Raw genomic sequence first — 115343 nt, forward strand, 5'->3', positions numbered from 1 at the left:
ATTTGTATGCTTGATATCAAAAAGAAAAAGGTCCGTGACAGGAAGGAATGCTTCGATAGTATCCCAGGGTGCATACCCGGTAGTTTCCATCGCTGTATGGATATTCCGATTGTAAAATGACTGCAATAAATCCAGGGAGAAATCGGGCTGATATAACGGTTCTCCGCCTGATAGAGTGATTCCGCCACCTGAACGCCGATAGGTATCCGCATCTTTCAGGCACTGCGCCAATACATCTGACGTTTCCATCCATGTGCCAGATATGCGCAGAGCCCTTGAAGGGCAGGCCTGTATGCAGGCTTCACAGAGCGTACATAATGAACGATCAATTTTTTCCAGCGGGTCTATCTGCACATTTAGATTGATTGCCGTTGACGGGCAGACAGAAATACACGTACCACATTGCTGACAAAGGGAAGATCGGAATTCAAGTTCTTGTTCAGGATTCTGAGATTCGGGATTGCAACACCATGGACAATCCAGGGGACATCCTTTGAGAAATACAACCGTACGTATGCCGGGGCCGTCATGAATGGAATACCGTTGCAGGTCAAAAACCAGACCTTTCAAAAAGCCATCTCCGCACGCGCTATGATGGAATCTTGAACATCTTTTCCCAGTTCAACAAATACTGCACTATATCCACCTACTCTGACAATAAGGTCACGGTATTCTGCCGGATTGGATTGAGCCTGGTGTAATTCATCAGAGCTGACTATTGTGTATTGAACTTCTACTCCTCCATCATCCATAAAGGATCGCACAAGATCCGCCCATTTGGATAGATCGCGCGGACTGCTGACAGCCGTGGCATTGAAACGTTGATTGAAGGTCACACCGTTGGGGGTGCGAAGACCATCTATGGCGCGGGCATTCGAACGGTGGGTGGCCGTAGGACCGAAATTGGGGGCAAAGGATGACGGGCTGGTAGCATCTGCCAGGCGTTCTCCATTCTTGCGTCCGTCGGGTGTGGCGCCCAGCCATTTTCCCAGTGGGATATAGTTGGCCATACTGATCAGACCCACAACAAACCGTCCCCCGCGGGGTGTAGAATGGCTTTCAAAAGCATCTGCCACCATATTGAAGTATCTGCGTGTCCAGGTATCAGCATAAGGATCATCGCATCCATATTTAGGGGCTTGAATGCACATCTGGCGTAGATGTTCATAACCGACCCAATCCGCTTTTAAAGCTGAAAGAAGTTCATCCCAGGTGGTTGCCTGTGTCTGGTAGAGCAGAGTGTCAATAGCAGAAAGGCAATCTCCAGCGTTGGCGAGACCCACCGCCAGACAGCCGGTCCAATCATAATGACAGCCGCCGGCATTGATATCGATGCCTGTTTTCCGAGTACCAGGATGGAGCAGATTGTGAACGACACATGGATAGTTCTGTGTGAACACAAGGTCATAGACGTTGTTGACGATGGCATTCATACGGACAAGGTGGTTGACTTGCTGCCGGACAGCATCCATAAAATCATTCATAGTAAGAAAATTTCGGGGATCCCCCGTGTGAGGCCCCACCTGGATTCCGTTGAGAGGGTTGACACCATCATAGAAAGCCAGTTCAATCGGTTTTGGGAGGTTGATCCAGCCGGTATTGGTGCGCCCATTTGTATCTATGCCGGTCATATTGGGATCCGTGATATTTTCCTGGCAGCCGACATCACCATAATGACGGGCATGATTAAGTTCCACATGGCACACCCCTGTCAGGGCAGGGATGATCGCATCATCATTCAAAAGAATCGGCTGCCCTCCGCCCAGGCGGATAACCTCAAGTGTGGCTTTCAAGAAAGAATCAGGAGTATTTCGGTGCAGGCGGACAGAGTGGTTGGGATCAATCAGATGAACATGCGCATAGGCTTCAAGAAGACGATATGACAGTTCATTTGTGCAGTCCTGACCGTTTTCATCTACTCCGCTGATATTGATTTTGTCATTGTTTCCCCCGCCGCTGCTGCTGGCACTCAGATTGAACCCGCGAGATTCATTCCACTTGAGGTAAAACATCTCCAATTGGAATTGGGCTTCCTCAGGGTTTGTGCTTTTCTGGAAGAATGGAAGCATAAACTGGTCGAACCGGCCGGCTGAATGTGAGTCGGCACCTTCCCCAATACCGGTGGCGTTGCGGAGAAATAGGAAGGATTGCAGTGCTTCCTGCCAGGTGTCAGCTGGGTAAGCTGGAACTTTATGGGCAATCCGTGCCATTTCCAACAATTCGGCTTTTCTACCGGCATCAGTTTCACGGGCGGCCAGATCCTCTGCATATTCGGCATTTCGCCGGGCATAGGTGATGATGGCATCGGAGGCGATCAGCATGGCCCGGTACTGACTGCGCCTGTCCATGTCTGTGATCGAGCCCGGATAGGATGCATCCAATTGGTCCAATTCTATCTGGATCTCCTGTTTGATTGCCAGGATACCTTTTCGCAGGAAAGTGACCTTATCCTGTATGGTGTGAGCCAGACCGTTTCCAATCAATGGGGAAGTCCGGTAACCCATGCCATACCGCAGAAAATGCCAGGCTTCCGGTTCGTTAGTTTTCAATTCATTGAAAAAGAAGGATTCGCGGCAAATACCTTTCCAGTAAGGGAGGATTTCTTTTGTGAATTCTTCCTGATCTGCCGGTGAAAATACATATCGTGTATCTGCGCCGGCCAGAGGATTAGACATCTGTCCATCCGGCTGATCACTCTCATCGGGGGAGAGAGGTAGAAAGAACGGGTTGAAATCCACACAATTTGGACCACTGGAGGAATTTCCCAGGAAAATCTGCCCGGGGAGCAGTCCGATGGATATTTCTTCCATGATTTTCTGGAAGGCCAGTGCACGCCGGATGGCCGGATGTTGACCGGCCGTCTGTCGGTAGGATTGTGTCACCAATTTTGCCTGTTGAAGTGACAATTTAAATTTGCCATCCTGCCAGCGTGGCAACATCAATTCGCGTAAAGACTGGACACGAACTTCAAATGCATTATCTGCTGATAGAAGCATTTTGTTGAAAAATTCACCGTGCCACGGAGAGTTTCTTCGTACCCACCAGGGGATTACAGAGTGGAAGGATTGTGTATTGGTCATCGTCATACCTTCATTATCTACGAATAAGGAGGAATACGAATAATCATGATCAAATGAACGCGTAATTTACGTGGAAAAATATCTGACTATACTTATTCTATTACGGATGGCGGAGGAACTTTTTCACTATGAAACTGGCTGTAATCGGTTTGGGCGGAATTGCAGAAAAAGGGTACCTTCCTGTGATCACCGGCATGGATACGCTCGAGTTATTCTTTCACAGCCGGCATATTGACCGTGTGGATGAATTGCGAAAACGATATCGGGTGGCAGGAGGTTCAGATCATTTTGAGGATGTTTTACGCTGGAAACCTGATGCTGCGTTGGTATTAACCCCGACAGAAACCCACTGTTCCATTGCCAATGAATTGATACAGCGGGGGATTGATGTATTTATGGAAAAACCTGTCTCTTATCATTCAGATGAAAATCAGTATCTGGCAGAAGAGGCTGATCGCTTGAATCGAATTTTAATGGTGGGATATAACCGCCGTTTCGCTCCCCTCACACTTCAGGCGAGAAAATTATGGAATAATCGCCATATCGGTATGGGGGTAATGGTTAAACACCGTTCATCGAATATCTTTCATGGTTTGCCGACGCATATGAATGAGGAATTTGTGCATGTCATTGATACCATGCGGTTTCTGTGTGGTGATGGGCATGCCCTGTCAACCTGGCACCGCCTGGCCGGCGACGGTCTTCTTATAGAAGCGGTCAGTGTGATTCAACTGGAAACCGGGGGGCTTGTCACCTTGCAGACATGTCTGGAGGGCGGCCTCTGGCAGGAGAATTATGCCCTGCATGGAGATAAAGTGAGCCTCGAACTGGATATGTTCTCTGAATTACGAGTGTTTGAAAATGGTGTTAAGAATTCCCTGCGGGAGCCTTATGATAGTTCGTGGAAAAGCAACCTGAAAGGGCGCGGTTTTGTGGATGAGATCGAGCACTTTTTATCCTGTATCAAGACAAGAAAGCAACCTGTATGCAATGGATGGGAAGCCTTAAAAACTCAGCTACTGACAGAAGAGATAATCCAAAGGGATAGTGCTTTACCAATAAAATAGCCAATGAATAAAGGCTGTCATTAATTTGAGGTGGCTGCCTGACCAGATAGCGGATTGTAAGCCTCGGTCATCTGATTGCGGAATTGACGGGTATACAGGTTATGGTATTTGCCGCCCTTCTTCAGCAATTCAGCATGGGTACCAATTTCGGCAATCGCTCCATTTTCAATCACCAGAATACGATCTGCTTTTTTAATCGTGCTCAATCGGTGCGCAACAATGAAGCTGGTACGCCCGTTCATCATGATCTCCATACCTTTTTGGATCTGGGCTTCGGTAAGGGTATCTACTGAACTGGTGGCTTCATCCATCACAAAAATTTCCGGTTGAGCCAGGATGGCGCGTGCCAGACTGATCAATTGCTTTTGTCCAACAGACAGCATATTGCCGCCTTCACCTACCGGTTCATCAAACCCTCTGGGGAATTTGGTAATGAAGTCTGCTGCACCAGCCATACGGGCCGCTGATTCAACTTCATCACGGGTGGCATTCAACCGGCCATACCGGATGTTTTCCGCAATTGTGCCTGAGAACAGATGGGGAGTCTGCAGGACAACACCGATGCGTGACTGGATGGCATACAATGAATAATCGCGGTAGTCACAGCCCCCGATCTTGATGGAACCGGAGGTGGGTTCATAGAACCGGCAAAGTAAATTGACAATGGTTGTCTTGCCGCCGCCGGTCGGACCGACCAATGCGATGGTTTCCCCGCGTTTGACTGAAAGAGAAAAATCCTTCAATACCGGGCTGCCGTCATCATAACTGAACGAGACATGATCGAACTGGATATCACCGGTGAGCTTTCCCGGATCGAAAGCATTTTCTCTGTCTAAAATTTCGGGGATGGCGTCTACCAGGGAAAAAATCCGTTCTGCTGATGCTATGGAAAGCTGGATTTCGGCATAGACACGGGCAAGATCCTGCACCGGCCACATCATAAAGGTGATGTAGGTTATGAATGCCTGAATGCCGCCAATTGTCATGGCTGAAGAGGTGAAATTTCCTCCTGTATACCAGACCACGGCACTGATAGCAATGGCGGAAACAATTTGAACTGTTGGTAGGAACAGAGCACTTAACCAGGCCGCCCGATAACTGGCTTTATACATTTCTCCCGTTATATGGGAGAATTCCGCCAGATTTTCCGATTCACGTCCCAGTGATTTGACCACGCGAACACCGGTGATGTTCTCGTTGAATGAACCAGTGATTTTTGAATTCAATTTACGAACAGTCCGGTAAGAATGCAAAATGCGCTTACGGAATTGGATGGCGATATATACCAGTATTGGAACCAGCACCAGTACGATTAATGCCAGCTGCCATTGGATAATGAACATGAAAACCAACGAAGTGGTGATATTCATCACCGCCCAGGTGGTATCCACCAGTCCCCAGGTGACCAGTTCGGCCACTCGATCGGAATCGGACGTCACACGAGACATAATCCAGCCGACCGGTGTCTTGCTGTAGTAGGAGAGCGAAAGGTCCTGCAGGTGGTTGAACATATTGCGGCGCAGGTCATACCGTACCCGTTCACCGAGTATCCCGGCCAGGTATATGAACAGGAACACCATTACAGATTGAATAATGGTCAACCCACCATATAGATAGAAAATGCGCAGCAGGGCTGAAATATCTTTTCCGGCAATACCCACGTCAATAATTTGTTTACCCAGGTAGGTGAAAAAGGCATCCAACACCGATACCAGCATGATGGTCGTCAAAAAACCGACCACCCATTTCCAATGTGGTGCGGTTAACGCGAGTATCCGCCGGAAGGTTTTTCCGCTGAACCGGGTTTGAAAATCTTCTTCTTCGAATGTCTCAATTTCTGACACTGGCTATCTCTCTTTCCAGTTCTTCTTCTACGCGTGTTTGGATTTCAAATATCTGCCGATACATTCCGGTCTGGTTTATCAGTTCGGAATGAGTTCCCCGCTGGGTGATGCATCCTTTATCCATAACCAGAATCAGGTCAGCCGATTGAATACTCTGGATTCGATGTGCAATGATGAATGTCGTACGGTCTTTCATCAGGGATTGCAGGGCAGATTGTATTTCAGCTTCTGTTTCTGTATCCACCGAAGATGTGGAATCGTCGAGGATTAGTATGCGGGGGTTTTTTAATAATGTGCGGGCAATGGCAATACGCTGTTTCTGACCGCCGGAAAGGGTTACCCCTTTTTCTCCAACTACCGTCCGGTACCCTTCAGGGAAGGAAAGAATGACATCGTGAATAGCTGCTGCACAGGCGGCTGCTTCAATCTCTTCTTTTGTGACCTTGCGGTCAACTCCATACGAAATGTTCTCTTCAATTGAACGGCTGAAAAGAAAGGGTTCCTGTTCCACAATGCCAATCTGATTACGCAACCAACGACGAGGAATCGTATTTAATTCCTGCCCGTCCAGGAATATACGCCCCGAGGTGTATTCATAAAAACGGGGCAGCAGGTTGACCAGAGTGGTTTTACCCGAACCGGTTGATCCAAGGAGAGCGATTACCTGACCTGGTTTTACAGAAAATGTAATGTTCTGCAGAGCAGTTGTACCGTCAGTGTAGGCAAAACCGACGTTTTCAAAATGGATTTCACCTTTGGCCTGCTCTGGATTGGTTAAGGTACCATCATCCAGCGGTTCGCGATCCTGTTTGATAATATCCATGACACGGCCATAGGAAACCATGCCGGTTGACATCTGCACAATTAAGCGGCCCAGGTTGCGCATGGGATAGATGATCCAGACGATTAATCCTGTGTAGGCCAGATATGTGCCAAGAGTGATTTCACCATGAATGGCCATTGAAGCGCCGGTGAAATAACCGTACAAAACCTGGGCTGTACATAAGACGTCAGTAACCGGCCAGAAGAAGGAATTCAAAATGAGCAGTCTCTTGCCGCGAATGAACTTCTCAAAGTTCTGGGTTTCAAATTTTTCTTTTTCAAAATCCTGACGGGCAAAAGCTTTCACCACACGCACACCGGCCAGGTTTTCCTGCAGGGCGGTGGATAAAACCGCTTCCTGTTCCTGGTAGGCTTCGTAGGCTTTGGAAATATAGTGGAAGAAGATGGTCGAGATTGCCACGACAATGGGTATCACCACCACAGACCGCCAGGCCAGGGAGGCGTTCAGGTTGATCAATGCGACGAAATTGACAATAAAAAGCAAAATGATACGCCCCACGCTGATAGCCTGATCAGCAAAGAATCGTTTGAGGGCATCAACATCAGAGGTGGAACGTTCGATCAGCTCACCGGTCTGGGTGTTGTCATGGTAGGTAAATGTGAGGTGCTGAATATGGTCATACAGATAATTACGCAGCCGCCGGGTGACACCTTCGGCCGTTCGGGAGGCAAAGGTGGCGGAAATAAATGTAAACCCGCCTTCGAGCGCTGCCAGTGCCAGAAAGCTGACAGCCAGCAGCGGTAATGCTACAGTGCTGGCACCGGAAAGGTATGTGTCTACAAAGTAACGCAGCAGAAAATAGGTGGCAGTTTTCGCCAGGGCCGCCATACCCTGGGCCAGAGTGGCAACCATGTATGTCGAGCGGAAACCGGTCATCAAACGCCAGAGACCGGCGAGACGATTTTTTGAATAAGCTCGTTTTAGATCATAGTTCAATGTATCAGTAGATGGCTGCATGATCGTTCATCCGATTCGTGTAACAGGGGAGAGCTATTTTACTCTGAAATAGAACAAAAGGTCAAATCAGGTGAGGTACGAGTGATGATGGATTTCAAAATAGCTCAATAGTGAATACGATGATTTGCACCTGTATTATGGCTCACAAAAGGCAGAAAATTTACCGATATGGGAATTAAATAGATCCCAGCTTGTTTAATTCAGTAGAGATGGCTCACTGTCTTCCTGCTTTTTTATATGGGTCTATCAGTACGGGTTTGTCATTCCTGCATATTCTCAAGTTGTTTTCCACAGCTTATTGACCTCGATCAGAGCATCAATCAGATACTGTTTCCAGGTCTCCTCATCGGCATCCATCGGCAGCCAGTAGGAATTTTTTCCGGCGCGGGAACGCAAAACAGGCAGGGTGGGCAGGTTCCGTGAAGTGGTTCCTTCTGGGAGAGCCGGGAATCTGAGGACGAGCTGATCGCTTTCCACTGTGACGGACGCCAGCCCGGCAGTTTCTGAAAGGATTTTTACTCGCAGCATATATAGCAAATTTTTCAACTGGTCGGGCAGCGGACCGAACCGGTCAACGAATTCATCGGCCATTGCCTCAATATCTTCTTCCGTACGAACATCCGCCAGACGTCGATAGAGACGCAGGCGCATGGTCTGGTCTTCCACATAATCCAGGGGAATGCCTACAGAAAGCGGCAGGTCAACGGCCACCGGCATCTGTACTTCGCGCATGTTAAGCTGGTCTTCTTCCAAAGCCGGCATACCCTCTGACTGGCGCAACTGGCGGACGGCGGACGCCAGCATGCGGGTATACAGATGGAAACCCACGGTGGCAATGACGCCATGTTGACGGTTGCCAAGAATTTCCCCGGCTCCGCGCATTTCAAGATCACGCATCGCGATGGAATATCCGGCACCCAGCTGGGTATTCTCGGCGATTACCTCAAGCCGCTCCTGGCCTTCGGGAGTGGGCGGTTTGCGGCGGTGGCGGAAGAAATAGGCATATGCCCGTTGGGCACCCCGGCCTACCCGTCCGCGAAGCTGGTACAACTGAGCCAGGCCAAATGTATCCCCACGGTCAACGATCAGAGTATTGGCATTGGGGATATCCAGACCGGATTCAATGATGGATGTACACAGCAGAATATCAATTTCACCGCGTGAGAACTGGTCCATTACACGTGCAAGTTCTCCCTCAGGCATTTGACCGTGGGCAACACCGACACGCGCTTCAGGCACCAACTGGTGCAGATGACTTTCCATCGCGTGGATGGTCTGCACCCGATTATGGACAAAAAAGATCTGGCCTTCGCGGTCCAGCTCCCGCATCACAGCCTGCCGAACCATGCGCGGGGAGTACGGCCCGATATGGGTGATGATAGGCAAACGTTCTTCCGGGGGGGTATTGATGGTCGAGATATCACGCACACCTGTCAAAGCCATGTAGAGCGTTCGGGGAATGGGTGTGGCGGTCAGGGTGAGCACGTCAATTTCTGTGCGCAACTTCTTGAAGTGTTCCTTGTGAGTGACACCGAAACGCTGCTCTTCATCAATGATGGCCAGACCGAGATCTTTAAAAATCACGTCTTGTGAAATCAGGCGGTGGGTGCCCACAATAATGTCAATTTCACCGCGCCAGAGCTTTCGGATGATTTCGTCTTGTTCTCGGGCAGATCGGAAACGTGAGAGCATCTCCACCTTCACCGGGAAGGCGGTCAGGCGCTGTCGAAAGGTTTCATAATGCTGCTGTGCCAGAACGGTGGTGGGGACAAGCACTGCCACCTGTTTCCCATCCATCACGGCTTTAAACGCTGCCCGCAAAGCAACTTCAGTCTTACCGTATCCTACATCACCGCACAACAAGCGATCCATAGGACGCGGTGCTTCCATATCTTTCTTGACAGAACGGATGGCGGCGAGCTGGTCTTTGGTTTCAATATAAGGAAAACTGGCCTCCAATTCATATTGCCAGGGGGTGTCGTTGTGGAAGGCATACCCTTCCGAAACCTGACGGCGGGCGTACAACTCCAACAATTCGTGGGCTACCTGCTGGACAGCTTCACTGGCATGTTGACGGGCGGTTGACCATTCTGTGGTACCCAGGCGGGTAGGGGTGGGCGGTTCTCCCCCCGGACCAATGTACCGGCTTAACCGGTCTGCCTGATGAACAGGGACAAACAGCTGGTCGCCGTTATCATATTCAATGCACAGGAATTCACCGGTAGTGTCGTCAATGTTGCGTTTGACCAGACCTACCAGCCGGCCAATGCCGTAATCCATGTGAACCACCCAGTCACCGGCTTTCAGGTCTGCATAACCGGCTTCCGGTGCTTCGGCAGATGGGGCGTGCCGCTGCCTGGCCTGGGGACGTTCCCAGCCGAATATTTCGCTGTCAGTCAGCAAAAGGGCAGCATGGTCATCGACATGCATCTCCCAGCCATCGCTTAATGTTCCATCAATGATCTCTGGCGTCTGAACGGTTCCGGTTTCATGCTGGCGTTCCCGCCACAGGTCGCATAAACGGGAGGCCTGCCGAGAGACGATCATCACCCGGCTATTTTCTTTAAGCCGGGTTTCGATATATTCGTTGAATGGTTTCAACCTCCCACCGAACCGTTGACCAGGCTGGATGACTTCGCCGAAATAACCAATTTCTGGCGAGGTACTGCGGCCCAGTTCTAACCAAGATTGTCCGGCCAGAGTGTCTTGTAATTCCGACCAGGTGTTATAAGGAATTGGATAATCTTCTTCCAGTACACCCTCTTTGATCATTTCTGACCGCAGCCTGACCGCCTGTTCCTCTATTTCATTGGCGGCCGTCTGTACAGCCATCAAATCATCAACCAAGATCAGGCTGCCGCGCGGCATATAGTCCAGAAGACTGGCATGAGCCGGATGTACCAGCGGCAGGTGATACTCGTCCACTTCGCCAGTGATGCCGATCCGGGAAGCGGCACCGGGAAGAACCTCTCGTGCCGGAGTGATCTGGAATTTTTCCAATTTGGCGATGGTACGCTGCGATACCGGATCAAATTGACGCAGGGTATCCACCTCATCACCAAAGAATTCTAAACGCACCGGGTATTGTTCTGCCGGAGGCCAGATATCCAGAATCCCGCCGCGACGAGAGAAATATCCCACTTCCAAGACAGTGTCGGCAGATTGAAATCCAATTTCGACCCACTGGCGTAGCAGGTCGTCAATTGAAAGTTGAGCCCCAACTTTTATGGTCTTAACCATCTTGATGAAATCACGGCGCGGTAATGTGCGCGCCATGACGGCCCGTACGGGGGCGAAAATCATGGGCGGGATGGCTGGTTTTTCTGATCCCAGCATGTGATATGGGATCAGGGATGCCAGGGTTTGCAGGCGTTCGCGCCGGGTGATATTTCCCCAAGAAGCCTGTTCGTAAAAGAGAGGGTTGGGTGCCGGAAAGGCCAGCCGGTTGGCTGTGGGATACCAGAATTTCAACTCATCCCCCAGCGTGAAAGCCCGTTCAGACCGGTCAGTGAGTACCAAAACGGGAGTTGCAACGTCTATCGCAAGAGCACAGGATACAGGCAGCCGGGCAGAACGAATCAATCCCAGTCCGGGAATGGTCTTTCCAGGACCCACGGAAGCAAGTATTTCAGCATAGCCTGGCAGATGGCGGATAAAGTCAAGCATGTCAGTTCTTTTCGACAGAACCGTTGTACCGGTTCATGGCTGTATCCAGCCCATCACGTATGAATACCAGTGCAGCATCGGCAGCGGCATCGAGCATTGAATCAAGCATCTGCTGATCTGTGGAGGAAAACGGCTGCAACACATAATCGGTCACTTCCATACGGCCGGGCGGCCGGCCAATGCCCATGCGAAGGCGGGCAAAATCCTGCGTTCCCAGCCGGTCGATGGTGGAGCCTAACCCTTTCTGTCCGCCCGATCCACCTGAGGGACGAATGCGCAGACTGCCAAATGGGATATCCATATCATCGTGGATGACCAGCAGATGGTCTATGGGGATCTTATAGAAATGCAGCAACCCGCTGACGGATTGGCCGGAAAGATTCATATAGGTCTGCGGTTTCGCTAGAATAATTCGGTTGCGTGAATCTTTATAGGTGGCTGTCAATGCGTTGGCCTGCATCTTTCCCAGAAAGACATCCAGCTTTTTACAAAGGCGGTCAATGGTCATAAAACCAATATTGTGGCGGGTATTCATATATTCCCGGCCGGGATTGCCGAAACCGACGATTAGATAGGTAGCCTGATCGGTTTCAGGTTGAGGTTTTCGAAGTAAACGAAACATGCCAGTTTTCCAATGATTTAAGATAATGATTTTTTGATGATCCAATAGACGGCAAACGCCAGGAATGATCCAATTCCGGCAATGCCCCCGCGAACCAGGCTGGAATTCAGGTCTGCTCTGGATAGCACGGCAGGATTGGCAGCGAAGACAGGTTGAGTAGGCCGTGGTGTGCGGGTGGGTACCTGTGTTTCCAGTGTGCTCATACTTTCAACTGCATTCAGCGTATTTGACGGGGTTGGAGTTTCGATCGGCGAATAATTACGCACCCGAATTCCTTTTATTTCTGCGGAGGTCGAAGTTCCATCTTTAAGGAATACGGAGACTCGCAGATCGTAAAATCCGTCAGTGATCGTACTGGTATCCCATTCGGTGATCTTTCCCGGATTAACCGCCTGGTCAGTTTCGGCAATTAAAAACCAGGTTTCTTTTGGGTCATTCGTGTACCGAAATTCAACCTCTGCGCGTTGAAATCCTTCCATCGCAGTAATCCCGTTAATCTCGACACGTCCTTGAAGTGCTTCACCGCCGCGCGGTGAAATTATGACCGGCTTTTTATCCGGCGCCTGTGCGTATCCAATAGCAGCAATCCAGAGGGCGGCTATCAATGAGATCAATGGGGACCATTTCGAAAGATGCATAGCATTTAATTCTATCATTACTCAAATCCATTTTTATTTAAAATTTTCCTGGCATTACTCTTGCGATCTTGTACGAGGTAATAAATCTTGATAGGGACAATGTGCTATAATTTTTTCAAATGAGCGAAGAACCTGCACAACAACCTGTTGAACCCGTTATCAAAGAAACAAGCGCTGTAACAGAAACCAGTCAAAATAAGGCGTTAATTTGGCTGGTTGTGATCATCATTCTGGTACTGGCGGCTCTGGCTGTGGGAACCATCTTTTTACTTCGCAGCGATGTCAGCACCACCGGGCACATCCGGGATATTTTCATCATCTTCATGGCGCTTGAATCCTTTATCATTGGTCTGGCGCTGATTGTTTTAATCGTTCAACTGGCGACCTTGATAAATCTGCTGCAAAATGAAATCAAACCGATCATCAACTCGACCAGTGAAACGGTCAACACCCTGAGGGGTACGGCTACATTTCTAAGCAATAATCTGGCAGAACCGGTGATTAAATTGAACGAGAGTGTCGCTGTCCTTCGCAAGCTGGTGGATTTTGTCAAGATTTGGAAATAGCGTTAACTGGCGTATTAACCGGTCATACGAATCGTGAAAGGAGAATAGAATGTCAGATCGTGATGAATTTGGAGCTTTTTTAGTGGGGTTTGTGGTTGGTGGTCTGGCCGGTGCTGTCACTGCACTCTTGCTTGCACCGCAATCCGGCGAAGAAACCCGGACAGTCATCAAAGAGAAAGCAATTGAATTGCGTGATGTTGCCACGGATTCCTATAACGAAGTCTATGATGCTGCCGAGGATTTTGTAAAGACAACCAAGGATAAAGCCGTTGAGTTGGGACATCAGGGCCAGGTTATCCTTGAGGAACAAAAAGGCAAACTGGTTGGAAAGAAAGAATCCAAACCGGCAGCCGAAGCCTGATCGACATTTGATAATCATGAAACCCCTGTCAGTGTATTTTGACAGGGGTTTCCTTTTTTTGAATAGATGAATATGCGTTTACAGTCAGGGCAGCAATCCGCGCAAGATGCTAAGGCTGGTAGGAATTTGTGCAATCAGATCGCTCGGTAAAATGGCGGCAGCATCCACATCTTCTGAGGCCAGGTCTCCGCAATTACCATGAATCCAGACTCCAAGTTGGGCGGCGGCAACCGGTTTGACTCCCTGTGCCAGGAAACCGGTGATCAAACCGGCCAGCAGGTCTCCGCTGCCAGCGCGGGCCAGGGATGGATTGGCACAGGTCGAAATGTACGCGTGTCCATCCGGTGAGGCGACCACGGTCAATGCACCTTTGAGAATGACGATCTGGTTCCATTCTTTGGCGAAATGGAGCGCCAGATCCAACCGTTTTTCCTGAATTTCTTTAACAGATAATCCGGTGAGGGCAGACATTTCTCCAGGATGGGGAGTGAGAATGCAATTAGCCGGAAGCATTTTCCACCATTCAGGGATATCTGCCAGTATGCGCAGGGCATCAGCATCTATCACCAACGGGGGTAAAGTCTGGTTTGATTTAGGTTTCACATCTTCCGGTTCTGTAGGAACGAATCCAATGACGCTGCCTTTTCCTTTTTTACCCGACGGACTGAGCAGCCTGGTGAGGAAATGCCGGGTTGTTTCTTCCGTCTCAAGACCGGGACCGATCAACATGGCACTCACTTTGTCCATATGTTTCTGAATTACCTCAACCCCCGACTCGGCGATTACGCCGGCTTCATGTGGCAACAAAAGCCAGGTCACTTCAGGGATTGCTCCGGCAATGGCTGTGTGGATCATGCCGGGGATGGCGGCTCGAACCAATCCGACACCACTTCGGTAGGCAGCTTCAGAAGCCAGGAGTACTGTTCCGGTATAGTTGATGGACCCGGCAACGATCATGGCTGTGCCAAATGTCCCTTTATGAGAATCCAACGGCCGCTTGGGAAGCAGTCCGGCCATTTTCAACGGTGTAATGATTTCATGCAGTCCTTCTTCCCAGGACGGCAGGTGTTTTTCAAAACCGATGGGAATATTGACCAGGTTCCCACAATATTCGAAAGCAGGGAAGGTTAATAAACCGGATTTTACGGCTGCCATACTGAGTGTGTAATCGCAATGCAGAGTCTCCGCAGCCACTTCGCCGGTGGAACAGTCAATACCACTGGGACAGTCTACCCCAAGAATGACGAGTCCCTCGGCATATTTATTCACCGCCTTCAAAAGAGATCGTATGGATTCATCCAGAGGTAAATGGGCGCCGGTACCCAGCACACCATCGAGCAGAAATTGGGCCTCACTGCACCACTTTTTCAAAGTGGAAAACTTTGGGTCTTCTGAATGTTTGACGAGTGTCCCGCCGGCTTCCGTGTAGCCTGTTGTCAGCGGATCAGCTTCATCGCGCTCTTTGATCAGATAAGCTCTGGTTGTCCATCCCTTTGACTGCAATTCACGCAAAGCGATTAAGGTATCGCCGCCGTTATTCCCTGATCCAACTAACCCTATTATGGAGCGTTCGGCATCCTCCTCGTATTCCATATAAAAACGGGTATCAATAAAGGAGGCAATCCCGGTCCCTGCCATCTCCATCATGGTTTCATAGGTATGACCGAGCTCATTGGCTTTCTTTTCCAGAGCACGCATCTGCTCAACGGTTGTTATTAACATAAGACTCCTTGTCAAGGAAAAAGGTAAAGTGTGTTTCTATCATACAGGTTTAACTGTTAAAATTCTAACCGGGATTTATAAGAAAGTTATATACCATTCTTCCACGAGCGAGCAACCTACCCATGAAAAAATATCTGTTATTTACCGTTTTTATTTCCGGGTTGACCAGTTTGGCCGTTGAAATGGCGGCCTCGCGCCTGATGGGGAATTATTTTGGTTCCAGTAATCTGGTGTGGGCCAGCATCATCGGTTTGATACTGATCTATTTAACCGTGGGGTACTTCATTGGCGGCAGCTGGGCAGACCGCTCTCCTCGTTATGGAACACTGTACCGTATTCTGGCCTGGGCAGGTTTGAGTGTGGCGGTAATTCCAGCCATCTCAAGACCTGTACTACGCTGGGCGGCGGATGCTTTTGATGCGATGCAATTGGGCGTATTGTTTGGATCTTTTGTGGCAGTCATGATCCTGTTTGTTATCCCGATCATCCTGTTGGGGACGTCATCTCCATTTGCCATCCGGCTGGCAATCCAAAATAACAATGAAGCCGGGCGTATTTCCGGGAAGATCTATGCCATTTCTACATTGGGTTCGTTCATTGGAACATTCATCCCTGTGCTTTTGCTCATTCCCACTGTGGGGACGTATCGAACCTTCCTGATACACGGGGCTGTCTTGCTGGTTTTTGCCCTTATTGGATTAAAACTGGAGGATGGGTGGAAGGCTCTCCTGCCTCTCTCATGGATGCCTATTGTTGTAATTATCCTGTTCTTTACGATGAATATTGGCCGTGACAAGAACAGTGTCGGAATGATCTATGAGACAGAATCTGCTTATAACTATATTCAGGTGCTTGAACAAGACGGCTTCCATATGCTGCGGTTGAATGACGGTCAGGGTGTGCATTCCATGTACCACCCGACGATTTATAATTATGCCGGTCCATGGGAACAGGTTCTTGTGGCACCTTTTTTTAATCCAGCGCCAGTCGAGGTGGCTGGCATCAACAGCATGGCCATAGTCGGACTGGCTGCAGGGACTACAGCCCGGCAGGCGATAAAGGTATACCCCAACATTTCGATTGACGGCTTTGAAATTGATCCGGAAATAGTGAAGGTAGGAAATACCTATTTTGGCATGAACCTGCCGCAATTACATGTTTTTGTGCAGGACGGCCGCTGGGGATTGGCACATTCAGGACGGAAATATCAGGTGATTAGTGTGGATGCCTATCGTCCGCCCTATATTCCCTGGCACCTCACCACCCGCGAATTTTTTCAGACGGTTCATGACCATCTGACCGAGGATGGTGTTATGGTCATAAATATTGGTCGTGCGCCAGACGACCGCCGCCTGATCAACTCGCTGGCATCCACCATACGAACAGATTTTGCCTCCATTCATGTGATGGATTTACCTGGTACATTCAATTCCATCCTGTTTGCATCGGTTAAACCAACCAATGCTGAAAACCTGGCGGCCAACTTTGACCAACTTCTGGCTTCCGGGAATACAGATCCGCTTCTTCTGGAGACGATGAATGTTACACTGGGAAACCTTCAAAAAGATCCTCCGGAAGCGCAGGTCTTCACCGATGACCTCGCTCCGGTGGAGGGTTTGACGAACAACATGATTTTAAAATTCCTGCTGGCTGGCGATGTGGAGATGTTGCAATGAACTTTCTTCAAAAAATTTTGACATATCTCGTTGTGATTCTGATCCCCGTTTTCCTTTTGATGACTTCTGTGCGGTTACTTTTATTCCCCGTGTTTACGCAATTGGAATATTATCGTCCCGGTTTCCCGGCAGATCCCTATGGTTTTACCCTTCAGGATCGGCAGAAATGGAGCCAGATATCCGTCGACTACCTGACAAATGCCGCTGGTATTGATTTCCTGGCCAATCAAAAACTGGATGAAAATACTCCGCTTTATAATGAACGGGAATTAAGCCATATGCAGGATGTAAAAAACCTTGTTCAGGTGATGTTGATTGTCTGGCCTTTAATTGGCATCTTCATCCTTTGTGTGGGAGTCGTTTCCATGCGAAGTGGATGGCTGGCGGATTTTTGGCTGGCCGTCAGCCGAGGAGGATGGACAGCGGTTGGTTTGATCGCAGCCATACTCATCGCCGTTATGGTCAGTTTTAATGCATTATTCACAGGATTTCACCGGATTTTTTTCAGTGGGGATACCTGGTTATTCCTTTACTCTGATTCACTGATTCGGCTTTTCCCGTTGATGTTCTGGCAGGATGCCTTCATTTTGATGGGGGCCATGGTGCTGATATTTGGCCTGGCACTTGGTTTCTTCGGTAGACGGCAATACCTTCATTCTTGAAGAATCAAAAAGACGGCGAAAGCCGTCTTTTTTTCTGGAATTAACTGTCTTATGCACCAAATTTGTTCAGACGCAAAGCGTGAGCCAAAGACAATGGCATATTATCAAGTGCCGGGAAAATACCCAGTCCGCCATGCATACAGGCTCGTTCACCAAATTCCTTTTCCGTATCCGGGCGGACCGAAGCTGGAGCCCAAAGCAAATATGGAACCGGATGCCATGAATGAGTCCTTAATTTTGCCGGGGTACTGTGGTCGCCGGTGATGACCAGCACGTCGGGATGAAGTCCAACGAGTTTGGGAAGGGCTGCATCAACACCTTCAATGATCTTCACCTTGCCATCAAAATTGCCATCTTCACCGTATGAATCTGATTTCTTGATATGCACAAAGAAGAAATCGTATTCATTCCAATGGTCCGCGACCGCTTTGAATTCATCCTCCGGTGTTTCTCCATCAAATTTAATCAAATCCATTCCTACGAGCTGGGCAACACCGCGATACATGGGGTAAACAGCCACACAGGCCGCCCGCAGGTTGTAAAGCTCTTTATAGGTTGGCAAACCAGGATCGGTGGCGAAGCCACGCAGGGTCAGCCCGTTGGCTTTTGGCTCATCTTTCATGAGCTTGTTAGCTTCTTCGATCCATTTATTGAAAAGATCGGCGGCTTTTTGCGCTGCACCGTTCTGGGCAACAACCTTCAGAGGGGCGGCACCGGTGCGTTGGGGATCAGTTTCTTCCAGATCAGGGGAAAGACCGGCTCCCCGCATCACCACCACAAAGCGGTATTCCTTTACATGTTTGACTTCGATTTCAACTCCGGGAATTTTGATTGATTTCAATCTTTCACAGATCGGGGCGGCTTCTTCTGACGAAATGCGTCCGGCACGACGATCAATAATTATTCCATTGGAATCCAGGGTACAAAAGTTTCCACGGGCTGCCACGTCTCCTTTGTTGACGGTTACGTTGACGCCGAATGCTTCCAAGACTCCACGGCCAACTTCTGTCTTGACGGGGTCGATCCCAAACAGACTCAAATGAGCCGGTCCGGAACCGGGAGTGATACCTGCGCTGATCGGGCATGATTGACCAAGGATGCCTTCAGCCGCCAATTTGTCCATATTGGGTGTATTGGCAGTTTCTAATTCAGTTTTTCCACCTGGTTCCATTGGCAGACCGCCCAATCCGTCCATTACCAGTAAAACGATTTTGCTATTGACAGGCGCCAGCAGAGATCCCAGATCTTCAATTTGCATATATGTCTCCTCGCACAATTTGGCAGATACAAATAAAACAGCGCAAGAAGTCTCTTGCGCTGTTTTTCACAAAAGAGCCTTCAATTCAATATTTTACCGCACTGCAACCGGGTTTTCAGAATCCAGTGAAGGATCAAAGATGTGCATGTTGTCCATATTGAATACCAGTTTTACCTTCTCACCAATGGTGAAGCGGGTCCGTGGATCAACACGGGCAACATAATTATGTGTACCAGAGACCAGGTTCAGGTTGATTTCATTACCCATTAACTCGATGATATCCACTTTAGCTTCCACTTCTGCGGCGTTTATATTGCTGGGAAGGAATTCGGGATTGTGGATATCTTCTGGGCGGATGCCAAAGATCACAGGTTTGCCATCATATGCCATGTATTTTTCCGCTTTGTTCGCAGGAATTTTCATGGAGAAGCCGTTCATTTCAACAAAGGCTTCCTTGTCTGCTTTGCGGATCTTGGCATCAAAGAAGTTCATGGCAGGTGAACCGATGAAACCGGCCACAAAGAGGTTGTCCGGGCGGTCATACAATGCCTGCGGAGTATCTAACTGCTGTAAAACACCTTTGTTCATTACAGCGATACGGGAAGCCATCGTCATGGCTTCTGTTTGATCGTGGGTTACATAAATGAAGGTGGTCTGCAAACTCTGATGCAATTTGCTGATCTGCGCACGGGTTTGGACTCTCAATTTGGCATCCAGGTTTGAGAGCGGTTCATCAAACAGGAAAACTTTTGGTTCCCGGACAATGGCGCGGCCTACAGCCACACGCTGACGCTGACCTCCGGAAAGTTCACGGGGGCGGCGTTTGAGTAATTGTTCAAGCCCCAGAATGCCTGCAGCTTCATTGACACGGCGGTTTATTTCTTCTTTCTTCACACCGCGGAGTTTTAAGCCGAATGCCATATTATCAAAAACCGTCATATGCGGGTAAAGGGCGTATGATTGAAATACCATGGCGATATCTCTATCCTTCGGAGGGGTGTCATTTACCCGGTTTTCTCCGATGAAAATATCGCCTTCTGTTACATCTTCGAGACCGGCCAGGCAGCGCAAGGCTGTGGTTTTACCACATCCGGATGGCCCCACCAGTACAAGGAATTCCTTGTCTTCTACGGTGATATCCAGATTGTTTAATGCCGTGAAATCACCAAACTTCTTGAATACATGATTGAAACGAACGCTTGCCATAAAACACCCTCCTAACGGAAAGAATATAGTGACTTTATTATACGGTTTTTCCAAAAAAGCGATAATCCATTTTGTCACACTGGAGGGTGACATTTTTCTGGTTATTTATAAAAAGAGGTCCGCTTTTACCGGCGGACCTCTTCAACTTCTTCATACCAGATGATGCGTTTCCCCATAATGGACCGCATTTTCCAACGGGTTGTTTTCGGGCAGGTTTGAAGTTCTTGAAAAATGGCATTCAGTCGTTCAATCACTGTTTCTTTTGAACCTGGTGGAAGTGTGATTTCTCCCGAAGTCACCATGTTGATGATCATTTTCACATTATCGGATACGGTTGTGTACAATCCCCAGTCATCTCCACACAGGTTGTGGAGGATTGACTGATTGATGTAATCTCCATCGGTACTGCCGAGGTTATGGTCAAGCAAAAGGGCACAAACATCCAATACATCCTTCCTGTTCATCTCGATGATCTGTGTTTTTGTCAACATCAATTCACAGAGAGGCAGGGTGAGGGAATCAATCTTCAACCGTTTTGACAGGGGGATCTGGTGGCACATCTCAAAAGTATCAATCAAGATATCCACCTGGCGGTGGTTGATTTCATCAAAATATAACTGGCGCCGGTCACCATATAGAGTATTCAGCGTCCGGTCTGCGGTATAACCGGATTTCTTGAAGAAGTCTTCAATGCTTCCCAGACTGGCCCAATCGGTCACGAAATCCAGATCACCGTAAGGGCGTTTCAACTCCGGTTTTCGGGTGGATGGGCAGCGTAAATGGACAGCCATACCGCCAAACAAACGCAACGTCAGGTTCTGCCTGTCGGCATCTTCCAGCAACCTGAGAGCTTCGGCCTGAAGATCAGTCAAAGGGATTAGTCTATGGTCACTCAACCGGAATTTCCTGATGAACCTTGTCGATATCGATGCCTACTTTTTTGCGATACGATTTGAACCCTATGTAGATAAAGAAAGCCGTCAGGTAAAGTGCGGCAATGAAGATGATCGAAGATGTATTCATTAAACCGATATTATAGAGGCGGTTCGGGTCAATCAGCCAGGCATACAGGAGGTAAATGAGGAATCCACCAAAGATAACCCCTGCGACGGAGATCAGCGGAAACCCGAAGATTTTGAATTTCGCTATTGGCGAAGCATTGTAGAGGTCAGGCTTCGAATACGGCAGGATGATGGCGGCAATGGTCGAGCCGAGGTAGGTGACAGCGATAACGAGCGTAGAATCCAGTGTCATGGATTGGAAGTTGAAAACATTCCATGCGAACAGGGCGGAAATAATGATGGATGGAATGACCATCAATAACAGGGCGATTACCGGAGTATGTGTACGCGGATTGACTTCACTTACCTTTTCGGGCAGTAGACGGTCAAAAGAGGCGGCAAAGATTACACGGGTAGAGCTGAGGAACACGGTGCCTGCCCAGCCAAACCACCATAGACTCATCAAAAGTATGATGCCCAGTTGAATAATTCGATTGGGGGTCAGGAATGCTGCCAGCAAGGCCGGATACGGCCAGACAGGCAGAGGAGCCGGAACAGAAGATGTTCCCCATAAGGCTCCCCACCAGGCTGCGTTGGCATTCATGTAAAAGTTCCACGTGATGGTTTTATTGATCAAGAATAGGAAAGAAATGGCCAATATGGTGGTGATGATTAATGCTCCGGCCATACCCCAAAGGTTGCGTCTGAAATCTGTAGCTCCGCGTACTTCACCATACAATGTGGAACCCCAGTTGGGCCACAGGTTGAAGAACACAATGAAGGGTATGGCACCGAAAATGGCAGCGAACGAACCACCTGTAAGGGGAGCTTCAGCTCCGGCGGCGGCACCGGCCGCAATGGTGGCATCATATATTCCGGGTGTTGTTCCCAATAGCCGGGGGGCTTCATGTTCTAATCCGGCTTTGAATGTTTCAGGCGAATTGAACGCAAGAAGAGAAAAAACTATGATCAGGCCGATGAGGCCGCCAAAAAAACAGTAACGTTGAATGCGGGCATAGGTTTTCATCCCCATCGAAATAAAGGCTGAGACAATCGCACACACCAATACCGCGGTGACGAATAATCCAAGCGGTGTTTGCCCGAACCACAAAGCGGCATCCTTAAATCCGATAAGGGCCAGGGTGGGGGTGATGACAATGTGCCGGAACATATCGCTATAAAGGGGAACCCATAACCACAGGATGAACCACCAGCCGGTGATGGAAAGGACGAAACCGATTCCACCTCCCAGAATGCGGCTCTGCCAGACGTAATCTCCACCAGACCGGGGCATTACTGCAATAAGGCTGGCATAAACAATGGTTTCAAAAAAAATGAAAATTGCACTGACAATCAGAGTGGGGAGCAGTCCACCCTTGAGGTAGAACATCTGACTGAAAATATACAAACCCAGTGTCACCAGATTGATTGAAAAAGTGGCATAGATAAAGGCATCCATTACCGACCAGGAGCGAACCAGACCGGTGGCTTTACGTACAAAAAGGTTGGAATCACTCTGCAATTTTTGACGCGGCATTTTCCACTCCTAACGATGAGGTGCTATCCATTCGTCAGCACAAAGCTCTTAATCTTGTTTTTTTCCAATACAACCAGAGCGCCAGATAAGAAACCCTGCTCATACATACTTCCGGGGTTGATACATAATGTCCGGCCAATGCGTGTAGTTGCCTTGCATTCATGAATGTGGCCGTGAAGGCCGAGCAGTGGTTGATGTTTTTCGAATGTCTCCCGGACGGCTTTGCTGCCTACGGGGGTTAATAAATTGCCTGCCAGCTTGGGGCGCAGGTCTTTTGTCAATTCGGGTGCTTCATCCAGCCCGGAATTGTATGGTGGAACATGCAGGTTAAATATACAATTTTGCATATTGTTGACCTGGGCTGTCATGGCTGTTAACCGATCAGCCAGGTCTTCTTCGGTAGATTCGCGAAAGGTATGCCAGGGGGTGGGATTCGTCCAACCGGAAGATATCATTTCGTGGTGATCATCAATCTGAACAACCCGTCCTTCGCAGTGTTCCACCTGTTTGCAGGATTTCACCAGGTCGTCCAATTCAAACATATCATCATTGCCGGGAGCGATAAAACAGCGAATTCCCGTACCCTTCAATTTTTCACAGGCATAATCCAGCCATTCTTCTGCTGTTTTTAGGACGAGTTTTATAAAAATTGGATTAATCAAATCAGGCTTCTTTTCGAATTCAGCCACTTCTTCCCGGGTAGTACGGTATGGATAATACCCCCGGCTGCGAATTCGTTTTTCCATTTCCTTCACTTCATCTTCACCATGCAAAATAGATTCCTGCTCCAATAAAACAGAACGAAACGTGCCGTGCCCATTCTCAATGATCGGAACAATGGCTTTACCGGTCATATCACCCCCTAGAATCAATACGTCTGCTTCGTAGAACTTACCGGCGCTGATGAATTTTTTCCAGCAGATTTCTGATCCATGGACATCGGTGGCAAAGAATAACTTGGTCAATTTTCTCGCAGCTCGAAAGGAAGTAATAGAAGCCCTGATTTTACTGTAGGAAGGTTATTTGTACAATCTCATCATTAAAAAAATATTAATACATTATTATACAAAATGTCTCACGTTGGTTGAAGAAAATGACTGTATTGAATGGTTAATAACAAAAGGAAGAATTGAATCATTGTGGGAATAATTGAAGAGAACTGATCGAAATAGAAGAGCAGAGGAGTGAGAACTGTTAATGATAATAACAAGATGAAATAGATACAACTCAACAACCGTGGAAGCATATGTTTAATTCGGAAGAACAGAAGGCAGGCGCAGAGAAGAAGAAGAAATCCGGTTCCTGCCTGAAGTCCAATCAGAATAATATACAAATCCAGAGATACATGGCCGCGAATATAATGCCCTGCCACCAATGGTTTGAGGATTTCCAATAAGACCGGTGAATTTTGAAATTTGACCAGAATGCGGAGAGAATCTGCCATGACCCAGATGCTCCAGGCGATCAGACCACCTACGAGAAATGAATGTATATAAAACGGAGAAAGTCGCGATTTTGCCAGCTCTTTTATTTTATGTAGCCAGCTTTGCGGTGATTCTGGAGCGAGGTACAAATCTTCATTACGAAGAAAATCCTGGAGATTTTCAGCCAGCAAGGTGATATCTGTGCGGTCTGAGGTTTGAATCACCTGATCCAGCCGTTCCTGAAGGCGTTGGCGTTCTGAATCTGAAAGGTCGTTGTCAAGAATTTCCTGAAACTCATCGAAAGCCTGATAGAGATGAGACCGCGGATCATGTGATATCGGTTGCCTGGTTTTGACATAGACTAAGACGATCAGAAGAAAAAAAACATAAACAACCGGTGCAGCAGGTGGATAAAAGTAATCATTGGTTGCTGTAATAAATTTGCCTACTTCATCAATAAACAAACCTATGCCGATACCAGATCCGGCTGCTGATACCTTATATATCCACCGGTTTGAAAACAGAAGCGGCAAGAGAGCACTGATAAACAGGATCAAACCTCCCCAGAGAACATGAGCAAAATGCAATTCGCCGCCGCCAATCTTTGGATAATTGGTGAGATGCAGAAAGAAGCGTGTTCCTGATACTGAAAAGGCAAAACTTAACATCAGGATCAGCAGGTAATTTTCTGCCTGGTCCCGGCGGATCAAATGACGCACAGGAGATAACATGGTTTTCATAGGGGTGGTTTATATGTACAGGTTGCGCTCATGGCACAGAAATCACACGATCTGGATGATTGATCCATCTGCCGGCCATACGGGATCAACATAGAGATGGATTTTACAGGCGTCATCATGCCTGATGAATTGATCTTGATATTGAGTGGCAGGCCGGCAAATAATGCGCCAAGTTGTCTGTGCCCTGTAGCGGCATCCCAATCTGGTGCTCCAGGACTGATCGGAATACCCGTTCTCAGGCCTGTCTGGTTCATCACGTCTTCTGACACCTGACACACAATTGTGCCGATACTATCAATCAGACAGGATGCCGATGCATCCATTGCGTATGCTAAGGCCGGATCTTCTTTGAATGAATTCGAGATCACTACATCCACTCCCGAACCGAGAGTAGCAAAAAAGACGATTGCACCATCTGCCGGTCTCAATGCTCTCTCTATTGTCTTTCCTTCCAGGCGGATATGTTCATCCAGATATATGAAGCGATGGTCTTTCCGATGCACCGGTTTGCATATCAGGGTTAATTCCGGTCTGGCCAAATCTGTAATAATCTGAATTGCCTTACGGGTGAGATCTGCAAGTTCCGGTCTGCGTTTCATGAGAATATCCGGCCGGGATCCCTGTACACTCAATACACGGTCAACTGTGACTTCTGGAATTTGATATGTCAACAGTCGTTGTTTGATAAGTTCGGGATAGCCTGATGGGCAGGTGTAAACTTGCATTGTCGTGATTTTCTTCATGCTTATTGAAATTATGCGATGAAAAAAAGAATATCGGAATACAGGGCAGGAATGGATTAGAATCAGGATATCAGGATCCCTCCCAAAAATCACCTGTTTTCATCGTTTCTTTTGATTTTAAGATGTAATACGAAAATATTCCATGAGCGTTGTAGATTTGTATTAAAACAAACGATTTTGGTTTCTTCGGAGTTTTTCGCTTTTCCGATTTGTTGTCGTTTTTGCAGCCCTATGACCGGATATATGGCAGGAAGAAGGATGGAGCTCTATGATCAATTCCAGATTTGCCTTAGGTGTGATGGTACGGGAAGTAAAACGGCCGACATTCGAAGAATCTCTGGAACGCATTCACGATATGGGGTTCGAATGTGTACAATTCAATTTGAATGTACTCGGTCTGCCTACGGTGCCGGCTTCACTGCCACACGGCAAAGCGGGAGAAATAGGCGCTTCTTTCTGGGCGTATGGTTTGAGTCTGGCGGCCATTTCAGGAACGTTCAATACGGCTCATCCTGATCCTGATGTTCGAAAAGCCGGTGTTACCGGGATTCGCACCTTATGCGAAGCTGCCGGTGATATGGGGACGCAGGTGGTCACTCTCAGCACCGGTACATGTAATCCAGACCATATGTGGCGGTCTCATCCGAATAATGATTCCACGGAAGCGTGGAAGGTGATGATATCAACCTATCGTGAATTGGTGCGAATTGCCGAATCAAACTCTGTATTGCTGGCATTTGAACCGGAAGTCACCAATATTGTCAACACTGTTGACAAAGCGGTTCGCCTTTTGGATGAAATAAGTTCAGATAACTTGAAAATTGTTATGGATCCGGCTAATTTATTGTTTCCCCAGGATATAGAACGCCAGCAGGAGATCTTCGAAGATGCGTTTTCACGGCTGGGCAAGTTCATAGTCCTGGCGCATGCCAAAGATGTCGGTGAATATGATGCCAGTATTGATGAATTGGTGCGGCTTCCAGCAGGAAAAGGAAAATTGGACTATGTCTGCTATCTGCGATTGCTGAAAGAATCCGATTTCCAGGGACCCATAATCATTCACAATCTGCCCGAAGAGGAAATGCCTGTGAGTCTGGAGTTCCTGAATTCAACACTATCCCGGGTATGAAAGAGACTTTTCTATCAGGATTTTGACTCAATCCCGGGGTTTTGTATGCATCTGTATCTGATAACAGGGCAATAAGCCGGGAAACGGTCATAGTTTCCAAGATAGAGCATAAATTTTTCTATTAATAAGCTGGAACAGGACCACAATGGAGAGACGTATGGAAAAGGACGCTTCGCTTTGGTGGAAAACCGGAGTTATCTACCAGATTTATCCCCGTAGTTTTCAGGACAGCAACGCCGATGGCATTGGCGATCTGCAGGGAGTGATCAACCGTATGGATTATCTGGCCAAAACACTGGGGGTGGATGCCATCTGGTTGTCTCCCTTCTACCCGTCTCCCCAGGCTGATTTTGGGTATGACGTGTCTGACTATTGTGATGTTGACCCGATTTTCGGGAACCTTGCTGTTTTTGACCGGTTGGTGAGAGAAGCCCATGAACGGGGCATGAAGGTGATCATCGATATTGTCCCCAACCATACTTCTGACCGGCATCCGTGGTTTCTCGAATCACGGTCAAGCAGAGACAATCCCAAACGAGACTGGTATATCTGGCGGGATGCCAGGCCAGATGGTACACCTCCGAATAACTGGCTGGCGGTATTTGGAGGATCTTCCTGGGAATGGGATGAGACAACAGGCCAGTACTATATGCATTCTTTTTTGAAAGAACAACCTGATCTGAATTGGCGCAATCCTCTTGTTCGTCAGGCAATGTTTGATATCTACCGCTTCTGGCTGGATCGCGGTGTAGACGGTTTCCGAATTGATGTGGCACATTACATTCTTAAAGATCCTGAATTTCGCGATAATCCAATCAACCGGGATCCATCAAAAGGTGAGTTAAAGAAAACCGGTGACTATGACAAACTGTTGCATATATACGACAAGGGACATCCTGATGTGCACGCTGTCTATCAGGAATTACGGGAAATACTGGATTCCTACTCCCCTCCACGATATTCTGTGGGCGAAATTCATATAGCAGATTGGAAAACATGGGCGACGTATTACGGCCAGAACAACGATGAATTGCATATGCCCTTCAATTTCGCCCTCCTGGTCGCGCCCTGGAAGGCAACCGTTCTTCGCAAAATCGTAGAAAACGTGGAAAAAGTAACTCCCTCGTGGGGATGGCCGAATTATGTACTGGGTAATCATGACGAGCCGCGCATTGCCGGACGTTATGGGCCATTGATCGCCCGACAGGCGGCCATGCTGCTTCTGACACTTCGCGGTACCCCCACACTCTACAATGGCGATGAGTTCGGCCAGACCAATGTGACCATTCCATTGGAGGAACAAAAAGATCCCTGGGGCAAACGTGTTCCGGGTACTGGCAGAGATCAGAACCGTACACCCAATCAGTGGACGGCTGGACCCAATGCTGGTTTCACATCAGAAGGTGTCACGCCCTGGCTTCCACTGGCGGATGATTACAAAACAATCAATATGGAGACCGAATTAAAAGACCCGACATCCATGTTGAATCTTTATCGGCGCCTTCTGGCGTTCCGGAAACAATCAAAAGCCCTGCACTCTGGTCGTTATGAGAGCATTGACCCCGTGCCAGAAAATTGCTTCGCCTATCTGCGAGAAGCCGGGGATGAAAAAATCATCACCGTCTTTAATCTGGGAGATACCACCATGCGCCTCAATTTGCGGCGTTTCGGCAGACTGGAGATTATCGTTTCAACTGGCATGGACCGGTCAGGATTGGCTGAGAGTGATCATATCGACCTCTCGCCGTGGGAAGGTCTGGTATTACGGGTACTGGCTGATAAGAAATCCTGATTCTATCTGTGGCGTTTTTATTCCAACCAGGCAGATTGGTGTGCCTTCAGTTGGATTGATTCTGATCCCTGTGGAATTACTGTATTGGTCAGCAGTTCCTTTCGGGGAGAGACATCCAATACTCCGGCAAGGGCTACACTGACAGTATCTTCACCAAGATTATGAAGAGCCATCATCCTGCGGCTGCCATCTTCACGGAGATAACAGAGTACTGAAGGATTGCCTGCATCGATAAATTTGATCTGGCTGCCAGCCAGGAATGATCGTTCCTTGCGCAGACGGATAAGATGTTTCATGAAGTTCAAAAAAGAAGACGGGTCCTTTTGCTGGTCAGCCACATTCACCTTTTGCGGGTTGTAGGTCGGACTATTGATCACCGGGGCATATAGCCGATTGGAATCGGAGAAGCCGGCATTGGGTGCCTCAGCTGACCATTGCATGGGAGTGCGAACGCCGTTTCGATCAAAAAGGTCGATATTGTCGCCCATGCCGATTTCATCCCCGTAATATATGATAGGGGTTCCCGGCAGAGAGAAGAGAATGGCTTCGGCCTGCCTCATTTTTGCAGGATCATTATCCATGAGTGGAGCAAATCGGCGGCGGATACCCAGATTCAGTTTCATCTTCGGATCCGGAGCGTATTGCTGCCACATCCAATCGCGTTCTTCCGGAGTGACCATCTCCAACGTCAACTCATCATGGTTGCGCAGGAAAGTGCACCACTGGCAGCCTTCAGGAATGGACGGTGTGTTTTCAATCGCCCATTGGATGGGAGCTGGATCGCCTTTTTTCATGGCCATATAGATGCGCGGCATCAATGGGAAATGGAAGGCCATCGTAAATTCATCACCATCACCAAAATACTCGCGTACGTCTGCCGGCCATTGATTGGCTTCTGCCAGCAGAATCCGACCGGGAAATTCGGCATCCAGTACTTTGCGGATTTTTTTCAGGTAATCATGAGTTTCAGGTAAATTTTCGCAGTTTGTGCCTTCCCGCTCAAATAAATAGGGAACGGCATCTGCCCGAAAACCGTCCAATCCCAACTTCGCCCAAAAGCGCATTACATTAAGCATTTCTTCCTGCAGAGCTGGATTGCGATAATTCAAATCAGGCTGTGATGCAAAAAAACGGTGCCAGTAATACTCGCCTACTTCAGGGGAATAGGTCCAATTGGAAGGCTCGGTATCTACAAAGATGATACGGGCATCGGCAAATTCTTTGCCTGTTTTGCTCCACACATAGTAATCCTTGTAGGGTGAAGATGGATCTTTGAGGGCAGCCTGAAACCAGTGATGCTGATCAGATGTGTGGTTGAGAACCAGGTCAGCCACCACATGTATTCCACGTTTGTGGGCTTCATCAAGCAATTTCTTCAAATCTTCTATTGTCCCAAAATCGGGATGTATATGCATGTAATCGGCAATATCGTATCCGTCATCTTTCAGCGGGGATGGATACATAGGGAGAAGCCACAGGCAATCGACGCCAAGGTCTTTGAGGTAATCCAGTTTTTCAATCAAACCGGGAATATCGCCATTTCCATCATTGTTGCTGTCACGGTAAGCACGGACGTACACTTCATAAAAGATGGCATTCTGATACCAGTTGTCTGTCATAGTAATTCCTTGTCAATGGATTAGAAACCCTGATAAACAAAAGCGGCAGATGGGATATTGCTCCAAAGAATACTTAATACTACACATAAAATACCCAATCCAACCACTACAGATTGCACAGGTCGAGGGAAGGAAAAAACCGTTCGTTCTTCACCATGTTTTTCTTGAAAAGCATCGAGGAAAAATGAAACCATGAGGGCAGCCATCGGAAATACCAGTTCCAACAGGCGAAAACGAGTGGTGCCACCGCCGGTGAATAACGACAAACAAAATCCGGCGGCCAGTTTCAAACTGCCGGCGGCGAAAAGCATCCAGGTTGGCAGCAGCAGACAATATACCCGCAGAGAAAAAAGGATCTGTTTCCATCGTGGTTGTTTTTTCGGTGAAATGAATCCGGGTTTCTGAGAGATCAAATGGTCTGCCATTTGATACAGGCTGTGCAGTGCACCCCATGCCAGCAAGGCCAGGGTAGCATTATGCCAAATCCCGCTGACCAGCATGGTTACCAATGGCGGCAGTATGATACGCGCCGGTTTGCCGGCAGAAAATCCTCGCCGGATGAGAAATCTCTGGATGGGGAAGAAGATATAGTCTCGCAGCCAGAAGGATAATGACATATGCCAGCGGTTCCAGAAATCCAGCATATTGTGCGCGAAAAACGGCTGCTTGAAATTCGGCGATAAACGGATTCCGAAGAGGAGACTGATTCCCCGTACAAGGCCGGTATAACCGGCGAAATCGTTATACAACCAGATTCCGTAGATCAATATCGCAATCCACCGGTCGCTGGCGGCGAATTCCATCGGGCGGGCGAATATTCCTTCAGGTAAGAGTGTCACGAGAGTACCGGCAATGACCAGCTTGCGGAAAAGTCCGGTCAGAATCAGCCAGCCGCCTTCGGCCAGCTCGTTGTTCCCCACGAGGCGGTTTTGTTTGATCTGTGGAAGCAGATTTTTTCCTCGTTCAATTGGACCTGAGATCAGGTGTGGGAAGTACGCCAGGAAAAGGCCAAAATCAACCAGGTCATGTTCTGGTGAGATTTGCTTTTGATACACTTCGACCAGATAGGCAATGGCCTGAAGGGTATAAAAGGAAAATCCGATAGGCAGAAGGATTTTGGTGGAGAGTGAAGTTCCACCTGATAAAACCCTGAGGATCAGGTCAATGTAGCCGGTGGCAGCGAATCGGAAAAAGAGCAATCCAGCGGTATTCAATCCAATACCAGCCCACAGCCAGGCTTTTTTATGTAAAATTCCTGCCGCTATTCTCCGGGCAATCAGGTAATTAATCAGAATGGAGCTGCCCAGTATGACGGCAAATTCCCAGCGCCAGGACGCGGCGAAATAGAGCGAACAAAGCAGCAGCCAGATGTTCTGCCCGCGCCGGGGAAGCAGGTGATACACCCCCAATGCCGCGGCCAAAAAGTACACAAATGGAAGACTAATGATTTCCATATTCATTATTCCAAATCGTATGGGTTGAGGTGTCATGCTGCAAGACTCCCGCGATCTTGCGGGCAACCCATACGCTGAAAGATTCTGCGCCGCTGGTATTGAGGTGTTTCACATCATTCCATTGAGAATCACGAATCAACGAACCGATTTCTTCCTGGGAATAAATAAAAGGCACACGGTAAACATCAATGCGATTCTGAACCGGAGCTCGGAAAGCTGTGTAGTATTTTCTTTCGCTGCCTTCCACATAATCGGGTAAAAAGCCGGGATACACAGGCACTTCCAGAAGAATGATATGCACACCCTGATCTTTTAATGCCATGACTTCATCCAGCCCCGAAAGGTCTTCTGCATTCAATTTAAACTTGGGGATGAAGCTGGTGGTATCAATGGTCAGGGTATTGCCGGTATATTGAAGGAATCCATCTGGAGCGAGTTGTTGAAGCATACGGCTGCGCAATGCCTGGTAATCGGGATCGAGTGCAACCCGTATTTGTCCCAGAAAGCGATAGAAGAGGGAATTTTCCGTGAGCCAACCGCCGGGGTTTTGATCTGTCAGGTTGTGTCTTACCCAGGGATCATCTGTCAACGGGCGGGCCAGCTCACCGAAATCACGGGAGAAATCGCGGGCAGAAATACCGAGGACCAGCATTTTAGGATGGTAACGGTACACCAGTAATGTGGCAATTCTGCCAGCCGGTCCGGCTGTCAGAGTGCCAAGGCTGAAGTTATAACAATGAAGTGTTTCACCCGTCAGTTTTTGATATTCATCCGAAAACACACCTGGATTGATGGCTGTATCCAGCTGGGAACTGCCCAGAAAAAGGCAGTCAACCGGTTGCTGTTTGACAAGTCTGTCAAGTGCCTGGACCTTGATATCCATCTCTGCATTGGCTGTACCCAGCAACGGTTCTGGCCATAGATTTGCCTGGATTCCGAGACGGACAATACCTTCTCCAGTCAACAGCACAACAATCAGGAATAAAATGGCACCCAACAGCACACCGCCGAATGGCGGTGTGATTTGCAAAGAAGCAAACGATGATGGTACCTTTCGGGTTGTATTCGTAGTGCAGCCTCTTAGAGTTTTGGCAGAACGATATTTTGCTGTCCCTGGTATTTACCCTTCTTGTCGGCATAAGAAATTTCGCAGCCTTCATCAGCTTCGAAGAAGAGAACCTGGGCAATACCTTCATTGGAATAAATCTTGGCTGGAAGTGGAGTGGTATTGCTGATTTCCAGCGTAACATAACCTTCCCATTCTGGTTCGAAGGGGGTTACATTGACAATGATGCCGCAGCGGGCGTAGGTGCTTTTCCCGAGGCAGATGGTCAATACGCTGCGGGGAATGCGCATATATTCTACCGTCCGGGCAAGGGCGAAGGAGTTGGGGGGGATCACACAAACATCTCCCTTGAAATCGACCATTGACCGTGGATCGAATTCTTTCGGATCGACAACGGCAGAGAAAACGTTGGTGAATATTTTGTATTCATCTGCCACACGGATATCATATCCGTAGGACGAAACTCCATACGAAATCACCCCCTGCCGGATCTGTCGGTCAGCGAAGGGTTCGATCATTTTATGTTCTTGTGCCATCTTGCGGATCCAGCTATCCGATTTAAGTCCCATTTCGTGCTCCTCAAGGTATTGGATTTATTCCAGTGGAAAATTCCCACGAGTGGATAAGACAGTTCTCAGCCTTGCCAGAATGTCTGCGGCAGATTTTTCGATTCCACGGACTTTTTCCATATAGTTGCGCGCGGTTGAAGAATCGGTCAACCCCTGGCAATTAATCCGCACATTGTATCCGGCTGCCGTGATGGCGGCTTTGGCCAATTCACCGGCGGAACCGGCGTCGGATATGGCGTTGATGTTCCCGGCCTCAGCCACTTCCAGAGCCAGTTGCATGGCCTGCAAGGCTTGTTCTGCGGTCTTGATTGGAACATCAATGGCTGTGCGGGTGGCTTTCTCCATCTCTTGAGCCCGTTGGGTTTGTTCTTCCTGGGTTTCTTTTGGTAATTTACTGGCAGTAATAAATGCTTCAAACGCGGCAGAATCTTCCTGCATAGAGGTTAATAACTTAAGGCGCAATGCTTCTGACTGTTCAATGATTAGCTTCATACGGGATTCAACAGCGGCATATTTCTTTTTGCCGATTGTTAACCGGGCTACCATGCTTACCAGACTGGCTGCCGCCGAACCGGCATATGCGGCTGCCGCGCCGCCGCCGGGAGTGGGTGTTTCGGCAGACAACTGATCCAGGAAATCTTTGCCCGGAATGGCAGGGACTGCGGCTTTTTCCAACCGTACCTGATTCAATTTCTCTTCGAGAATCTGATCCGGTTCAAAACCATCGAGCTGCAGATACCAGGCGGCGGAATCACGAAGAGCATCCTGCGGGATCAGGCCAACCAGTTCGCTGTGATGCACAGCCACACCGTAGCGAGCGGCTTCAGAACGTACCGCTTCCATCACCCGGAAAACCGGAGTCTGACGGAAATTGGTAAGGTTCATGGAAACCTGCGCGCGGCCTTCGACCAGAAGTCCCAGCGCTTTGACGTATCGGAAACCGCCGGACGAATTACGCACCGATCTGGCGATCTTCTGTGCAATGGTAACATCATTGGTAGTCAGGTAGATATTGAAGGCAATCAATGGAGCGCGGGCGCCAATCACGGTTGCACCAGCGGTGGAAACTTTCGAAGGCCCGAAATCTGGATTACGGTCCGGGTTCACACCCATCTCAATTTTCAAGGCTTCATATTCCCCGCGCCGGATGTTTTCCAGGTTCTGACGTTCAGGGCGAGCGGCGGCCGCTTCATATAAATAGACCGGAATGGATAATTCATCACCCACACGTTTCCCTAAACGGCGGGCCATCTCCACGCATTCCTGCATGGTCACTCCGCTGATGGGCACAAACGGAACCACATCTGTCGCTCCGATGCGGGGGTGTTCGCCGGTATGCTGGTCGAGATTGATCAGTTTTCCTGCGGTTTTAATGGCTTGAAAGGCCGCTTCTTCCACAGCACCGGGCGTGCCTACATAGGTTACAACTGTACGATTATGGTCAAGGTCAGAGTGATGGTCAAGGATATGGATGCCATTCACAGAACGGATGGCGGACATGATCTGTTCCACCACATCCGGACGACGTGCTTCAGAAAAATTGGGAATGCATTCCACAATTGGATCAGGCATATGTCCCTCGTGATCTTCAGGATTACGGTAATTATACCGAATGAACATGCGCTGCTTTTATTCTTGATGAAAATCCGGGGGTGTTCCGATGGGATAGTGTGTAGAACCCATTTGCGGAGGGCGTTGGAATCTGCCTTCGACGAGCTCAGGCAGCGGAAGAGTCAGACAATTTAAGCTCAGGCAGCGGAAGGCGGCAATTGCGTTGAAGATCAAGTAGCGGAAGAGTCAGTTGAGTTGAAACTCGGCAGCGGAAGGCGGCAATTGCGTTGAAGATCAGGCATCGGGAAAGTTACTTGAGTTGACGATCAGACATCGGAGGAGGCAAACTGTTGAAGATCGGGCAGTGGAGTAAAGGTAGGAGAAAAATTCGCTATACTTAAGTTATGTGCGGACGTTTTACGATTGCTTTTGATCTGGCTGATTTGAGTGATGAGCTTGGGTTGAGTGAAATCCCTTTGAACTGGGAACCGCGATACAACGTGGCACCTGGCCAGCCGGTTCTGGCCGCCACTGACGCAGTGTCTCGAAAGGCAGAATGGCTGCGCTGGGGGTTGATCCCTTCGTGGGCAAAAGATCCGGCTATTGGCTACAAGCTAATTAATGCCCGGGCGGAAACTCTGACGGAGAAACCATCCTTTCGTCAGGCATTTCAAAAGAGGCGCTGCCTGATCTTCGCCGATGGATTCTATGAATGGCAGAAACCGGCTTTCGGAAAAGGCAAGACGCAGCCTTATTATTTCAAAAGAAAAGACGGCCGGCCTTTTGCTTTTGCCGGGTTGTGGGAAATCTGGCAGCCAGATGGTGAGGTGGAGCCAATAAAAACCTGCACTATCATCACCACCAGCGCCAACGAGGTTGTATCTCCGGTGCATGAGCGCATGCCGGTTATGCTTTTAAAAGAGGATGCCTGGAACTGGGTAAAAGGCGGGCAGGGGGTTGAACTGCCGCGTTTACTGGCTCCGTTTAATCCGGCGTTAATGGAAACCTATCCGGTGGGACCGTATGTAAGCAAGCCGGGATATGAGGCGGCCATATGCAGGTCAAATATTGAACCGTGAATTTTGAAAGCCACCGAATTGATTCATCTTTGTAAAGCCTTTTTGACGAAAAAATTGAACGAACCTGATAAGAGGTGTAAAATAATAAAAACAAAACCCATGCGATGAAGCTCGCAGGTATACCATATTATTTGGTTAATGGCTTCTACCTTTTGGTAGAAGCTTTTTTCATAAATAGAGACGAATTGCTTTTATTCCGAAAAATCTTTCTAAATGACAATCTGTATTGCAATTCATAAAGAGAAAATGGTCCATCGATTTTCAAGAATAGGAGTTAGAGATGATTGTTAAAGACTTTATGCAGAAAGATTTTATGGTTGTATCAACTCGAAGTTCATTACGAACCATTGCTGAAGTTATGATCCAAAAAAAGGTAGAAACAGTCTTTGTTGTAGAGAATGAAAAAGTTTTAGGTGTTCTGGGAATTCGCGATTTGTTTACTCTACCAATTCCTGCAAGTTTTGGAGGCCCTATGCAACGACAGGTAGAGGAAAGTCTTATTAATAGGTGGACAGAGACGCCTGTTGAAAATTTGATGAACCCTGATGTGATTCGTATCCCGGAGGATTATCCATTAATGTTAGCCGCAGAAATGATGGTTAATCGAGGCAAGCATCCATTGGCTGTTATGCAAGGAGAAAAAATGGTAGGAACAATAGACAGGCGAGATATTGTTCAAGCTTTGCTGATGCTTAATACCCAAAAATAACAGGAAAATCGAATGGTATGAATTCTGCCAGAATCGTCCAATACACGGCATTGCGTTTCTGTAAAAAATAAGAATTCCGCTATCACATAGGATGACACAAGATTTCTATTTTTAATATAGGTTTGGGTATATAAGTCCCAAACTTTGGAGAAGCATGACTATGGAAATAAACGACAAGATTGAAGAGAGTCCCAAGACCTGGTTAAATCGGAATGTAATAGGAATGGCATTAGCCAGTTTTTTTAGCGATGCTGGACACGAAGCGGCGACATCGATCTTACCTTTATTCTTGATTTCAATTGGAGCACCTGCTGCATCGCTTGGTTTTATTGAGGGTGTGGCCGATGCTGTTTCATCCTTTGTAAAATTGGGGGCAGGTTGGTTTAGTGATCGAATTGGACGGCGGAAACCAATTGCTGTACTTGGTTATTTACTTACAGGGATCACCACTGGGCTATTTGCATTGGCTCATAGCTGGGGAAGCATCCTGCTAATAAGAACGGTTGGTTGGTTTGGTAGAGGAATTAGAGGTCCGGTTCGCGATGCCATGTTGGCTGAATCCGTTTCTCCCGAAGCTCGTGGAAGGGCATTTGGTTTTCACCGTGCGGGAGATACTCTGGGAGCAGTAACTGGCCCAATTTTAGCCTTAGGATTGACTGCTTTACTTGCGGGACATAATGGTTCGGAGACAACATACCGGCAAATCTTCTGGATCACACTCATCCCTGGCATTTTATCTGCCTTATCTTTTGCTTTCTTTATTAAAGAACAAACTCGTACTCCAGCTCGGAACGGGAACCTTTTCCAAACCATTTCCACTCTTCCAAAGCGATTCAAGATATTCTTGATTGGGGTCGGTATTTTTGGCGCGGGAGATTTTGCACACAGTCTGCTGACGTTACGTGCGATTGAAGTATTAACACCTGATTTAGGTGCAAAAGTTGCGGGGCAAACAGCGATTGCTCTTTATATCCTTCACAATGTTTTTTACGCAGGAATGTCTTATCCAATTGGTGCATTATCCGATCGTATTGGAAAACGAGGTTTATTAACACTGGGCTATTTACTTGCAGCAATCATGGGAATAGGTTGGATTGTCTCTGTTCCGTCTGTTTGGATGTTAGGTTTACTTTTCGGGTTAGGCGGCACTTTCATTGCTGCTGAAGATGCACTGGAAGGAGCTTTAGCAGCTGATTTATTACCTGAAGATGTTCGAGGTACCGGGTATGGCGTATTAGCTACCATAAATGGGTTGGGTGACTTTTTATCCAGTGTCATCGTTGGAGCATTGTGGTCGGCATTTAATCCTATTGTCGGATTCACCTACGCCACAGTATTATTCGCTCTAGGTGCTCTTATTATTTACAAAGCAAGGTGATTATTTAATATATTAAAGACATACAAGATTCCGCCTGTATTCGGTTATATCTTTATAAGATCTTTACAGGCAAGAATGATTATCTAAATTATTTATCGTTGTCACAGAGCGGTAAAACAGCCATGCAGCGTCGCATGGCTTCAAAACATTTATGGAATGCTCCTTCAGCCGGATAAGGAAAATTCAATTGAATTGATCGAGAGGTTTCTTTTTCGATAATATTAAAACAAATATGTGAATGGATTATTGATCCTGCATACTCTAAAGTTGCAATTTGGGTTAATGGATACTCCTGTTTACTGTCATTTTTTAATTCTGATTCAGAGATTACGAGTGCACGATTGTCAGTCACAATTAATACTCGGGCAAAACCAGTATTTTCATACCAGGATGGCCACAAAGCCCAGGCAAATGCAATTTCATCCGGTTTTAGAAGAGTGTGAAGTATCTCAGAAAAATGTTGATTCAGAGAATTTTCCAATTGTGGATTATTACTGGCTGGATCAACAAGAGCCGGAAGATCCGTTGGGTGAGAAATTACGGCCCGACGCAAAGTTTTGGGATTGATATTTTGGGGTAAAAATTTGGCCAATATCTCCGTCATTTCTAAAAGAGCAGACCGAGAATATAGTGGTGCTTCCCATTCTAGAATTTCAACACCTTTAGAGGCTTCCCAGGAGGTTTGTAGAAGCATTACCTCTTCCCCTATTTGATCGCACTTGAAACTGATCAAACGTTCCAATGGGCCTATTTTCGCATTAAAGCCGTAACGAACTCCACTATCTCCCAATGGCACTAACTCAACAAGCTGGATTAATCGTTGAGTCGTTAAAATCAGAACACCTGCATTGATTTTTTCTCTACCAAGCCAGGATTTATGTTTGAGACTTCGCATAGGGGGACGGTAGAGAGCGTAAAGAATACGTTCATCATCAGCCAGATGTTCACTTACATAATGCTGGATATGATAAGGGAGCTGGAAAAAAGTGTATTCAGCAGGTGTGTAATGCTCTGTTTCGTCATAGCCTGTAATATGATGGTGAGAATCGACGGGTTTCCAGGTAGGTTGAGAAGCTGGCTGAAACCCTGCCTTATTAATCAAACGGAAATTGCGAGCCGATTCCTTTATTATTGGTTTTATTGTCTTCGTATCCAACCAGGTTATTGCACCATCTTTTGACGGCTGAAAATAACGAGACAACTCGGTACGTTGTGGATCTGAAAGATCGGTATATGAAGTTACTGCTTTGAAATTATCATCCGCTACAGAAACAGCCAACAGGAATGGTGGTGTTCCGTTAGTTTGTACTCCGCCTAAAATGCGTGCAGGAACTTGCGTTTTCGGCGGATGAGAAGCATTGCCCAGAAGAATAACCTGCAGTGGATCCCCCTGGGATGTAATTGTATTTGGAAGAAATCCGATATCGAAAGGTAATACAATTTCTGGATATAGTATTCTGGCGAGCCGTAATTGATTTTGTTCTGTAGAATAATACTGACCTGTCGGCCGCCCAGGTTGACTCATTTCGATATCAAAAATTGTCTCTTCCATTTTTACCAATTATTTCCTTACATATCTTTCAGAGTTGATCAAACCACATAACCGGGTTGATTAACTCGGAACTGGAATAATATTTCTGGTTGTTTTAATAAAGGTGAATTATTCTGAACTGGTATTAAGGATTGGATTATTTAAATAAAAAGCCTCCACTGAAGAATTCAGTAGAGGCTATCAGTCAAAGGACGGTTTCGGGTGAGCCTCATCACCAACGGAAATTATTATAAATCATAATTTCGACTTTTTATTGACGGGAAATTTTTCGATGCTTATAATAAATATAGCGATGAGACTCGCAAAAAAGCAGCATACTGCCAAAATTGGCTGATAGTCTCTATACAACCTGTTGGGTGTATAGAGACTTTTTGATTAAGAAGCAACACAGATGGTTTTCCATTTTTCATAATGAGAATTTGATGCGCTTTTCAATTATTTCGAAGAAACAAAATCTTTTTCTTTATGAAATACGAGCTATTCAAGAAATAATGGTTCCCGTTTTATCAAAAGTGCAAATTACTTGAATTCATTGGAATGTCGAAATGTGAAGAAAGATAACCAGGGAAAATTACAAGGAGATAGATATTTATGTCAGTCAAGATTATCTTAGTACGTCATGGTCAAACTGAATGGAATAGAATTGAACGATTTCGTGGTAGGTACGATATACCTCTTAATCAAACTGGACTTGATCAGGCAACCAGAACGGGCATGAAAATATCGAAAAAATGGAAACCCACTGCTATTTACTCCAGTCCGATGGGGAGAGCTTTAGAAACAGCCAAAAAGATCGGAGAGTTCTGTGATTTGCCGGTAGTTCCTTGCGATGGATTGAATGATATTGATTATGGTGAATGGCAGGGATTGACACCTGAAGACGTAAATAAAAGATGGCCTGATTTACTTAAGGTGTGGTATGAAATACCAGAAATGGCGTATATTCCTGAAGGCGAGAGCCTGACCCAGGTAAAAGAGCGTGCCATGAGCACAATCAGAGAATTATGTGAAAAACACCCTGACAGCACGATTGTTCTGGTAAGTCATACAGTTGTTAATCGCATGATATTATTGTCTATTCTTGGAGCAGGGAAGGATCATTTCTGGCGAATTCATCAAGATCCATGTGCGATTAATATTTTTGAACAAAACCATACTTTTTATAACGTAGTCTGTTGGAATGATACATGTCATCTAGATGTTTGAGGGTTCATTATCAGGCATAACGATTTATTGAAAAACTGGGGATATTAAATTGATTTACCATATATGGTTTCTTTTTAGAAAGTGAAAATCATGGAACTGCCGGTCATCATCAAAGGGATCATCATGGGTTTTTCCATTGCAGCTCCGGTCGGGCCAATCGGGGTACTGTGCATTCGGCGGACGCTGAGCAGCGGGCGTATCTCCGGCCTGGTATCCGGGCTTGGAGCTGCCACCGCCGATGGAATGTACGGATGTGTGGCTGCGTTCGGACTGACATTCATCTCCAGTTTTTTAGTCAGCCAGCAGTTCTGGCTGCGTTTGATTGGCGGCGCTTTTCTAATTTACCTTGGCGTGAAAACTCTATTTTCACGGCCGGCGGAGCAGGCGGCCAATGCATCCAGCACGTCTATCTGGGGAGATTATTTATCCACCTTTTTTCTGACGATCACTAACCCGATGACTATTCTGTCTTTTGCTGCTGTGTTTGCCGGAATGGGACTGGCTGCGACTAATGGAGGGTATACCTCAGCCGGCCTGCTCGTGTTGGGTGTGGTGATCGGGTCGGCGTTGTGGTGGTTGTGCCTTTCGGGTCTGGTCAGCCTGTTCCGGCAGAAATTTACCGCCACCGGCTTGATCTGGGTCAATCGCATATCCGGATTGATCATTGTGGTGTTCGGTCTGGCGGCAGTGGGCAGCCTGCTGCAGATGACCGGAAAAATTGGATAAAAATTACCCTGAAAAATCCTTGACTACAGGGTACTATCTGGTAAAATCTTGTCCGTTGCCTCCATCGTCTAGGGGACCAGGACGCAGCCCTTTCAAGGCTAAAACCAGAGTTCGAATCTCTGTGGAGGCACTGGTGACGCAAAAAAGACGTCACAAGAAATGGGATCCCTATCCCGACCGATTAAACCGCCGGGGAACCGGCGGTTTTCAACCCCCAACTTCCCCGCAACTCGGGTCAATGAAACAAGACGCGGTCTGCGGCGAAGTGAAGATTGGAGAGGCGTAATGAAATATGCCATTTTGGAATGTGGCGGCAAGCAGTACAAAGCCGTCGAAGGTACCACAATTGATGTGGACCGCATGACCGTCGAAGCCGGCCAGGAAATCAGCCTGGATTCGGTTTTAATGGTTGTTGACGGTGATACCGTCAAAGTAGGCACGCCCAGCGTCAAAGGGGCCACCATCAAAGCCACCGTAGAAGATGAGGTTAAAGGTCCGAAAGTGGTGGTTTTCAAATACCGCCCGAAGAAACGCATCCGTGTCAAAACTGGTCACCGCGCGAAATATACCCGCTTGATGATCAAATCGATCGTACTGGAGTAGGAACAATGGCACATAAAAAAGGCGGCGGTTCAACCCGCAACGGACGCGATAGTAATTCACAGCGGCTGGGCGTGAAGAAGTTCGCTGGAGAGCATGTTCTCTCAGGCAACATCCTCGTGCGCCAGCGTGGTACTCACATCAAACCCGGTCATAATGTTGACATCGGAAAAGATGATACCCTCTTTGCGACTGCAGAAGGTGTCGTAGTGTTTGCCACCCTGCCGAACGGCCAGAAAATGGTCTCGGTTGACCCTGTTACAGAAACAGCGGCGGCATAACAAAAGGCAAGGCTGCTGCACCGTCAACCATCAGATGGATTGCCGGATGCAGTCAATTCCTTTGAAAGGATGGTAATTCGTAATGAAAAAGGGTATTCACCCAACGTATTACACCGATGCCCAGGTGATTTGCGCCTGCGGCAATACCTGGACAACAGGCTCCACCAAGAAAGTGATTCACACCGAGGTGTGCTCAAAATGCCACCCGTTCTTTACCGGCCAGCAGCAGCGTATTCTGGATGTTGAAGGACAGGTTGACCGCTTCTACAAAAAATTGCAGGCTCGTCAGGATATTGTTGATTCTCAAAAAGCCCGCGAGAGCGCTAAAGTCTCACCCGAACGACCCATTGCCGAACTGGCACTGGGCAACCGTCCGACTGATGCCCTCTCTAAAGCCGGAATTACCAATGTTGGTCAGTTCCTTGCAAAGTTAGGCGAGGGTGAAGATGCCGTTCTGGCTATTGAAGGCTTCGGCCGCAAATCTCTGATTGATCTCAAGAAAAAATTGCGCCAGATGGGATACGAACTCCCGGTTGGTGCCGAAGAAGCCGCTGCTTAAGCGCAACGGACAGAAAAACACTTCAGGCAGGTACGAAAATTACCTGCCTGAAATTTTTAATATGCCGGGTGAAGGTTTGGTATAGAATTAATCCAAAAATATTCTGAGGATGGCATGACGGATACGATTGGTTCTCTTGAAGTAGTATGCGGTTCGATGTTCTGCGGCAAGACGGATGAATTGATCAGGCGTCTCAGACGGGCTGTGATCGCACGAAAGAAAGTGCAGGTTTTTAAACCGGCCATCGATATGCGCTATTCAGCAGAACAGATTAATTCACACGCCGGGTCTGCTTTTGATGCAGTTCCTATTGCCACGGCGCGGGAAATCCTTTCTCTTTTGGAACCCGATGTCACGGTCGTCGGGATTGATGAAGCTCAATTTCTCGATGATGCCATTCTGGATGTCATCGATGAATTAATAGAAAAAGGTATCCGTGTAATTGTAGCTGGTTTGGATACGGATTTCCGAGCAGAACCCTTCGGCTGCATGCCTGTATTGATGGCCAAGGCAGAGCGCGTGGATAAATTGCAGGCAATCTGCATGGTCTGTGGCGGTCCGGCCAGCCGGACACAACGATTGGTCAATGGGAAGCCTGCCCGTTATAGTGACCCGGTTGTTATTGTGGGAGCAGCAGAAATGTATGAAGCCCGCTGCCGCGCCCACCATGAAGTCCCCCGATCTTGACGCCAATTTCTTACAGGTAAATAGAGGATTCCTCCATGAAAGATTATCGCGATTTTTTAGCTGAAGTCTTGATTCCTGAAGATAAATTACAGAAACGGATCACCGAATTAGGGGCGGAAATCAGCCGTGATTATGCCGGTAAAGAAATTTTATTAATTTGCATCCTGCGGGGCGGTGTAATGTTCCTGACGGACCTGATCCGTCATATTGATACACCGCTTGCGATTGAGTTTATGGCCGTCTCCTCTTACGGGGTGGGAGGGCGAGAATCTCAAGGACAGGTTCGCATCACTCTTGATCTGAATTGTTCCATTCAAGACAAGCATGTCATTCTGGTTGAAGATATTATTGACAGCGGTCACACTCTGGCATCAGTGATAGAACTCCTTGAAACCAGAGATCCGGCCAGCCTGTGTATCTGTACCCTGTTGGATAAAGTGGAACGCCGCGAAGTTAATGTGCCGGTGAAATACACTGGATTCACGATCCCGAATAAATTCGTTTTTGGATATGGTCTTGATATCGATGATTTCTACCGCAACCTTCCCTTTATTGGAGTGGTTGACCTGGAGCGATACCAACCATAATCCATTGGACTTGTGCCTATGATTAAACAGGCAAATACGTCTTCCCTGGACATAATTTTTCGTCTGCGGGATGTTATTGAACCTTCAGCCGATGCCTGGCTGGTGGGTGGTTCGGTGCGCGATCAACTGGCTGGAAAACTCAGCCATGATATTGATCTGATATTTCCTTTTGATCCGCGTCAGATTGCCCGGCAGGCAGCAGATAGACTGGGTGGCAACTTTTTCACCCTGGATGATTCCCGAGGCATGTACCGGATTCTGATAACAGAAAATGGGCAAACCGATGTGGTTGATTTCGGGCGTTTTCAGGCAGAAACACTTGAGGAAGACCTGAAAAATCGCGATTTTACGATTAATGCGGTGGCATATCGGCTGCATAATCCCACTGATTGGAAGGATCCGCTGGGGGGAAGGCAGGACCTTAAAGACAGACTGCTTAGGCCTTGTTCCGAGCATGCTTTTATCAATGATCCTGTGCGAACCATTCGGGCCGCCCGAATGGCGCTTGGATTCAATTTGCACATGGTTCCCGGCGTTATCCAGATGATCCGGGAAGCCAGTCTGGGTTTGAAGCATGTATCTGCTGAACGAAAAAGGGATGAATTTTTCAAACTGTTAGACAGCCCACATCCGGCCAGTGCCATTCGGCTGTTGGATTCGTTCAATGTTCTTCCTCAATTAATCCCGGAATTGATTGAACTCAAAGGAGTTCAACAATCCCTTCCGCACACCATGAATGTCTGGGAGCACACCCTGTCTGCTGTCAAACATCTGGATCAATTGCTAGACCTGTTCATTGCACCGGAAGGTATGCTGGAAGACGGTGGAAACCTGATGCTTGGATTGACCGCCGGGAAATTGGGTAAATTCAGGCAGGATATTCAAAAGCATTACAACCACTCGCTTAATCCATTCCGAACCCGTAAAAGTCTTGGATTGCTGGGCGCGTTATTACACGATATTGGTAAGCCAGTCACGGCAAAAACGGGTGAGGATGGCCGGATCCATTTTTATGGACATCAGACGGTTGGTGCTGAAATAACAAGAAGAATTGGTCAATCTCTGGCGCTCAGCGAGGTGGAAGTAGATGGATTATCTGTCATGACGGAAAGTCATATGAAGCCACATTTTCCCATTATGAAGGATACTCTGCCTTCCCGACGCAATGTTTACAGATATTACCGGTCAGCCAAAGATTTTGGCGTGGATACCTGTTTTCTCAGTCTGGCGGATTCCCTTTCACGAACAGATACATTGCCAGAACAGGAAGCCTGGACAGCCGTGTTGGATAAGATTTCTGTATATCTGGAAGGCTGGTTTGATAAACGGGAAACCTGGGTGCAACCACCTCGCCTTATTTCTGGCGACGATATCATGCGGCATTTTTCGCTTGAACCAGGGAAAATTATCGGTGATGTTTTAGATAAATTGGAGGAAGCCCAGGCTTCTGGAGAAATATCAACACGGGAAGAAGCCCTGGAACTGGCAAAAATTACAATTCACAATCACAAAAAGGAATCTGATGAATAATTTACCGGTTGATCTTTTTTATGAAGAATTTGGAAGTGGTCAGGTTTTTATTTTTATCCACGGTTTTCCGCTGGATCATACCACCTGGCTGCCTATAGCCAATATCATGAAAGAAAAAGTCCGCTGCATTCTTCCAGATGTACGCGGATTGGGAAGATCCCCCATCACGGGAACAGAAGCCACCATCCCGGAGATGGCAGCAGATGTGATTCGGCTGATGGACAGGCTCAATATCCAACAGGCGGTAATCTCAGGACATTCCATGGGCGGATATATTGCCATGGAAATGGCACACACCTATCCTGACCGGGTTATTGGGCTCGGGTTAATCGCCACCCGTGCGGCGGCTGATACTCCTGAAAAGATGGCGGCTCGTCTGGAGAGCCGCCGGGAAGTTTTGAAGAATGGGCGTGCTTCCATTATCAAATCTATGGCACCCCGGTTGACGGAACAATCAGCGTTGCTGCCAAAACTGGTAAGGGTGATGGAAAAATCCGATCCACGGGGAATCGCCATGTGCCAATATGCCATGGTCAACCGGGCAGACGCTACAGCCTGGTTAAAGGCGATAAATTATCCGATTGTGGTGGCAGCCGGCGGTCGTGATGTAATTATTCCAGAAGATGAATTACGCCAGCTTTCACAAGAATTGAAAGATGGGCGGTTTTATTACAGCCCTGTTGCGGATCATATGTTGCCAATAATAGAGCCCGAACTCATCGCCCGGGCTCTTCTAGAAACATATGTGAAAGATTAAATTTATCCCTTGGGTTCGAGGTCGCTGCCGGTCACTTTACAGGCAGCCACATTTCCGAAAACAAAACAACCGGTCAATTGATTCAACGCAATCTCTTTTACGAAACCACGGGTTTTTTCAGGGGTTTCTGCCATGATGATTAAGGTTGTCCGGTCTTTTTCATGAACCAGACCTACCAATCCGAGTTCAGAAGAGGCTAATCGCCCCATTCCGGGAACCTCAATCTCAGACCCTGAAACTTTAAGTTCTGTCGGTACTTCTGTTGCGAACTCTTCATTACCTCCCGGTTCTTCCACTGTTTCTTCTGGCAACGGAGTACGTGTAGTCTCCAATGTTGCTTTCAGGGTGGATACTGGTGTACTACTTGCGGTTTCTACAGGTTCAGGTTTGAGGTTGAGTTTTAATGCCTTAATAATGTCTTCCGGGTTGTCTTTTGAATCAAAAGTCGAAAGAATGATCCGATCAACAGATGATTTATCTTCTCTGGAGATGGTCAAATCACCTTCACGGGCATCCAACAATGATTCCAGTTTGGAAACCACGGTCAAAAATTCACCATCCACATCCATCTTTTTAACAGGTTGTATGAGGATTTTTCCTGAGAACAACCGTGGAAAATCGGCCAGAGTCTTTGACCGCAGAGGTTGGGTAATAAAGTCAGCCAGATTGTTTGCAAAAACCTGATTATCAGCTGAATAGATATACTGTGATGTCAACAAGCTGAAATCTCCAATGGCCAGCACACTACCCTGACCGTATTTCACCAGGGCAAATGGCGAGAACTTGCCAGATTGATCTGTGGCTGAGGAGAAGGTGGTTTCATTATTTGTGGCAAGGGAATTTCCATTGGAAGTTACTGAATGTCCGCCATAAATCACTAATTGATTGATATCTTGAGTCAGGTCATTATCTTCAAATTCTTTGAATATCACATTTCGGAAATTTCCCTCATTGCTCGACATATCGTACAGGTAGTCATCGGCGATTGAAATATCAAAAGGTTCCAGAAGAATATTTGAAACTTCCACACTTGTGAAACCGCGGGCATATCCTGTTGTTGGATTTTCTGTTGACATAACATTTCGCGTAGGATCCGCAGAAACAATGAGCTTCCCCCCGCGATATACAAATTCTTTAATAGCGGTAATATCGGCCCCCGAAAATCCCTGAATTGGTGCCAATGTAACATAGGCGTTGGCCGATTTTAATAATTGAGCCAGATCGAATTCATTTTCGGTTACCCTGATTTCACCACCTTTTGCTTCAATGAAACGGATGAACGGGTCAATCTCAGAAAGGGTTGCCATATTGGAATGGCTCATATCAAACAATATGGTAGTAGAGGGAACAGCTGGAGGAGTGGCTCGGGGTATGAGCGTGGAGACTGGTGGTTGAGGAATATCAATGGTGGGGTAATCTGGCAAATTCGAGGATTGGGTATTGGGTACGTTTGAGTAAAACCAACCAATAGTCAATAGGCCAGGGAGAAGCAGACAGATTAATGCCGTAAATAGTTTTGAGCGTGTCATTGGTTATCTCCCAGACCGGGGATGTATAACAGGTACAAACCAGCTTTTGCCGGGTAAGAGGAAATATTGCCATCGGAATCTTTTCTGAAAAAGCCCATTGGCGCTACAACTGTCTCTTTCAGACCGGCAACATCAAACATATCCTTGACTGTGTAATGTCGAATTCCAGCCATTTGAGCGGCTTTGGCTTCGGCTTCACTTTGTGAACCAAGAGCATCAATTAAACCGGCACGTAAGGCATCTCCACCGGAATAAATCTCACCGCGCAGAATGGTCTCATCTGATAATTTCAATCGATCTCCGCGTCCAAGTTTTACTGCCTGAAGAAAACCCTGTTTGAGCATTTCCAGTTCACGGGAAAATGAATCACGAGGCATCCCCCAGATCTTATAAGGGCCAGTTGAATAAATATCTTCATAGACTGCCGGTTTATCGGGTTGTGTTCCGATTACCCCAATATTGCCTATTTCAGAGCTGGCCTTGGCGAAAATATAATCTGTGGCACTGGCGGCGTAGTATCCACCGCTGGCAGCCATACCTTCAATGACGGTAACAACTGGTTTCTGTTGTTTTAAGGCGATAATTTCGCGATAAACAGATTCTGTATCTGTTACGGTTCCTCCAGGTGAATTCATTACGATGACCACAGCTCGAATTTCAGCAGAATTCCGAGCGGCTGTTAATTGCTGGATGATGTCATGGGCTGAATAGTAGTAGATCGCATCACTCAGATAGATCACGCCTACGGCAGGCCGCGGGATAAGCAGGGAAATCAAGATTCCCAGAACCAGCGGGATAAGTATCCATAGAGAAACCTGAGAGAGAGACCACGGTGAATGTTTTATTTCCTGTTGTTCGATGGTCATGTATACTCCTTTTGATATGAGTATTATACGGTTATCCCCCATTCAAGCAATTGATGGTATTTTCAAGTTTATTCCACTGGTATTGTAATGACTCCGACTCTTATTCTTGCTCGTGTGTTTCTAATTTGCCACCTGTTGGTTTCTAGCTGGTTTCCGACCATTTCCCTGCATCCCCATGAGGCGGATTGGTGCCAGTGTGTCATATTTGTCTTGAATTTCCTGGGAATCAAACAGATCCCTGGAGAGTATTGGACTGCCTCATCCCTGTCTGTACCTGATTCATCAGGAAAAACGTGGATGGATTACCAGGGATTCATGGAACGGCCAGCAGAGGAATTACCACAAACAGGAGATCTGTTGGTATTAAAAGGTGGAGCACAGGTTGTGACGGTGCAAACCTGGGATGGAATGGAACATCTGGTTCCAGTACCTGTTGATGTTTGGGCAGGGCATATCGGTGTTGTTCTCGGTGCTGAGGTCACTGAAAAAGAGAACAATCCGTACATACAGGTTCATCTGCTCAGCGCCAACTGGGGTGTCAATGCCAGTCCATTAGGGGTAGTGGGATCGTGTTTCAATGCAGACGAATCGACTTTTCTTGTTCCCCGGGGTTATGCGAAGGCGATTTTTTATAAAGCCGCTGATCCAGCGAAAATGCGCGAGAGAATGGTCAACCGGGCAAATCGCTGGGCACAATTAGGTCTTGCGGCAAATTCACAGGGATCACTGGATGGTTTTCCTTTATCACCATCTGGATTTATCAGTGAAGTCCTCCAGCCAGTCAACAGCCAGCCTCTTGTTCCGGGGATAACGGATATCGCCGGCTCCCTTGTTGAAGTTGATCCGAATGGTGTGCTGCCAGGAGATATTGTCATATTTGGTGAAAAAAATAACCCCGCTCTAGGGGTGGTCGATTCGATCACACCGAACTTGCAATCTTCAGAAAGGGAATTCGGGGTTGTATCTTTTCGTCCGGCAGGCCGGGTAACCGGTCCAGAATTATGGAAAATCACCGGGCAGGCCGGGAATTGGACAGGTACATTTTCTGATGGAGAAAAGGAGAAAATAAGGTTTTACCGGTATACTGGATTGCCGACTTTCCCTGCCATAATTAATAGAATGAGCCTGACAGGTGCCCCCGGTGAAGATATACGTGTTGTGTTGGATCTCACAAATGGCGGATTGGGCGAATTGACTGTCAATCACCTTTATCTGAGATTGTATCCGGTTCAAACGGATGGAATTGTGCAAGCCAAACCGGTTGCTCAAATCAGTCTGCCCGATATAGTAGTGAAATCCGGAGAAAAGATAACAACAAATAGTGAGATTACACCACCATCAACCGGTGAATTCAGGCTTGTACTGGATTTTCAAGGTAATGATGGAAGAATTCTTTCTCTGGAAGCAGGTCAATTAACAGTAAATTGACATTTACCCTTCCGTCAGGGGTAGATTTCATTCAGGATTGGTTCATAAAAACAACGGCATCCGTTTTCATGGGAACATCCCTTTGCTGGAAGAATTGGAACATCTTCTTTTGAGTAGGTTCCTTCCAGTTTTCGGCAGGCCGGGCAGCAATCTGCAGCTACGGCAACACGTAAAGATTGGACTCTGGGATTACTGCGGTATTTCTTCAAGGCAGCTGCCTGTTCAGATAATGTGGAAAGATCTGCCTTGCAGGCAGGGCAAACATCTACAGAATCGGGTACTTGAGTATGACAAATGGAACAGGTTTGCACGATCGGCACTCCTTTTTCCACTAATTCTACTATTTTTATATTCTTTAGATGGCTGCTTGTGAAATGATTAACGGGCTGGTTTGCTGTACCCGTAAGAATTTTTTAATATAGGCATGCAAGATATTCTGAGACACCGGTTTGATAAGATAATCATCAGCTCCGGCATCCAGGACTTCTGCAATGGTTTCCGGCGAATCAAGGGCAGAAAGGATTAATATGGGAACAGAACTGGAGCGCCGAATGGCTTTGCAAACCTGGCGTCCATCCATTTCAGGCATCCACAGGTCAAGCAAAATCAAATCGGGTTTCAATTTTTTGGCCAGATCAATTCCTTCGGCCGGCAGGTTGGTGGAAATAACTTCAGCGGGAAAACTGGCCAGAAGGATACGGATTAGTTCAGTTGAAGCGGGATCATCATCAATGATCAGAATACGCACAAAATCCTCCAAAAACTCTTATCCATATTATCCGGCAGATGTTGAAAATCGTACCTTTCAACTTCTTTACAGTACGGCAAACGATTCTTTTGAAGAACATTCTTCCATTGTGGTAGAATCCATGTTTTAAAGCGAATATTGCGATTTTCCCAAAAATTGCATTAATTGTTAATTCTCAGGAGGCACACATGGTTCAAAAGAAATGGGTTTATCTGTTCGACGAAGTTGAACAGGCCGAAAAATATTGCGGTGGAAGTTGGGATAAAGTTCGCGGTTTGCTGGGTGGCAAAGGCGCCAACCTGGCTGAAATGACCAGGATTAAACTGCCGGTTCCACCCTTCTTCACCGTCACCACCGAAGCCTGCAATGCCTACCAACCTACTGGAAAGTTCCCTGAAGGTCAGTGGGATCAGATGATGGAAGCCTTGAAAGCTATCGAAAAAGCATCTGGAAAGAAATTCGGCGATGCCACAAATCCTTTGTTGGTTTCCTGCCGATCTGGCGCCAAATTCTCCATGCCGGGTATGATGGATACTGTGCTCAATATCGGTTTGAATGATGAAACCGCTAAAGGCATGGTTGCACTTACAAAGAACGAACGCTTTGTGTATGATTCCTACCGCCGATTGATCCAGATGTTCGGTTCTGTCGTGCTTGGTCTGCCCGATGAAGCATTTGAAGATGTTTTGGATGAGATGAAGAAAGAAAAGGGCGCCAAGGTTGATACTGACCTGGATGCCGCCGCTTTAAAAGAACTTGTTGAGAAATTCAAAGCTGTCACAAAAGCTCATAAGAAAGAATTTCCCCAGGATGTTCTCGAACAACTGCGTCTGGCTACCGAAGCCGTGTTTAAATCCTGGAACGGTAAACGCGCTGTAGACTACCGTCGCGCCACCAATATTCCCGATGACCTCGGAACCGCTGTCAACATTGTGACCATGGTCTTCGGTAATATGGGCAATGACTCCGGTACCGGTGTTGCTTTTACACGTAACCCTGCCACCGGCGAACGCAAACTGTACGGTGATTACCTGTTGAATGCCCAGGGTGAAGATGTTGTGGCTGGTATTCGCAACACAGAAAAAATTGAAAACCTCGGCAAAGACTTGAAACCCGCTTATGATCAATTCCTGACGATCTGCGATACGCTTGAAAAACACTACAAAAACATGCAGGATATGGAATTCACTATTGAGCGTGGACGCCTGTGGATGCTTCAGACACGCGATGGCAAACGCACTGCTGCTGCCGCCATCAAGATTGCCTATGACATGGTCAACGAAGGCCTGATCACCAAAGAAGAAGCTGTTTTGCGCATAACCACAGATAACGTTGACTCCATGCTGCACCCGCAGTTTGACCAGGAGGACAAGAAAGTGGCCAAGAAGGAAGGCCGCTTCTATGCTTCCGGTGTGAACGCTTCTCCCGGTTCCGCCGTTGGCCAGGTCTACTTTGATGCCGATCTGACCGAAAAGATGTCCAAAGAAGAAAAACAGGACACCATCATGGTTCGTCCGTTTACAAAACCAGATGATGTTCATGGTATGCTCGCTGCAAAAGGTATTTTGACTTCTGAAGGCGGCGCCACCTCCCATGCTGCCGTTGTTGCCCGCCAGTTTGGTGTTCCCTGTGTTGTCGGTGCCTCCGCCATCAAAATCGACCTTGATAAACGTCAGATGGTAGTTGATGGCAAAGTGGTCAAAGAAGGTGAATGGATCTCCGTTGACGGCACTACCGGCGAAGTCTTCCTGGGCAAGATCAAATCTTTCAGCCCGTCTCTGGAAGAACAGAAAGAACTGCTCACCATCTTGAACTGGGCTGATGAAATCTGCGCCCGCCCGGATGTTCGCGCTAAATTGGGCGTTACCGGTCCGAAACGCGGTCTGCAGGTTTGGGCCAATGCCGATTACCCGAAAGATGCCCGCCGCGCCCGTTCTTACGGTGCTGTTGGTATCGGCCTCTGCCGGACTGAGCACATGTTCTTCGAACCTGAACGTCTGCCGATTGTACAGCGCATGATTCTGGCTCCTACAAGCGAAGAACGCACCGCTGCTTTGAATGAACTGCTGCCTTCACAGCGCAGTGATTTCGAAGGCCTGTTCCGCGCCATGGTCGACAATGAAAAAGACAAGAACGGCTACCCGGTAATCATCCGCTTGATTGACCCGCCGCTGCATGAGTTCCTGCCTGCTGCTGAAGAATTGCAGGACAAGATCATCACCCAGCGCATCGCCAACCTGGCCGGTTACACCCTGGGCAAGGGCGACACCAAAGAAATCGCTGCCGCCGAAAAGATGCTGCACGCGGTTGAATCCCTGCACGAATCCAACCCCATGATGGGTCTGCGCGGTGTCCGCTTGAGCATCGCCATGCCTGAAATCGTTGAAATGCAGGTTCGCGCCATCTTCGAAGCCGCTGCCAATGTAGCCCTCGAAGGTTACAAACCGAAACCGGAAGTGATGATCCCGCTGACCGGCCATGTGAATGAACTGAAATGGATCCAGCCGCGGTTGGAACGCATTGCTAAAGCCGTTATGGAAGAGAAGAAAGTCAACTTCTCCTACAAATTCGGTACCATGATCGAAATTCCGCGCGCCGCTGTCACCGCCAATGAAATTGCCGGTCTGGCTGAATTCTTCTCCTTCGGTACCAATGACCTGACTCAGATGACCTTCGGCTACAGCCGTGACGATGCCGAACGCAACTTCCTGATCACCTACGTTGAACAGGGCATTCTACCGAAGAATCCCTTCCAGACCCTCGACCGCGACGGCGTTGGCCGCCTGATGCGTCTGGCTGTGGAAGACGGCCGCAAAGCCCGCCCCGAACTGGAAGTGGGTATCTGCGGTGAACATGGTGGCGATCCGAACTCCATCGAGTTCTGCCACATGATCGGAAACAACTACGTTTCATGCTCTCCGTTCCGCGTTCCGGTTGCCCGCCTGGCTGCCGCCCACGCCGCGTTGAAATTCTCTTCCGGCGCCGAAAACACCGACAAGTAATCCGGTCTTTTTTCGGGAACAAAGATAACAAAAGGAGCACATCCATTTCGGATGTGCTCCTTTTTTTCAACTAAGATTTTTTGATAATTTATTGGTAGATTTATTGCCTGAAACTGATTCAAAACCAATCCCGCTTAAGAAACGCGTATACCACGAATGCCATCAAAATGACAAAGAGCAGGATCACACCGATATAGGCATAGGGATGGTCGGACATCGGGAGAGGTACGTTCATCCCGAAGAAACCGACCACAATAGACGGGATACTCAATACAATGGTCATGGACGCCAGGAATTTCATCACATCATTTACGTTGTTCGAAACGATCGTGGCAAAGGCATCCACCATGGAACTCATAATGTTGGTGCTGATCTCCGTCATGCTGATGGCTTGCTGGTTTTCTGTGATCACATCTTCAAGCAGATCTTCATCTTCTTCATACTGGGTGAAGAGCTTCATACGCTGAAGACGTTCCATGAGTACTTCATTCGACCGGATACCCTGAGTGAAATAAACCAGGGATTTCTGATATTTCAATAATTCCATTACTTCTTTGTTTTTAATGGAACTTTGAAGCCGGTCTTCCACCTGTTCGGTTAGTTTATTGATCTCGCGCAAAAAAACCAGATAGTTGTTGGCAACATTCAAGAGCAGGCGCAGAATAAAGCGATAGCGTTTTCCGGTGGAGAAACCGCGCATTTTCCCGGCAGCAAAATCGTCCAACAATGCGTAGGATTGCCGGGTGATGGTGACGATGTATTTATTGCTGACAATAATTCCAAGTGGAATAGTGGAATAGGGAATATCCGATGTCTTCCCCTGGAAAATCGGGATGCGAACAATAATGAGCAGCGTTCCGTCATCTTCACGTTCTGAACGAGAAAGCTCATCAATATCCAGAGGATAAGTGATAAAGTCACGGGGAATATCCATGGCGACCAGATGATTGATCTCCTCTGGCGTTGGATCTGTGACCTTGATCCAGCAGTTGTTTATCAATTCATTGAACTGTTCAATGCCATTCTCGGTGGTCTTGTAAATATTGATCATGGGTTACCTCCCCGATGTTGGAATGGCTGATTAAATGACGGCACATGATTTTACACTCAACATCGAGAAGAGGTAAGGCTATTTCTGGCAAAAAAAACACTTCTGAAGGTTGTTTCAGAAGTGTTTTTAAAGAGAACCTTAGTGGAGTTTTTCGATATGATCAACCAGTTTCCCTTCAAGATATGACTTTACAGCAGTTTCTGGGTCAGTTGAGTCCGTGACAAATGGTTGAATATTCAAACGCCGCATGCTTTCATAGGCACCCATCCCCATGCCACCGCAGATCAAGACTTCACAATCGGCGATAGCTTGAGCCATAGTGGCATGTTTGCCGTGTGAGGCATCATCCAATCCGTGATGTTGGCCATGATCATGTTCGTGATTGTGTTCAGCGGCAAATTGGTTATGGCCCATTTTCTCGCGAATTTCTTTTCCTGTAATTTTGCCTTCTTGGATGGAGAAAACAATATAGTAGGGAGCCCGGCCAAAGTGCTGGCTCAAATTTTGGCCGTCATCTGAAACAACTGCAATTTTCATGTTTATCTCCTTAATTCTTTCGTTACTTATTGAAGAAAAATGCCGGCCGCCCAATTCTTCCCGCGTATCTGTGGGAATAATGACAAGCAACAATTTTGCCGGTTCATTTCCGGGATTCTTCCAACAGTGAGGCAGGTGAGCCTGAAATAGCAAGCTGTCACCTGTCTCGAGCGTGAAATCCTCTCCGTTGACCCGATATAAAACACATCCCTTAAGGCAATAGACAAATTCATTGCCCGTATGGACTACCGGACAATCACCAATATTTGATCCTGCATCCAACGTAATTTCAAAGGGTTGGACAGCATTGTTTACGAAATTCTTCCCCAGGCTGGCCATTTGTATATTATCGGCCTGGTTTTGCGAACGATCGGTACACCGGGTAAATACAATTTGTTTTGAAACAGGTGACACCTCAAAAAAACTGGTGATTGGTGTCTTTAATGCTGTGGATAATTGTTGAAGTGTACTGACGGATGGAGAAATCTTTCCATTCTCTATCAGGCTCAACGTGTTGATATTTAATTTACTGATATCAGCAAGAGCCTTTAACGACAAACCCTGATTAACACGCAAGGCATGTAATCTGCGGCCGACGAGTTCTTCCGCCGTTGGTTTTGTCATTTCAGATTCTCCAATCTGATCATCCACAATATTAATCCTTAATCCCATTATCTATTCAACTACCAGCTCGATGGGAGTGATGTTGGCGATATTATCTGAGATCGGGCAGCGGGAATCCACAAGGTGCAGGAATTTTTCCTTTTCTTCTTTTGTCATATCACCATCAATGGTGGTGATTACCTTGATACCAGAAAAACCAGGGCGTGTTTCAGTGCTCTTACCCATCAAAATATCTGTATTCAGATCGCCTTCAACTCTGACAGAAATATTGCGAATCGGTAAATTCTGCTGCCGGGCAACAATGTGACCAATGGTGATAATGCAACCGGAAAGCGAAACGAATAAATACTCAAGAGGGGTGGGGCCCAAATCTTTTCCGCCACCGGCTTGAGGTTGATCAACAATACTGACATGCTGTCTTGATTTGACCTCGATAGTATATCCGTCTTTCTGAGTTGCCGATATTTCTACTTTTTTTAATGCCATGATGTGTTTTCCTTTCAAAATTAAAGATACTAATATTATAGTACGTTATATGATTATATGTATTATTATTACCAGTATATTGTGATTAGAATAATTTAAGTTTTCGCAGTTTACCATGTTTAATCGCTTGAATAAAAAAGAGGAGGAAGTTTATTCTTCCTCCTCAATGCATCAACCTAAATTTTCTTTTCTATATCGTCTTTGGCCTGTTCAATGAACGCGGTTACTGACATTGGTCCAGGATTTTCATTATTCCGCAGCCGCAGGGCGACTTCATTGTTTTCCATTTCCTTATCACCTATGACCAGCATGTATGGAATTTTCTGGTTCTGAGCATCACGGATTTTGGCATTCATACGTTCGGGCCGCTCATCAACGTTGACTCGGATGCCGGCTTTTTTCAAGTCACCGGCTACCTTATAGGCATAATCGATGTGTCGGTCAGCAATGGGAATCAGTGTTGCCTGGATGGGAGACAGCCACACGGGGAATGCTCCGGCATAATGTTCGATCAATACTCCAAAGAAGCGTTCCAGGCTGCCCAGCAGTGCGCGGTGGACCATATACGGCCGGTGAGGCAGGCCGTCTTCGCCAATATAATTCAGGTCGAACCGTTCGGGCAGGTTGAAGTCAAACTGAATGGTAGAAAGCTGCCATTCACGTCCGATGGCATCTTTAACCTTCAGGTCAATTTTGGGACCGTAGAAGGCGCCGCCGCCTTTATCTACCTGATAATCAATTCCTTCCCGTTTCAGGGAATCTTCCAGAGCTTTTTCGGCGGCTGTCCATTGTTCCGGGTTACCCACTGATTTCTCCGGTTTCGTACTTAAATATGCCTGAATGTCTTTGAACCCGAAGCTGCGCAAAATGTGCAGGCTGAATCCAAGAACGAAATCAATTTCACCGGGCATCTGATCAGGCCGGCAGAAGTGGTGGGCATCATCCTGAGTAAAGCCGCGAACCCGCATCAGACCGTGCATGACGCCGGAACGCTCATACCGATACACAGTCCCTTCCTCGGCATACCGAATGGGTAGTTCACGATATGACCGCAGGGAGCTTTTATAGATATGAATGTGGAAGGGGCAGTTCATGGGCTTGAGGAAGTATTGCTGGCCTTCGATATCAACCGGGGAGTACATATTCTCTTTGTAGAAACCGAGATGACCGCTGGTTTCCCACAACTGCGCTTTACCGATATGCGGGGTAAATACAAAATCATACCCGTTGGCTTCATGTTCCTGTGTCCAGAAATTTTCGATCAACTTGCGGATCTTGCCACCCTTCGGGTGCCAGAGGATCAATCCTGCGCCTACCTCTTCCACAATGCTGAACAGGTCGAGGTCATGGCCAATTTTCCGATGGTCGCGTCTTTTAGCTTCTTCCATGCGCCACAGGTAATCCTTCAACTCATCTGGAGTAGTCCAGGCTGTTCCGTAAATACGTTGCAGCATGGGGCGTTTTTCATCCCCGCGCCAGTAGGCACCGGCAACTGACAGGAGTTTGATGGCCTGGGGATTAATCTCTGAAGAGTTATCCACATGAGGCCCGCGGCAAAGGTCGGTGAAGGCTCCCTGACTGTAAAGGGAGATTTCAGGTTTCTCGAGAATGGGATTGCCGTCTTCATCTTCCTTGCCCTCTTCCAATCCGGCGATCAGTTCCAGCTTGAAAGGTTGATCATGAAACACTTTCTTGGCTTCATCCGCGCTGACCACTTTCCGTTCGAATTTGACTTTCGATTGGATGATCCCGCGCATTCGTTTCTCGATACTTTCCAGATCTTCGGGGGTCAAAGCGCGAGGGAGATCAAAGTCATAATAAAAACCGTCATCAATTGCCGGGCCGATGGCAACCTTTCCTTCAGGGAATTTTTCCAGCACAGCCTGCGCCATGATGTGGGCTGTGGAATGCCGGATGCGGTACAGCTTAGATGATTCGTATTCTGCCTTCTTATCGATCATTCTTCCTCCGAAATAATTAAACAAACACTCCCGCCCAAAACTGGGGCGGGAGTAAAAACTCACGCGGTTCCACCCAGATTAGTCTTTGATTGACCATCTTTGTTGACTGATAACGGAGTCATCCGTTCACCATACATGGAATAGATCCATTCAGGTTTCCGCTCGCGGGTGGTTTTCGTCGGGTCAACATGAGAACCTTTTCAGCTTCCGATTCTCTCTCTGTAATGGTGATTGTCCGATTACTCTTCCCGGTCATCACGTTTTGTTTTGACATTAGCAATTATACGACATTCCTTTTTTTTCTTCTATTCAGACTATTTGAAAAATAACCTGCTACAAAAAACTGTACTTGGGTGCATGAAATATTACAATTATTATGAAAAATGTCATATAAATTATTCTATCTACCTTGAAAGAGGTTTGGTGTGGAAAAACAGGATTATCTGGAACTATACAGGCAAATGGTTGTTATACGACGGCTGGAAGAGAAATCTGCTGAACTCTACCAGCAGGGAAAAATTGGCGGTTTCCTGCATTTATATATCGGGCAAGAAGCCGTCAGTACCGGGTTAATCTCCACCAGGCGGCCGGAAGACCGCGTTATAACAGCGTACCGCGATCATGGTGTGGCCATTAATTGTGGAATTCCCGCCCGTGAGGTGATGGCTGAATTACTGGGAAAGGCTACCGGTGTGGCCGGAGGAAGGGGCGGATCCATGCACATGGCCGATGTGAATCGGAATTTCTGGGGAGGTCATGCCATTGTTGGGGCACACCTGCCCATAGCCGCCGGACTGGCCATTGGTGACCAGTATCAAGAAACCGGGGGCGTTACCATCTGCATGTTTGGCGATGGCGCCACCAACATCGGATACTTCCATGAAGCCATAAACCTTTCCAAAGTCTGGCATTTACCCGTTCTCTGGGTCTGTGAGAACAACCTGTACGGCATGGGAACGGCTGTCAACCGGGCTTCGGCTGTTTCATCTATTCAACAAAAAGCCAGGGGTTTTGGTATTCCGCACAGTAAGGTGGATGGGATGGATCTCATTAAAGTACGCGAAGCAGCTCAGAATGCCATTGATCTGGTTCGCGGGGGCAACGGCCCGTACTTTCTGGAAATCTCCACGTATCGATTTCGAGGGCATTCCATGGGTGATCCGGAACGTTACCGCAAACCTGATGAGGTTCAAAAATGGCAGGAGAATGACCCGATCTGTATTTATGGCGAGTATCTGGTCAATACTTCCATGGCATCGCGTGATGAATTGAATGAAATTGAAACACAGGCGGAAGAAGAAATCAAAGAAGCCGTGGAATTTGCAGAACAGAGTCCGGAGCCAGCACCGGATAGCTTGTTTGACCATATTTATGTCGAATAGGTAGGAATGAATGGCTAAGATAACAGTCAGAGAAGCCATCTCCCAGGCATTGTGGGAGGAAATGGAAGCTGATCCGAAAGTCTTCATCATAGGTGAAGAGGTGGGTGTCTGGGGCGGAACTTATGCCGTTACGAAAGGATTCTATGATCATTTTGGCCCCAAACGAGTTAAAGATACACCAATTGCCGAGGCAGCCATTGTGGGTGGAGCGATTGGTGCTGCATTAACCGGACTGCGTCCGGTGGCGGAATTAATGACGATCAATTTTGCATTTTCCGCCATGGAACATATCGTCAATGAAGCCGCCAAGCTGCACTACATGTTCAACGGCCAATTCGTTTTGCCGCTGGTTATTCGAACAGTGGGAGGAGGCGGCCGTCAACTGGGTGCCACCCATTCTCAAACACCGGACGCCATATTTGCTCATTTTCCCGGCTTAAAAGTTGTGGCTCCGGGATCAGCAGCCGATGCCAAAGGATTATTAAAAGCCGCCATTCGCAGTGATGACCCGGTAATGTTCATTGAGCATGCCACCCTGTACCAGCTTCGGGGGGAGGTGCCAGAAGGTGATTACCTGATCCCGATCGGCAAATCTGTCATCCAACGCCCTGGCAAGCATGTGACGATTGTGACATACAGCAAGATGCTGGATATCAGTCAAAAGGCAGCCGACCAGCTGGCAGCCGATGGTGTTGAAGCTGAAATTGTTGATTTGCGGACGCTTCGTCCGCTGGATATGGAACCTATTCTGGAATCCGTTAAGAAAACCAATCGTGTTGTCATTGTGGAAGAAGGCTGGAAATCTTTCGGGGTGGGTGCAGAAGTGGCGTCTCGAATTTATGAAGAAGCATTTGATGATCTGGATGCACCCATTCAACGTGTGGCACAGCTCGAAGTTCCCCTGCCATACAACCAGAATCTGGAACAACTTGCCCTGCCGAAGCCTGAATGGGTTGTCAGGGCTGTTCATGAGGTGCTCTGATGGCTGATACGGTGATTATGCCCAAACTCGGTTTTGATATGGCTGAAGGTACCCTGGTTCGCTGGGTAAAACCCCTGGGAGTTGGTGTTTCAAAGGGCGATGTACTGGCTGAAATCGAAACGGATAAAGCCACTGTGGAAGTGGAAAGTAATTTCACCGGGGTAATGAATCAATATCTGGTGGAAGAGGGAAGTGTTGTTCCGGTCAATACACCCATTGCTATTATTGCCGCTCCTGGAGAGCAAGTGGATGGCGCAGTTGCGATCACCCATAACGCGGCTCCAGCCAGCTCTGCCGCCCCCCAATCGGCAGGTGGCATTCATGATTTGCCGGTTGCTTCAGGAAACAAATCTTCACCCGGTCATAACGGTAGCCGGATTAAAGCCTCACCTCTGGCGAAAAGGGTGGCGGAGAAATCCGGGATATCCCTGGATAGTATTTTGGGAACAGGTCCGAATGGACGGATTGTGCGGAGAGATGTTGAGAAGGTCATACAATCAATATCACCCGCATCCCCGATTAAACCACCTGTGATATCCGCAGGTAGTGTATCGGCGCCTGTTCGTCTGCCTGAACCAGCGGCGGAAGAATTCATCCCTTCCACCGACAAGGTCATTCCATTAACCCGGTTACGATCGGTCATTGCCCGCCGGATGGTCGAGGCTAAACAGGTGCCCCATTTTTACCTGACACATGAGTACGATATGGGACCCATGATGAAACTCCGCAAGGAGATAAATGAGATGTTGTCAGAAGAAGAACGTCTTTCCGTCAATGATTTTATTGTAAGGGCGGTTGCCTTGACGCTTCGTGCGTTCCCTAACCTCAATGCTTCCTTTGTGTCTGATGGCATTCTGCCACATAGTTCCGTGAACATCGGTGTTGCCGTCGCTCTGGACGGCGGATTGATGACCGTTGTCATTCGGAATGCCGATCAAAAACCACTCAGACAAATTTCTTCGGAGGTCAAATCATTGGCTGAAAAGGCCCGGACGGGAAAAATGAAACCAGAGGATATTGAAGGTTCCACATTCTCAATAAGTAATCTGGGGATGTATGATGTGCAGGATTTCACCGCTATCATCAATCCACCAGAAGCGGCCATTCTGGCTGTCTCTTCCGTGAGACAGACTCCTGTGGTGGTTGATGGTAATCTGACAGTCGGTACACGCATGAACGCCACATTATCTGCCGATCACAGGATAACAGATGGAGCCGAGGCAGCATTGTTCATGAAAAAGTTGGCTGATTACCTTGAAAAACCAGTCCGTCTATTGATATAAGGAACATTTCAGTAGAAAAAAAGAACTGCACCCCAAAAGTTCGATAAGACCGACAGAAAGGGGTGCAGTTTATATTCATTTCAGGAAAGATTCTGAAATTATGTCTGTTTGTTGGCAGGTAATTCAGCATTTTCAGACTGAGCTAAAGGTTCGGCAGTTTTTACGGCAGCAGGCGGCTCAACAGTGATATTGAATTCATACGTCTGGCTGGTCAATTCGCCTTCCGTTTCCTGCTGTATGTCCAAATAGGGTTTCCCTTTACCGCTCAGATAGATGGTGTAATCGTTGGAACCTTCACCCTGTTTTTTCATCAGGTTAATCATGGCCATGATGGTCACCAGATGGTAGAAGAGCTCGGCTATTTTGGGATCACTTTTTGCCAATGCTTCTATGGCTTCAGAATCAAGAACGTAAGATACCGACTTATTTCCCGAATCCCGGAATACATCTCTTAATGCAGTTACCAGGTCTTGCATGATCTCTTCTGGAGTTCGAAGTGTCTTGACCTGTTGGATGGTCAGTTTCTGAGAAATCTGCAACTGAGATTGTGAATACATCAATTTGATGGTCATCGGTTTAGTGGGATCGATAAAATCCTCTTTTGTCAGTCCCATTGATTCGGCTGAAAGCGTAATATCGAACCGGTATTCTTCCGTCCTGGTTTTAAGGTTGGTCTGGCTTCTGGCCTGAATGGCCAGACTATTATCTGACCGGTATGTGAATTGGGTGGTCGTGCTGCTCAGGCTTAATTCAGACAGATGCATGGCCATGGCAAACGATGAAACGCCGGAAAAACCATCACTGGATTCCAGGGTGCGCTGCTCATTGGTCTCTTTGCTTTCTACCGACAGATTAGAAAGAGGTGAGCTGGTTGTTACCGCGCTGGAAGAAACAGATGTGGGGTTTATCGTTGATATAGTCATAAGCCCTCCACTTTTACTATCGGTATTTTTATGTATAAGCTTTAGGCGAATGTCAGACCAATTTAGAATGTAATTCACCTAAAAAAAGAATGGCTTTTCAGGCCATTCTTTCTGAAACGATGTTTTCACATTTTAGAGTAATCTAAGGCATTCTTTCGTAAAGACGAGAATAGATACCGTTGAATTCAGCAATCTGTGTCAGATAACGGCGGGTTTCTTCATAACGGATGATCTCAAGGAACAGATCGGTATCCTGATTGGCCAGATTGAACCAGATTTCCGTATTGCCCGGTCCGGCATTATACGCGGCCAGCGCTGCCATCAGATTACCGCCAAAATAATCTCGCTGGCGGGCCAGGTAACGGGCACCCAGCCGAATGCTGACCATTGGGCGGAAGAGATCATCATTTTTATAATTTGCCGGCCAACCCATTCCACTGGATATTTCCTGTCCGGTAGCGGGCATGATTTGCATGATGCCGCGTGCTCCAGCTGATGATTCGACAAACCCCTCGAACATACTCTCCTGTCGTAAAACACTGAAAAGTACGAACGGATGGATGTTTTCATTCTGAGCAGCCTTCAAGACATCTTCGCGGAAGTAGGCACCAAAACGGATATGGTTGAAATAAACCGGTGCTTTCAAGGTGGCAGCGTCGTTCAATTGGGCGAGATTTAGAATCTGCCGGCTGGTTGTAATTGCAGTTCGATATAATCCGAGGTCAAGGAGTGGATCAAGGAGGCGGAATAATTCAGCCGGATCAGATTCCACTCCAGATATCAGGGAAGACATTTCACGGCTGGCTTCACTATATAAACCCAATACATGAAATTCCTGTGCACGTTGAAAATGTGGGTCTGCAGAAAGGTTCCCCGGCGAAGAAAGATCGGTATCGGCAGGAAGGTTGAAGGTTTTGATCACCCAGTTAGCGGCTTCCGGCCGTTCACCAGACAGGTCATAACCCAGGTCATAGGAAGGTGAGGCGGATAATGGCTGCTGGTCAGTGAGCAACAATTTTGCACGTTCACTGTAATACCCTGTTGGGTCTATCTGTACAGTCGTCTCCCATGATGTTCGGGCGGCTGTGTTGTCATTCTGGGCAAACTGGGTTTTACCAATCCAGAAGGATGCAGAAGCCTGGTCAGTGGGTGTGGTGGCCAGAACAAGGCTGCGTTGGAAAGTGTTCTGTGCACCGGCGTAGTCAAGGATACGGTAGCGGGTGATGCCGGCAAGAAATAAAGCCCGGTAGGAATCGGAATATGTGGGATATTCGTTAATGATCCGTTCCCAGGTATCAATTGCCTGCTGGTACATTTCGCCGCGTTCATAGATACGTCCAGCTTCAAAAAGAAAATCGGGGGCATTGGAATCCGTCGGATACAGACGGACATAAGAAAGGAGGGTTTCAGCGGCTGCCTGGAAACGGTCCAGGTACGCCCACTGTGTGTAGGCTTTTTCCTGCCATGCTTTGACAAAGTACTCCGTTCCGGGGGCAATCTCGATCAATGTATCAAAATCCTGGTCAGCATTTTCATATTGTTGCATTTCCCGTAAACTGAGTGCCCGCAAATAAACAGCCGATGGATCGGGCTTATCGGACGATTTAATATAACGAGTGAGGGCATCCACAGCCAGCGAATACTTTTGCATGTTGTAATCAATGGTTCCACGTTGTAACTCATTGACCTGGACACCTGCGTCAATCAGTGCAGACAGGGCGGAAAAACTATCGAACGCCCTGGGAAAATTGTTGACTGAATCTTGAAAACGGGCATAAGCCTGCTCCGTTTCACCCATTTCAAGATATATCTGACCCAGGAGAAGATTGGCCTGAGACTTGTTATATTCGTTTGAAGCCGGGTTGTCATAAATTGTTTGCAATTGACGTATGGTGTTCTCGTTATCCCCACTGGCGCGCAGTGATCTGGCAATTTTCAGATCGATTTCTATCGGGCTGGTCTGCAGCCCGGGTGCAGCTTCTGCCGCCAGATAGGCATTAATGGCTTCAGAGTAATTTCCGGCAGAGAAAAGGCTGTCTCCCAATTTTTCTTGAACGTAATAATCCAGAACACCTGGCCGTCGGTCAAGGTACTTACGATAATGAATGACTGCTTCCGCCGGCTTTTCCTGGGTATCGGCGATCTCTCCCAGGAGTAATTCGCCCAATGCCGCACGCGGACTATCTGAATAGTCGGCTGTTAGCGTACCGAGTGTGGCAGAGGCATTTTGCCAGTCGTCATTTTTATAGTAGGTCAACCCCTGTCCATACAGGGCAGCGGCACGGGTTTCGTCATCGGATGCCTGCGTGTAGGCGAATTTATATTGAGCCAGGGCCTGGTCATAATCACCGCGAAACAAAAGATCATCTGCCTCATGAAGCCGTACAATGGGCAATGGTGTAGGAGTAGGGAGAGGGGTGGATGTGGGAATTTCGACCGGTGCGGCCGGCACGATGAAAGGTGTCTCTGTCGGCAGGGAGAGAAGTTTTAACGGATTTGACGATGTTTTGCAGGCGATTGTTGAAAGGATCAATGCACTGAGAAGGATCAGTAAATTTTTTTTCATTGTTGGATTTTCCAGAATATGCATTAAAGATCAATATGATGGCGTATTATGGTTTACAGTACATAATGGTAACAGATTATCTGGATATGAATTTACACTACTTGTTTTATCTACTATTGTCTGATATGCATGATATACTTGCGCCGCATGGTACGCTCTCAAAGAGGGCGTATTTGCATGTACTTTTCTCATTTTCAATTTGCGAGGTTGTAAATGACCATTCTTTGCACAGGGTCAGTTGCGTTTGATTACTTAATGAGTTTCCCCGGGTATTTCCGGGATCACATCATTCCTGAAAAATTAGAGACAATCAGTCTCTCATTTCTTGTTGATTCTATGGTCAGGCAACGCGGCGGTGTTGCACCAAATATTGCCTATAACCTGGCCTTATTGGGAGAAAAACCCCGACTATTGGCCACAGTTGGTGAAGATTTTGAGGAATACCGTGTCTGGTTGGAAGAACACGGGGTAGATACTAAATATGTAAAAGTTATTCCTGGTAAATATACTGCTTCGTTCTTTGCCAATACGGATAAATCCAATGCTCAGATTGCCAGCTTCTATACAGGTGCCATGGCCAATGCAGCAGAACTGCGTATTCGGGATGCCAATATCAAAGACATTTCCCTGGTGGTAATTTCGCCAAATTCCCCTGAAGCAATGGCGGAATATCCGGTGGAATGCCAGAAACTGAAAATTCCATACCTGTATGATCCCAGCCAGCAAATTGTTCGTATGGATAAGGAAACTCTCCGAAAGGGCGTTGAAGGCGCTGACAGTCTTTTCTGTAATGAATATGAATTCGAATTGCTCCAAAATGCCACCGAAATGAAAGCAAACGATATCCTAAAGAAGGTCCGGTTCATGGTGATTACCCAGGGAAAAGATGGCGCGCTGGTATTCGCAGAAGGTAAGAAATATGTCATTCCCGTGTTTCCACCCAGCCAGATCCTTGATCCAACCGGCGTGGGTGATGCCTTCCGTGGAGGTTTTCTGAGCGGCCTGACGCTCAATCTAGACTGGCAAACCTGCGGTCAGATGGGCTCCCTGGCAGCTACATACTGCCTTGAACGGCGGGGAACCCAGAATCACACATATACCCGCGAAGAATTTATAGAACGGTATCGTACACAGTTTGATGACCAGGGCGCATTGGATGCTCTGTTGAAACGTTGAGATTGATTGGAGGAAATGCATGTCAAATTATGATATTAAAGATATGAGCCAGGCTGAAGGCGGCCGGCGTCGTATCGAATGGGCTGAACGGGAAATGCCCGTTCTTCGATCCATTCGTGAACGATTTGAAAAGGAACGTCCGCTGGCTGGTGTACGTATGTCTGCCTGCCTGCATGTTACCGCCGAGACTGGCAACCTGGCCCGCACTTTGCAGGCTGGGGGTGCTGACCTGGTGTTGGTGGCTTCCAATCCGCTTTCCACCCAGGATGATGTTGCGGCTTCGTTGATTACCCATTATGAAATCCCCGTATATGCCATCAAAGGGGAAGATAATGCCACGTATTACCGTCACCTGGCTGCAGCGCTTGAACACAAACCTCAGATCACCATGGATGACGGTGCAGATCTGGTCTCCACCCTGCATAAAGACCACCGCGAACTTCTGCCCCAGATTCTGGGCGGCACAGAAGAAACCACAACCGGTGTGATCCGTCTGCGCGCCATGGCGGCTGATAAAGCGCTGTCTTTCCCGGTGGTGGCTGTAAATGATGCCATGACCAAACATTTCTTTGATAACCGTTATGGTACCGGTCAGTCCACCATCGACGGTATTGTCCGCGCCACCAACGTTTTGCTGGCTGGAAAGGTGTTTGTTGTGGTTGGTTATGGCTGGTGCGGACGAGGTCTGGCAAATCGGGCTCGCGGTATGGGTGCGAATGTTATTGTCACCGAAGTCGACCCGATGAAAGCTCTTGAAGCCGTAATGGATGGCTTCCGAGTCATGCCTATTATCGAAGCCGCCAAGATTGGTGATTTCTTCTGCTCTGTAACTGGCGATATCAATGTGATTGATGAAGAGCATTTCGCCGTGATGAAAGATGGTGCCATCGTTTCCAACTCAGGACACTTCAATGTTGAGATCAACATTCCTGCTTTGGAAAAAATGTCCGTTTCCAAGAAACTTGTCCGCCCGTTTGTTGACCAGTATGAGTTGAAAGACGGCCGCCAGATCCATATCCTGGGCGAAGGCCGCCTGATCAATCTGGCTTCCGCCGAAGGACATCCGGCCAGTGTTATGGATATGTCCTTTGCCAACCAGGCTCTTTCAGCGGAATATATGGTGAAGAACCATGCCAAGCTGGAAAAGAGAGTCTACAGTGTTCCGGAAGAAATCGATCGCGAAATTGCACGCCTGAAGTTGCTTTCCATGGGTGTGACAATTGATACGCTCACCGATGAACAGGTGAAATACCTGAACTCCTGGCAGGAAGGTACCTAAACCTTAATTTCCGGCCATAATTGCCATATTGTTCAGAGCGCTCCAGGATGCAAGAAAGACCTGGAGCGTTCTTTCATAATAACGACCGTTATCGGCAATGTAAACAGTGTTCGGTGTGTAGCCATACACAATGACTGTATGTTCGTAATAAGCTACTGTTGTGATGTTCCCGTCTGAATCTTGGTACTGAATCGGATTCCCTGGAACGGTATTATAGATAACCCAGGCAATTACCGGCCGGCTTGATGCAATTTCTGCCCTGATATCATCCCAGGAGAAACCCTTACCTGAGCGGGCGCTGACACCGAATTCGTTTAACAGATTTGCCACAGGATCTGCATGAACACCATAAGAATTGGGTGGTAATTGTCCCTGCACTCCATCATACCGACCTACAAAACCAATATCAGGGTTATCAGAGTGAGGAATCCGTCCTAAAAATTCATTCTCATCAATGCTTGTTCCAAAGAAAGCTGCCCAGTCAACGGCTGTACGGGCTTCACAATCCAATGTGAACCACTGGGGATTGCTTGGAACACCCTCTATCATGAAACTTTCTGGAGGAAAATCGAGTGCCGGATCATGTTCATTCTGCGGGGGAAGTATTGGTTCCTGCAGAGTGGGCACTGGAGTCGGGGTTGGATGAAATAAAAGACTGATGGATGTTGGAAACCGGATAGGCAAAAAAGGTGTTTTGGTTGGTTTGATTCCTGTTGGCTGAGATGAATTATTCGGCGCGGCTGCCTGAACAACAACTTCACCCCGGTTCGCTACGCTCTGGTTAATATTCTGAATCGTCAGGAATGCGGCAAAAACAATGCAGATCAGGGTCATAAAAAGACCGGCTGCGATGATCAACCACTGCCAGGATTTAATTCCATTCACGTTGAATATTTTACCCGGTTTATCGTACGGGGGATGGTTCTACCCTGGGTATGACTTCGATTTCCACATAGACCGGATCGCCGAAAGGTTTGGAATCAGGGGTGTAAGCCTGCCAAGAGGATCGGTATTTTCCACCTTTTTCAGGCGCTGTGAATGTAATTCGAATAACGGCCTGGCTTCCGGCAATGGCCGGAACAAGGGATTGCTCTTTTGGGGCACCCAGAGAATCTCCACCAGATAGGCGAAGAGAATAACGCGGGTTCCAATTGCATGTTCCCTGGTTTTCAACCAGCCAGCGTTTATCAATGCTTTCCCCCGGGGAAAACATTGAGCCATCCGGGATGGTTAGATCTTTAACATACGCCAGCAAATTGCTGCAACTTGCGTTTTCTGTCGGCCTGGGAACATCCGGCGTAGAAACGCTGATTGTTGGTCCGGGAATGGGTGTCGGAGTAACAGCAACTGTCGGCGGAATAAATACGGCAGCTTCTTCCCTCTTCGGCGATAACGGAATACAACCCGACAGAAAGAGAAGAAGACTGACAGCAACCAACTGGAATTTAATCCGCTGCTCCTTCGTCGCCATCGCCGCTCAATGCAAGAGGAATGTCGCCCCCCATGGCGCGCTGTCGGACAGCCGTTTCAATTTCATGGCTGAGCTCAGGGTTCTGCAGCAGGAATTCCTTGGCATTTTCCCGACCTTGCCCGAGACGAATATCACCATACGAGAAAAATGCCCCGCGTTTGGTAATGATTTCCAGCTGAGTGGCCAGATCGATGATATCGCCAACTTTGGAAATACCCTGGTTATACATAATGTCAAATTCGGCAGTCCGGAATGGCGGAGCAACCTTGTTCTTTACCACCCGAACCCGTGTGCGGCTGCCGGTTACTTCATCACCCGATTTTATGTTTTGAATCCGGCGTGTATCCAACCGTACCGATGCATAAAACTTCAACGCCAGGCCGCCGGGAGTGGTTTCCGGGTTGCCAAACATTACCCCGATTTTCTGACGCAACTGATTGGTGAAGATCATCGCTGTCTTGGTCTGATTGATGGCACCTGAAAGTTTGCGTAGTGCCTGAGACATCAACCGCGCCTGCATGCCCATCGAAGCATCACCCATATCGCCCTCAATTTCGGCACGGGGAACCAGGGCCGCTACGGAATCCACTACAACCAGGTCAACAGCACCGGAGCGAACCAGTGTCTCGGCAATTTCAAGTGCCTGTTCACCGGTATCCGGCTGAGAGATCAATAAATTATCGAGGTTGACACCGCAATGGGCAGCGTAGACAGGATCCAGCGCATGTTCCATATCTATATAGGCCGCTGTTCCCCCAGCTCTCTGAGCTTCCGCCACAATATGCTGACAAATGGTGGTCTTACCGGACGATTCAGGTCCGAAAATCTCTGTGATTCGACCGCGGGGAATACCGCCCACGCCAAGAGCGATATCCAATGACAATGATCCGGTAGGGATGGCTTCGATAGTCATATGGTGAGCTTCTCCCATGCGCATAATTGCACCCTCACCGTAGCGTTTGGTGATGTCAGTCAATGCCTTTTCCAGAACAGCCCGTCGGGCTTCATCCATGGCGGTTGGCATGGGGATATTTGCCGTCGAATCATTTGAGCTCGATTTTCGTGCCATCTCAATCTCCTGTGCAGTGATTGTTTCAGTATAGCATTATTGTTCTAAAAGTCAAGGCGACTGGTTTTCCTGGGCAATCTCATATTATCAATTGTATCTGTACAGTAGGAATAACAAAAGGAACAACGTAAGTTTGAATTTTCGTTGAAATGCTGATTGGCCTTTCTCTACGGCTTTTCTAACCCAAAAATGGGAAAGAGAGGAATTAAATGGAGACCGATCAGGATTTGATCCATTCAAGTTGTTTTTCGAAAGCCATTTTGTCTGAGTGTCAAATATACGTGCCCGTGATTTAAATACCCAGACATTAATGACTGCTCAAAAGGCACGAGCCTCCACGTATGATGACCTTGATAAGGCGTGATTTAATAAGACCGATCTTATACTAGAGGCCACCGAAGAGGACTGGGTCGCGGAATTTTTGTCGGAAAGAATAACAATCCTATGGCAGATTGGTCACTCATGTTATGGCTTTGCGATCCTTCATGTGATGGAAGGAAATAGCTATCAATTTCGAGAGTCAGCAATTTTAGAATCAGACCTAACCTAACATTCCATTGATTTAAGTCTTTCAGAGACAATTTCAATGATCGATTAAATTGAAAAGCAATCAGTGAAATGCGAATGCAAGCACCAGATATCCCATTGAAGCTGTGTGCGTGGTTGAAGCAGGCAAAAGTTTCTCTTTAATGACAGAACAAAAGAATAAACTCATTGATTCATTTTGTGGAATAGCAACCATTATGGAACTGAAGGACAGAACGTTAAAACAACATCTGACAGGATCGAAAAATCCAGGAAAAATTAAATTGAGAAGAATAATCTTGCCAAAATCCTTTCGATTCATTCATCCATTTCGTAAATACTGATCAAAACCGTTTACAATAATGATTGTTATAGAAATATAGGAAGAACCCTCCAATCTCCTAATTATTTCTATAAATGACATATTTTTATATCAGGTTTACTGAATGTTATACGTTCAGTAAATTATGATATGTATTTGCTGATCGTTTTGTATTGTTCGGTTTTGGGAGCAGGAGATGGGGAATGGACAAGAAAGAACTATTGGAGCGGGTAAGCGCTGATGGGGTGAAATTTATCTCATACCAGTTCACAGATGTTGTCGGGTCTGTGAAATCGGTCGATTCACCTGTCGAAAGATTGCGTGAAACTTTGGATCGCGGTGTTTGGTTTGATGGCTCATCGGTGGAGGGTTTCACCCGGATTCAGGAAAGCGATATGCATCTGCGAATTGACCCAGATACCTACGCCGTTTTACCATGGTCACCCCCGGAATTCCGGCGTGCACGTGTTATTTGCGATATTTATTCTCCAGACGGCGAACCCTTCGCCGGTGATCCGAGAGGTTTGCTTAAACGAAAATTGGAGGAAGTCCGAAAGAACGGATATTCTTTCATGTTAGGTCCCCAACCGGAATTTTTCCTGTTCCGGCACAATGATAGCAATTCCATTAACCCTGTTCCGCATGATGTAGGCGGGTATTTTGATTTTTCTCCGTGTGACAAAGCAATTCGAGTGCGAACAGAATTAATGTCAGCCCTATCCAATATGGGTTTGCAAGTGGAATTAGGCCATCATGAAGTGGCTCTTGGACAGCATGAAATTGATTTCAAATATGACGAAGCCCTGCGTGCAGCAGATAATGTACTGACTTTAAAATATACGGTAAAAGCCATTGCCGCCCAACATAATTTGATCGCATCTTTTATGCCAAAACCTGTTTCCGGGATTTTTGGCTCCGGAATGCATGTTCACCAATCATTGTTAAATGAAAAAAATGAAAACATCTTCTTTGATGCCAAGAACGAATTCAAGTTGTCAACTAAAGCAAACGAATTTATCGCGGGACAGTTAAAACATGCCCGGGCACTCTCAGCCATTGTGTCACCTTCTGTTAATTCATATAAACGGCTGGTTCCGGGAAAAGAGGCGCCTGTCTATATCGGCTGGGCTCAAACCAACCGATCTGCTCTTATTCGTATTCCACGATACACTCCCGGAATGCACCAGGAAACGAGAATTGAATTTCGTTTACCCGATCCATCCTGCAATCCATACCTTGCTTTTGCGGCCATTCTGGCAGCCGGTATGGATGGAATTAATTCTAAATTGACAGTTCCCAACCCACTGAATAATATTAATATCTATGATTTAACAGCCAAAGAACGTGCAAAAATGAAAATCGGATCTTTGCCTGGTTCATTGGGAGAAGCCCTGTCAGAATTGGAAAAAAGCACATTTTTGAAATCTGTTATGGGTGAATATCTGTTTGAGGCGTACTTGAGAGCCAAATGGGCAGAATGGAATGATTATCAAATGCATGTCACTGATTGGGAAGTCAACCGTTATCTTGAAATCGCCTGAGAAAAATTATTGAAACATGAAAAACCGCAGGATGTTTCGATCCTGCGGTTTTGGTTACGTGGATTTTTATCAATTTCCATATGACGATTGCAGGCACTCCAAAAATTGTTGAATTTCAGGTTGTGGCTGCAACGGTGTAATGGCGATGACCGGAATGGTCTGCGCGCCTGGATCAATACCTTCAATTGCTACTTCTTTGAGATTATTACTTAACCACCGGGCGGGCAGCCAACCAATAGCCCCTGGATTATTGGTGATGGATTCAACCAGGTTTTTGGGTGCTGGTGCCAGCCATACCGGATTTAATCCGGCAGAATCAATTTCAGGAACAAGTCTGGATAATTCACCATGAATATCGGTTCCGGCAGAATACTGCCAGGGCTCAACAGCCGTTTTCCTGAATGTTTCTGAGGCAGTGCAATTCGGACAATATTGATCCAATGCATCTGCCCATGTTCCAAGTCCGCCTCGTAGTAATACTATCATCTGTGATTTTTCGAGCAATGTCACCGGATTTTCTTTATGAACCGCGAACACCAGACGGTCAGACCCAATTCGATAAACGAACTGATTCTCTTTTAATCCAATATCACCCCAACGCAAAGAGACGTCTGCTCCCGTTTTGGACATTTCACCAACCGGTTTCTCTTCCAGGACAATATGGATTGACCCAACCTGCAGACTGCATGCCTGTATGGCTGGAGACAGGTATTCCAGGGTTGGAGACAGTTCCAATCGCACAGATACCGGTTTCATAGAAGCCGATTCACTGTTCTGCTGGCAGGCAGTCAACAGAGCAAACACCAAAAAAAGAATGGGAAGGCGTCTTCCCTTAACGAAGGAAGGAAACAACCAGAACCAGAGCTCCCACAACAGCACAATAGATGGCAAATACCGAAAGAGGTTTCTTGTTAAGGAAGGAAAGCAACCACTTGATGGAAAAATATCCTACAATGGCCGCTACGACCATTCCAACCAGGATTACTGGCAGGAATGAGGATAAATTGGCAATATCTTTCAGATCAAGAGCACTGTACAGACCAGCCGCCAGCATGATCGGGATGGACATCAGGAAAGAAAACTTGGCGGCATCTGACCGTTTTAATCCTCGCATTACACCAAAAGAAATGGTGGCACCAGAACGAGAGATTCCAGGGAAGATAGACATTGCCTGGCCGATGCCAATCATCAGGGCATCCAGCCAGGTAATGGATGTGAATATCCGTTCTTTACGTCCGATAAATTCAGCAATGAGAAGAAGGATGGCTGTAATGAATAACAGGCAGCCAACAGCGACAGGGCTCGAAAAAGCGGCTTCAACAACAGGTTTGATTAAAACACCCGCTAACCCGCCGGGAACAGATGCCAGGATAATAAGCCAACCCATGCGGGCTTCGGGGGTCTCAAAAGGTTTGCGCGCAGCAATACTTTTAAAAAACTCGATGATAATGTTGATCAGATCATTCCAAAAATATACGATTACAGCCAGCAAGGTACCCAACTGCACCAGGACATCAAATACAAAGATCTGGTCTTCGGGGAAAGTCCATCCGAGAAGAAAAGGAACGATAACAAGATGGCCGGAACTGGAAACAGGCAGATATTCGGTCAATCCCTGGACGATACCCATGATAATGGCTTGGAAAATGGTCATGTTTACCTCAATGTAGAATTATTTCACAGGATGATTGTACTGCGATAGAAAATCCTGCGCGAAAGAAGTGAAACGCTGCTCCAGAATGGCTTCGCGGCACAGGCGTACTAACCGCAGAAGCGTATACAGGTTATGGATCGAGATCAGGGTGGATGAAAGCATCTCGCGGGCAGAGATTAAGTGCCTGATGTATGCCCGGCTGAAATGCTGACATGTGTAACAGCTGCACGTTTCATCAATAGGATTGGGATCATGCGTATGAATGGCATTCAGCATATTGATTCTGCCGGTCAAGGTCATGGCGGATTGGTGCCTGGCCAGACGGGTGGGGAGGACGCAATCGAATATATCGATCCCCCGGAGGATCCCGTTGACCAGATCTTCTGGTGAACCAACACCCATCAGATAACGGGGTTTATCCTGGGGAAGCAGCGGGACGACCTTATCCATCACGGCATGCATTTCTGTTTTGCTCTCCCCAACAGATAAACCTCCTATAGCCAGTCCGTCAAACGGTTGGGATGCCGTCCACTCTGCCGATTTAATGCGCAGGTCATCAAAAACGCCGCCCTGTACAATACCAAAAAGTGCCTGGTCATCGCGAGTTTTGGTCTGTAAACAGCGCTGCGCCCAGGCTGTTGTTCTTTCCAATGCCTGTTCATTGTAGGCCCGATCATGCGGTGGGGCGCATTCATCAAATGCCATGATGATATCAGCCCCCAATTTTTGCTGGATGTCTATGGATTTCTCAGGAGTCAAACGGTGCATGGAACCATCAATGTGACTTTTAAATGTGGCACCATCGGCATCAATTTTCCGAATCCCTGCCAGCGAAAACACCTGAAACCCGCCGGAATCTGTCAGGATAGGGTTGGGCCATTGCATAAAGGAATGAAGTCCACCCATCTCGGCGACCAGATCGGCCCCGGGTCGTAAATAAAGATGATAGGTATTGCTTAACACCAGCGATGCCCCCAGTTCATGCAACTGCGCCGGAGTGACAGATTTCACCGTTGCCTGGGTTCCTACCGGGGCAAAAATGGGTGTGGGAATGTCACCATGCGGAGTATGGTAAATACCGGCACGGGCTGAACCGTCTACGGCAATTCTGGTATAAGAAAATTGACTGGACATATATCAGATTTTATCCCTGGATTTTTCAGGCTGGATTGCGATTATACCTGAAGGTGCTTGCGTTATCTTCTGCCTGTGGATATACTACCGTCCATGATTATCAACGATCACACTGATTGGCTTGAAATTGATCTGGGTGCATTTAAAAAGAATATTGAGAAGATGAAAGAAATCACCGGTAGACCGGTGATGGCGGTGATTAAAGCCAATGCATACGGCCACGGGCTGGCAGAAATTGCGAAGGCTGCTTTGCAGGGCGGGGCATCCATTTGCGGAGTAGCCCGTGTGGAAGAAGCATTCCGCATCCGCCGCAAGGGAATCCATGGAAAAATGCTGGTACTGGGCGGGGCCATGGCAGATAGTATTCCTTTTGCCCTGGCGGAAGATGTCTCCCTGACCATATCTGACCCGGTTACAGCAAAGATTTTTTCTGATGAAGCTGTGCGTCTGGGTGGTGTAGTTCATGTGCATGCCAAAGTGGATACCGGTATGAACCGGCTGGGTGTGCCGGTGGAAGAAGGCATTGAATTTTTGCGGTTGTTAAAATCTCTTCCCGGTTTGAGAGTTGACGGCCTCTTCACGCATTTTGCCCGGGCGGATGAAGTGAATGCCGGTACAACCGAGATCCAATTGGATAGATATAACCGGTTTTTAACTGATGTACGAGGAGCAGGATTATTGCCGCCTTTGGTGCATGCCGCCAATTCGGCGGCCTCTTTGTTCTTCCCGGCTGCCCGTTATGATATGGTCCGCCCTGGCATAGCCCTATTTGGAATTAATCCTGCAGAAGATGCTGTCTTGCCGGACGGGTTTACTCCTATTATGGAATGGAAAACCCGGTTGATTTCCATCAAAGATATCCCAGCCGGCAGTGGAATCAGTTACGGTCATAAATATACGACAACCCACACTGAGAGAGTCGGCGTTATTGCTGTGGGATATGCCGATGGTTTCCGGCGGGTGGAAGGTAATAAAGTCCTCATCCGCGGACGTTATGCTCCTGTGCTGGGTTCAGTCTGCATGGATCAATGTATGGTCAGTCTGGATGATATCCCGGATGCGCGGTTGGAAGATGAAGTAGTGCTAATCGGTTCACAGGGCGGCAAACAAATTTCTGCTGAAATGATTGCCCATAAATGGGGAACCATTGCGTATGAGGTCGTCTGCGGATTAACAGCCAGGCTTCCACGCATCTATAGGGATGAAGCATAATGGATAGTTTCATTAACGGTAAAAAACCCAAGCGCTGGATTGCTCCCGAAATCATTACACCTGAAGCAGAACATGAGTTGGAAGAATATCCCGTTGTCTTCCGTCAGGTATTATTTTCGCGTGGATTGGATACAACCGAAAAGGCACATGAATTTCTGCAAAACTCGATGGCCGAACATAACCCGCTGCTCATGAAAGGTATGGAGGAAGCAGCGGAAATAATTAAAACCAGTATTCTGATGGGGAACCCGATTGTTGTCTACGGGGATTATGATGTGGATGGTGTTACGGCAACCGCTCTAATGGTTCAGGTTATCCGGGAACTGGGTGGGGTAGTGATGGAATACATCCCGAACCGGTTTGACGAAGGCTACGGGTTAAATCTTGATGCCATCAATGAGTTACATCATCAAAATGTTTCCCTTATCATCACGGTTGATTGCGGTATTCGATCTGTAAAGGAAGCTGAACTTGCCCGTGAACTGGGGATTAAGCTTATCATCACCGATCATCACCATCCTCTGGAAACCATCCCGGGAGCTGATGTAGTTATCTGTCCTCGTCAGGAAGGTGATGATTATCCGTATAAAGACCTGGCTGGCGTAGGAATTGCTTATAAAGTCGCCCGCATCCTGTTTGGAAAATTTGGTAAAGATCCGAAGGAAGCCGAACGTTGGCTGGATCTGGTGGCTCTGGGTACTGTATCGGATGTTGCCCCTTTGACAGGCGAGAACCGGCTTCTTGTGAAACTCGGTTTGGATTCGATTAACACAAATACACGGACAGGATTGTATTCTCTGTTGGCTGTTTCAGGAATGATCTCGACGGATTCAAAACCCATAAAACCTAAGAAGGTGACCGCTGGGGATATTGGCTTCAAACTGGGCCCCCGCTTGAATGCCGCCGGACGCATGGAATCTGCGATGAAAGCCCTGCATCTCTTGATGAGTGATGATATTCAGAATACTGGTCTGCTGGCGCAAGAATTACAACAACAAAATAACATGCGTCAAGAAAATACACTTAAAAATCAACAAAATGCTGAAGCCAAGCTATCTGACATTGAGAACCTGCCCATGTTGATAGCCTTTGGATCAGAAGAAGAATTTCATTCGGGCATTGTTGGTCTGGTGGCTGCCCGGTTGGTGGAAAGTCATTACCGGCCGGCCATTGTTGGTGTGATCGGGGAAGAAACTACACGCGCTTCCTGCCGAAGTATTGATGAATTCCATATTACAAAAGCTCTGGATGAATGTGCTGATTTACTGGTTCGTCATGGTGGGCACAGCAAGGCAGCTGGCTTTACAGTATCCAATGAAAACAGGGAAATTCTGAAAGAACGTTTATTGGAAATTGCCTCACGTCAATTGAATCCTGACGAATTGGTCCCCGCGATTCATTACGATGCTGAAGCACAATTGGACGATTTGAAGATCGATGTATACCGACTTCTTGAACAAATGGAACCTACGGGTAATGAAAACCCAAAACCTGTTTTCCTGACAAAAAATTTAAAAGTTATTCGAAAATCATTGATTGGCACGGAAAAAAATCATTTGCGGATGACTGTAAGAAATGAGAATGGGTTGACAATAGATGCCATCGGGTTCCGTATGGGTACCTGGTACGAAGAAATGCCGGAAAAAGTGGATATTCTCTATCATTTTGAGTTGAACGTATACAAAGACCACGAATCGTTTCAGCTAAATTTATGTGATATTCGTCCGTCGGAAGTGTAGGTGAAGCATGTTGACCGGCGTGCCATCAAAACGGAAAGCCATTATCCTGGCCGCCGTTGTCACTACCATCTGGTCTACCAGCTGGGTATTGATCAAGATCGGATTGAAGGAAATTCCGGCTTTGCCATTTGCCGCTTTCCGGTACACACTGGCCTCACTAATCCTGCTACCCGGATTGTTGAGAACTCCGTCCCGGAAGGTGATTTGCTCATTCGGGTGGAAAGATTGGCTGGTGCTTGCGGGTCTGGCTTTGCTGACATATCCACTCAATCAGGGAGGATTGTTTGTTGCCCTGAGTTATTTGCCCAATACGACAGTAAGCCTGCTGCAGAATTTCAGTCCAGTTTTCATTGCTTTATTGGGAAGCTGGCTGCTGAAAGAAGTGGTAAACGGCCGGCAATACCTTGGGATGCTCATATTGCTTGCCGGGGCGCTGGTATTCTTTCTGCCTCTGCAATCTTATAATCTTTCGATCCCCGGTTTGATCGCTTCCTTCGTCACCATGATGGCCAATGTGTTCGGCTCGCTTTATTCCCGAAAATTGCTGCGCACAGGAACATACCCGGTGCTGGTTATGACCGGTATCTGTATGTCTATTGGATCCATTGTAATGTTTGTCGGTTCACGTGCCTGGGAGTACATCCCAAAGATCAGCCTTCACCTTTGGGGAATTTTGCTGTATCTGGCTCTGGTTAACACAGCACTGGCATTCATGGTCTGGAATACTTCATTGCAGCGATTAACGGCGTTTGAAGCGAATATCATCAACAATACCATGCTGGTACAAATCGCCCTCCTTTCCTGGATATTCCTTGGAGATGCCATCAGTTGGAAAATGGCAGCCGGTATGGCTCTGGTAATGGGTGGAGCGGTGCTGGTTAATTTGCGAAACACAACCTGAATTTTCGCTGAATTTGTAACGACAATTTAGACCTTCATGATTTTATTGGAATAGGAAAGACACAATGTTGACAGGAATTCCTTCAAAAAAGAATGCCATCATAATAGCCAGTCTGACCACAATTGTGTGGTCAAGCAGTTGGATTTTTATCAAAATTGGATTAAAAGAGATTCCGGCTTTACCTTTTGCCGGAATGCGCTATATCATGGCCTTTCTTTTCTTTCTCCCCTGGTTATTGAAGAGCAGTTCCATTAAAGCAATTCGCCGATTAACAAGAAAAGAATGGCTGGTAATGATTGCACTTGGATTGCTGACATATCCGCTCAATCAGGGTTGTCTGTTCATGGCCATGACGTATCTGCCCAATACAACCATCAGTTTGATCACAAATATGGCTCCCATATTTCTGGCATTGCTTGGTGGTATTTTTCTGGATGAAAAATTAAATCGCTGGCAGTATTTTGGCATGGCTATCACCATCAGCGGAGCACTGGTGTTTTTCCTGCCATTAACGGGTAATAATATGTCTGTACCCGGATGGATATTTTCATTCACCACCCTCTTCGCCAATGTGATCGGGGCGGTTTTAGTTCGGAAGATGTTGAAAGCCGGTTCAATACCTGTTCTTGTGGTGACAGGTGTTCCGATGGGGATAGGTTCGATACTTATGGCGTGTGGTGCATCTGTATGGGAATGGATTCCCCGAATCAGCCTGACAGTCTGGGGAATTTTGCTCTTTCTATCTCTGGTTAATACAACCATTGCCTTTACAGTTTGGAATGTGGCATTACAACGTCTTACAGCATTTGAGGCCAATGTGATCAGTAACACCATGTTGGTGCAGATCGCTCTGCTATCATGGTTCTTCCTTGGTGATGCCGTCACCTGGAAAATGGCGGCTGGTATGGCATTGGTGATTGGTGGGGTGGTATTGATCAATCTCAAAGGGGACAGTTGATGGATATATCCTGCGCGTAGTCATGTGACATTCAACAAATTTACCTTTTTATTTTTCGAAACTTATGCAGGGTAGAAGCAACCGGGAGGTGTCCGGTCAGAAGGATAAACCATGCTCCGGTTGCTTCTACCGGAATGTAACACGGTAAGGCCGCTGGTTGAAGCAGGCGGAAATGATAGCCGGTTGCTGCCCAAGAACAATACTGCCTGCTTCAACCCTGCATAGAGCCGTTTGGTTTCATGAAACATTTGCAGGGGAGATGCAACCGGGCATAACCTGCTATGGCGTTCCACTTATCAAAGTTAAAAGTTTACAGATTGATCCAAAAAATCTGAACCGTTTTGTTATCTGTATGAACAAATTCTCGGTCAAGAATTCCACCGCATTTTTCGATTGTTCTACGTGAGCCTGTATTATTCTTTTCACAGGCCAACATAACCCGGTCCAATTTCAAGTTGCGGCAGAAAGCTAGCCCCAGATTTAATAGTTGTGTTGCATATCCCTTGTTTCTCTCTGAGGGACGGACACCGTACCCAATGTGACCGCCATATTCCCGCAAGAAATCATTCAGCGTGTGCCGGATATCTATCATGCCGACAATGCGATGATCATTCTCTCTAACACCAAAGAAAGTGCTGGATACCACCCATCCCGGTTTGACGGTTTCAACCGTAGAATTACACGCCAGGTGATCAAGCCAGTCTTCATACGATTTAATCTGATCAAACAATGAACTACCGTGGAGCAATTTTTCGCCATGATCAAAGTGCTCTTGACGATATTCGAGGGCGGCCTGTTTATGAGCTAAGGTAGGTTTAACCAAGTGGATTGCATCCATAAAATTATTCCTGATATCCGATTGGGAAATTTCCTTTTCTTTGAGACTGATCTGGATGATCCCTGGCATTTCCACTGGTAATGTTGCCGGATTATTAAGCCGTCTTTTCAACAGAAGATGTAATTTCAACTGTCAGGCGGCAATTCGCCGGCCAACTCAGATTCAGGTCCTCTGCCAGGGTATTCGTGAGATTTCATAAAATCTCCGGGAAGATAATCCCAACCACGAATATTTTATTGCCTTTTCCATTCAAAGCATCAGCCAGGCATTCCACGAGGTGACCATCCAATGTCCAGAACGGGTGATAATTTAGGATTTCTTCTTAATTCCAAAGTTAATTAGGTATTTACTTCGTTTGAATTCATTATTCAATTGCTGCAGACGTGATCTTTGCTATCGCACCCTCCGGTGAAAATTCGTTCATCAACTGACCGCTCCACTTGTACTCAATACCAATTCTATTCTGTCTGAAAATTAAAAAAGGTGCCTGAGAAGCACCTTGAGAGAAATTATTGGTGGGAAACTGAGATCAGTCGGTAAACCGGTAGCGTATCAACGTCCAAACGGCGATAAAACCATCCCAGGCTTTTATCTTCTTCCCCTGATCATAATCACGAGGATTAAAAGTAATGGGTACCTCAAAAATCCGAATATGACGTTTCAGTATCTTGGCTGTGAACTCTGGTTCAAATTCAAAACCGTGAGCATGCAGTGGAATATCCTTGACCTTTTCTCGGTAGAACACCTTGTATCCAGTTTCCATGTCTGAAAGGATATTGTTGTACAGAATATTGGTCAGGAAGGTGAGAATTTTATTGGCGACCATGTTCCAATACAGAATTGGCCGGCGGGCGCCGCCCAAGAAACGTGAACCGTAGACAACTTCGGCAATGCCCTCTTGAATGGGTTTCAACAGGGTGGGGTAATCACGGGGATCATATTCAAGATCAGCATCCTGGATGATCAATACATCACCGGTGGCAGAAAGGATGCCGGTACGAACGGCAGCACCTTTCCCCATATTTTTTTCGTGCAAGAATACTTTGACGACAGGATCATCTTTGTACGTTGCCAGAATATCGCGAGTGCCGTCAATAGAGCCGTCATCCACAATGACAATTTCACTGACAATATTGGTGGCTTTTACCCGGCGGATAATTTCTTCAATGGTGCTTTTTTCGTTAAAAACAGGGATAATAGTAGATACATTCATGGGCAGCATTATACGGGCGGGTGTGAGAACTGGCAAGGATTGATAATAACCTGTTAATTGAGTAGAACCGCCTGCAATGCTATAATCATTCAAGAATACATATAACCTTTGGGCTTCCTCTAAAAGCAGCGGGTTAGACTACAGAGGAAGGGAGTATATCGAAATGGCGACTGTTGCACCGAATCAACCCCAAACACAAACATCCGTCACCACCAGGCAGGAAGCCCCGGCGGCTTTTGTGCCCCCACCTATTTCCCGTATTGAAGATACCGGAATCCCGGCTCTCTGGCTGCAGGATCTTATATTGAAGATCATGTATTTTCAAGGCTATATGTCAGGATTCAAGATTGCCGAAGAAATTGCCCTGCCTTTTACCGGTGTGGTGGATATTTTGATGGAAACCTTGAAACGGGATAAATTGGTGGAAGTGCGTTCCTCTCAGGTTGGACTCGGTGAAGGTGCGTATCTGTTCGCCATTACCGGGACCGGAATCAACCGGGCGAGGGAAGCGCTGGACCGTTGCCAGTATGCTGGCCCGGCTCCGGTACAGCTTCAATATTATGTTGAAGCCTGCCGTAAACAAACCCGGCGAAGAATCCAGGTCACATCTGCCATGCTTCAAGAGGGTTTTTCCAGCCTGGTGCTCTCAGAACGGATTATCAGCCAGTTAGGGCCGGCTATTAATTCAAATACATCCATTTTTCTTTATGGCCCTCCTGGAAATGGAAAAACAAGTATCGCTAAACTGATTGGAGAAATGCTGTTCAACCAGTCAATTTATATTCCATTTTCCATCTATGTAGATGGACAGGTGATCAAGTTATATGATGCCGTTAATCATCGACTGGCCAGCCGAGAAGAAGTCACCCCGGCTGGAACAGGCACATTGCGCGCCGGAATGCGCCGGGATCCCCGCTGGGTTTATATACAACGCCCCTTCATTATGACTGGCGGTGAACTCACATTGGATGGTCTTGACCTCGTTTTTGACGATACATTGAAATTCTATGAAGCTCCTTTTCAGGTAAAAGCCAATGGCGGGATTCTGCTGATAGACGACTTTGGCCGTCAACAGGTGAAACCGCGCGATTTGCTGAACCGCTGGATTGTTCCACTGGAAAACCGCATTGATTATTTGAACCTACATACCGGCCGCAAACTTGAAGTTCCGTTTGATGTACTGGTCATCTTCTCGACAAACCTTCCGCCTCGCGAGCTGGTGGATGAAGCATTCCTACGGAGGCTTCGCCATAAGATCGAAGTACGCAACCCGAGTTATGATGAATACCGAGAAATTTTCAAACGCGTTGCCGCCACAAAGAATGTAAAATATACCGATCCTGGTCTGGCATACCTGCTTCAGGAATGGTACATCAAACGGAAACGATTACCCCGTGCGTCTCATCCGCGCGACTTGTGCGATCAGATTATCGATTACGCCCGTTTTACCAACCAGGAACCTTCTCTTACCAAAGAGTTGATTGATCCGGCAGCTGAATCCTATTTTGTTGAAGTGTAAGGTAAGCGATTGTCACCCATAAAGGCATTGAAAAGAACCAGCAAAACTGGTAGTGTTTTTACGTGCATCCACAGGCTGGTGGTTATTTTCTTTTGCCTTTTTAATTTGTTCCCCCTGACAACGGTTTTTGCTGAAGCTCCCACTCCAACTGCGAATAAGATCGCGGCAAAAAATCTGCTGGCAAAAATGACTCCGGAAGAAAAGGTGGGGCAACTGTTCCTCGTTACGTTTAAGGGGACAGATACTACCACCGCGTCACAAATCTATAATCTAATTGTCAAACGACATATCGGTGGTGTGATGCTCTCCGCAGAGAACGGCAATTTCCCTGCCTCGGAGAATCCTGCGAAAGATGCCTACCAATTAATCCAGATTCTGCAAAAAATCCGGATAGATGCCGCGTCGGCCGATTCGAGCATTGATTGTATTCCATTATTCATTGGGATATCGCAGGAAGGCGACCAATTTCCCAATGATCAAATTCTATCCGGGCTGACACCCATGCCGGATGCCATGTCTATTGGTGCCACCTGGAATCCTGAAATGGCCAGAAGTGTAGGAGCTGCCTTTGGCGATGAGTTACGCCGGTTGGGTTTCAACCTTTACATGGGGCCATCTCTTGATGTTCTCGCTAATGTTCCCAGTAATGGAACGGAAGATCTGGGAGTGCGTACCTTTGGGGGGGATCCCTACTGGGTGGGGGAGATGGGTAAGGAATTCATCGCTGGTCTGCATGAAGGTTCAGACGGCCGGATGGTAGTAATTTCAAAACATTTCCCCGGCCGTGGTGGATCTGACCGTCCAGCAGATGAAGAGGTGGCCACTGTTCGAAAATCCCTGGAGCAATTGAAACAAATCGAATTGGCTCCTTTCTTCAGTTCAACAGATTTGAATAATTCACCAGAGAGCATCACGGATGGTTTTCTTGTTTCGCATATCCGGTATCAGGGATTTCAGGGAAACATCCGGGCAACCACTAAACCAGTCAGCTTTGACAGCGCAGCGCTTTCTCAATTGATGGCTCTTCCACAATTACAACCCTGGCGTGAGGCGGGAGGTGTGTTGGTCAGCGAGAACCTCGGCAGTCAGGCTATTCGAAAATTCTTTGATCCTACCGGGATGTCTTTCGATGGACGTCAGATTGCCCGAAACGCTTTACTGGCTGGCAATGATATGCTGTATGTCAATAATTTCATCTCGACCGGCGACAAAGATGCATTCGATACGCTCACCAAAACAATGGATTTCTTTACACAAAAATATCGAGAAGATCCTGCTTTTGCCCAGCGAGTAAATACATCTGTAGAACGGATTCTGTCCTTGAAATACAAGCTTTATCCGAAGTTTGATGAAAAGACAATTCTTTTGCCAGAAGCCAGTATTTCTCATCTAGGCGAATATGAACAGGTTTCTTTCGATGTTGCACAGCAGGCTGTTACATTAATCAGCCCCAATGAGGCTGATTTGCAGAATGTGCTTGCCCGACCGCCGGAAATGCGGGAACGTATGGTTTTTCTCACTGATGTTGTCAGCGGGACACAATGCCAGAAATGTCCGGAACAGGTGACGATGAAGGTGGACAGCCTCCAAAAGGCAGTACTCCGTTTATATGGGCCACAGGCTGGTGGACAGGTAAGCGGTGCACGTATGTCGTCGTACAGCTTTGCTGATCTGGACCAGATGTTGAGTGGAGCAGCAAATACAGAAACCCTGTCATCTGAAATTCGTGAAGCTGATTGGATTGTATTTTCATTCCAGAAAATATCCTCTGACCGGCCAGTTTCACTGGCCATGAAGCGACTTCTTTCAGAGCGGCAGGATTTGGTTCGGAATAAAAAAATCGTAGCTTTTGCTTTCAACGCCCCATATTATCTAGATTCGACAGATATATCCAAATTGACTGCGTATTATGCCCTTTACAGCAAAATTCCTTCTTTTATTGATGTTGCTGCGAGGGTACTCTTTCAGGAGATTCCGGCAAAAGGTATTCCACCTGTCACAGTTCCAGGAATTGGGTACGATTTGATTAAAGCCACTACACCGGATTCAACTCAATTGATTTCGCTAACACTGGATTTGCCCGAAATCCAGAATCCTATCGGTGGAGTTCAACCTCCAACAACTGCACCGACTCAAATCCCTCTATTCAAAGTTGGTGATAATCTTCCTGTCAGAACAGGTATCATCCTTGATCAAAACCACCATCCAGTGCCTGATGGTACCGTGACAAAATTTGTATTCACTCTGGGTGATGAGAAGAGTATTGTTCAGCAGGTTGAGACGGTTACGAAAGCTGGTATTGCGCACGCATCATTCCGAATTCAAGCATCAGGACTGTTGGAAGTGAGAGCGGTATGCGAACCTGCCATGACATCACAAATCCTTCAATTGGATGTGACGGGAACGGAAGGTGCACAGGTTACTGCGATTGCGCCAACACCTCTTCCCACTCAGACGGCCGCCCCTGAACCTACGCAGGAACCCACCCCCACCGTTGTCCCTACAATTACCGCTGGCGAGATCAGGGCAAGATCATTTGGTGGTTGGTTGGCCGGACTAATGGTATTAATCGGCCTGATCATCCTCTTTTACCAGGTAACATCTCATAGAATCTCTGTCCGCTGGGGAGTACGATTTGCCCTGCTTACCGCTTTGATGGGCAGCTTTGGACTGATTGTTTACGGTCTGACACCGATTGGGAAACCATTACCGGAAATCTGGAATGCTCTGATATTCAGCGGGGCAGGAGGATTAATCGGCAGCCTGATTGCATGGATATGGTATTCCTATCCACGCTGGTTTTCTGAGAAACCTGAATAAGGTCTTTATCGAAGTAAGGCTGCCAGCAGACTGAAAACAGTAAAACCTACTGAAAGCCAAAGGAGCGTACGTTCGGGATTTGTGGATAAATAATCCGATGGATGCCGGGGCTTGGTAATAGGGTGGGTGATGGATGCCACCCGGTCTCCCAACAGACTCTCCTGGAAGGCTTTAATGGTGGGCGGACGGTCATCTGGATGCAGATTCATAGCCCAGAGGATCGCTTTTTCCGTTCGCGGGCTGATTTCAGGATTGATTTGTTGCATGGGTATCAGGCTTTCGGGATGCAGGAACCTTTCACGGGCATCTGCTGGAGGGGTATTTGTCAGTAAATGGTACAGCGTTGATCCAAATGCGAAAATGTCCGAGCGGATGTCAGTATGACCGCTATCGCCACCGTATTGTTCCAATGGTGTGTACAGGGCGGTACCCTGTCCCTGTAGAATGGTGATGGTAATTTCTCCAGGTGCCAGTACTTTTACCAGTCCAAAATCTACCAGTTTGATCAAACCGGTGGGGGTTTGTTTTAAATTGCTTGGTTTGATATCACGGTGCAAAATGGGAGGAGTCTGACTATGCAGGTAGGTTAATGCATCGGCCAGTTGATTCGCCCAACTTAATACCAGGTTCTCATCCAGGAATTCCCCGTTTTGACGGGCTTCCATCATTAACATCCGCAGATCCTTGCCGGGGATATAATCCATCACAAGGTAATCGAGCGAACCAACGGAAAAGAAATCGGAAACTTTGGGAAGATTGGGATGATCAAGACGCGCCAGAACAGTGGCCTCGCGAAGGAATTGTTCACGGGCTTCCTTCACCATCTCGGTGGGAAGACTACGGTCGTGTTCAACTTCTTTCAACGCGGTCTGACGGCCTTCGAGGCGCATATCGTCAGCCAGGTAAATACAACCCATACCACCCTGGCCGATAATTCGACGAATACGATAGCGCCCGCGTAACACATCCCCGGTTTTTAATGGGATTGGCATGCGGTAATTATCTCTTCTCTTCCCGGATGCAATGAAACTATCGGCGTCGAGTGCATCATCTCATCACGAGATTACAAAAACGGACAAATTCTGCTATATTATACCGCGTAGGTTGAATTCATTTTCAGGAAAGAATCATGGGAAAATCTCCAGACTCAAGAGAAATACCTGAATCACCGGTTTTCATTGCCCAGAGCGGGGTATTGAGCGGGCAACGCTGGTCAATTGACCGGGAATTAACCATAGGTCGTGACCCAACCTGTTCTCTGGTAATTCCTGACCGACAGGTATCACGCATTCATGCCCGGTTGAGTCTCACCCCGCAGGGGATTCTTCTGGAAGATTTGGGAAGTAAAAATGGCACATTTGCCAATGGAGAATTAATCATTGATCCTGTGATTTTGAACGATGGCGATGAAGTGCAGGTTGCCATGGTGCAGACCTTTATTTACTTAAGCTCCGATGCGACAATGCCTTTGGAATCGACCATGCGTCCATCGCATGGAAAGACGCGCAGGCTGCGCATAGATATGCGATCCAGACGAGTATGGGTTAGAGGGACTGAAATTGTTCCGCCTCTTTCTGTTCCCCAATTTAAGGTGGTTCAGATATTAAACGAAAATCCAGGCGAAGTAGTTTCCCGGCAAGACTTGATTTCACAGGTGTGGGGCGATGAGGTGTCACAAGGGGTTTCAGATCAGGCGTTGGATGCTCTGATCCGGCGCCTGCGTGACCGGATTTTCCAAATTGATCCGGATCATGATTATCTTGTTACGGTCAGAGGTTTTGGTTTTAGAATTAATAACCCGGAAGAATAAGAGAAAGTCGTAAAAAGAAAGGATGCTTACATCTGTAGGCATCTTTTTATTTGTCTGCCAATCGTATAAAAACAGACTTGATGTTTTTTTTAATTTCCGAATTAACTGAAAATTTCGTAAAAAAATTATTAGAAATGGCTGAATGGTTAATCGGAGAAGTTCGATTGTAGTAGACTTATTTTGATTTTCGTGGATTTGCACATTGAACTACAGGTTCACTATCAAAACTACAGGTTGAACAAATGCAAAAAGAGATTCGTATCATACTCATAAGCATTGTACTTATTTTGTTTTCGCTTGGAAGCGGGGCAGTAGGCGGCGCCGCCATCATCTTTCTGGCAGTAAATCAGGGATTATTCGTTCCAGCCACCAGCTCAACACCTACATCTCAAGTGGCAACGGTTTCTACTGCTGCGACGCAAACTCCCAACCATCTGGTTGTTTCTACAACCGAAATTGAGACAGCTATTACAAAAACGGTTGCCGGGGTAGGACCAGCCGTAGTGACCATTGTTGGGAATATTCCCGGGCAGCGTGGATTTTTTGGACAAACAGCTGACCAGGAAGTAACCGGCAGCGGCGTCATTATCTCTGACCAGGGCTATATCCTTACGAATAACCATGTGGTTGAAGGTACATCTACGCTTGTGGCAATTCTGGCCAATGGCGAACAACGTTCCGTCAAGCTGGTGGGCACCGATAAGTTTGCCGATATCGCTATTTTGAAAATTGAAGGAAATATTCCGGCTTACGCCTCTCTGGGAAACTCAGATACCCTGAATGCGGGTGAAACGGTAATTGCCATTGGATCTCCACTGGGTGACTTGAAAAATACTGTAACGGTGGGTGTAATTTCTGCGACCGGCCGCAGTCTGGATTCAGGAAATGGTTACCAATTAACTGACATGATTCAGACGGATGCCGCCATTAACCACGGCAATTCTGGAGGACCTCTGGTTAACCTGGCCGGACAGGTAATCGGGATCAATACGCTGGTTGTACGCGGCAGTGGTTCAAGTTCAGATACGGCTGAAGGGCTGGGTTTTGCTGTGCCATCCAACACGGCTCGGGCTATTGCCGACCAGATCATTCAAAAAGGCTACTTCGCCCGACCATACCTGGGTATCCGATACCAATGGATCACACCGGATATTGCTTCTATGTATGATCTGCCTGTTCAGTGGGGCGCATATGTTGTTCAACTTGATTCGGGCAGCCCGGCTGTAAAAGCGGGAATCAAACGCGGAGACATCATTACAAAAATTGGCAGCCAGACGCTTGATGACAGCCATCCGTATATTAATGCTCTGTTTGCCCAATCACCGGGAGTAGTCGTTCAATTAGAAATAGTCCGGGCAGGGAAAACCATCCAGCTTGAGGTAACACCGGGAGAAAGCCAGTAGATTTTTCCGTTCAAATCTTGCGTTAAGGCACTATCGAAAATTCTCAATTCACCTTGAATTGTTTGACTACCTGTCTCAAGCCTTGTGATAATTCCGATAGTCTATGGGCTGAAGCAGATACTTCTTCTACACGGGCAGCCATTTCTTCTGTTGAGGCTGAAACTTCTTCTGCAGCGGCTGAATTCTCTTCAGATACTGAGGCAATGTTTTCCACTGCCTGAGTCACTTCCGTTGTTGAGGCAGTCATTTCTTCGGTTGCTGCGGTATTTTTCTCAACCACGCGAGATACAGTATCCACTTCAGAGACCAACTCGTTGGCATAGGCTGTCATTTTTTTCGCTGCATTCGCCGCTTCTTCTGCCTGCATATTTACTGCTTCTGCCGTGGTGAGGATTTCTGTCAAGGCAACACCAGCCTGATTGGCAAGGGTAACTCCTTTTTCCATCTCGGCTGAACCCTCAACCATTGCCTGGTTGGCTTCAACCACACTTTTTTGAATTCCCTTGATAAGGTCATCAATTTCATGGGTGGAATGAGAAACCCTTTCGGCCAATTTTCTCACTTCATCGGCGACCACAGCAAATCCTTTGCCTGTTTCACCTGCACGGGCGGCTTCAATGGCCGCATTCAAGGCCAGCATATTAGTTTGTGTTGCTATATCTTCAATAGTGGTTAGTATATTGCCAATTTGACCGGAACGATCACCCATCTCCTGAACTTTTTGAGACGAAATATCCACCGAACGTTTGATTGATTGCATCTCATCCAGTGTGGATTGAACAGTAATAGATCCCTTGCGGGCTGCTTCTTTGGCTGAAGCAGAACCCTGAACCACTGCTTGTGCATTTCCTGATACTTGATTAATCACTTCAGATAAATGACTGGTTACCTCAGATGCTTTTAAAATCGCGCTAGCCTGCTCCTGCGCTCCGTCTGCAACACTGCGTACCGCTGATGAAAGGTCTTCCACGTTGGAAGCCGTATGGGTGATTGATTCGGTCTGCTGTGTGGTTCCCCGGGCAACTTGTTGAATGGTTGTAGCAATTTGATTGGTTACGCCGTCTACTTCAAGAGCTGTTTGAGCCAGTTCAACCGATGAACTATCCAGAGTACTGGCGTGATCAATGATTTCACGAATTACTTCACCGAGTCGTTTTACCATGCGCCCGAAGGACTGCCCAAGAATATCCTTTTCCGAATGAGCCTGAACTTGAACGGTTAAGTCTCCATCCGCCAACCGTGCGGATAGTTCAGAAATGTCTTTAAAATACGCAATAATTTCCTGAAATGATCGAGCCAGCAGGGCAATTTCATCTTTCCCATTAATTTCAATATCTTCTTCCGGAATTTCTCCATGAGAAATCTGTTTAGAGAGAGAAGCCATTTTTAGAATGGGTTTGGTGATGTTGTTGCTGATGAGCAGGGCTAAAACCACGACCACCAGAATGGCTGCTGCAATCAACACAAGATACATAACCTGTAATAATCTGACGACACTCAAAACTTCTGAGGATCGCTGTTCCATCACAAGTCCCCAACTGGTACCCTTAACCGGGGCAAAGGCACCAATAACCGGTTCTCCTAATACATCTGTGTACTCCTCCACCCCTGATTGTCCGGCCAAGATTGATTTTGCTGCAATAGTATTTGGTTGTAATTCAAGTTCAGATCGCTCTTTAATTCTTCCAGCCTGCAAGAGTGCTTCTGTATGATTAGAAGGTGTAATTAAAAATCCTTCTTTATTCAAAAGGAATCCATCACCTTTTCCGAGATCCTCTGAATTCAAGAAATCCTTAAAAACCGTGGTTGGTATTGAACCAGTAATTACGCCAACAATTTCATCATTTTCCACCACGGGTGAGGCAACTACAAATACAATATTTCCTGACGCTTTTGAAATAACAGGATCAGAAATAGTTGTCTCATTTTTTAATGCACTTAAAAAATACGGTCGATCCGCAACAGTTATGGCCGTATTGTCTGTTCGGTAAACGGTCTCTCCTTTGAGATTATAGAGGCCAATATTCTCATATAGTTTCCATTGTTTAAAATATTGATCAATGGCTTCTTTGGCGGTTTTTGGATCCATGGATCGGATTCTTGCGATGCCAGCCAGAGTGATCAAATTATCTTTTCGCTCTTCCAGATATGTTGTTAACATAGTGGATTGGAGCTCTGTCTGGATTTGTAGATCAGTTTTTATTCGGTTCACTAAAAATGACTGGGTTTGTATATAGCTGATGGTTCCAATAATGGCCATAGGAACAATTGATAAAACTAAAAAAAACAATAATAATCGAGTACGTAATGAATACCTGGATGGAATCCCTGTTTGATTATTCAATATTGTTCTTTTCATTTTTCAACCCTCTCCAAAAAAAATATGCGTAAAAAGAATCATATATATGGGGGAGATTTGATGTTTGCTGGCTACTATGAAAAGAATTTTGTTCTGCAACCCATAGAAAATATACATGAAAAAGCAAGCAGGATTAAATACCACCCTGTCATTTTCTCCGTATCAATCATTATGCATTCGGAGGATAATTTGAATAAATATGGTGTAAAAAAAACAACGGGATGACAAATCATCATCCCGTTGTTTGTGTTATTTTCAGATTGGCTATTTTTTTAAATTCTGTTCCATCGAGAATTTTAAGACTTCTCTGTATACATTTTTAATGGCTTCCAGGGCTTCAGGAGGCTGGTTTTGCTGTTGTTCACTCTGAGTAATGATGTTGTTCAACAACGATACAAGCTCGGGAGTGATCAGAGCGGCATTTTCCTGCATCGCCTTAAGGCGTTCTTCCGGTTTTTCTAGTGACATCAGCAATTCAATAAATTGCACTTCCGGCGGAGGGGCGCTGGCTTTCTGAATTACACCGGCGATCTTCTGCAATTTCTCAAGCCGGACCATATCGTTAAGCTGGCGGGCGGATTGAATCTCCTGGCGGAGGAGCTCGACAAATAGATCTGACATCGAATCAAGACCCGCTTCAGTAGCTTTCTCTATATCAGTTTCTGACAGAATCTTATCCAAAAGGGCGCGTGCGTTGGCGATTTCTTCCTGCATTACCCGGTCAATTTCTTTGGTCAATTCCAAAAGATGGTCTCGTAAATCTTCGAGCCGTTTTTTCTCATCGCCATTTGTCGAGTTGATTTTCGTGGAAAGTTGCTCAAAGAAGGTGTAATCCAACCCGGCGCGTGCCATAGAAACCAGTGTATCTACCTGCGTCATACTGGAGGCGGTTATGATTAACTCCATCAATTTTTCCCGGGTCAAACCCTGTTTACTGGCTTCTTGAAGTGACTTAACGGCTGCTTCAGTTTCTTCGGCCTGTTTTTTGAGATTACGCCCGAATTCGGTTTCTTCTAGAGCGGCTTTTTGGACGCCAGCCAATGCCCGGGCAGATCGTTGGTCACCCTGCATAAGGGATGCTTCTACCAACCGGTTCAGGATGCTGAAGAATGCTGCGTCTATTAGAGGTTCTTCATTTTTTAATACATCAGCAATGGCATCCGGTGAGGTCGTCAACAGACGTTGGATTAGACCCACCCGTTTCTGCTGCTCATCCAACATTTCTTTGGTGATTCCGTCACCTTCGAGGATTTTCTCGACCATTGACTGATAGGTGAGCATTGTCTGGGGGCGAAGGATATATGCTTTACGTTTCTCCAATGGGAGAGCATTGACCACCTGATTAATGATCGGGCCGATCATCCGTTCCTGTTCGTTGACTGGCAGCCCCAACTCGGGCGGGAAGAAAGTGAGCAGCAACTCTTTATCAGGGTCATGATAGACCAGAGGCGATGGGACAGCTCCCTGATAACCGCAATTCTGGCAGTGTACAATGTTGTAATTTCCCGAAAGCAAAATTTGTTTTGCCTGGGGATCCGTATTTAAATCAAAAAGCTGCCTCATATCCACTAATGCGGGTTGGTGGCAGCGGGGACACATTGTTTGGGTTTTGGCCATAAAAGACACTCTCATTGAAAAGGATAAGAATGATTATACTCGCTAAACGTCAGCCGTTGGCCGGACGGGGAAGTGTAAAGAAAAAACGCGCTCCCTGAGGAGATGGATCCACCCAGATACGTCCACCATGAGCTTCAATAATCGCCCTGGAGAGATACAACCCCAGGCCGGCACCTTTGGTGGCACGCGCCATTTCAGGGGATCGGTAGAATCTGTCGAATACGTGTGGGATGTCATTGGGTGAAATACCGGGACCTTCATCGCTTACTCCAATGATGATCCGGTCTGGGCGCACCTGACCGCTGACGCGGATTTCTCCACCGGGTGAATATTTAATCGCATTTGAAATCAGGTTGGAGAGAACCTGTTGAATGCGGGTTTCATCGGCCAGAATAACGGGAAAATCCGGTGGAAAATCGGTAACCAGAGTATGTTTATCGGTCTGAGTCTGGAAACGTTTGACCAGACGTTCAGCCATATCTGATAACAAAATATCAGATTGCTTTAACTTGACTCCACCAGCCTGAAGGCGAGATGCGTCAAGCATATTCTCGATAAGACCGGTCAAGCGGTCAGCTTCTTCTTCTATAACCTGCAGGCTTTCATTGACGACTTTCCTGTCCCAACGGGCATCATCACGCCGCAGAGTGGAAACATATCCTTTGATCAGGGCAACCGGTGTCTTCAGTTCATGACTGATAATGGATATAAACGTGCTTTTCAATTCTTCGGCTTCGCGGAATCGTGTGATATCACGAATGGTGGCAATAATATTCAAAAGATTGCCTTCTTCCGAAAGCAAAGGCGCATAGGTGATGCCGATGGGCAAAGGCACCTGATTATTCCTGCGTTTCAAGTCGCCTTCCACATAAAGCTGGGCATGTGGAGAGAGAGGCCAACCACCGGCTTCTGCCTGTTCCAACGTGATTCCCTGGGTAGGACCGTTCCACTGGATAATCTGGTCATGGCTGCTGCCCTGGATTCGATCTGAATCCAGTCCATATAACCGGCTGAAAGACGCATTACAGACTTGAATACGTCTATCTGGATTTAATATCAAAATACCATCCCCGGCATTATCCAGAAGTGCTTCCATGCGTTGTTTTTCATGGATTACCTGTTTGTATAATTGTGCATTTTGTACGGCGACGGCGGCCTGGTTGGCAAAACTTCGCAGCAACGTCCGGTCATTTTTCGAAAAAATACCGGGATAACTGCGAAAAATGTAAATCACGCCCACAACCTTCTGCCGGGCGGTTAATGGGAGGCCTACACCGGTCAGAAAACCCATACTGGCTGCAAACGTCAGATGGTCAAGCAGGCGGTTGATTTCTGGAATTTCTGCTTCTACCGATTCGACGGATGCTGGAATATCTGCCAGTAAAGGGGTAATGGCTCGTAAAAAGGCTGGTTGAATGCCAACACTGGTCTGTATTTTCCATCCCTGTGTTTCAGAACGAAGGGCGATGAGGCCGCCCTGACCGGCCAGCATTTCGATACTGACGCTTAAGATGCGTTCAAGCAGGGTTTTAATATCTAATTCACCGGCCAGTGCGGCAGCTATTTCGAGCAGGTAATCTCTCTGGCGGACACGGAAATCAGGAAGCATGGGATTATTATAGTAGGGTTCAGAAGATATGGCAGGTTCGTTGCAACGTTTGGCGTAGGTATATCGTTGGTTGACTCGGAAGTCGATTCCTGCTATATTCCTATGGCTATGCAAAAAAAATCTGCCAGTTGGTTGTCGCATTTTGGTCAACAGTTTGTCAGAGAATTACGCTGGCTTGCCCCCGGTCTGGGGGTAAAGCGGTGGCTGCTGGTCATCTTGATTGGAGCTATGCTTATTGGGCTTGGTTTTGCCGTGCTGGTTCTGGATGTATACCGATCAGCACCGGAAACCTGGTGGCTTCCAGTTCTTTCATATTTATCTCTTCGATTTCTTGAACGTCCTTTACGGGCCGTGATTTTTGGTGGTTTCGGTCTGGTTTGCATTCTCTTCGGGACATATAAACTAAACAGGGCTTTACTGCGCCCATATATGACACCCGGAAAACCAGTATTGGATGCCGTCAGCGCCTATCGAAAAAAAGAACGAGGCCCTCGCATTGTGGTCATTGGCGGCGGAACAGGACTGTCTGCCTTGTTGCGTGGGTTAAAGAATCACACGAATAACCTTACGGCGGTGGTTACTGTGGCAGATGACGGGGGCTCATCCGGTGAACTACGACGCAACATGGGAGTTCTTCCACCGGGTGACATTCGCAACTGTCTGACCGCCCTCTCAAACGATGAGGCTATGCTTACCCAGATTTTCCAGTACCGCTTTGGTGAAGGAGCCGGTTTGAATGGACATACCCTGGGGAATCTTTTCATCACGGCGCTGGCAGATATCACCGGCAGTTTTGAAGAGGCCGTGGCGGAATCAGGTCGAGTATTGGCTGTACAGGGCAGAGTATTACCGTCAACACTGCATGATGTAAGGCTGGTGGCTGATAAAACCACCAACCACAATCAATCGGATATCCGCGTTTCTGGCGAAAGTAACATCCCGTTGATCGAAGGCAGGATTACACGGGTCTGGTTGGAACCGGATAATCCTCTGGCATATCCTCCGTCTGTACAGGCTATTTTGAATGCTGACTTGATCATTGTGGGTCCTGGGAGCCTGTTTACCAGCATTTTGCCGAACTTACTGGTCCCTGATTTATCAGAAGCGATCAAGGCAAGCCGGGCGACCAAATTTTACATTTGTAATGTTGCCACTCAGTCTGGTGAAACAGATGGTTTTACCACGGCTGATCATATAAGAACGATCGAAAAGCATCTCAATCAGCGAATATTCGACCTGGTGATCTGCAACCAGAAACAGGATATCGATTTACCAGAGGGTGTTGACTGGGTTCGTATTGATGAAAAACTGGGTGAAGAATATTCAACCTATTCCAGCGATCTGGTTGATCCACAAAATCCCTGGAGACATGATTCAGGAAGGCTGGCACAGGTTATAATGGACTTATTCTATGAGAGAACCGGTCCATTAATAAATAAAGAAACAGTACAATAAACACGTAAATCCGCCTTGAAGAAGGCATGGAAAATTTACATCATTCCCCAGGAGGTATTCCATGGCAGTAAAAGTAGGTATCAATGGTTTCGGCCGCATTGGCCGCCAGGTATTGAAAGCGATCATTGAACGCTCCGGTGGAGAATTGGAAGTTGTTGCCATCAACGATCTGTTCGACAGCAAAACCAATGCCCACCTGTTCAAGTATGATTCCAACTACGGCCGTTTCAACGGTACCGTTGACATCGATGGCAATGACCTGGTAGTGAACGGCAAGACCATCAAAGTAACAGCCGAAAAAGACCCCAATATGCTTAAATGGGGCGATATGGGTGTTGATATTGTTATTGAATCCACCGGTTTATTCGTGGATGCCATCGGCGATCCCGCCAAAGGCAAAGCTGGTGCCCGCGCCCACATCGAAAAAGGTGGAGCCAAGAAAGTCATCATCTCTGCGCCTGCCAAGAATGAAGACATCACCGTAGTTTTGGGCGTCAACGAAGAAAAATACGATCCCAAACAGCACAATGTAGTCTCCAACGCATCCTGCACCACGAACTGTCTGGCTCCTGCTGCCAAAGTTCTGCATGAATTGGCCAAGATCCAGTACGCAACCATGACCACGATCCACAGCTACACCAATGACCAGGTTATTCTGGATCAGGGTCATAAAAAAGAACTGCGCCGCTCCCGCGCCGCCGGTTTGAATATCATTCCCACCACCACTGGTGCTGCCAAAGCCATCGCCCTGGTTCTCCCTGAACTCAAGGGTAAATTCGATGGTTGCTCTGTGCGTGTGCCTTCTCCCACCGTTTCCGTGGTTGATTTCACAGCTACTGTAGAAAAAACCATCACCAAAGAAGAACTCAATGCTGCCTTCACGGCTGCCGCCAATGGCAAACTGAAGGGCATTCTGGGTGTCACTACCGGTGAATATGGTGATCCGTTGGTCTCCAGCGATTTCAAGGGCGATCCCCGCTCTTCTATTGTTGACCTCCAGTACAACATGGTCATGGGCGGCAACCTGGTCAAAGTTATGACCTGGTATGATAACGAATGGGGTTATTCCTGCCGTACCGCAGATCTTGCCAAATTGATGGCAAAATCCCTGTAATCTGAAAGATACCTGACCAACAAAGAATGCGTAATCCCGGGTCTTTCGATCACAGGATTGCGCATTCTTTATAAATTCACAGAATCATGCGAGGGAAAATATGTTCAACAAAAAAACTGTTGAGGATATGGATGTAAAAGGCAAAAAGGTTCTGGTCCGGGTGGATTTCAACGTGCCGATTAAAGACGGCAAAGTTGGAGATGATACCCGTATCCGGGCTGCCCTACCGACCATCGAATATTTACTTAACAAAGGCGCTGCGGTAATCCTTTGCTCGCATCTGGGACGCCCCAAAGGCGGACCGGATCCCAAGTATTCCCTGAAGCCCGTTGGTGAATATCTGAGTGATTTAATGAAGAAACCGGTGGCTTTTGCTGATGACTGTGTCGGTACTTCTGCTGAAGCAGCAGCCAAAGTCTTAAAACCGGGCGAAATCCTTTTGCTTGAAAACACCCGCTTCCATCCGGAAGAAGAGAAGAATGACCTCGACCTGGCTAAAAAGATGGCTTCACTGGCCGATGTATTTATCAATGACGCCTTTGGGACGGCTCACCGCGCCCATTCATCCACCGAGGGTGTTGCCCGCTTCTTGCCGGCAGCGGCTGGATTCTTGCTGGAAAAAGAGATCAAATACCTCGGTCAGGCTGTTGCCGAACCCAAACGTCCATTTGTGGCCATTCTGGGTGGTTCCAAGATCAGCGACAAGATCGGTGTGATCAAGAACCTGTTGACCAAAGCTGATGTCATCCTCATCGGCGGCGGCATGGCCAATACCTTTTTCAAGGCACAGGGTTATCCTGTTGCGGATTCTCTGGTTGAAGATGAGGCTCTCGATACAGCCAAAGAATTGCTTGCCAATGGCGGCAGCAAACTGCGTCTGCCTGTGGATGTGACTATTGCCGATAAATTTGATGCAGAAGCTGCCTTCAAGGTTATGGATATGGCACCCATTCCGGATGGCTGGCGCATCCTCGATATCGGACCTAAAACAGTGGAAGCCTATGCCAAAGCATTGAAAGGTGCCGGCACGGTTGTCTGGAATGGCCCTATGGGAGTTTTTGAATTCCCGAATTTTGCCAAGGGAACGTATGCTGTTGCCAAAGCCGTGGCAGACAGCGGTGCAGTCAGCATTATCGGTGGTGGTGACTCCGTGGCTGCTATCCAGGAATCTGGATTGGCTGATAAGATCACCCATATTTCCACCGGCGGCGGCGCCTCCCTAGAAATGCTGGAAGGTCTTGTACTCCCTGGACTTGCAGCACTGCAGGATAAATAGACCTGATTTAATTTGTGAGAGGCTCTGAGGAGATTTCCTCAGAGCTTCTCTTTTTCTTTTATAATAGAGAAATCGGGTGGTATTAGGAGGTAAACGATGAAACCAGTCGGCAAGGTATTGATGGTAATCTTTGGTCTGGCTGTGGCGGTTTTTATATTGATCCAGTTTGTCCCGTATGGGAAAAATCATATCAATCCTCCAGTCACAGGTGAACCCGCCTGGGACAGCCCGCAAACCCGCGAATTGGCCAAACGAGCCTGTTTTGATTGCCATAGCAATGAGACGGTCTACCCCTGGTACAGTAATGTAGCTCCGGTCTCCTGGCTGGTGCAACATGATATTGAAGAAGGCCGCGGCCGATTGAATTTCTCTGAATGGGAAGCTGGCAGCCGCAGAGCCCAGCGGGCAGGGAATGAAGTGCGGGAGGTCATCTCAAGCGGCGAGATGCCGATGCCAATCTATGTTTTACAACACCCATCCGCCAAACTTACCGATGCCGAGAAGATGGCATTGATAGCCGGTCTGGAATCTTCTTTGAAATAGGGGAAAAAGAATGCAGGAAAAACGGATATAAAACCCTTCTTAAGATCATGGTTTTCTGGTAAAATACGTCCCTGCTAATGTAAGGATTAATTTCGGAGGACGAAGTTGGCTAATATCAAGTCTGCAATCAAGCGCAATAAACAGAATGAAAAGAAACGCATCCGCAATCGCGTTTTCCGCGGTGCTGCCCGTACCTATATCGCCAAAGCCCAGAAAGCCATTGTTGATGGCACACCTGAATCAGCTGAGGCAGTAAAGAACGCAATCAGCGCTCTGGATAAAGCCGCAGAAAAAGGCGTTCTTCACAAAAACAATGCTGCCCGCCGCAAGAGCCGCCTGATGAAACGGCTCAATGCTGCAAAGTAAGCCTGATACTATTGATCCCAGGTTTTGTTTGAATGGCGGGAGGACAACCTCCCGCTTTTTGTGTTCATGCAATCTTGTCGTGTTGATTTTAGTGCGGTATTTCGATCAATTTTGAAAGTGATATAATCGCACAGCACCGCTGTAACGAGCGGAAGATCTATCCATACTCTACTACTCATGGGAAGCGGCATGTTTCAAACTGAACAATCTGCTGTCGAACAACAAATACTCAGTTATTTCAAGAAAAACAATCTTCCGATCGAAACTGTTCAGTGGAATTGGATTCCGTTCAGCGGGCATTGGGGAATATCCACATCATTTTTCCAGGCGGCTGCCCTTGAAGCGCGGTCAGGAAAAGGTGGGAATGTAGGAGCCCGGGCAAATGAGATGGCTGCTGAAGTGGCTGCCGAGTTAAAGCAAAATGGTCAGCCTCCTGCCGGTTTTGAACGGGTCGAAGCCGTAAAAGGGTACTTAAACCTGTATTTTTCCACATTCTCTTTTGCCAGCAGAGTCGTGGGAACAGTATTAACGGATGGCAAACAATACGGAATTAATCAAAAAGTCAATCAGCGGGTGATGGTAGAGTTTTCTCAGCCGAATACCCATAAGGCGTTTCATGTAGGCCATTTACGAAATGTCATCCTGGGGAATGCTGTCTGCAATATTCTTACCAGTGCCGGATATGATGTAGTCAGAGCCAATTATATTGGCGATATCGGCCTGCATGTCATTAAATGGTTGTGGAATTACCTGACTTATCATAAAGGTGAGCAACCGGGCGAAGACCGCTACCGCTGGATGACCGACCTGTATACGGAAGCAGACCGTCGATATAATGATGATCCCGAAGCAGAACCCCAGGTTAGGGCTCTATTTGCCCGTTGGGATGCGCGCGATCCGGAATTGGTGAATTTATGGGAACAAACCCGGCAGTGGTCCCTTGAGGGGTTTGCCCAGATCTATAAAACGTTGAACGTTCCCTTTGACCATTATTACTATGAGAGTGAGGTGGAAGAATCGGGGAAAGAGTTTGTTGAACGTATGATCAAAATGGGCATTGCCCGTGATGAACGGCCGGATGGCGCCGTGATCGTCCCTCTGGATGACCTGGCCGGAACGAAAGAGAAATATCGCGTTCTGGTAGTATTGCGGTCTGATGGTACATCTCTGTATTCAACGAAAGACCTTCCGCTGGCTGTGAAGAAATTTGAGATGTTCCACCTCGACAGGTCGGTTTATGTCATTGATGTCCGCCAATCCCTCTATATGCAGCAGATTTACAAAACCCTTGACCTGATGGGATATGACTTCGCCAAAAAATGCTACCACCTGGCGTATGAGATCGTCAACCTGCCGGGTAACGTGACCATGTCTTCACGGGATGGTACGGTGGTTTTGTTGGAAGATTTGATCAACGAAGCCACTGCCCGTGCATTAAAAATTGTTGAAGAAAAGAATCCCGATCTTTCACTGGAAGACAAACAGGCCGTGGCCCGGATGGTGGCATTGGGTGGAATTAAGTATTCGATGCTTTCACGCGACAATACCAAAATTGTGACGTTTGATTGGGAAACTGCGCTGACATTCGAAGGGCAGGCGGCACCTTACATCCAGTATGCTTTTGTACGGGCGAACAGCATTCTGCGGAAAGCCAACCAGCAAATTCCAGATGAAAAACCCGTTGAATTTGAATTGTCACCTCAGGAAATTCAATTGATTGACTTGATCTCACGATTTAGCCATGAGATTGCCCGTGCAGCCGCAGAGTACAAACCCATGTTGATTGCCAATTATTCCTTTACTCTGGCCCAGGCTTTCAACGATTTCTATAATACCTGTCCGGTATTATCGGCGGAAGAACCTGCCCGCAGTTTCCGGCTGAGATTGACGGCGGCCGCCCGGCAGGTAATTTCTAATAGTCTGGCTCTTCTGGGGATTGATTCCCCCGAAGTTATGTAATCCAAACTTATCTCCAAGGAGAAACGATCGAATGGCTGGAACAAGAACGTTGATTATGGGAGCAGCAGGACGGGATTTTCACAATTTTAATGTTTTCTTCCGTGATAATCCTGATTACGAAGTGGTTGCTTTCACTGCGACGCAGATTCCAAATATTGAAGGCCGCAAGTATCCGACGGAATTGGCCGGAAAACTTTATCCGGCGGGAATACCCATCTACCCTGAAAGCGATCTCGTAAAATTAATCAAAAAACACAATATTGAGCTGGTGATCTTTGCCTACAGTGATGTTCCGCATGATGTGGTGATGCACAAGGCTTCCATTGTGTTGGCCGCCGGGGCGGATTTCCGAATGATGGGCCCAAAAACTACCCAGGTGAAATCGATCAAACCGGTGATTTCTGTATGCGCTGTTCGAACCGGTTCCGGTAAGAGTCAGACAACCCGCCGGGTTTCACTGATCTTGCGGGATATGGGTTACAAAGTGGCAGCCATACGGCACCCCATGCCTTACGGCGACCTGGTCAAACAGAAGGTACAACGGTACGCCAGTTATGCCGATCTGGACAAACATGAATGCACCATTGAAGAACGCGAAGAATATGAACCGCATATTGATAATGGTGTCATTGTCTATGCCGGTGTAGATTACGAAGCCATTTTACGGCAGGCAGAACAGGAAGTAGATATTGTCCTCTGGGATGGCGGTAATAATGACTTTTCCTTCTACGTTCCTGACTTGAGTATTGTTGTGGCCGATCCACACCGCCCGGGGCATGAATACATGTACCACCCGGGTGAAACCAACGTCCGTTCTGCCGATGTGTTCGTGATTAACAAAGTGGATACGGCTGATCCTCAGGCAGTGATTGCCGTACGCGAACGCTTAAACGAGCTTAATCCGTCTGCTACAGTAATCGAAGCAGCTTCACCACTGTATATAGACAATCCCGAAGCCATTCGCGGCAAACGAGTTCTGGTGATTGAAGATGGCCCGACCCTGACACATGGCGAAATGGCGTATGGTGCCGGTTATGTGGCTGCCAAACGGTTTGGTGCAGCGGAAATTGTAGATCCCCGTCCATTTGCCGTAGGAGAAATCACAGCCACCTACAAGAAATATCCCAAGACCGGCCCCATCCTCCCTGCTATGGGATATGGGGAAGAAATGACGCGCGACCTGGAAAAGACCATTGACCGGGCAGATGTAGACCTTGTGGTCATCGGTACACCGATTGACTTGAATCGGGTAATGAAAATCAAGAAACCCAATCAGCGGGTTCGTTATGAATTACAGGAAATTGGAAAGCCTACGCTGGAAGACCTGTTGAAAGCAAAATTCGGTAAGAAGTGATTGATGAAGCTGAAATTTATGTAAGAAGCGGGCGCGGTGGAGATGGCATGGTCCATTTCCACCGTGAGAAATTTGTCAACCGGGGCGGCCCGGATGGTGGTGATGGCGGACGCGGCGGGGATGTGATCCTTGAAGTGCGTCCGACGATGAATACACTGTCAGTTTTCCGTCACCAGTTAAAATACATCGCCCAGGATGGCAAAAATGGCGGGCCGAACAATATGTCCGGCAAGTCTGCTGAGAACCTGGTGGTGTATGTTCCACCGGGTACCATTGTAATCAACAAAGAAACCGGAAAAGTACTGGGTGACCTGGTTGAAAGCGGGCAGCAACTATTGATCGCCCGCGGCGGCCGGGGTGGAAGGGGAAACCAGCATTTTGCCACTTCCCGAAACCAGGCTCCACGGACGGGCGAAAAGGGAGAACCGGCGGAAGAGTTCACCATTAAACTTGAACTCAAACTGATCGCTGATGTTGGTCTGGTTGGATTGCCGAATGCCGGTAAATCCAGTTTTCTGGCGGCGGTTACCAACGCCAATCCAAAAATCGCCGATTATCCATTTACAACACTGGAAGCTGCTCTGGGTGTTGCCCAGATCGATGAAGAAAATTCTCTGGTCATAGCAGATATCCCAGGTCTTGTGGAAGGCGCCCACAAAGGAGTAGGTCTTGGGTTTGCCTTTCTCAAGCATGTTCAACGCAACCGTGTGCTGATTCATATGATTGATGGACTGGCGGAAGATCCGCTGGCAGACTACACACAGATAAATAATGAACTGGCATTATTTGATCCAAAACTGGGTTCAAAACCGCAAGTTGTGGTGATTAATAAGATTGATCTGCCAGACGTAAAAAACCGGTTGCCTGCCATTCGCGCCAGTTTTAAGAAAGCTGGGATCCAGGTGATGACTATCTCAGCCCTGGCACGCACCCATGTTGTGGACGTGTTAAAGAAGGTTCAGGAACTTCTACAACAGACACCAGAACCGGAACCGTTAGGGCTTGAAACGGAACTCCCTGTTTATCGGCCTGAAGAAAATCGTTATGAATTCTCCATTGAGCGAATTCCGGAAGGATGGCGGGTATCAGGAAAAGGTATTGAGCGGGCGGCTGCCATGACACTGTGGGAACATGAGGGATCTGTTCGTCGATTCCAACATTTGATGGAAAAGATCGGTCTGGATGATGCCTTGCGGGATGCCGGTGTAGAAGAAGGCGATACCGTTTTTATCGCTGATTTTGAATTGGAATGGATGGATTGACCATGACGAGGATTGGACTATTTGGGGGTACGTTTGATCCGCCGCATCTTGGTCATATGATTCTGGCTGCAGAAGCATTTCATTCACTATCACTAGACCGCATCTTCTGGATTTTGACACCTCAATCTCCCTTGAAAGATGAACGGACCATTTCTTCGGTTCAACAGAGACGCGAATTGGTCCTCGCCGCCCTCCAAAATGTACCGGAATTTGAGCTTTCTCAGGTGGATATTCTTCGTGAACCGCCTTATTATGCTGTCGATACAGTCAAAATATTAAAACGCGAATACCCTGGAACTGATTTCGTTTATTTAATGGGCGGGGATTCTCTTCGCGACTTGCCCGCATGGCATGATCCGAATCAGTTTGTTCAAGAACTTTCAGGATTGGGTGTTTACCGAAGGCCTGGTTCGCAACCTGATCTCGAAATTCTCGAAAAGTTGTGTCCGGGAATCAAAACAAAAACAACTATCTTTCAAGCACCTCAGATTGAGATATCGGCTGCGGATATTCGCCAACGAATTCGTGAAGGGCGGCCTTTTCGTTTTTTTCTGCCTCCCGAGGTCTATCAACTGATCTGTGCTCAGAACCTGTACAGGTGAAATCTGTGGAAACCGAAACATTGCAACCGAAACCCGGCGTTTTCCAGGACCGCATTTTAAATTCGCTGGTTATGGGGCACTTTATCGTTGATGTCCTAAATGGCCAACGCACAATCGTCCTTACATATCTCAGTCTCTTTCTGGGATTAAGCAACTACGGTCTGGGGATCATCACAACAATCTATGTGGTTTCCAGTGCATTGGCACAGCCAATTTTTGGATATGTGTCTGACAGGGTGGGAGCCCGTTGGGTGGCCGCCGGTGGGATCCTGTTGATGGGGGTGTTTTTCTCATTGGCCATGTTCTTTCCGGGCTGGCCGGCGGTGATATTGCTGGTTCTCGCGAGTATCTGTTCAGGGGCATTTCACCCGGCTGGCGCCACAGAAGCCACACTGGCTGGCCGAGAGCGTATGCAAGGCCGTGAAGCCACCGCTTCATCCCTCTTTTTCCTGTTTGGCCAAATGGGATTTGGCATTGGTCCGATGATAGGCGGCCCATTATTAAGTAATCTAGGCATGCCGGGATTCTTAATCCTATCAATTTTTACAATCCCCATTGGTCTTTTTGCTGCCAGTGAGCTTAAATCACTGATAAAACCGATGAATAAACCAAAACCAGTTGAAAAGCCGGTGAAATCCACGTCTCCAAAACTGGTGATCTCAAAATCACTCCTGTTAATGATTGGAATATCTGCTTTTCAGTCCTGGTCACAATCAAATATCACGGCGTATATGCCGCGATACCTGGCTGATATGCAACTGACACCATCTGTCTATGGCGTTATCATCGGTCTGTTCACAGCCGGTTCAGCAATAGGCTGCATGGTTGGCGGTGAACTGGCAGACCGGACAAGCCGGAAAACAGTGATTACCTGGAGCCTGTTGTCATCCACTATTCCACTTTTACTGATTGCCTTTACTGGATTAAGTTATTGGCTTTATCCGCTGATGTTCATCGCCGGTGGATTGACAGGCGGTTCCTTTAGTGTAATTGTGGTACAGGCGCAAAAGGTCATCCCGGGAGGAATGGGTCTGGCATCGGGTTTGATACTTGGTTTTATATTCTCTGCTGGAGCCATTGGCACCATGTTCACCGGCAAGATCGCCGATGTGTGGGGATATCAACCGGTTTTCTATTTCACCGCTCTGATAGCTTTGCTGGGTGGAATTCTTGGTTTGATGCTCAAAGAAGAAAGAGCCGGTTAACTCGACACAAGATCATTCATCCATCTGGAAGGTATGATATTTATTGGCACATGGATTACCCCAGGCAACGTGCATCTGTCTGGCAGTTAGATCCATAACAAGGCTGGTGATGGTTTTTTCTCGATCGAGAGGATCGGTATCATTCACTGCGTGGTTGCAGATCGAATCGGGATAGTTTACATGGTCCCGCAGGATTGCCTGGAGAGTTTGAGCTGTATGTTGATTTGTCTGTTCCAATAAACGGCGGGCACGGAAATATCGGACCCGTGTGCAAACGAGTTCATCAGGTTCGTCTTCCACCTGCTGCATTAAAGGATCAAGATAGTGATTGGTATGGGCAATTGCTCCGCTTTCTGAATAGAGCAGGGCAAAATGCCGCGCAGAGACTTCCACGTTATACATTTCACCGCTGTCGTGTGCCAGCAAATGATTGTAACCGGCGGCGCGGAGTGGGGCCAGCATATGTCGGATGGCTTCCGCAGGAGTTCGGGCTGAAAGTACGGCTCTTGAAAGCACTACACGGGGAATGCCAATTCGGCAATCAGATGGATATACGGAATCACAGCACTGAGCTATACCGGCCGCATTAAAACCGATATTGGGCAGCAAGCCGCCATATGTCATGGCCAGGAATGTTGGTTCGTCATCTGGTGTACCATGAATGATAAACACATCTGGTTCATCTTCAGGAACCCAGTCTTCATTATGACCGATTAAGATATGTCCATTGGCCGTTCGCTGCTCATTGACACCGATGCTGGTGCATTTGGTTAAATGAAGGGCATCCGTTGTCACAGCTTCCATAGCATTCAAGACCACAAGATCGGAAAAGGGAACATCGGCCCCTTCAGCTATGCCCTGCAATTCTTCAACGACTTTTGGATAACGTTCCTGGGCGAACGGTAGATATTTTCGCGCCTGAATTTCGGCGCCTTCCCAGGTTAACTGAAGAGATTCATAGGTGGAAGCCAGCAGGTTTCGGGCATCCTCCAGACTGTGTTTGACCTGCGAGGAAGTTTGTTCACCAATTTGACGACCCATTTCACGGTGTGATCCGCTTACATGTATCAACATCGGTGGACTGTTATGTGTGGGGGTGAAATTATCATTGCTCATAGGTATAATGATACCGGTAGTTCAATACTTAATCAAGCTGACTGTATGAATTATTTTTTCGGCGATATCATTTGAGCAGAAAAATCCTCAATTAGAAAAGATGTTGAAAAACTAATTTGAGAAATAAAAGAAGAAGAACGGAATTTGAATCCGTCCTTCTTCTTATTTTAATGATGCGAAACCTGCTATCAGAGAGAATTCCCATTCTCGCTGATTAATTCCAGATTGCCAACGCCCATGTCGATTTCAATCTTCAATTCAGGGCCAGATGACTTTTGTGTCCTGTATTTATTGGAATCCACTGTCCATGTTCCTTTCAGGGAAACATTGCTTACGCCTCCAGAAAGGGTGATTGTGGCAGCCCGGTCGGATGGAATGATAATCTTCATATTGCTCAAGCCGCTTTTTATTTCGACTCGGGCATCCTGTTTCATATCGCCATTAAAGTCCAGTGTATACGAACCGGCGCCGCTTTCAAAAAAGAGATTCTTGAAATTTGCATTTCCAAGGTTGAGTAAACTGACCTGGGATGCCCCGGTGTGATACCGGAAATCTTCCAGAGTGGTTTTATTCGGCTGATTAAAAACGACCTTTGATTGAGATGCACCGTCATCGATGGTTAATTCCTGAACCTGGATATCACCGAATGTGATATTGCTGGTATAGGCACCGGCGTTTATATCCAGGTTGATGGGTTTCTGTTTGCCGACCTTCAAATCCCAGTTGTTAATGAGATCTCCGGATGGAATGGTTACTGAATCTGTTTTGTCACCCTGAGAGATTGTTACTTCATCATCAGAACGGGAGATTTCCGGTTTCCAGATCGACACGTTGGTACGAATTTCACCTTCAACAAATTTCTCTGAGCCTTCATTGATGTTTAATTTTCCGGCACCCATTTTAATCGCAAGCCTGGGGGTATCTGTCGTTGACGGATAGGCTTCTGATATTTTTGTCACAACTTCCGGGCCGGTTTTCACTTTGGGCCATTGCACCGAGAAGTTGCAGGCCATAGAGGTCATTAGTAATATTGAAAGGATTATCAGGATCTTCTTTTTCATTCTATTTTTCCTGTAAAAAATATCAGTCAATTTTTTTCTCAGATTGATTTTCTTCTCCAGATTTCTGAGATCGGGATTTTACTTTTTTCTCTGGTTTCACGGAATCTTCGGCTGGAGGGACTTCACTTGCAGTATTCGTTTCTGAAACAAAGGTGGAGTCAACAACATCGACTGATTTTTGAGGGGATGCAGACGCCACATATTGCGACTGAAATGGATTGGCGGGCGGGATAGGTGAGGCGGGGGGAACTTCAACCTGAATAGTTGGTCTGCCTCCGGGTTTTTGAATATTGCGGGTACCAAAAGCGGACATCACAACACCACCTGTTGCCACCAGTGCAATAATCACTGGAATCACCCAGCCCACACAGGGGATAGCTCCCAAAAGGGAGGAAAGAATGGATAAGAAAAATGTACCTACACCTGCGCTTACAGCCGGAGCCCAAGTACTCTTGAACAGACTTGCGATGCGATCACCTAAAAGCTGACCTACAGCGATCCAACCTAGAATTACGCCAAGACCAAAAATAACAATAGCGATAAGACTCAACGGGATCAGGATCAACGTGATTGCCAGAATGATGATTACAAAGGGGAAGAGTATCCACGTCAAGAGGCCAATGGCACCACCCGCAACCGGACTATCTTCGATAGCTTTGGTCACATTATTGGTCTGGCGGGGTGCAAAGAGCATCACCAGTACTGCCAGAAGTGCGATTACAAGAGACCGCAGGAGGCTTCCCATAGCATCACTGAAGGGTTTAACAATGGCGGGTACAGCCACTTTCGGAACATCCGGAATCTCAACGCCACTTTCTGATTGTGTAATAAATTTGCCTTGAATGACGGCTGAATCTGATTTGTTCACACTTGCGGCAACAGTAGATACATCGCCCTGAACGACTGCGGTATCATCCAGTGTGATGGACCCGCCCAGACCATTGATTCCACCATTGATCGTTCCGGCTGCAATAACACTTCCCCCAATAACTGTCACATCGCCGTTGACAGTTGATCCTTCATCTAGACTTACAGCCCCTCCAAAAATGGACAAATTACCATTAATCGTCTCGCCTTTTGACAGACGGTATGTTCCACCCATAATAAACTTATCACCATCATTGGAAGAACTGGCACACCCTGATGTAAACAGGGCGAACAACAGGACAACGAAGGCGATTCCAAACATTAACCGTAGTTTTTTATTCATTTGTTTTTACTCCTTGTGTGGAGACTTTCCATACAGATATGATCCATCCACTCGTCAGCAATACAACCAGACTGGCAGAACCGGCCACAATGGCCAGGGTGATCGGAAGCGGAATGTAATGCATCCAGGTTTTCACCATCTGGAGCATATTGTCCAGTTGAAAAGCAGCCTGAATGGTAGAACTCATCAATCCCGAGATTACCTCATTCGGGGATTGCGTAAGGAATAAGGTTCCGAGGTAACCAATTGATACAATAACAGTAATCACGAGTGTCCAACCGAGAAAAAAGTACGATTGAAGACGCCGGGCTTCCTCTTCGCGTTGAGCAGCCAATACAGCGAACCTTCGGGAAAAACCGGGAGAAGGAGATTCGAATGTGGATGATCTGATCAGGTCTTCCACACCGGATAATCCTTCTTGAATAGATTTGCAATGCGGGCATATGGACAGATGATTATCCAGTTCTGTCAGCTGAGATGGTGTCAATGGATCTCCTGAAAGAATCCAGTTTTCAAAGGGCTGGTGTTCCATGTAGGCTCCTTTCAAGTTCAGCAGGGGCAGAAGATTGATATTCTTCGGCCAACTGCCTGCGTGCGCGAAATAACCGACTCTTCACGGCACTAGTGGAGAGTTGTAATGTGCTGGCAATTTCTTCTTCAGTCATTTCATACCAATACCTTAATACAATGGCTGCACGATCTTGCGGTTGCAATTTATCCAGCAGTCTGTGTAAAACTTTGTTTTCCATTTGTTTACTTATCACTCTCTCCGGATTAGGAGATGGATCTGGAGCATCTTCTTCAGGAAGGATATCGATATCTACCATGGGTAATTTGCGCTTGCGCTGCTGGTCGATACAATAATGAGCCGCAATTGAAAGCAGCCATGTAGCAAATGAACGGGACGTGTCATATTTCTTCATATTCTGATAAGCACGCCAGAATGTTTCTTGAGCCGCATCCTCCGCTTCCTGGGCATCACCCAGCATGCGATAGCATAGGTTGAATACTGGTCTTTGGTACGTTTCAACCAATTGCGTAAATGCATCCATGTTTCCCTGGAGAGCTTGCTCCAACCAGGTATTCTCTGCTGTGATCAACGAATACTCCTATAATTTTCTCTATAAAAGTATACGGAGAAGGTTCCTAATAGTTGCAAAAAAAGACGCCTGTCAGGCGTCTTTTGAAGATTTTTATGAGTTTGTAAATGTTATTTCTTCTTTTCCTGCCAGTTTATTCTGGATGGTGGTTATCACCTGATTCATATGTTCGGGCTTATGCACAAAATCCAGATCATCAGTGCGGATGGTGAGAACGGGGCACAGATCAAAAGATTTCAGCCAATCATTATAAAAGCTATCAAGCAGACTCAGATAATCGGCAGTGATGGTGCTTTCCATATCACGAGCCCGATTGTGAATCCGATCCATCAAAACGTCCACCGGACATTTCAGGTAAACAAGTAGAGAAGGGGCCGGCAAACCATGGATCACCAGATCAAATACTGATAGGTAGGATTGATAATCAAGGTCTGTGAGGTTGCCCATCTTGTTTAACGCCCGGGCGAAGATGAAAGCATCTTCATAGATGCTTCGGTCTACAATGGCAGAACGTTCATCATTCCATAAATCCATATGCTGGCGGGCGCGGTGACCCAGGAAGTAGATTTGCAGGTGAAATGCCCAGGTGCGCATATCTGCATAAAAATTTGGCAGGTAAGGGTTATCGGCTACTGATTCATAGGCTGTTCGCCAACCGAGTTTTTCACCGATCCGTTCCGTCAATGACGTCTTGCCCGATCCAATATTTCCTGCTACGAGAATGAGTTTTTTCGCCATGAAGTTCCTGTTTTTGTGGAGAATAAAGTGCAGGACGATCTGGAATGAATTATACGGGGACTTGCATCCACTGTGCAGGTTTATTCATCACCGCTTTCAGTATATTTGTGCATATTTGAAAAAAGAAAAACAACCAGAATAACAATGAATAAGGCAAATATGATGAGAATTCCTGTTTCGCGGGTGTTGATGGATGATGGTTTGGGGGTGGATGCTGGAATGGGAGTGTTGGAGGGCGGCACTTGTGTGGCAGAAGGAATGTTGGTTTCTGATACAGATACAGGTACTGTTGCAGTCATAGGGGCAACAATGGGCGTATCAACTTTTTTAATAAACAATCGCTGACCGGCAAAAATAGTGTTGGCATCGATATTGTTGATCCGGACCAGATCTTTTATATCCATTCCATAGATGCGGGCAATGGTCCCCAGAGTCTGCCCGTATCCAACGACATGATAGACAGATCCATCTGACATTGGAGTGGATGTCACCAGAGGTAAGATGACCGGGGTTCCGATAGATGAATTCCCTGGCTGTGTTTCGGCTGTGGCATTATTCACCATTAAATTGAGTGTTTGAGATGAATCTTTGGTTACTCCAGCCAGATTTAGAGTGATATAGACCATTTTGTCATCGCTGGCGATGCCCACCCCGGCATCCTGATATTTCGGATTGATCATGGCTCCACGATGGACTGGATCTGCCCAGATTTCATTCAAGATGATTGGCAGCATACCTTTCGTTCCCAGACTCAGGCTGGCAACATTTTCACCCGCAACAATAGGCTGACCATTACCATAGCCTGAGGCCGCCACTCGGGAAGTGACGATTTCTCCTGAAGCGCCGGCATGGCTGGATTGATGCATGGAAGCCTGATACTCTGAATGTGCCTGGGCGACCGCCATGATGGTTGCGTTAATATTGACGGGCGGAAGTCCTTGTTTCTGGCGGATGGTATTCACCCCGGCGATTAAATCGTATGCCGTAAAATCGGCACCTTGAACCTGGGTAGTAAAACCAGAGGAGATGTATGCAACACTTCCCAAAATACTGATCAATGTCAGGAATTTTGTAAAAGCCTGGAGAAGTCCATTTTTGATTCCTGCCATATTACACCGTTCGGTCACATGCAACTTTCAATAATTTATCTCGTACATGAAGATGATCAGATGATTTTTCGAAATCTTGCCTGAACTTGATATGAATTAATTCGAATAATTGTAAAGATCAATGAAAATGCCAAAGCTAAACTGACGTTGAGCAGGTATCAGATCTTTCTCTATAAAACCGCCCGTGAAAATTACAGGAGGTTGTTCCAGAACACTATCTGGAACAGCCTCCTGATAAATTGAAAACTTCAGCCTCCGGCCAGCTTTACCTGAAAGCCGCGTTTTTTCAACTCGTTGAAAACAGTATCTCGATGATCTCCCTGTATTTCAAGATTGCCGTCTTTGATGGAGCCACCGGAACCACATAATCGTTTGAGGTCGCTATGCAGATCATGCAATGCCTGTCCGTCCAGAGGAACGCCTGTAATCAGGGTGACAGTTTTCCCTTTGCGGGATTTGGAATCACGGAATATCCGGATAATGCCATCCCCTTTGGGTCTGGCTGAGATTTTACGGCAGACGCATTGATCAACCGGTTTTCCGCATTTTGGACATATCCGTCCGGTGGATGTGGAGTAAACAGTCGGATTCTCATCTCTCATGCAATTATTTTATCTGATTCCATTTGGATCAAAGATCGTTTTTGTATATGATTAAGATACTCTATCTGACATTATAGAACTCCATGAACCAGGGAAGAGATACTGTTATACCGTTATCAGTACATCCTGAATATTCATGAGGTCAAATGGATACTTCCGATCTATCCCGGATAAATACGTATTCAAAAAATGAACTGTATCAAAAAGTGGTTGAATTACAATCGCGTGTGCAACAGTTGGAAGAACAACTGAAGGAACAGACTGATCAATTATCCACTTTGGTCTTGAATGAGGAAAAGTACAAAGTCTTGTTGGATGGATCAAGTGATCCGATTTTTTCTTTTTCACGCGATGGAGAATATCAATACGTCAATTATGCCTTTGCCGAAGGTGTATGCCGGAAGATTGAGGAGATTATTCATCATAAAATCTGGGATGTCTTTCCGCAGGATGAAGCCGATAAGCGGTTTGCTGTGGTAAAAGCTGTTTTCGAGACCGGAGAAATTCAAACCATCGAAGTCCGAGTTCCTCGACCAGATAAAGACAGGTATTACCTGACCACAGTCAAACCGATCTTTGACCGGGAAGGAAAGGTCGCTCTGGTTATTTGTATTTCCAAAGAAATCACAGAACGAAAACAGCTTGAAAAAGAATTAATCCGGTTGAGTAATTTTGACACGTTGACTGGTCTCTATAACCGCCATTATTTCGAAGTGGAAATGGAACGGTTGCAGGTTAGCCAGATGTTTCCAGTAAGCATCATCATATCCGATATGGATAAGTTAAAAGTGATCAATGATCAATTCGGCCATGCAGCCGGAGATATTGCACTTCAAAAAATGGCCATGGTTCTACAAGATTCGATCCGTACAGACGATGTGGCTGCTCGGATCGGTGGGGATGAATTCGCTATTCTTTTAACATTAACCAACGAAGAAACTGCTGCAGAGATTGTCAGGCGGATCAAAACCAATATTCATGCCCTGGATGATGCCAAAATGCATCTTTCCATTGGATTTGCCACAGGAGAAGCCGGGGCAAACCTTGTGGATGTTTTTCGTCTGGCAGATGAGCGGATGTATCTGAACAAGCGGAACGGTATTCGGGATTAGAAAGACATTATGCCAATCCGTCAAACCACTTGATGGCTTCTTCCCGGGTCTCAAAAAACCGAAAATCATTCCGACGGTTGTTTTCCAGAACCATCTCATAAAACCGGCCATGGCCAATCAGATTTGATGGAATTACAGCTGCGGCAGGCACGCGGTATGTGGATAGTTTAAGCAGGA

General features: G+C 47.1%; 99 protein-coding genes, 1 tRNA gene, 1 pseudogene, 1 riboswitch and 1 other annotated feature (2 of these 103 cut by a window edge). Of the genes and pseudogenes, 49 read left to right on the forward strand and 52 right to left on the reverse strand.

All coding sequences use genetic code 11. From position 1 onward, the window contains the following. Positions 1–570, reverse strand: the 5' portion of a protein-coding gene (locus LTAR_RS01680) for a glycyl-radical enzyme activating protein (protein WP_062420407.1). Its footprint begins 354 nt before the window's first position; only the first 570 of its 924 coding nucleotides appear in the window; the start codon lies at positions 568–570; the stop codon falls past the left edge of the window. Next, positions 567–3080, reverse strand: coding sequence for a pyruvate formate lyase family protein (locus tag LTAR_RS01685; RefSeq protein WP_062531951.1), 2514 nt, complete (start codon positions 3078–3080; stop codon positions 567–569). Before LTAR_RS01685 ends, LTAR_RS01680 begins: the two co-directional genes overlap by 4 nt. A gap of 128 nt (positions 3081–3208) precedes the next feature. Between LTAR_RS01685 and LTAR_RS01690 the strand changes: the two genes are divergently transcribed. Beyond that, on the forward strand, positions 3209–4147 hold the full coding sequence (locus tag LTAR_RS01690; protein WP_062420409.1) for a Gfo/Idh/MocA family protein: 939 nt from the start codon (positions 3209–3211) through the stop codon (positions 4145–4147). A gap of 20 nt (positions 4148–4167) precedes the next feature. On the opposite strand, the gene LTAR_RS01695 is transcribed toward LTAR_RS01690, so the two are convergent. The 5 genes from LTAR_RS01695 to LTAR_RS01715 all read right to left on the reverse strand — a co-directional run bounded on the left by LTAR_RS01695 (position 4168) and on the right by LTAR_RS01715 (position 12736). After that, the gene (locus LTAR_RS01695) at positions 4168–5991 is read right to left on the reverse strand and encodes an ABC transporter ATP-binding protein (protein WP_081419744.1); all 1824 of its coding nucleotides are present in this window, start codon (positions 5989–5991) and stop codon (positions 4168–4170) included. Continuing rightward, positions 5978–7792, reverse strand: a complete 1815-nt coding sequence (locus LTAR_RS01700) for an ABC transporter ATP-binding protein (RefSeq protein WP_062420410.1) — start codon at positions 7790–7792, stop codon at positions 5978–5980. The genes LTAR_RS01695 and LTAR_RS01700 overlap by 14 nt, the downstream gene beginning before the upstream one ends. Before the next feature lie 276 nt (positions 7793–8068). After that, positions 8069–11458, reverse strand: coding sequence for a transcription-repair coupling factor (gene mfd / locus LTAR_RS01705; protein WP_062420411.1), 3390 nt, complete (start codon positions 11456–11458; stop codon positions 8069–8071). Position 11459: 1 nt separating this feature from the next. Continuing rightward, entirely contained in the window at positions 11460–12080 is a 621-nt protein-coding gene (gene pth, locus LTAR_RS01710) for an aminoacyl-tRNA hydrolase (protein ID WP_062420412.1), read from the reverse strand. A 17-nt stretch (positions 12081–12097) separates the two neighbouring features. Next, positions 12098–12736: a hypothetical protein gene (locus tag LTAR_RS01715; protein WP_062420413.1), complete on the reverse strand. Its 639-nt coding sequence runs from the start codon at positions 12734–12736 to the stop codon at positions 12098–12100. A 101-nt stretch (positions 12737–12837) separates the two neighbouring features. Between LTAR_RS01715 and LTAR_RS01720 the strand changes: the two genes are divergently transcribed. Together LTAR_RS01720 and LTAR_RS01725 are read left to right on the forward strand one after the other, a co-directional pair. Further along, positions 12838–13284 carry a hypothetical protein gene (locus LTAR_RS01720; RefSeq protein WP_062420414.1) on the forward strand — a complete coding sequence of 149 codons (447 nt, stop codon included), beginning with the start codon at positions 12838–12840 and terminating at the stop codon, positions 13282–13284. A 49-nt stretch (positions 13285–13333) separates the two neighbouring features. Further along, positions 13334–13645: a YtxH domain-containing protein gene (locus tag LTAR_RS01725; RefSeq protein ID WP_062420415.1), complete on the forward strand. Its 312-nt coding sequence runs from the start codon at positions 13334–13336 to the stop codon at positions 13643–13645. An 84-nt stretch (positions 13646–13729) separates the two neighbouring features. Here the strand turns inward: LTAR_RS01725 and LTAR_RS01730 are convergent, their stop codons facing one another. Further along, positions 13730–15367, reverse strand: coding sequence for a bifunctional ADP-dependent NAD(P)H-hydrate dehydratase/NAD(P)H-hydrate epimerase (locus LTAR_RS01730; RefSeq protein ID WP_062420416.1), 1638 nt, complete (start codon positions 15365–15367; stop codon positions 13730–13732). A 122-nt stretch (positions 15368–15489) separates the two neighbouring features. On the opposite strand from LTAR_RS01730, the gene LTAR_RS01735 reads away from it, so the two are divergent. Together LTAR_RS01735 and LTAR_RS01740 are read left to right on the forward strand one after the other, a co-directional pair. Further along, complete coding sequence (locus LTAR_RS01735) at positions 15490–17043, forward strand: spermidine synthase (protein WP_062420417.1); 1554 nt, start codon at positions 15490–15492, stop codon at positions 17041–17043. Continuing rightward, positions 17040–17705, forward strand: a complete 666-nt coding sequence (locus tag LTAR_RS01740) for a TIGR01906 family membrane protein (RefSeq protein ID WP_062420418.1) — start codon at positions 17040–17042, stop codon at positions 17703–17705. Before LTAR_RS01735 ends, LTAR_RS01740 begins: the two co-directional genes overlap by 4 nt. A 49-nt stretch (positions 17706–17754) precedes the next feature. On the opposite strand, the gene LTAR_RS01745 is transcribed toward LTAR_RS01740, so the two are convergent. From LTAR_RS01745 to LTAR_RS01775, 7 genes are all read right to left on the reverse strand, one after another. Then, positions 17755–18963, reverse strand: a complete 1209-nt coding sequence (locus tag LTAR_RS01745; protein ID WP_062420420.1) for a 2,3-bisphosphoglycerate-independent phosphoglycerate mutase — start codon at positions 18961–18963, stop codon at positions 17755–17757. Between the two features lie 93 nt (positions 18964–19056). Further along, positions 19057–20169, reverse strand: a complete 1113-nt coding sequence (locus tag LTAR_RS01750) for an ABC transporter ATP-binding protein (protein WP_062420422.1) — start codon at positions 20167–20169, stop codon at positions 19057–19059. Between the two features lie 125 nt (positions 20170–20294). Continuing rightward, positions 20295–21065: a hypothetical protein gene (locus LTAR_RS01755; RefSeq protein WP_139044383.1), complete on the reverse strand. Its 771-nt coding sequence runs from the start codon at positions 21063–21065 to the stop codon at positions 20295–20297. Continuing rightward, positions 21058–22707, reverse strand: a complete 1650-nt coding sequence (locus LTAR_RS01760) for an APC family permease (RefSeq protein WP_062420426.1) — start codon at positions 22705–22707, stop codon at positions 21058–21060. The genes LTAR_RS01755 and LTAR_RS01760 overlap by 8 nt, the downstream gene beginning before the upstream one ends. 23 nt (positions 22708–22730) lie before the next feature. Next, complete coding sequence (locus LTAR_RS01765) at positions 22731–23672, reverse strand: metallophosphoesterase family protein (RefSeq protein ID WP_062420428.1); 942 nt, start codon at positions 23670–23672, stop codon at positions 22731–22733. 110 nt (positions 23673–23782) lie between these two features. Then, on the reverse strand, positions 23783–24871 hold the full coding sequence (locus LTAR_RS01770) for a hypothetical protein (protein WP_062420429.1): 1089 nt from the start codon (positions 24869–24871) through the stop codon (positions 23783–23785). After that, positions 24868–25596, reverse strand: coding sequence for a hypothetical protein (locus LTAR_RS01775; protein WP_062531952.1), 729 nt, complete (start codon positions 25594–25596; stop codon positions 24868–24870). The genes LTAR_RS01770 and LTAR_RS01775 overlap by 4 nt, the downstream gene beginning before the upstream one ends. Before the next feature lie 286 nt (positions 25597–25882). On the opposite strand from LTAR_RS01775, the gene LTAR_RS01780 reads away from it, so the two are divergent. Together LTAR_RS01780 and LTAR_RS01785 are read left to right on the forward strand one after the other, a co-directional pair. Next, positions 25883–26743 (forward strand): sugar phosphate isomerase/epimerase family protein, encoded by an 861-nt coding sequence (locus LTAR_RS01780; protein ID WP_062420433.1) that lies wholly within the window; start codon positions 25883–25885, stop codon positions 26741–26743. A gap of 157 nt (positions 26744–26900) precedes the next feature. Next, complete coding sequence (locus tag LTAR_RS01785) at positions 26901–28535, forward strand: alpha-amylase family glycosyl hydrolase (RefSeq protein ID WP_062420435.1); 1635 nt, start codon at positions 26901–26903, stop codon at positions 28533–28535. 17 nt (positions 28536–28552) lie between these two features. Here LTAR_RS01785 and treS read toward each other — a convergent pair whose 3' ends face one another. From treS to ftcD, 5 genes are read right to left on the reverse strand one after another with little or no spacing between them, the layout of a single operon-like run. Further along, positions 28553–30154, reverse strand: coding sequence for a maltose alpha-D-glucosyltransferase (gene treS, locus LTAR_RS01790; RefSeq protein WP_062420436.1), 1602 nt, complete (start codon positions 30152–30154; stop codon positions 28553–28555). Positions 30155–30174: 20 nt separating this feature from the next. Beyond that, positions 30175–31608 (reverse strand): MBOAT family O-acyltransferase, encoded by a 1434-nt coding sequence (locus LTAR_RS01795; RefSeq protein WP_062420438.1) that lies wholly within the window; start codon positions 31606–31608, stop codon positions 30175–30177. Further along, entirely contained in the window at positions 31595–32638 is a 1044-nt protein-coding gene (locus LTAR_RS01800) for a hypothetical protein (protein ID WP_062420440.1), read from the reverse strand. Before LTAR_RS01800 ends, LTAR_RS01795 begins: the two co-directional genes overlap by 14 nt. A gap of 50 nt (positions 32639–32688) precedes the next feature. After that, the gene (gene dcd, locus LTAR_RS01805; protein WP_062420441.1) at positions 32689–33243 is read right to left on the reverse strand and encodes a dCTP deaminase; all 555 of its coding nucleotides are present in this window, start codon (positions 33241–33243) and stop codon (positions 32689–32691) included. Positions 33244–33267: 24 nt separating this feature from the next. Continuing rightward, complete coding sequence (ftcD, locus tag LTAR_RS16795) at positions 33268–34815, reverse strand: glutamate formimidoyltransferase (RefSeq protein WP_139044386.1); 1548 nt, start codon at positions 34813–34815, stop codon at positions 33268–33270. Positions 34816–35198: 383 nt separating this feature from the next. On the opposite strand from ftcD, the gene LTAR_RS01815 reads away from it, so the two are divergent. From LTAR_RS01815 to LTAR_RS01825, 3 genes are all read left to right on the forward strand, one after another. Further along, the gene (locus LTAR_RS01815; RefSeq protein ID WP_062420442.1) at positions 35199–35873 is read left to right on the forward strand and encodes an SOS response-associated peptidase; all 675 of its coding nucleotides are present in this window, start codon (positions 35199–35201) and stop codon (positions 35871–35873) included. A gap of 280 nt (positions 35874–36153) precedes the next feature. Further along, positions 36154–36582 carry a CBS domain-containing protein gene (locus tag LTAR_RS01820; protein WP_062420443.1) on the forward strand — a complete coding sequence of 143 codons (429 nt, stop codon included), beginning with the start codon at positions 36154–36156 and terminating at the stop codon, positions 36580–36582. Positions 36583–36742: 160 nt separating this feature from the next. Beyond that, on the forward strand, positions 36743–37960 hold the full coding sequence (locus LTAR_RS01825; RefSeq protein WP_158423373.1) for an MFS transporter: 1218 nt from the start codon (positions 36743–36745) through the stop codon (positions 37958–37960). Between the two features lie 88 nt (positions 37961–38048). Here the strand turns inward: LTAR_RS01825 and LTAR_RS01830 are convergent, their stop codons facing one another. Next, positions 38049–39512: an inorganic diphosphatase gene (locus LTAR_RS01830; RefSeq protein WP_062420446.1), complete on the reverse strand. Its 1464-nt coding sequence runs from the start codon at positions 39510–39512 to the stop codon at positions 38049–38051. A 164-nt stretch (positions 39513–39676) separates the two neighbouring features. Further along, a riboswitch (Fluoride riboswitch) is annotated at positions 39677–39737 on the reverse strand. A gap of 366 nt (positions 39738–40103) precedes the next feature. Between LTAR_RS01830 and LTAR_RS01835 the strand changes: the two genes are divergently transcribed. The 12 genes and pseudogenes from LTAR_RS01835 (at position 40104) to LTAR_RS01880 (ending at position 46445) form a co-directional block, all read left to right on the forward strand. Then, positions 40104–40718, forward strand: coding sequence for a histidine phosphatase family protein (locus LTAR_RS01835; protein ID WP_062420448.1), 615 nt, complete (start codon positions 40104–40106; stop codon positions 40716–40718). Positions 40719–40808: 90 nt separating this feature from the next. After that, entirely contained in the window at positions 40809–41444 is a 636-nt protein-coding gene (locus LTAR_RS01840; protein WP_062420449.1) for a LysE family translocator, read from the forward strand. Positions 41445–41501: 57 nt separating this feature from the next. Further along, positions 41502–41574, forward strand: a tRNA-Glu gene (locus LTAR_RS01845). 3 nt (positions 41575–41577) lie between these two features. Next, complete coding sequence (locus LTAR_RS17100) at positions 41578–41730, forward strand: hypothetical protein (RefSeq protein WP_158423374.1); 153 nt, start codon at positions 41578–41580, stop codon at positions 41728–41730. Next, on the forward strand, positions 41730–42047 hold the full coding sequence (gene rplU / locus LTAR_RS01850; RefSeq protein WP_062420451.1) for a 50S ribosomal protein L21: 318 nt from the start codon (positions 41730–41732) through the stop codon (positions 42045–42047). The genes LTAR_RS17100 and rplU overlap by 1 nt, the downstream gene beginning before the upstream one ends. Positions 42048–42052: 5 nt before the next feature. Continuing rightward, positions 42053–42325 carry a 50S ribosomal protein L27 gene (gene rpmA / locus LTAR_RS01855; RefSeq protein ID WP_062420453.1) on the forward strand — a complete coding sequence of 91 codons (273 nt, stop codon included), beginning with the start codon at positions 42053–42055 and terminating at the stop codon, positions 42323–42325. A gap of 82 nt (positions 42326–42407) precedes the next feature. Further along, positions 42408–42614: pseudogene (gene rpmE / locus LTAR_RS17325) on the forward strand (50S ribosomal protein L31); the annotation flags it as partial. Further along, positions 42600–42884, forward strand: a complete 285-nt coding sequence (locus tag LTAR_RS17330) for a DNA-directed RNA polymerase subunit alpha C-terminal domain-containing protein (RefSeq protein ID WP_236686562.1) — start codon at positions 42600–42602, stop codon at positions 42882–42884. The pseudogene rpmE and the gene LTAR_RS17330, both read left to right, overlap by 15 nt. A 114-nt stretch (positions 42885–42998) precedes the next feature. Next, entirely contained in the window at positions 42999–43571 is a 573-nt protein-coding gene (locus tag LTAR_RS01865) for a thymidine kinase (protein WP_062420455.1), read from the forward strand. Positions 43572–43606: 35 nt separating this feature from the next. Continuing rightward, positions 43607–44158 carry a hypoxanthine phosphoribosyltransferase gene (hpt, locus tag LTAR_RS01870; protein ID WP_062420457.1) on the forward strand — a complete coding sequence of 184 codons (552 nt, stop codon included), beginning with the start codon at positions 43607–43609 and terminating at the stop codon, positions 44156–44158. Positions 44159–44176: 18 nt separating this feature from the next. Continuing rightward, complete coding sequence (locus LTAR_RS01875) at positions 44177–45688, forward strand: tRNA nucleotidyltransferase/poly(A) polymerase-related protein (protein WP_062420459.1); 1512 nt, start codon at positions 44177–44179, stop codon at positions 45686–45688. Beyond that, positions 45681–46445 (forward strand): alpha/beta fold hydrolase, encoded by a 765-nt coding sequence (locus LTAR_RS01880; RefSeq protein WP_062420460.1) that lies wholly within the window; start codon positions 45681–45683, stop codon positions 46443–46445. Before LTAR_RS01875 ends, LTAR_RS01880 begins: the two co-directional genes overlap by 8 nt. 2 nt (positions 46446–46447) lie before the next feature. Here LTAR_RS01880 and LTAR_RS01885 read toward each other — a convergent pair whose 3' ends face one another. Next, the gene (locus tag LTAR_RS01885; RefSeq protein ID WP_062420462.1) at positions 46448–47974 is read right to left on the reverse strand and encodes a DUF4350 domain-containing protein; all 1527 of its coding nucleotides are present in this window, start codon (positions 47972–47974) and stop codon (positions 46448–46450) included. Beyond that, positions 47971–48840 (reverse strand): S49 family peptidase, encoded by an 870-nt coding sequence (locus LTAR_RS01890; RefSeq protein WP_062420464.1) that lies wholly within the window; start codon positions 48838–48840, stop codon positions 47971–47973. The genes LTAR_RS01885 and LTAR_RS01890 overlap by 4 nt, the downstream gene beginning before the upstream one ends. Before the next feature lie 87 nt (positions 48841–48927). Between LTAR_RS01890 and LTAR_RS01895 the strand changes: the two genes are divergently transcribed. Next, complete coding sequence (locus tag LTAR_RS01895; RefSeq protein ID WP_062420466.1) at positions 48928–50268, forward strand: hypothetical protein; 1341 nt, start codon at positions 48928–48930, stop codon at positions 50266–50268. A gap of 14 nt (positions 50269–50282) precedes the next feature. Here the strand turns inward: LTAR_RS01895 and LTAR_RS01900 are convergent, their stop codons facing one another. Together LTAR_RS01900 and LTAR_RS01905 are read right to left on the reverse strand one after the other, a co-directional pair. Next, a complete protein-coding gene (locus LTAR_RS01900) occupies positions 50283–50588 on the reverse strand; it encodes a hypothetical protein (RefSeq protein WP_062420467.1) in 306 nt (101 codons plus the stop codon). A 35-nt stretch (positions 50589–50623) separates the two neighbouring features. Beyond that, positions 50624–51016, reverse strand: a complete 393-nt coding sequence (locus LTAR_RS01905) for a response regulator transcription factor (RefSeq protein ID WP_062420469.1) — start codon at positions 51014–51016, stop codon at positions 50624–50626. A 188-nt stretch (positions 51017–51204) separates the two neighbouring features. Between LTAR_RS01905 and ppdK the strand changes: the two genes are divergently transcribed. Continuing rightward, complete coding sequence (ppdK, locus tag LTAR_RS01910) at positions 51205–54018, forward strand: pyruvate, phosphate dikinase (protein ID WP_081419749.1); 2814 nt, start codon at positions 51205–51207, stop codon at positions 54016–54018. Positions 54019–54136: 118 nt separating this feature from the next. Here ppdK and LTAR_RS01915 read toward each other — a convergent pair whose 3' ends face one another. From LTAR_RS01915 to thrS, 4 genes are all read right to left on the reverse strand, one after another. After that, complete coding sequence (locus LTAR_RS01915; RefSeq protein WP_062420471.1) at positions 54137–55069, reverse strand: magnesium transporter CorA family protein; 933 nt, start codon at positions 55067–55069, stop codon at positions 54137–54139. A gap of 138 nt (positions 55070–55207) precedes the next feature. Beyond that, entirely contained in the window at positions 55208–56230 is a 1023-nt protein-coding gene (locus LTAR_RS01920; RefSeq protein ID WP_158423376.1) for a NifB/NifX family molybdenum-iron cluster-binding protein, read from the reverse strand. 51 nt (positions 56231–56281) lie between these two features. Then, positions 56282–56716, reverse strand: coding sequence for an OsmC family protein (locus LTAR_RS01925; RefSeq protein ID WP_062420474.1), 435 nt, complete (start codon positions 56714–56716; stop codon positions 56282–56284). 176 nt (positions 56717–56892) lie between these two features. Further along, positions 56893–58677 carry a threonine--tRNA ligase gene (thrS, locus tag LTAR_RS01930; protein ID WP_062420475.1) on the reverse strand — a complete coding sequence of 595 codons (1785 nt, stop codon included), beginning with the start codon at positions 58675–58677 and terminating at the stop codon, positions 56893–56895. Between the two features lie 38 nt (positions 58678–58715). Continuing rightward, positions 58716–58942: a binding site (T-box leader), on the reverse strand. Between the two features lie 160 nt (positions 58943–59102). Here thrS and pdhA point away from each other — a divergent pair. From pdhA to LTAR_RS01945, 3 genes are read left to right on the forward strand one after another with little or no spacing between them, the layout of a single operon-like run. Further along, positions 59103–60059 (forward strand): pyruvate dehydrogenase (acetyl-transferring) E1 component subunit alpha, encoded by a 957-nt coding sequence (gene pdhA, locus LTAR_RS01935; protein WP_062420477.1) that lies wholly within the window; start codon positions 59103–59105, stop codon positions 60057–60059. 10 nt (positions 60060–60069) lie between these two features. Continuing rightward, positions 60070–61041: an alpha-ketoacid dehydrogenase subunit beta gene (locus LTAR_RS01940; RefSeq protein ID WP_062420478.1), complete on the forward strand. Its 972-nt coding sequence runs from the start codon at positions 60070–60072 to the stop codon at positions 61039–61041. After that, a complete protein-coding gene (locus LTAR_RS01945) occupies positions 61041–62324 on the forward strand; it encodes a dihydrolipoamide acetyltransferase family protein (protein ID WP_062420479.1) in 1284 nt (427 codons plus the stop codon). The genes LTAR_RS01940 and LTAR_RS01945 overlap by 1 nt, the downstream gene beginning before the upstream one ends. Positions 62325–62422: 98 nt before the next feature. Here LTAR_RS01945 and LTAR_RS01950 read toward each other — a convergent pair whose 3' ends face one another. Both LTAR_RS01950 and LTAR_RS01955 read right to left on the reverse strand, forming a co-directional pair. Beyond that, entirely contained in the window at positions 62423–63247 is an 825-nt protein-coding gene (locus LTAR_RS01950; protein ID WP_062420480.1) for a hypothetical protein, read from the reverse strand. Between the two features lie 142 nt (positions 63248–63389). Next, on the reverse strand, positions 63390–65813 hold the full coding sequence (locus tag LTAR_RS01955) for a lytic transglycosylase domain-containing protein (protein WP_062420481.1): 2424 nt from the start codon (positions 65811–65813) through the stop codon (positions 63390–63392). Positions 65814–66026: 213 nt separating this feature from the next. On the opposite strand from LTAR_RS01955, the gene LTAR_RS01960 reads away from it, so the two are divergent. Both LTAR_RS01960 and ahcY read left to right on the forward strand, forming a co-directional pair. Continuing rightward, complete coding sequence (locus tag LTAR_RS01960; RefSeq protein ID WP_062420482.1) at positions 66027–66989, forward strand: carbohydrate kinase family protein; 963 nt, start codon at positions 66027–66029, stop codon at positions 66987–66989. Between the two features lie 19 nt (positions 66990–67008). Then, the gene (gene ahcY, locus LTAR_RS01965; RefSeq protein WP_062420483.1) at positions 67009–68268 is read left to right on the forward strand and encodes an adenosylhomocysteinase; all 1260 of its coding nucleotides are present in this window, start codon (positions 67009–67011) and stop codon (positions 68266–68268) included. Between the two features lie 3 nt (positions 68269–68271). Here ahcY and LTAR_RS01970 read toward each other — a convergent pair whose 3' ends face one another. From LTAR_RS01970 to recA, 3 genes are read right to left on the reverse strand one after another with little or no spacing between them, the layout of a single operon-like run. Further along, complete coding sequence (locus LTAR_RS01970) at positions 68272–69153, reverse strand: C39 family peptidase (RefSeq protein ID WP_062420484.1); 882 nt, start codon at positions 69151–69153, stop codon at positions 68272–68274. A gap of 19 nt (positions 69154–69172) precedes the next feature. Continuing rightward, positions 69173–69739, reverse strand: a complete 567-nt coding sequence (locus LTAR_RS01975; RefSeq protein ID WP_062420485.1) for an NBR1-Ig-like domain-containing protein — start codon at positions 69737–69739, stop codon at positions 69173–69175. Further along, a complete protein-coding gene (gene recA / locus LTAR_RS01980; RefSeq protein WP_062420614.1) occupies positions 69714–70751 on the reverse strand; it encodes a recombinase RecA in 1038 nt (345 codons plus the stop codon). The genes LTAR_RS01975 and recA overlap by 26 nt, the downstream gene beginning before the upstream one ends. A 1107-nt stretch (positions 70752–71858) precedes the next feature. On the opposite strand from recA, the gene glnA reads away from it, so the two are divergent. Further along, a complete protein-coding gene (glnA, locus tag LTAR_RS01990; RefSeq protein WP_062420487.1) occupies positions 71859–73196 on the forward strand; it encodes a type I glutamate--ammonia ligase in 1338 nt (445 codons plus the stop codon). A gap of 69 nt (positions 73197–73265) precedes the next feature. On the opposite strand, the gene LTAR_RS01995 is transcribed toward glnA, so the two are convergent. Genes LTAR_RS01995 through tgt form a run of 3 tightly spaced genes read right to left on the reverse strand, consistent with a single transcriptional unit; the run spans position 73266 to position 75984 of the window. Continuing rightward, positions 73266–74048, reverse strand: coding sequence for a type 2 periplasmic-binding domain-containing protein (locus tag LTAR_RS01995; protein WP_062531955.1), 783 nt, complete (start codon positions 74046–74048; stop codon positions 73266–73268). Next, entirely contained in the window at positions 74029–74850 is an 822-nt protein-coding gene (gene uppP, locus LTAR_RS02000) for an undecaprenyl-diphosphatase UppP (protein WP_062420489.1), read from the reverse strand. Before uppP ends, LTAR_RS01995 begins: the two co-directional genes overlap by 20 nt. Positions 74851–74868: 18 nt before the next feature. Beyond that, positions 74869–75984: a tRNA guanosine(34) transglycosylase Tgt gene (gene tgt, locus LTAR_RS02005; protein ID WP_062420490.1), complete on the reverse strand. Its 1116-nt coding sequence runs from the start codon at positions 75982–75984 to the stop codon at positions 74869–74871. Between the two features lie 93 nt (positions 75985–76077). On the opposite strand from tgt, the gene alr reads away from it, so the two are divergent. The 4 genes from alr to LTAR_RS02025 all read left to right on the forward strand — a co-directional run bounded on the left by alr (position 76078) and on the right by LTAR_RS02025 (position 80794). Continuing rightward, entirely contained in the window at positions 76078–77196 is a 1119-nt protein-coding gene (gene alr / locus LTAR_RS02010; protein ID WP_062420491.1) for an alanine racemase, read from the forward strand. Further along, positions 77196–78935, forward strand: a complete 1740-nt coding sequence (gene recJ, locus LTAR_RS02015) for a single-stranded-DNA-specific exonuclease RecJ (protein ID WP_062420492.1) — start codon at positions 77196–77198, stop codon at positions 78933–78935. Before alr ends, recJ begins: the two co-directional genes overlap by 1 nt. Before the next feature lie 7 nt (positions 78936–78942). Then, the gene (locus LTAR_RS02020) at positions 78943–79836 is read left to right on the forward strand and encodes a DMT family transporter (protein ID WP_062420493.1); all 894 of its coding nucleotides are present in this window, start codon (positions 78943–78945) and stop codon (positions 79834–79836) included. A 64-nt stretch (positions 79837–79900) separates the two neighbouring features. Next, positions 79901–80794 (forward strand): DMT family transporter, encoded by an 894-nt coding sequence (locus LTAR_RS02025; RefSeq protein WP_062420494.1) that lies wholly within the window; start codon positions 79901–79903, stop codon positions 80792–80794. Between the two features lie 310 nt (positions 80795–81104). Here the strand turns inward: LTAR_RS02025 and LTAR_RS02030 are convergent, their stop codons facing one another. Next, positions 81105–81632: a GNAT family N-acetyltransferase gene (locus LTAR_RS02030; protein WP_062420615.1), complete on the reverse strand. Its 528-nt coding sequence runs from the start codon at positions 81630–81632 to the stop codon at positions 81105–81107. Positions 81633–82161: 529 nt separating this feature from the next. Then, entirely contained in the window at positions 82162–82938 is a 777-nt protein-coding gene (locus LTAR_RS02035; protein ID WP_236686560.1) for a glycosyltransferase family 2 protein, read from the reverse strand. Between the two features lie 70 nt (positions 82939–83008). Here LTAR_RS02035 and LTAR_RS02040 point away from each other — a divergent pair, with 70 nt between their 5' ends. Next, complete coding sequence (locus tag LTAR_RS02040) at positions 83009–84364, forward strand: DUF8689 domain-containing protein (protein WP_062420495.1); 1356 nt, start codon at positions 83009–83011, stop codon at positions 84362–84364. A gap of 9 nt (positions 84365–84373) precedes the next feature. Continuing rightward, entirely contained in the window at positions 84374–87184 is a 2811-nt protein-coding gene (locus LTAR_RS02045) for a glycoside hydrolase family 3 N-terminal domain-containing protein (protein ID WP_062420496.1), read from the forward strand. 5 nt (positions 87185–87189) lie between these two features. On the opposite strand, the gene LTAR_RS02050 is transcribed toward LTAR_RS02045, so the two are convergent. Continuing rightward, positions 87190–88176, reverse strand: coding sequence for a serine/threonine protein kinase (locus tag LTAR_RS02050; RefSeq protein WP_062420497.1), 987 nt, complete (start codon positions 88174–88176; stop codon positions 87190–87192). 137 nt (positions 88177–88313) lie between these two features. On the opposite strand from LTAR_RS02050, the gene LTAR_RS02055 reads away from it, so the two are divergent. After that, complete coding sequence (locus LTAR_RS02055) at positions 88314–88994, forward strand: FHA domain-containing protein (RefSeq protein ID WP_062420498.1); 681 nt, start codon at positions 88314–88316, stop codon at positions 88992–88994. 242 nt (positions 88995–89236) lie between these two features. Continuing rightward, positions 89237–90397 (forward strand): S1C family serine protease, encoded by a 1161-nt coding sequence (locus tag LTAR_RS02060; RefSeq protein ID WP_062420499.1) that lies wholly within the window; start codon positions 89237–89239, stop codon positions 90395–90397. Between the two features lie 43 nt (positions 90398–90440). Here the strand turns inward: LTAR_RS02060 and LTAR_RS02065 are convergent, their stop codons facing one another. The 3 genes from LTAR_RS02065 to LTAR_RS02075 all read right to left on the reverse strand — a co-directional run bounded on the left by LTAR_RS02065 (position 90441) and on the right by LTAR_RS02075 (position 95982). Then, positions 90441–92756, reverse strand: a complete 2316-nt coding sequence (locus LTAR_RS02065; RefSeq protein ID WP_062420500.1) for a methyl-accepting chemotaxis protein — start codon at positions 92754–92756, stop codon at positions 90441–90443. Between the two features lie 264 nt (positions 92757–93020). Beyond that, complete coding sequence (locus LTAR_RS02070; RefSeq protein ID WP_062420501.1) at positions 93021–94373, reverse strand: CpXC domain-containing protein; 1353 nt, start codon at positions 94371–94373, stop codon at positions 93021–93023. Positions 94374–94422: 49 nt separating this feature from the next. Continuing rightward, entirely contained in the window at positions 94423–95982 is a 1560-nt protein-coding gene (locus LTAR_RS02075; RefSeq protein WP_062420502.1) for an ATP-binding protein, read from the reverse strand. Between the two features lie 66 nt (positions 95983–96048). Between LTAR_RS02075 and LTAR_RS02080 the strand changes: the two genes are divergently transcribed. The 10 genes from LTAR_RS02080 (at position 96049) to LTAR_RS02125 (ending at position 107118) form a co-directional block, all read left to right on the forward strand. Then, entirely contained in the window at positions 96049–97437 is a 1389-nt protein-coding gene (locus LTAR_RS02080; RefSeq protein WP_158423377.1) for a gluconeogenesis factor YvcK family protein, read from the forward strand. 61 nt (positions 97438–97498) lie between these two features. Further along, positions 97499–98551 (forward strand): type I glyceraldehyde-3-phosphate dehydrogenase, encoded by a 1053-nt coding sequence (gene gap / locus LTAR_RS02085; RefSeq protein WP_062420504.1) that lies wholly within the window; start codon positions 97499–97501, stop codon positions 98549–98551. Between the two features lie 100 nt (positions 98552–98651). Beyond that, entirely contained in the window at positions 98652–99827 is a 1176-nt protein-coding gene (locus tag LTAR_RS02090) for a phosphoglycerate kinase (RefSeq protein WP_062420505.1), read from the forward strand. A gap of 96 nt (positions 99828–99923) precedes the next feature. Next, positions 99924–100370, forward strand: coding sequence for a heme-binding domain-containing protein (locus LTAR_RS02095; RefSeq protein WP_081419753.1), 447 nt, complete (start codon positions 99924–99926; stop codon positions 100368–100370). A 105-nt stretch (positions 100371–100475) separates the two neighbouring features. Then, complete coding sequence (gene rpsT / locus LTAR_RS02100) at positions 100476–100736, forward strand: 30S ribosomal protein S20 (protein WP_062420506.1); 261 nt, start codon at positions 100476–100478, stop codon at positions 100734–100736. 189 nt (positions 100737–100925) lie between these two features. Continuing rightward, complete coding sequence (gene argS / locus LTAR_RS02105; RefSeq protein WP_158423378.1) at positions 100926–102695, forward strand: arginine--tRNA ligase; 1770 nt, start codon at positions 100926–100928, stop codon at positions 102693–102695. 31 nt (positions 102696–102726) lie between these two features. Continuing rightward, a complete protein-coding gene (locus tag LTAR_RS02110) occupies positions 102727–104049 on the forward strand; it encodes a cyclic 2,3-diphosphoglycerate synthase (protein ID WP_062420508.1) in 1323 nt (440 codons plus the stop codon). Next, positions 104046–105311: a GTPase ObgE gene (gene obgE / locus LTAR_RS02115; protein WP_081419754.1), complete on the forward strand. Its 1266-nt coding sequence runs from the start codon at positions 104046–104048 to the stop codon at positions 105309–105311. Before LTAR_RS02110 ends, obgE begins: the two co-directional genes overlap by 4 nt. Before the next feature lie 2 nt (positions 105312–105313). After that, positions 105314–105913 (forward strand): nicotinate-nucleotide adenylyltransferase, encoded by a 600-nt coding sequence (nadD, locus tag LTAR_RS02120; protein ID WP_062420509.1) that lies wholly within the window; start codon positions 105314–105316, stop codon positions 105911–105913. Between the two features lie 5 nt (positions 105914–105918). Further along, a complete protein-coding gene (locus LTAR_RS02125; RefSeq protein WP_062420510.1) occupies positions 105919–107118 on the forward strand; it encodes an MFS transporter in 1200 nt (399 codons plus the stop codon). Between the two features lie 12 nt (positions 107119–107130). Here LTAR_RS02125 and LTAR_RS02130 read toward each other — a convergent pair whose 3' ends face one another. From LTAR_RS02130 to LTAR_RS02165, 8 genes are all read right to left on the reverse strand, one after another. After that, a complete protein-coding gene (locus LTAR_RS02130; protein ID WP_062531959.1) occupies positions 107131–108234 on the reverse strand; it encodes a C45 family autoproteolytic acyltransferase/hydrolase in 1104 nt (367 codons plus the stop codon). A 188-nt stretch (positions 108235–108422) separates the two neighbouring features. After that, on the reverse strand, positions 108423–109295 hold the full coding sequence (locus LTAR_RS02135; RefSeq protein WP_062420512.1) for a toast rack family protein: 873 nt from the start codon (positions 109293–109295) through the stop codon (positions 108423–108425). A gap of 22 nt (positions 109296–109317) precedes the next feature. Beyond that, positions 109318–110505, reverse strand: coding sequence for a DUF8173 domain-containing protein (locus LTAR_RS02140; RefSeq protein WP_062420513.1), 1188 nt, complete (start codon positions 110503–110505; stop codon positions 109318–109320). Next, positions 110498–111037, reverse strand: coding sequence for a hypothetical protein (locus LTAR_RS02145; protein ID WP_062420514.1), 540 nt, complete (start codon positions 111035–111037; stop codon positions 110498–110500). Before LTAR_RS02145 ends, LTAR_RS02140 begins: the two co-directional genes overlap by 8 nt. After that, positions 111018–111605 carry an RNA polymerase sigma factor gene (locus tag LTAR_RS02150; protein WP_062420515.1) on the reverse strand — a complete coding sequence of 196 codons (588 nt, stop codon included), beginning with the start codon at positions 111603–111605 and terminating at the stop codon, positions 111018–111020. Before LTAR_RS02150 ends, LTAR_RS02145 begins: the two co-directional genes overlap by 20 nt. Before the next feature lie 93 nt (positions 111606–111698). Continuing rightward, positions 111699–112343, reverse strand: a complete 645-nt coding sequence (locus LTAR_RS02155) for a deoxynucleoside kinase (protein ID WP_062420516.1) — start codon at positions 112341–112343, stop codon at positions 111699–111701. A gap of 80 nt (positions 112344–112423) precedes the next feature. Next, a complete protein-coding gene (locus LTAR_RS02160) occupies positions 112424–113452 on the reverse strand; it encodes a CAP domain-containing protein (RefSeq protein WP_062420517.1) in 1029 nt (342 codons plus the stop codon). Positions 113453–113700: 248 nt separating this feature from the next. After that, positions 113701–114054 (reverse strand): translation initiation factor Sui1, encoded by a 354-nt coding sequence (locus LTAR_RS02165; protein ID WP_062420518.1) that lies wholly within the window; start codon positions 114052–114054, stop codon positions 113701–113703. Positions 114055–114200: 146 nt separating this feature from the next. Between LTAR_RS02165 and LTAR_RS02170 the strand changes: the two genes are divergently transcribed. Beyond that, on the forward strand, positions 114201–115166 hold the full coding sequence (locus LTAR_RS02170; protein WP_062420519.1) for a sensor domain-containing diguanylate cyclase: 966 nt from the start codon (positions 114201–114203) through the stop codon (positions 115164–115166). 7 nt (positions 115167–115173) lie between these two features. Here LTAR_RS02170 and LTAR_RS02175 read toward each other — a convergent pair whose 3' ends face one another. After that, positions 115174–115343, reverse strand: the end of a protein-coding gene (locus LTAR_RS02175; protein ID WP_081419756.1) for a DUF4180 domain-containing protein. Its footprint extends 196 nt past the window's final position; only the last 170 of its 366 coding nucleotides appear in the window; its start codon lies off the right edge, out of view — the gene reads right to left on this strand; its stop codon occupies positions 115174–115176.

The organism is Leptolinea tardivitalis, assembly GCF_001050275.1.
GTDB lineage: Bacteria > Chloroflexota > Anaerolineae > Anaerolineales > Anaerolineaceae > Leptolinea > Leptolinea tardivitalis.

Excerpts from the sequence above, each read along its gene's own strand:
- LTAR_RS01685 (WP_062531951.1), bottom strand. The coding sequence starts at position 3,080 with ATGACCAATACACAATCCTTCCACTCTGTAATCCCCTGGTGGGTACGA.
- LTAR_RS01690 (WP_062420409.1), top strand. The coding sequence starts at position 3,209 with ATGAAACTGGCTGTAATCGGTTTGGGCGGAATTGCAGAAAAAGGGTAC.
- LTAR_RS01700 (WP_062420410.1), bottom strand. The coding sequence starts at position 7,792 with ATGCAGCCATCTACTGATACATTGAACTATGATCTAAAACGAGCTTAT.
- mfd (WP_062420411.1), bottom strand. The coding sequence starts at position 11,458 with ATGCTTGACTTTATCCGCCATCTGCCAGGCTATGCTGAAATACTTGCT.
- pth (WP_062420412.1), bottom strand. The coding sequence starts at position 12,080 with ATGTTTCGTTTACTTCGAAAACCTCAACCTGAAACCGATCAGGCTACC.
- LTAR_RS01715 (WP_062420413.1), bottom strand. The coding sequence starts at position 12,736 with ATGATAGAATTAAATGCTATGCATCTTTCGAAATGGTCCCCATTGATC.
- LTAR_RS01720 (WP_062420414.1), top strand. The coding sequence starts at position 12,838 with ATGAGCGAAGAACCTGCACAACAACCTGTTGAACCCGTTATCAAAGAA.
- LTAR_RS01725 (WP_062420415.1), top strand. The coding sequence starts at position 13,334 with ATGTCAGATCGTGATGAATTTGGAGCTTTTTTAGTGGGGTTTGTGGTT.
- LTAR_RS01730 (WP_062420416.1), bottom strand. The coding sequence starts at position 15,367 with ATGTTAATAACAACCGTTGAGCAGATGCGTGCTCTGGAAAAGAAAGCC.
- LTAR_RS01735 (WP_062420417.1), top strand. The coding sequence starts at position 15,490 with ATGAAAAAATATCTGTTATTTACCGTTTTTATTTCCGGGTTGACCAGT.
- LTAR_RS01740 (WP_062420418.1), top strand. The coding sequence starts at position 17,040 with ATGAACTTTCTTCAAAAAATTTTGACATATCTCGTTGTGATTCTGATC.
- LTAR_RS01745 (WP_062420420.1), bottom strand. The coding sequence starts at position 18,963 with ATGCAAATTGAAGATCTGGGATCTCTGCTGGCGCCTGTCAATAGCAAA.
- LTAR_RS01750 (WP_062420422.1), bottom strand. The coding sequence starts at position 20,169 with ATGGCAAGCGTTCGTTTCAATCATGTATTCAAGAAGTTTGGTGATTTC.
- LTAR_RS01760 (WP_062420426.1), bottom strand. The coding sequence starts at position 22,707 with ATGCCGCGTCAAAAATTGCAGAGTGATTCCAACCTTTTTGTACGTAAA.
- LTAR_RS01770 (WP_062420429.1), bottom strand. The coding sequence starts at position 24,871 with ATGAAAACCATGTTATCTCCTGTGCGTCATTTGATCCGCCGGGACCAG.
- LTAR_RS01775 (WP_062531952.1), bottom strand. The coding sequence starts at position 25,596 with ATGCAAGTTTACACCTGCCCATCAGGCTATCCCGAACTTATCAAACAA.
- LTAR_RS01780 (WP_062420433.1), top strand. The coding sequence starts at position 25,883 with ATGATCAATTCCAGATTTGCCTTAGGTGTGATGGTACGGGAAGTAAAA.
- LTAR_RS01785 (WP_062420435.1), top strand. The coding sequence starts at position 26,901 with ATGGAAAAGGACGCTTCGCTTTGGTGGAAAACCGGAGTTATCTACCAG.
- treS (WP_062420436.1), bottom strand. The coding sequence starts at position 30,154 with ATGACAGACAACTGGTATCAGAATGCCATCTTTTATGAAGTGTACGTC.
- LTAR_RS01795 (WP_062420438.1), bottom strand. The coding sequence starts at position 31,608 with ATGGAAATCATTAGTCTTCCATTTGTGTACTTTTTGGCCGCGGCATTG.
- dcd (WP_062420441.1), bottom strand. The coding sequence starts at position 33,243 with ATGGGACTTAAATCGGATAGCTGGATCCGCAAGATGGCACAAGAACAT.
- ftcD (WP_139044386.1), bottom strand. The coding sequence starts at position 34,815 with ATGCCTGATCCAATTGTGGAATGCATTCCCAATTTTTCTGAAGCACGT.
- LTAR_RS01815 (WP_062420442.1), top strand. The coding sequence starts at position 35,199 with ATGTGCGGACGTTTTACGATTGCTTTTGATCTGGCTGATTTGAGTGAT.
- LTAR_RS01820 (WP_062420443.1), top strand. The coding sequence starts at position 36,154 with ATGATTGTTAAAGACTTTATGCAGAAAGATTTTATGGTTGTATCAACT.
- LTAR_RS01825 (WP_158423373.1), top strand. The coding sequence starts at position 36,743 with ATGGAAATAAACGACAAGATTGAAGAGAGTCCCAAGACCTGGTTAAAT.
- LTAR_RS01830 (WP_062420446.1), bottom strand. The coding sequence starts at position 39,512 with ATGGAAGAGACAATTTTTGATATCGAAATGAGTCAACCTGGGCGGCCG.
- LTAR_RS01835 (WP_062420448.1), top strand. The coding sequence starts at position 40,104 with ATGTCAGTCAAGATTATCTTAGTACGTCATGGTCAAACTGAATGGAAT.
- LTAR_RS01840 (WP_062420449.1), top strand. The coding sequence starts at position 40,809 with ATGGAACTGCCGGTCATCATCAAAGGGATCATCATGGGTTTTTCCATT.
- rplU (WP_062420451.1), top strand. The coding sequence starts at position 41,730 with ATGAAATATGCCATTTTGGAATGTGGCGGCAAGCAGTACAAAGCCGTC.
- rpmA (WP_062420453.1), top strand. The coding sequence starts at position 42,053 with ATGGCACATAAAAAAGGCGGCGGTTCAACCCGCAACGGACGCGATAGT.
- LTAR_RS01865 (WP_062420455.1), top strand. The coding sequence starts at position 42,999 with ATGACGGATACGATTGGTTCTCTTGAAGTAGTATGCGGTTCGATGTTC.
- hpt (WP_062420457.1), top strand. The coding sequence starts at position 43,607 with ATGAAAGATTATCGCGATTTTTTAGCTGAAGTCTTGATTCCTGAAGAT.
- LTAR_RS01875 (WP_062420459.1), top strand. The coding sequence starts at position 44,177 with ATGATTAAACAGGCAAATACGTCTTCCCTGGACATAATTTTTCGTCTG.
- LTAR_RS01880 (WP_062420460.1), top strand. The coding sequence starts at position 45,681 with ATGAATAATTTACCGGTTGATCTTTTTTATGAAGAATTTGGAAGTGGT.
- LTAR_RS01885 (WP_062420462.1), bottom strand. The coding sequence starts at position 47,974 with ATGACACGCTCAAAACTATTTACGGCATTAATCTGTCTGCTTCTCCCT.
- LTAR_RS01890 (WP_062420464.1), bottom strand. The coding sequence starts at position 48,840 with ATGACCATCGAACAACAGGAAATAAAACATTCACCGTGGTCTCTCTCT.
- LTAR_RS01895 (WP_062420466.1), top strand. The coding sequence starts at position 48,928 with ATGACTCCGACTCTTATTCTTGCTCGTGTGTTTCTAATTTGCCACCTG.
- ppdK (WP_081419749.1), top strand. The coding sequence starts at position 51,205 with ATGGTTCAAAAGAAATGGGTTTATCTGTTCGACGAAGTTGAACAGGCC.
- LTAR_RS01915 (WP_062420471.1), bottom strand. The coding sequence starts at position 55,069 with ATGATCAATATTTACAAGACCACCGAGAATGGCATTGAACAGTTCAAT.
- LTAR_RS01920 (WP_158423376.1), bottom strand. The coding sequence starts at position 56,230 with ATGACAAAACCAACGGCGGAAGAACTCGTCGGCCGCAGATTACATGCC.
- LTAR_RS01925 (WP_062420474.1), bottom strand. The coding sequence starts at position 56,716 with ATGGCATTAAAAAAAGTAGAAATATCGGCAACTCAGAAAGACGGATAT.
- thrS (WP_062420475.1), bottom strand. The coding sequence starts at position 58,677 with ATGATCGATAAGAAGGCAGAATACGAATCATCTAAGCTGTACCGCATC.
- LTAR_RS01940 (WP_062420478.1), top strand. The coding sequence starts at position 60,070 with ATGGCTAAGATAACAGTCAGAGAAGCCATCTCCCAGGCATTGTGGGAG.
- LTAR_RS01945 (WP_062420479.1), top strand. The coding sequence starts at position 61,041 with ATGGCTGATACGGTGATTATGCCCAAACTCGGTTTTGATATGGCTGAA.
- LTAR_RS01950 (WP_062420480.1), bottom strand. The coding sequence starts at position 63,247 with ATGACTATATCAACGATAAACCCCACATCTGTTTCTTCCAGCGCGGTA.
- LTAR_RS01955 (WP_062420481.1), bottom strand. The coding sequence starts at position 65,813 with ATGAAAAAAAATTTACTGATCCTTCTCAGTGCATTGATCCTTTCAACA.
- LTAR_RS01960 (WP_062420482.1), top strand. The coding sequence starts at position 66,027 with ATGACCATTCTTTGCACAGGGTCAGTTGCGTTTGATTACTTAATGAGT.
- ahcY (WP_062420483.1), top strand. The coding sequence starts at position 67,009 with ATGTCAAATTATGATATTAAAGATATGAGCCAGGCTGAAGGCGGCCGG.
- LTAR_RS01975 (WP_062420485.1), bottom strand. The coding sequence starts at position 69,739 with ATGGCGACGAAGGAGCAGCGGATTAAATTCCAGTTGGTTGCTGTCAGT.
- recA (WP_062420614.1), bottom strand. The coding sequence starts at position 70,751 with ATGGATGAAGCCCGACGGGCTGTTCTGGAAAAGGCATTGACTGACATC.
- glnA (WP_062420487.1), top strand. The coding sequence starts at position 71,859 with ATGGACAAGAAAGAACTATTGGAGCGGGTAAGCGCTGATGGGGTGAAA.
- uppP (WP_062420489.1), bottom strand. The coding sequence starts at position 74,850 with ATGACCATTTTCCAAGCCATTATCATGGGTATCGTCCAGGGATTGACC.
- tgt (WP_062420490.1), bottom strand. The coding sequence starts at position 75,984 with ATGTCCAGTCAATTTTCTTATACCAGAATTGCCGTAGACGGTTCAGCC.
- alr (WP_062420491.1), top strand. The coding sequence starts at position 76,078 with ATGATTATCAACGATCACACTGATTGGCTTGAAATTGATCTGGGTGCA.
- recJ (WP_062420492.1), top strand. The coding sequence starts at position 77,196 with ATGGATAGTTTCATTAACGGTAAAAAACCCAAGCGCTGGATTGCTCCC.
- LTAR_RS02020 (WP_062420493.1), top strand. The coding sequence starts at position 78,943 with ATGTTGACCGGCGTGCCATCAAAACGGAAAGCCATTATCCTGGCCGCC.
- LTAR_RS02025 (WP_062420494.1), top strand. The coding sequence starts at position 79,901 with ATGTTGACAGGAATTCCTTCAAAAAAGAATGCCATCATAATAGCCAGT.
- LTAR_RS02030 (WP_062420615.1), bottom strand. The coding sequence starts at position 81,632 with ATGGATGCAATCCACTTGGTTAAACCTACCTTAGCTCATAAACAGGCC.
- LTAR_RS02040 (WP_062420495.1), top strand. The coding sequence starts at position 83,009 with ATGGCGACTGTTGCACCGAATCAACCCCAAACACAAACATCCGTCACC.
- LTAR_RS02050 (WP_062420497.1), bottom strand. The coding sequence starts at position 88,176 with ATGCCAATCCCATTAAAAACCGGGGATGTGTTACGCGGGCGCTATCGT.
- LTAR_RS02055 (WP_062420498.1), top strand. The coding sequence starts at position 88,314 with ATGGGAAAATCTCCAGACTCAAGAGAAATACCTGAATCACCGGTTTTC.
- LTAR_RS02060 (WP_062420499.1), top strand. The coding sequence starts at position 89,237 with ATGCAAAAAGAGATTCGTATCATACTCATAAGCATTGTACTTATTTTG.
- LTAR_RS02065 (WP_062420500.1), bottom strand. The coding sequence starts at position 92,756 with ATGAAAAGAACAATATTGAATAATCAAACAGGGATTCCATCCAGGTAT.
- LTAR_RS02070 (WP_062420501.1), bottom strand. The coding sequence starts at position 94,373 with ATGGCCAAAACCCAAACAATGTGTCCCCGCTGCCACCAACCCGCATTA.
- LTAR_RS02075 (WP_062420502.1), bottom strand. The coding sequence starts at position 95,982 with ATGCTTCCTGATTTCCGTGTCCGCCAGAGAGATTACCTGCTCGAAATA.
- gap (WP_062420504.1), top strand. The coding sequence starts at position 97,499 with ATGGCAGTAAAAGTAGGTATCAATGGTTTCGGCCGCATTGGCCGCCAG.
- LTAR_RS02090 (WP_062420505.1), top strand. The coding sequence starts at position 98,652 with ATGTTCAACAAAAAAACTGTTGAGGATATGGATGTAAAAGGCAAAAAG.
- LTAR_RS02095 (WP_081419753.1), top strand. The coding sequence starts at position 99,924 with ATGAAACCAGTCGGCAAGGTATTGATGGTAATCTTTGGTCTGGCTGTG.
- argS (WP_158423378.1), top strand. The coding sequence starts at position 100,926 with ATGTTTCAAACTGAACAATCTGCTGTCGAACAACAAATACTCAGTTAT.
- LTAR_RS02110 (WP_062420508.1), top strand. The coding sequence starts at position 102,727 with ATGGCTGGAACAAGAACGTTGATTATGGGAGCAGCAGGACGGGATTTT.
- nadD (WP_062420509.1), top strand. The coding sequence starts at position 105,314 with ATGACGAGGATTGGACTATTTGGGGGTACGTTTGATCCGCCGCATCTT.
- LTAR_RS02130 (WP_062531959.1), bottom strand. The coding sequence starts at position 108,234 with ATGAGCAATGATAATTTCACCCCCACACATAACAGTCCACCGATGTTG.
- LTAR_RS02135 (WP_062420512.1), bottom strand. The coding sequence starts at position 109,295 with ATGAAAAAGAAGATCCTGATAATCCTTTCAATATTACTAATGACCTCT.
- LTAR_RS02140 (WP_062420513.1), bottom strand. The coding sequence starts at position 110,505 with ATGAATAAAAAACTACGGTTAATGTTTGGAATCGCCTTCGTTGTCCTG.
- LTAR_RS02145 (WP_062420514.1), bottom strand. The coding sequence starts at position 111,037 with ATGGAACACCAGCCCTTTGAAAACTGGATTCTTTCAGGAGATCCATTG.
- LTAR_RS02155 (WP_062420516.1), bottom strand. The coding sequence starts at position 112,343 with ATGGCGAAAAAACTCATTCTCGTAGCAGGAAATATTGGATCGGGCAAG.
- LTAR_RS02160 (WP_062420517.1), bottom strand. The coding sequence starts at position 113,452 with ATGGCAGGAATCAAAAATGGACTTCTCCAGGCTTTTACAAAATTCCTG.
- LTAR_RS02165 (WP_062420518.1), bottom strand. The coding sequence starts at position 114,054 with ATGAGAGATGAGAATCCGACTGTTTACTCCACATCCACCGGACGGATA.
- LTAR_RS02170 (WP_062420519.1), top strand. The coding sequence starts at position 114,201 with ATGGATACTTCCGATCTATCCCGGATAAATACGTATTCAAAAAATGAA.